The organism is Pseudomonas sp. W2-17 (assembly GCF_041060445.1).
In the GTDB taxonomy this organism is placed as follows: Bacteria; Pseudomonadota; Gammaproteobacteria; order Pseudomonadales; family Pseudomonadaceae; genus Aquipseudomonas.
The window spans coordinates 1-115,343 of the sequence record NZ_JAUFNS010000017.1 but is presented as its reverse complement, the minus strand read 5'-3'; the positions used below and the strand labels follow the sequence as shown (position 1 = coordinate 115,343).

Annotated in this window: 92 protein-coding genes and 3 pseudogenes (1 of these 95 running past the window's edge); 50 read left to right on the top strand and 45 right to left on the bottom strand. The window is 60.2% G+C overall.

Translation table 11 applies throughout. The features are described from left to right. Positions 1-1,294: the 5' portion of an AsmA family protein gene (locus tag QWI20_RS20440; protein ID WP_369306968.1), read on the bottom strand. 935 nt of this gene lie to the left of the window's left edge; the window shows 1,294 of its 2,229 coding nt (coding positions 1-1,294); the start codon lies at positions 1,292-1,294; its stop codon lies beyond the left edge, outside the window. A 330-nt stretch (positions 1,295-1,624) separates the two neighbouring features. On the opposite strand from QWI20_RS20440, the gene QWI20_RS20435 reads away from it, so the two are divergent. The 7 genes from QWI20_RS20435 (at position 1,625) to QWI20_RS20405 (ending at position 7,797) form a co-directional block, all read left to right on the top strand. Beyond that, a complete protein-coding gene (locus QWI20_RS20435) occupies positions 1,625-3,286 on the top strand; it encodes an OFA family MFS transporter (RefSeq protein ID WP_369306967.1) in 1,662 nt (553 codons plus the stop codon). A gap of 292 nt (positions 3,287-3,578) precedes the next feature. Further along, positions 3,579-4,172 (top strand): imidazoleglycerol-phosphate dehydratase HisB, encoded by a 594-nt coding sequence (gene hisB / locus QWI20_RS20430; protein WP_065987388.1) that lies wholly within the window; start codon positions 3,579-3,581, stop codon positions 4,170-4,172. Then, positions 4,172-4,810: an imidazole glycerol phosphate synthase subunit HisH gene (gene hisH, locus QWI20_RS20425; protein WP_369306966.1), complete on the top strand. Its 639-nt coding sequence runs from the start codon at positions 4,172-4,174 to the stop codon at positions 4,808-4,810. Before hisB ends, hisH begins: the two co-directional genes overlap by 1 nt. Continuing rightward, entirely contained in the window at positions 4,810-5,070 is a 261-nt protein-coding gene (locus QWI20_RS20420; RefSeq protein ID WP_037016295.1) for a DUF2164 domain-containing protein, read from the top strand. Before hisH ends, QWI20_RS20420 begins: the two co-directional genes overlap by 1 nt. A gap of 92 nt (positions 5,071-5,162) precedes the next feature. Then, on the top strand, positions 5,163-5,900 hold the full coding sequence (hisA, locus tag QWI20_RS20415) for a 1-(5-phosphoribosyl)-5-[(5-phosphoribosylamino)methylideneamino]imidazole-4-carboxamide isomerase (RefSeq protein WP_369306965.1): 738 nt from the start codon (positions 5,163-5,165) through the stop codon (positions 5,898-5,900). Positions 5,901-6,070: 170 nt separating this feature from the next. After that, positions 6,071-6,841: an imidazole glycerol phosphate synthase subunit HisF gene (gene hisF, locus QWI20_RS20410; protein ID WP_369306964.1), complete on the top strand. Its 771-nt coding sequence runs from the start codon at positions 6,071-6,073 to the stop codon at positions 6,839-6,841. A 200-nt stretch (positions 6,842-7,041) separates the two neighbouring features. Beyond that, positions 7,042-7,797, top strand: coding sequence for a substrate-binding periplasmic protein (locus tag QWI20_RS20405; RefSeq protein WP_369306963.1), 756 nt, complete (start codon positions 7,042-7,044; stop codon positions 7,795-7,797). Between the two features lie 36 nt (positions 7,798-7,833). Here the strand turns inward: QWI20_RS20405 and QWI20_RS20400 are convergent, their stop codons facing one another. From QWI20_RS20400 to gpmI, 4 genes are all read right to left on the bottom strand, one after another. Then, positions 7,834-8,634 (bottom strand): divergent polysaccharide deacetylase family protein, encoded by an 801-nt coding sequence (locus QWI20_RS20400; RefSeq protein ID WP_369306962.1) that lies wholly within the window; start codon positions 8,632-8,634, stop codon positions 7,834-7,836. Position 8,635: 1 nt separating this feature from the next. After that, positions 8,636-9,967 carry a S41 family peptidase gene (locus QWI20_RS20395; RefSeq protein ID WP_192171289.1) on the bottom strand — a complete coding sequence of 444 codons (1,332 nt, stop codon included), beginning with the start codon at positions 9,965-9,967 and terminating at the stop codon, positions 8,636-8,638. Between the two features lie 30 nt (positions 9,968-9,997). Next, on the bottom strand, positions 9,998-11,320 hold the full coding sequence (locus QWI20_RS20390) for a murein hydrolase activator EnvC (protein ID WP_369306961.1): 1,323 nt from the start codon (positions 11,318-11,320) through the stop codon (positions 9,998-10,000). Between the two features lie 138 nt (positions 11,321-11,458). Then, the gene (gene gpmI, locus QWI20_RS20385; protein ID WP_369306960.1) at positions 11,459-12,994 is read right to left on the bottom strand and encodes a 2,3-bisphosphoglycerate-independent phosphoglycerate mutase; all 1,536 of its coding nucleotides are present in this window, start codon (positions 12,992-12,994) and stop codon (positions 11,459-11,461) included. 161 nt (positions 12,995-13,155) lie between these two features. Here gpmI and QWI20_RS20380 point away from each other — a divergent pair, with 161 nt between their 5' ends. The 3 genes from QWI20_RS20380 to secB all read left to right on the top strand — a co-directional run bounded on the left by QWI20_RS20380 (position 13,156) and on the right by secB (position 14,396). Continuing rightward, on the top strand, positions 13,156-13,569 hold the full coding sequence (locus tag QWI20_RS20380; RefSeq protein WP_192171481.1) for a rhodanese-like domain-containing protein: 414 nt from the start codon (positions 13,156-13,158) through the stop codon (positions 13,567-13,569). A gap of 1 nt (position 13,570) precedes the next feature. Next, positions 13,571-13,825: a glutaredoxin 3 gene (gene grxC / locus QWI20_RS20375; protein WP_192171286.1), complete on the top strand. Its 255-nt coding sequence runs from the start codon at positions 13,571-13,573 to the stop codon at positions 13,823-13,825. 76 nt (positions 13,826-13,901) lie between these two features. Continuing rightward, positions 13,902-14,396: a protein-export chaperone SecB gene (secB, locus tag QWI20_RS20370; protein WP_192171285.1), complete on the top strand. Its 495-nt coding sequence runs from the start codon at positions 13,902-13,904 to the stop codon at positions 14,394-14,396. Positions 14,397-14,472: 76 nt separating this feature from the next. Here secB and QWI20_RS20365 read toward each other — a convergent pair whose 3' ends face one another. Then, on the bottom strand, positions 14,473-14,928 hold the full coding sequence (locus tag QWI20_RS20365) for a tRNA (cytidine(34)-2'-O)-methyltransferase (RefSeq protein ID WP_037016260.1): 456 nt from the start codon (positions 14,926-14,928) through the stop codon (positions 14,473-14,475). Between QWI20_RS20365 and QWI20_RS20360 the strand changes: the two genes are divergently transcribed. Next, a complete protein-coding gene (locus QWI20_RS20360; RefSeq protein WP_369306959.1) occupies positions 14,927-15,367 on the top strand; it encodes a hypothetical protein in 441 nt (146 codons plus the stop codon). The two genes, QWI20_RS20365 and QWI20_RS20360, sit on opposite strands and share 2 nt — an antisense overlap. 482 nt (positions 15,368-15,849) lie before the next feature. On the opposite strand, the pseudogene tauD reads toward QWI20_RS20360, so the two are convergent. The 4 genes and pseudogenes from tauD to tauA form a co-directional block, all read right to left on the bottom strand. Next, a pseudogene (tauD, locus tag QWI20_RS20355) lies at positions 15,850-16,683 on the bottom strand (taurine dioxygenase). 58 nt (positions 16,684-16,741) lie between these two features. Continuing rightward, positions 16,742-17,506: pseudogene (tauC, locus tag QWI20_RS20350) on the bottom strand (taurine ABC transporter permease TauC); the annotation flags it as partial. 77 nt (positions 17,507-17,583) lie between these two features. Then, a complete protein-coding gene (tauB, locus tag QWI20_RS20345) occupies positions 17,584-18,375 on the bottom strand; it encodes a taurine ABC transporter ATP-binding subunit (protein WP_369306958.1) in 792 nt (263 codons plus the stop codon). 80 nt (positions 18,376-18,455) lie between these two features. After that, positions 18,456-19,433: a taurine ABC transporter substrate-binding protein gene (gene tauA / locus QWI20_RS20340; RefSeq protein WP_369306957.1), complete on the bottom strand. Its 978-nt coding sequence runs from the start codon at positions 19,431-19,433 to the stop codon at positions 18,456-18,458. Between the two features lie 792 nt (positions 19,434-20,225). On the opposite strand from tauA, the gene QWI20_RS20335 reads away from it, so the two are divergent. The 6 genes from QWI20_RS20335 (at position 20,226) to QWI20_RS20310 (ending at position 25,673) form a co-directional block, all read left to right on the top strand. Beyond that, entirely contained in the window at positions 20,226-21,611 is a 1,386-nt protein-coding gene (locus tag QWI20_RS20335) for an OprD family porin (RefSeq protein WP_369306956.1), read from the top strand. A gap of 142 nt (positions 21,612-21,753) precedes the next feature. Continuing rightward, positions 21,754-22,392, top strand: coding sequence for a peroxiredoxin (locus QWI20_RS20330; protein WP_172610393.1), 639 nt, complete (start codon positions 21,754-21,756; stop codon positions 22,390-22,392). A gap of 426 nt (positions 22,393-22,818) precedes the next feature. Further along, positions 22,819-23,784, top strand: a complete 966-nt coding sequence (locus QWI20_RS20325) for a sulfonate ABC transporter substrate-binding protein (RefSeq protein WP_369306955.1) — start codon at positions 22,819-22,821, stop codon at positions 23,782-23,784. 27 nt (positions 23,785-23,811) lie between these two features. Next, positions 23,812-24,600, top strand: a complete 789-nt coding sequence (ssuC, locus tag QWI20_RS20320; protein WP_369306954.1) for an aliphatic sulfonate ABC transporter permease SsuC — start codon at positions 23,812-23,814, stop codon at positions 24,598-24,600. Continuing rightward, the gene (gene ssuB / locus QWI20_RS20315; RefSeq protein ID WP_172610395.1) at positions 24,597-25,406 is read left to right on the top strand and encodes an aliphatic sulfonates ABC transporter ATP-binding protein; all 810 of its coding nucleotides are present in this window, start codon (positions 24,597-24,599) and stop codon (positions 25,404-25,406) included. Before ssuC ends, ssuB begins: the two co-directional genes overlap by 4 nt. Before the next feature lie 51 nt (positions 25,407-25,457). Further along, positions 25,458-25,673, top strand: coding sequence for a molybdopterin-binding protein (locus QWI20_RS20310; RefSeq protein WP_037016233.1), 216 nt, complete (start codon positions 25,458-25,460; stop codon positions 25,671-25,673). Between the two features lie 240 nt (positions 25,674-25,913). On the opposite strand, the gene QWI20_RS20305 is transcribed toward QWI20_RS20310, so the two are convergent. Both QWI20_RS20305 and QWI20_RS20300 read right to left on the bottom strand, forming a co-directional pair. Next, positions 25,914-26,552, bottom strand: a complete 639-nt coding sequence (locus QWI20_RS20305) for a TetR/AcrR family transcriptional regulator (protein ID WP_369306953.1) — start codon at positions 26,550-26,552, stop codon at positions 25,914-25,916. Positions 26,553-26,712: 160 nt separating this feature from the next. After that, positions 26,713-28,089, bottom strand: coding sequence for a glutamine synthetase family protein (locus QWI20_RS20300; protein WP_065987362.1), 1,377 nt, complete (start codon positions 28,087-28,089; stop codon positions 26,713-26,715). Between the two features lie 652 nt (positions 28,090-28,741). Between QWI20_RS20300 and QWI20_RS20295 the strand changes: the two genes are divergently transcribed. The 7 genes from QWI20_RS20295 to QWI20_RS20265 all read left to right on the top strand — a co-directional run bounded on the left by QWI20_RS20295 (position 28,742) and on the right by QWI20_RS20265 (position 37,101). Then, complete coding sequence (locus tag QWI20_RS20295) at positions 28,742-30,100, top strand: glutamine synthetase family protein (RefSeq protein WP_037016227.1); 1,359 nt, start codon at positions 28,742-28,744, stop codon at positions 30,098-30,100. A gap of 92 nt (positions 30,101-30,192) precedes the next feature. Then, the gene (locus tag QWI20_RS20290) at positions 30,193-31,557 is read left to right on the top strand and encodes an aspartate aminotransferase family protein (protein WP_369306952.1); all 1,365 of its coding nucleotides are present in this window, start codon (positions 30,193-30,195) and stop codon (positions 31,555-31,557) included. A 72-nt stretch (positions 31,558-31,629) separates the two neighbouring features. Continuing rightward, complete coding sequence (locus tag QWI20_RS20285; protein WP_369306951.1) at positions 31,630-32,727, top strand: polyamine ABC transporter substrate-binding protein; 1,098 nt, start codon at positions 31,630-31,632, stop codon at positions 32,725-32,727. Between the two features lie 276 nt (positions 32,728-33,003). Beyond that, a complete protein-coding gene (locus QWI20_RS20280) occupies positions 33,004-34,098 on the top strand; it encodes a polyamine ABC transporter substrate-binding protein (RefSeq protein ID WP_369306950.1) in 1,095 nt (364 codons plus the stop codon). Between the two features lie 56 nt (positions 34,099-34,154). Next, positions 34,155-35,297 carry a polyamine ABC transporter ATP-binding protein gene (potA, locus tag QWI20_RS20275; protein ID WP_282369842.1) on the top strand — a complete coding sequence of 381 codons (1,143 nt, stop codon included), beginning with the start codon at positions 34,155-34,157 and terminating at the stop codon, positions 35,295-35,297. Further along, positions 35,294-36,214 carry an ABC transporter permease subunit gene (locus QWI20_RS20270; protein WP_037016213.1) on the top strand — a complete coding sequence of 307 codons (921 nt, stop codon included), beginning with the start codon at positions 35,294-35,296 and terminating at the stop codon, positions 36,212-36,214. Before potA ends, QWI20_RS20270 begins: the two co-directional genes overlap by 4 nt. Further along, positions 36,211-37,101, top strand: a complete 891-nt coding sequence (locus QWI20_RS20265) for an ABC transporter permease subunit (protein WP_192171268.1) — start codon at positions 36,211-36,213, stop codon at positions 37,099-37,101. The genes QWI20_RS20270 and QWI20_RS20265 overlap by 4 nt, the downstream gene beginning before the upstream one ends. Before the next feature lie 251 nt (positions 37,102-37,352). Here QWI20_RS20265 and QWI20_RS20260 read toward each other — a convergent pair whose 3' ends face one another. Next, a complete protein-coding gene (locus QWI20_RS20260; protein ID WP_369306948.1) occupies positions 37,353-39,770 on the bottom strand; it encodes a penicillin acylase family protein in 2,418 nt (805 codons plus the stop codon). A 166-nt stretch (positions 39,771-39,936) separates the two neighbouring features. Here QWI20_RS20260 and QWI20_RS20255 point away from each other — a divergent pair, with 166 nt between their 5' ends. Then, the gene (locus QWI20_RS20255; protein WP_369306947.1) at positions 39,937-40,878 is read left to right on the top strand and encodes an alpha/beta hydrolase; all 942 of its coding nucleotides are present in this window, start codon (positions 39,937-39,939) and stop codon (positions 40,876-40,878) included. A gap of 44 nt (positions 40,879-40,922) precedes the next feature. Here QWI20_RS20255 and QWI20_RS20250 read toward each other — a convergent pair whose 3' ends face one another. Next, positions 40,923-41,663: a DUF2059 domain-containing protein gene (locus QWI20_RS20250; RefSeq protein WP_065987353.1), complete on the bottom strand. Its 741-nt coding sequence runs from the start codon at positions 41,661-41,663 to the stop codon at positions 40,923-40,925. 195 nt (positions 41,664-41,858) lie between these two features. On the opposite strand from QWI20_RS20250, the gene QWI20_RS20245 reads away from it, so the two are divergent. After that, positions 41,859-42,497, top strand: a complete 639-nt coding sequence (locus QWI20_RS20245) for a 2OG-Fe(II) oxygenase (protein ID WP_369307006.1) — start codon at positions 41,859-41,861, stop codon at positions 42,495-42,497. Positions 42,498-42,872: 375 nt separating this feature from the next. Further along, positions 42,873-43,310 carry a DUF4399 domain-containing protein gene (locus tag QWI20_RS20240; RefSeq protein ID WP_369306946.1) on the top strand — a complete coding sequence of 146 codons (438 nt, stop codon included), beginning with the start codon at positions 42,873-42,875 and terminating at the stop codon, positions 43,308-43,310. 120 nt (positions 43,311-43,430) lie between these two features. On the opposite strand, the gene QWI20_RS20235 is transcribed toward QWI20_RS20240, so the two are convergent. Together QWI20_RS20235 and QWI20_RS20230 are read right to left on the bottom strand one after the other, a co-directional pair. Continuing rightward, the gene (locus tag QWI20_RS20235) at positions 43,431-44,822 is read right to left on the bottom strand and encodes a heavy metal sensor histidine kinase (RefSeq protein ID WP_369306945.1); all 1,392 of its coding nucleotides are present in this window, start codon (positions 44,820-44,822) and stop codon (positions 43,431-43,433) included. Next, on the bottom strand, positions 44,819-45,493 hold the full coding sequence (locus QWI20_RS20230) for a heavy metal response regulator transcription factor (protein WP_133773521.1): 675 nt from the start codon (positions 45,491-45,493) through the stop codon (positions 44,819-44,821). The genes QWI20_RS20235 and QWI20_RS20230 overlap by 4 nt, the downstream gene beginning before the upstream one ends. Positions 45,494-46,012: 519 nt before the next feature. On the opposite strand from QWI20_RS20230, the gene QWI20_RS20225 reads away from it, so the two are divergent. The 3 genes from QWI20_RS20225 (at position 46,013) to QWI20_RS20215 (ending at position 51,709) form a co-directional block, all read left to right on the top strand. Beyond that, complete coding sequence (locus QWI20_RS20225) at positions 46,013-47,239, top strand: TolC family protein (RefSeq protein WP_369307005.1); 1,227 nt, start codon at positions 46,013-46,015, stop codon at positions 47,237-47,239. Between the two features lie 66 nt (positions 47,240-47,305). Further along, positions 47,306-48,547: an efflux RND transporter periplasmic adaptor subunit gene (locus tag QWI20_RS20220; protein ID WP_369306944.1), complete on the top strand. Its 1,242-nt coding sequence runs from the start codon at positions 47,306-47,308 to the stop codon at positions 48,545-48,547. Between the two features lie 24 nt (positions 48,548-48,571). Beyond that, positions 48,572-51,709 carry a CusA/CzcA family heavy metal efflux RND transporter gene (locus tag QWI20_RS20215; RefSeq protein WP_369306943.1) on the top strand — a complete coding sequence of 1,046 codons (3,138 nt, stop codon included), beginning with the start codon at positions 48,572-48,574 and terminating at the stop codon, positions 51,707-51,709. 57 nt (positions 51,710-51,766) lie between these two features. Here QWI20_RS20215 and QWI20_RS20210 read toward each other — a convergent pair whose 3' ends face one another. Together QWI20_RS20210 and QWI20_RS20205 are read right to left on the bottom strand one after the other, a co-directional pair. Then, entirely contained in the window at positions 51,767-52,684 is a 918-nt protein-coding gene (locus tag QWI20_RS20210; protein ID WP_369306942.1) for a cation diffusion facilitator family transporter, read from the bottom strand. A 192-nt stretch (positions 52,685-52,876) separates the two neighbouring features. Next, positions 52,877-53,086 (bottom strand): hypothetical protein, encoded by a 210-nt coding sequence (locus tag QWI20_RS20205; protein WP_369306941.1) that lies wholly within the window; start codon positions 53,084-53,086, stop codon positions 52,877-52,879. 242 nt (positions 53,087-53,328) lie between these two features. On the opposite strand from QWI20_RS20205, the gene QWI20_RS20200 reads away from it, so the two are divergent. Beyond that, positions 53,329-53,658, top strand: a complete 330-nt coding sequence (locus QWI20_RS20200) for a DUF2790 domain-containing protein (protein ID WP_369306940.1) — start codon at positions 53,329-53,331, stop codon at positions 53,656-53,658. 178 nt (positions 53,659-53,836) lie between these two features. On the opposite strand, the gene QWI20_RS20195 is transcribed toward QWI20_RS20200, so the two are convergent. Further along, positions 53,837-55,162 carry an OprD family porin gene (locus QWI20_RS20195; RefSeq protein WP_369306939.1) on the bottom strand — a complete coding sequence of 442 codons (1,326 nt, stop codon included), beginning with the start codon at positions 55,160-55,162 and terminating at the stop codon, positions 53,837-53,839. Between the two features lie 310 nt (positions 55,163-55,472). Then, on the bottom strand, positions 55,473-56,702 hold the full coding sequence (gene serA, locus QWI20_RS20190) for a phosphoglycerate dehydrogenase (protein WP_369306938.1): 1,230 nt from the start codon (positions 56,700-56,702) through the stop codon (positions 55,473-55,475). Positions 56,703-56,871: 169 nt separating this feature from the next. Between serA and QWI20_RS20185 the strand changes: the two genes are divergently transcribed. The 4 genes from QWI20_RS20185 (at position 56,872) to QWI20_RS20170 (ending at position 61,111) form a co-directional block, all read left to right on the top strand. After that, on the top strand, positions 56,872-58,266 hold the full coding sequence (locus tag QWI20_RS20185; RefSeq protein WP_369307004.1) for an FAD-binding oxidoreductase: 1,395 nt from the start codon (positions 56,872-56,874) through the stop codon (positions 58,264-58,266). A 36-nt stretch (positions 58,267-58,302) separates the two neighbouring features. Next, a complete protein-coding gene (locus QWI20_RS20180) occupies positions 58,303-58,968 on the top strand; it encodes a fumarylacetoacetate hydrolase family protein (RefSeq protein ID WP_369306937.1) in 666 nt (221 codons plus the stop codon). 171 nt (positions 58,969-59,139) lie between these two features. Continuing rightward, positions 59,140-60,060, top strand: coding sequence for an SdiA-regulated domain-containing protein (locus tag QWI20_RS20175; RefSeq protein WP_369306936.1), 921 nt, complete (start codon positions 59,140-59,142; stop codon positions 60,058-60,060). A gap of 139 nt (positions 60,061-60,199) precedes the next feature. Then, positions 60,200-61,111: an SdiA-regulated domain-containing protein gene (locus QWI20_RS20170; RefSeq protein ID WP_369306935.1), complete on the top strand. Its 912-nt coding sequence runs from the start codon at positions 60,200-60,202 to the stop codon at positions 61,109-61,111. Between the two features lie 206 nt (positions 61,112-61,317). Here the strand turns inward: QWI20_RS20170 and rpiA are convergent, their stop codons facing one another. Next, positions 61,318-61,989: a ribose-5-phosphate isomerase RpiA gene (gene rpiA / locus QWI20_RS20165; protein WP_369306934.1), complete on the bottom strand. Its 672-nt coding sequence runs from the start codon at positions 61,987-61,989 to the stop codon at positions 61,318-61,320. Between the two features lie 154 nt (positions 61,990-62,143). Between rpiA and ilvA the strand changes: the two genes are divergently transcribed. After that, on the top strand, positions 62,144-63,658 hold the full coding sequence (gene ilvA / locus QWI20_RS20160) for a threonine ammonia-lyase, biosynthetic (RefSeq protein ID WP_369306933.1): 1,515 nt from the start codon (positions 62,144-62,146) through the stop codon (positions 63,656-63,658). Between the two features lie 63 nt (positions 63,659-63,721). Further along, positions 63,722-64,150 (top strand): DUF2269 family protein, encoded by a 429-nt coding sequence (locus QWI20_RS20155; RefSeq protein ID WP_369306931.1) that lies wholly within the window; start codon positions 63,722-63,724, stop codon positions 64,148-64,150. Between the two features lie 81 nt (positions 64,151-64,231). Here QWI20_RS20155 and QWI20_RS20150 read toward each other — a convergent pair whose 3' ends face one another. Continuing rightward, entirely contained in the window at positions 64,232-64,888 is a 657-nt protein-coding gene (locus tag QWI20_RS20150) for an HAD family hydrolase (protein WP_369306930.1), read from the bottom strand. 166 nt (positions 64,889-65,054) lie between these two features. Here QWI20_RS20150 and QWI20_RS20145 point away from each other — a divergent pair, with 166 nt between their 5' ends. Together QWI20_RS20145 and ptsP are read left to right on the top strand one after the other, a co-directional pair. Continuing rightward, positions 65,055-65,534: an RNA pyrophosphohydrolase gene (locus tag QWI20_RS20145; protein ID WP_062379340.1), complete on the top strand. Its 480-nt coding sequence runs from the start codon at positions 65,055-65,057 to the stop codon at positions 65,532-65,534. Between the two features lie 21 nt (positions 65,535-65,555). Next, entirely contained in the window at positions 65,556-67,835 is a 2,280-nt protein-coding gene (ptsP, locus tag QWI20_RS20140; RefSeq protein WP_122533979.1) for a phosphoenolpyruvate--protein phosphotransferase, read from the top strand. 63 nt (positions 67,836-67,898) lie between these two features. Here the strand turns inward: ptsP and QWI20_RS20135 are convergent, their stop codons facing one another. Further along, the gene (locus QWI20_RS20135; RefSeq protein ID WP_369306929.1) at positions 67,899-68,645 is read right to left on the bottom strand and encodes an NRDE family protein; all 747 of its coding nucleotides are present in this window, start codon (positions 68,643-68,645) and stop codon (positions 67,899-67,901) included. A gap of 122 nt (positions 68,646-68,767) precedes the next feature. On the opposite strand from QWI20_RS20135, the pseudogene QWI20_RS20130 reads away from it, so the two are divergent. The 4 genes and pseudogenes from QWI20_RS20130 to QWI20_RS20115 all read left to right on the top strand — a co-directional run. Beyond that, positions 68,768-68,866 (top strand): annotated as a pseudogene (locus QWI20_RS20130) (sulfite exporter TauE/SafE family protein); the annotation flags it as partial. Positions 68,867-68,910: 44 nt separating this feature from the next. Further along, positions 68,911-69,717 (top strand): prolipoprotein diacylglyceryl transferase, encoded by an 807-nt coding sequence (lgt, locus tag QWI20_RS20125; RefSeq protein ID WP_122625513.1) that lies wholly within the window; start codon positions 68,911-68,913, stop codon positions 69,715-69,717. 73 nt (positions 69,718-69,790) lie between these two features. After that, positions 69,791-70,624: a thymidylate synthase gene (locus tag QWI20_RS20120; RefSeq protein ID WP_369306927.1), complete on the top strand. Its 834-nt coding sequence runs from the start codon at positions 69,791-69,793 to the stop codon at positions 70,622-70,624. Between the two features lie 183 nt (positions 70,625-70,807). Next, entirely contained in the window at positions 70,808-72,256 is a 1,449-nt protein-coding gene (locus QWI20_RS20115) for a catalase (protein WP_369306926.1), read from the top strand. A 276-nt stretch (positions 72,257-72,532) separates the two neighbouring features. On the opposite strand, the gene cadR is transcribed toward QWI20_RS20115, so the two are convergent. Next, positions 72,533-72,991, bottom strand: a complete 459-nt coding sequence (gene cadR / locus QWI20_RS20110; RefSeq protein WP_122533975.1) for a Cd(II)/Pb(II)-responsive transcriptional regulator — start codon at positions 72,989-72,991, stop codon at positions 72,533-72,535. Positions 72,992-73,075: 84 nt separating this feature from the next. Between cadR and QWI20_RS20105 the strand changes: the two genes are divergently transcribed. Further along, positions 73,076-75,430: a heavy metal translocating P-type ATPase gene (locus QWI20_RS20105; protein ID WP_369306925.1), complete on the top strand. Its 2,355-nt coding sequence runs from the start codon at positions 73,076-73,078 to the stop codon at positions 75,428-75,430. 198 nt (positions 75,431-75,628) lie between these two features. On the opposite strand, the gene hutG is transcribed toward QWI20_RS20105, so the two are convergent. From hutG to hutC, 13 genes are all read right to left on the bottom strand, one after another. Then, the gene (gene hutG / locus QWI20_RS20100) at positions 75,629-76,432 is read right to left on the bottom strand and encodes an N-formylglutamate deformylase (protein WP_369306924.1); all 804 of its coding nucleotides are present in this window, start codon (positions 76,430-76,432) and stop codon (positions 75,629-75,631) included. A 13-nt stretch (positions 76,433-76,445) separates the two neighbouring features. After that, positions 76,446-77,651 (bottom strand): imidazolonepropionase, encoded by a 1,206-nt coding sequence (gene hutI, locus QWI20_RS20095; protein WP_369306923.1) that lies wholly within the window; start codon positions 77,649-77,651, stop codon positions 76,446-76,448. 27 nt (positions 77,652-77,678) lie between these two features. After that, positions 77,679-79,073, bottom strand: a complete 1,395-nt coding sequence (locus QWI20_RS20090; protein WP_369306922.1) for an amino acid permease — start codon at positions 79,071-79,073, stop codon at positions 77,679-77,681. Positions 79,074-79,259: 186 nt separating this feature from the next. Continuing rightward, positions 79,260-80,783 carry a histidine ammonia-lyase gene (gene hutH, locus QWI20_RS20085; protein ID WP_369307003.1) on the bottom strand — a complete coding sequence of 508 codons (1,524 nt, stop codon included), beginning with the start codon at positions 80,781-80,783 and terminating at the stop codon, positions 79,260-79,262. Between the two features lie 23 nt (positions 80,784-80,806). After that, positions 80,807-82,456, bottom strand: a complete 1,650-nt coding sequence (hutH, locus tag QWI20_RS20080; RefSeq protein ID WP_369306921.1) for a histidine ammonia-lyase — start codon at positions 82,454-82,456, stop codon at positions 80,807-80,809. Positions 82,457-82,469: 13 nt separating this feature from the next. Continuing rightward, positions 82,470-83,354, bottom strand: coding sequence for a glycine betaine/L-proline ABC transporter ATP-binding protein (locus tag QWI20_RS20075; protein WP_369306920.1), 885 nt, complete (start codon positions 83,352-83,354; stop codon positions 82,470-82,472). Beyond that, positions 83,351-84,202 (bottom strand): ABC transporter permease, encoded by an 852-nt coding sequence (locus QWI20_RS20070; RefSeq protein WP_369306919.1) that lies wholly within the window; start codon positions 84,200-84,202, stop codon positions 83,351-83,353. Before QWI20_RS20070 ends, QWI20_RS20075 begins: the two co-directional genes overlap by 4 nt. Before the next feature lie 205 nt (positions 84,203-84,407). Next, on the bottom strand, positions 84,408-85,373 hold the full coding sequence (locus tag QWI20_RS20065) for an ABC transporter substrate-binding protein (RefSeq protein ID WP_192171247.1): 966 nt from the start codon (positions 85,371-85,373) through the stop codon (positions 84,408-84,410). Between the two features lie 139 nt (positions 85,374-85,512). Next, on the bottom strand, positions 85,513-86,982 hold the full coding sequence (locus QWI20_RS20060) for a cytosine permease (RefSeq protein ID WP_369306918.1): 1,470 nt from the start codon (positions 86,980-86,982) through the stop codon (positions 85,513-85,515). A 174-nt stretch (positions 86,983-87,156) separates the two neighbouring features. Continuing rightward, positions 87,157-88,854, bottom strand: coding sequence for a urocanate hydratase (hutU, locus tag QWI20_RS20055; RefSeq protein ID WP_369306917.1), 1,698 nt, complete (start codon positions 88,852-88,854; stop codon positions 87,157-87,159). Between the two features lie 493 nt (positions 88,855-89,347). Next, complete coding sequence (nhaA, locus tag QWI20_RS20050; protein ID WP_369306916.1) at positions 89,348-90,526, bottom strand: Na+/H+ antiporter NhaA; 1,179 nt, start codon at positions 90,524-90,526, stop codon at positions 89,348-89,350. Positions 90,527-90,579: 53 nt separating this feature from the next. Then, entirely contained in the window at positions 90,580-91,173 is a 594-nt protein-coding gene (locus QWI20_RS20045) for a HutD family protein (RefSeq protein ID WP_369306915.1), read from the bottom strand. Then, on the bottom strand, positions 91,170-91,880 hold the full coding sequence (gene hutC / locus QWI20_RS20040; protein ID WP_369307002.1) for a histidine utilization repressor: 711 nt from the start codon (positions 91,878-91,880) through the stop codon (positions 91,170-91,172). Before hutC ends, QWI20_RS20045 begins: the two co-directional genes overlap by 4 nt. A 190-nt stretch (positions 91,881-92,070) precedes the next feature. Here hutC and QWI20_RS20035 point away from each other — a divergent pair, with 190 nt between their 5' ends. Continuing rightward, positions 92,071-93,435, top strand: a complete 1,365-nt coding sequence (locus tag QWI20_RS20035; protein ID WP_369306914.1) for a formimidoylglutamate deiminase — start codon at positions 92,071-92,073, stop codon at positions 93,433-93,435. Between the two features lie 328 nt (positions 93,436-93,763). On the opposite strand, the gene QWI20_RS20030 is transcribed toward QWI20_RS20035, so the two are convergent. Beyond that, complete coding sequence (locus tag QWI20_RS20030) at positions 93,764-94,261, bottom strand: lipocalin family protein (RefSeq protein WP_369307001.1); 498 nt, start codon at positions 94,259-94,261, stop codon at positions 93,764-93,766. 86 nt (positions 94,262-94,347) lie between these two features. Beyond that, the gene (gene bamE, locus QWI20_RS20025) at positions 94,348-94,602 is read right to left on the bottom strand and encodes an outer membrane protein assembly factor BamE (RefSeq protein WP_192171240.1); all 255 of its coding nucleotides are present in this window, start codon (positions 94,600-94,602) and stop codon (positions 94,348-94,350) included. Positions 94,603-94,966: 364 nt separating this feature from the next. On the opposite strand from bamE, the gene QWI20_RS20020 reads away from it, so the two are divergent. Continuing rightward, positions 94,967-95,134 carry a hypothetical protein gene (locus QWI20_RS20020; RefSeq protein ID WP_369306913.1) on the top strand — a complete coding sequence of 56 codons (168 nt, stop codon included), beginning with the start codon at positions 94,967-94,969 and terminating at the stop codon, positions 95,132-95,134. Positions 95,135-95,204: 70 nt separating this feature from the next. On the opposite strand, the gene QWI20_RS20015 is transcribed toward QWI20_RS20020, so the two are convergent. The 4 genes from QWI20_RS20015 to QWI20_RS20000 form a co-directional block, all read right to left on the bottom strand. Then, a complete protein-coding gene (locus tag QWI20_RS20015; RefSeq protein WP_065986681.1) occupies positions 95,205-96,215 on the bottom strand; it encodes a class 1 fructose-bisphosphatase in 1,011 nt (336 codons plus the stop codon). 234 nt (positions 96,216-96,449) lie between these two features. Beyond that, a complete protein-coding gene (locus QWI20_RS20010; protein ID WP_369307000.1) occupies positions 96,450-97,796 on the bottom strand; it encodes a DUF3999 domain-containing protein in 1,347 nt (448 codons plus the stop codon). A 50-nt stretch (positions 97,797-97,846) separates the two neighbouring features. Then, the gene (locus QWI20_RS20005) at positions 97,847-100,717 is read right to left on the bottom strand and encodes a DUF2339 domain-containing protein (protein ID WP_369306912.1); all 2,871 of its coding nucleotides are present in this window, start codon (positions 100,715-100,717) and stop codon (positions 97,847-97,849) included. Between the two features lie 465 nt (positions 100,718-101,182). Continuing rightward, positions 101,183-103,666 carry a glycogen/starch/alpha-glucan phosphorylase gene (locus tag QWI20_RS20000; RefSeq protein ID WP_369306911.1) on the bottom strand — a complete coding sequence of 828 codons (2,484 nt, stop codon included), beginning with the start codon at positions 103,664-103,666 and terminating at the stop codon, positions 101,183-101,185. Positions 103,667-104,045: 379 nt separating this feature from the next. Here QWI20_RS20000 and pip point away from each other — a divergent pair, with 379 nt between their 5' ends. The 4 genes from pip to mdoH all read left to right on the top strand — a co-directional run bounded on the left by pip (position 104,046) and on the right by mdoH (position 110,283). Beyond that, entirely contained in the window at positions 104,046-105,017 is a 972-nt protein-coding gene (pip, locus tag QWI20_RS19995; protein WP_122533954.1) for a prolyl aminopeptidase, read from the top strand. After that, positions 105,018-105,455 (top strand): D-aminoacyl-tRNA deacylase, encoded by a 438-nt coding sequence (gene dtd, locus QWI20_RS19990; protein ID WP_369306910.1) that lies wholly within the window; start codon positions 105,018-105,020, stop codon positions 105,453-105,455. A 264-nt stretch (positions 105,456-105,719) separates the two neighbouring features. Continuing rightward, positions 105,720-107,693, top strand: coding sequence for a glucan biosynthesis protein (locus QWI20_RS19985; protein WP_369306909.1), 1,974 nt, complete (start codon positions 105,720-105,722; stop codon positions 107,691-107,693). Next, positions 107,686-110,283 carry a glucans biosynthesis glucosyltransferase MdoH gene (mdoH, locus tag QWI20_RS19980; protein ID WP_369306908.1) on the top strand — a complete coding sequence of 866 codons (2,598 nt, stop codon included), beginning with the start codon at positions 107,686-107,688 and terminating at the stop codon, positions 110,281-110,283. Before QWI20_RS19985 ends, mdoH begins: the two co-directional genes overlap by 8 nt. Positions 110,284-110,593: 310 nt before the next feature. Here mdoH and QWI20_RS19975 read toward each other — a convergent pair whose 3' ends face one another. Then, complete coding sequence (locus tag QWI20_RS19975) at positions 110,594-112,537, bottom strand: methyl-accepting chemotaxis protein (RefSeq protein ID WP_369306907.1); 1,944 nt, start codon at positions 112,535-112,537, stop codon at positions 110,594-110,596. A gap of 182 nt (positions 112,538-112,719) precedes the next feature. Then, positions 112,720-114,636 (bottom strand): methyl-accepting chemotaxis protein, encoded by a 1,917-nt coding sequence (locus QWI20_RS19970; protein ID WP_369306906.1) that lies wholly within the window; start codon positions 114,634-114,636, stop codon positions 112,720-112,722. Between the last annotated feature and the right edge of the window lie 707 nt (positions 114,637-115,343).

The window sequence follows — 115,343 nt, the reverse complement described above, 5'->3', positions numbered from 1 at the left end:
GCGAAGTGCCGGAGGCCACCATGGCTTCGGCCTCGGCACCTTGAACTTCTGCTCTGCGCGCGGCGCCGGCGCTCTTCGCCTGTTCACCCTCGGGCACGCGGTAGCGGTCGGCGTTGAACGTATCGGCCTTGAGTTGAAGGCGCAGGGACTGTTTGGCGAAGTCTTCCACAGCGACGTGGCCGGTGATGGTGCTGTCGTCGAGTTTCACCGTAAGGTCATCCAGCGAGACGCTGTTGGGCGTTGCCGCGATGCGGGTGACCAGTTCCAGTTTGTTCAGACTGCCGTCACCAAGGGCTGGCGCGGGCTGGCCGATGTTGTCGAGAAAGTCGCGCAGGTTGAACTGGGCAATCGAGATACCGCCCGTGAGCTGCGGCGTCTTGTCTAGGTCACGCACGTGCAGCTCGCCAAGGGCGCGCAGTTGATTGGCGGACAGCTTCAGATTGGTCCATTCCGCCACGTTGGCGGACATGTCTGCCAGCAACTGGCCCTGGGCCGAGAACGTCAGCGTCTTGCCCTGGAGCGGATCGCCCGTCACATCACCGGAGAAACGCATGTCGTCGAGCTGGTAACGCTTGAGCACGCGATCGAAACGCAGCTTGCCGGTCAGTTCGGTTTTGGTGCGCACGACGGGTTGATTGGTGCTGAGGAACGCGGTGAGTTTCAGCGGGATATCGGTCGCGTTGTGGATCGGGCCGGTGCTCAACTGGATGCTCTCGGCGGTGAACTGCCGGGCCTTGGGAATATCGTTGAAATCGATGCGCGCGTTGTTCACGGTCAGGCTGTCGATGTCCAGCTTGAGCGGCTGCCATGGCTTGTCGGGCTTGGCCGATGCAGTGTCGGCTGGCGCACCGGGTGTGGCAGGGGGCTGGGCTGGATTGGGCGCGGTAGCGGGTACTTTGCCGATGTCTTCCCAGTTGCCGTGGCCGTTTTCGTCGCGGGTCAACGTGAGGTTCAGGCCCTCGACGCGCACGTCGCTCATCTGCACTTCCTTGCGCAGCAGCGGCAGCACCCGCACGGACAGCCCGAGCATCTGCAAGTCGGCGAAAGGTTTGGTCGGCTCGCTCAAGGTGGCGACGCTGGCGTCGTGCAGCTCCAGGCCCAGCCACGGAAACAGGCTCCAGCCAATATCGCCGTTGAGTGTCAACTCGACGTGGGCGCGATCGCGAACCAGTTTTCGAATCTCGTCTTTGTAGTCGTTGGGATCAAAAAAGTGGGTCAAGGCAAAGCCAAGAGCCACAATGATCAGCAACAGCCCGAGAAGGGTGAGCCCCAGGATTTTGCCGAACGCTTTCATGGGCGAGTCCTTGTGTCGAGTCGTTCAAAATTTAGCCCGCGAGTATAGCGTTCTCGGGCAAGCACCGGGTTTTGGATCGCCACCGACGCCGCCGATCAAATCGGCAGCGCCCGAAGCAGTGACAAACGGCGCGAAAAAGGTAGTAGCAGAATGCTTTCTTTTACGCCGCAAATGGTAATCTCGCGCCATTCGCCAGCCTTGCTGCGTCGAATTGTCACGTAAAGAGATGTTCTGCCGATAAACCACCGAGGCCTGCGTGCTTTAAGAGTGGTGGCGGAGCGATGTCGCTGTTCTTGCGGGATACAACTATAAATTGGGGGCAACAATCAAATGACTACGAGCACTGCTCTGGGCGGTACTGCCGCTCAGCCTGCGTTCTTGTCCAAAGAGCGCATTATCGCCAAACGCGGTTTCAACCGTTGGCTGGTTCCGCCAGCTGCATTGGCAATCCACCTGTGTATCGGCATGGCCTACGGCTTCTCGGTGTTCTGGCTGCCGCTGTCCAAGGCAATCGGCATCAAGTCCGCTGTTGCCTGCCCGGCTGACATGGGTTTCTTCGAGCAAGTCGTTTCGTCCAGCTGTGATTGGCCGATCTCCATGCTCGGCTGGATCTACACCCTGTTCTTCATTTTCCTGGGTTGCTCCGCAGCCATCTGGGGCGGCTGGCTGGAACACGCAGGCCCGCGCAAGGCCGGTGTCGTCTCGGCGCTGTGCTGGTGTGGCGGTCTGCTGATCTCGGCCCTGGGCGTTTACACGCACCAGATCTGGCTGATGTGGATCGGCTCGGGCGTGATCGGCGGTATTGGTCTGGGCCTGGGTTATATCTCGCCGGTCTCGACACTGATCAAGTGGTTCCCGGACAAGCGCGGCATGGCGACCGGCATGGCGATCATGGGTTTCGGCGGTGGCGCGATGGTTGGTGCCCCGCTGGCAACCGCACTGATGAGCCACTTCGCCACGCCTGAAAGCGTCGGTGTCTGGCAGAGCTTCGCAGTGATGGCGGTGATTTACTTCATCTTCATGATCGGCGGCGCACTGTCCTATCGCGTTCCGCCGACCGGCTGGAAACCTGAAGGCTGGACCGCTCCGGCGAAGAAAGCCAACAGCGCGATGATCACCAACCGCCATGTGCATGTGAGCGTTGCGTGGAAGACGCCTCAGTTCCGTCTGGTCTGGCTGGTGCTGTGCCTGAACGTTTCGGCAGGCATCGGCATCCTGGGCATGGCTTCGCCCCTGCTGCAGGAAGTGTTCGGCGGCAAGCTGCTGGGCACCGATCAGCCGTTTGGCCAACTGGATGCCTCGCAACTGGCGGCCATCGCGGCCATCGCGGCGGGCTTCACCGGTCTGCTGAGCCTGTTCAACATCGGCGGTCGTTTCTTCTGGGCTTCGTTCTCGGACTACATCGGCCGTAAAGCCACCTACTTCGTGTTCTTCGCGCTGGGCTTTTTGCTCTACGCGTCGGTGCCGACCCTGGGTCACCTGGGCAGCGTTGCGCTGTTCGTGGCGGCGTTCTGCGTCGTGCTGTCGATGTACGGCGGCGGTTTCGCGACCGTTCCGGCTTACCTGGCCGACCTGTTCGGTACGCAGATGGTCGGTGCAATCCACGGTCGTCTGCTGACCGCATGGGCTGCCGCTGGCGTGCTCGGCCCTGTGCTGGTGAACTACCTGCGTGAGTATCAGTTGAGCCACGGCGTTGCACGTGCCGATGCTTACGACATCACCTTGTACATCCTCGCGGGTCTGCTGGTGTTGGGCTTTATCTGCAACATGCTGGTGCGTCCGGTAGCCGACAAATACTTCATGACCGACGAGCAATTGAAGACTGAGCAAGCCATCGGTCACGATGCCGGCGCCGACCACAGCACCTCGCTGGAATGGAAAGCGGATCCGAGCACCAAGCCGTTGGCGATTCTGGCCTGGCTGGCAGTGGGCATTCCGTTGGCGTGGGGCGTGTGGATCACTCTGCAGAAAACTGCGGTGCTGTTTCACTAAAACCATGGCGGGATCGGTCTGAAGATTTCAGGCTGAACCCGTTAGTGTGAGGGTGGGAGCGAGCTTGCTCGCGAAGGCGGTCAGACCGTCGACAGATATGTCGAATGTAAGGACCTCGTCGCGAGCAACCTCGCTCCCACTTTTTTTCCCAAATGTCTTCGCTTGTACGCACATGTCTATCCCATGCGGCCCGCATTTCCCTCGGTCCGGCATTGCTCGCTTCATGTTTCTGTTTCCCCGCCACACGCCTATAATGGCCGCCTTTTCGCCCAATGATTTTGCGGAGCTGGTGATGGCCGAACGTATGGTGTTCGTCGAGCGCGACACTCTGGAAACCCAGATCAAAGCCTCGATCAACCTGGATGGCACAGGAAAGTCCCGATTCGACATCGGCGTTCCTTTTCTTGAACACATGCTCGACCAGATCGCCCGTCACGGGCTGATCGATCTGGACATCGAATGCAAAGGCGACCTGCATATCGACGATCACCACACCGTGGAAGATGTCGGCATCACGCTGGGTCAGGCGTTCAGCAAAGCCATCGGCGACAAAAAAGGCATCCGTCGCTACGGCCACGCCTACGTCCCGCTCGATGAAGCGCTGTCGCGCGTGGTCATCGACTTCTCCGGTCGGCCTGGCCTGCAAATGCACGTACCGTACACCCGCGCCACCGTTGGCGGCTTTGATGTGGACCTGTTCCAGGAGTTCTTCCAGGGCTTCGTCAACCACGCCAATGTCACGCTGCACATCGACAACCTGCGCGGCCACAACACCCACCACCAGATTGAAACCGTCTTCAAGGCGTTCGGCCGTGCACTGCGCATGGCGGTAGAACTGGACGACCGCATGGCTGGCCAGATGCCGTCGACCAAAGGCGTGCTGTAATGCAGACCGTTGCCGTTATCGACTATGGCATGGGCAATCTGCACTCGGTGGCCAAGGCGCTGGAGCACGTCGGCGCCGGTCGCGTGCTGATCACCAGCGATGCCGACGTCATCCGTGAAGCTGATCGTGTCGTGTTTCCCGGTGTTGGTGCGATTCGCGACTGCATGGCGGAAATTCGTCGCCTGGGCTTCGATGCCCTGGTGCGTGAAGTCAGCCAGGACCGTCCGTTTCTCGGGATCTGCGTCGGCATGCAGGCGCTGATGGAGCGCAGCGAAGAGAGTGGCGGCGTCGATTGCATCGGCGTTTTGCCCGGTCAGGTGCGCTTCTTTGGCAAGGATCTTCACGAAGACGGCGAGCACCTGAAAGTCCCGCACATGGGCTGGAATGAAGTGGCGCAGGCCGTGGATCACCCGCTCTGGGCCAACATTCCGGACATGGCGCGGTTCTACTTCGTGCACAGCTACTACATCGAATCGCCGAACCCGCAGCAGATCGTCGGCCGTGGCCACTACGGTCATGACTTCGCCGCTGCATTGGCCGATGGCTCGCGCTTTGCCGTGCAGTTCCATCCCGAGAAGAGCCACACCCATGGCCTGCAGTTGCTGCAGAACTTCGCGGCGTGGGACGGCCGCCGGTAATGAGCAAGAAGACCAAACCGCCGATTCTGACCCTCACTCCCGAACAGGAGAGCGAGGCGTGCCACACGATCAAGCGGTTCATGGAAGACCGTTTCGAGCTGGACCTGGGTTCGTTCGAAGCGGCTGAAATTCTGGAATTGTTCACCCGCGAGATCGCGCCGCATTACTACAATCGGGCGATTTTCGATGTTCAGACGCACCTCAAGGAGCGTTTCGAAAGCATCGAAAGCGACCTGTGGGCGTTGGAGAAAAGCAGCTAGAAGCGGCAAGTTTCAAGCTGCAAGAATGGTTAGATGCGCAGACTTGCAGCTTATAGCTCGCGGCTCGCAGCTCTTTTGACGAAGGAAAAAGAATGCTCATTATTCCCGCGATCGACCTTAAAGATGGCGCCTGTGTACGTCTGCGCCAGGGCCGGATGGAAGATTCCACGGTGTTCTCCGATGATCCGGTGAGCATGGCTGCCAAATGGGTCGAGGGCGGTTGCCGTCGCTTGCACTTGGTGGACCTGAACGGTGCGTTCGAGGGCCAACCGGTCAATGGCGATGTCGTGACGGCGATTGCCCGTCGTTACCCGAATCTGCCGATCCAGATCGGCGGCGGTATCCGCTCGCTGGACACCATCGAGCACTACGTCAAAGCCGGCGTGAGTTACGTGATCATCGGCACCAAGGCGGTCAAGGACCCTGACTTCGTCGCTGAAGCCTGCCGCGCGTTCCCGGGCAAAGTGATCGTGGGTCTGGATGCCAAAGACGGCTTCGTCGCCACCGACGGCTGGGCCGAAGTCAGCACTGTGCAAGTGATTGATCTGGCCAAGCGCTTTGAAGCCGACGGCGTCTCGGCCATCGTTTATACCGATATCGCCAAAGACGGCATGATGCAGGGCTGCAACGTCCCGTTCACCGCCGCGCTGGCCGCTGCGACCCGTATTCCGGTGATCGCCTCGGGCGGCATTCATAACCTGGGCGACATCAAGGCGCTGCTCGACGCAAAAGCACCGGGCATCATCGGCGCAATCACCGGCCGTGCGATCTATGAAGGCACCCTGGATGTGGCTGAAGCACAGGCGTTTTGTGATTCGTACAAAGGCTGACTGGCACGCCCCCGTGTAGGAGTGAGCTTGCTCGCGATAGCAGTGTGTCAGACGTATGTTTGCTGACTGACCCGGCGCATCGCGAGCAAGCTCACTCCTACAGGGACGTGCTTCAAATCAGAATGTTGTGATGTTGGGCAGATTCCCAACCGTTTTCGGAGAACCGGCCCATGGCCCTCGCCAAACGCATCATCCCTTGCCTCGACGTCGACAATGGCCGTGTGGTCAAGGGCGTGAAGTTCGAGAACATCCGCGACGCCGGTGATCCGGTCGAGATCGCCCGGCGTTATGACGAGCAGGGTGCCGACGAGATTACCTTCCTCGACATCACCGCCAGCGTCGATGGCCGCGACACCACGCTGCACACCGTCGAGCGCATGGCCAGTCAGGTGTTCATTCCGCTGACCGTGGGCGGCGGCGTGCGCACCGTGCAGGATATTCGGAACCTGTTGAATGCCGGTGCGGATAAGGTCTCGATCAACACCGCTGCGGTGTTCAACCCCGATTTTGTCGGCGAAGCGGCCGCGCGTTTCGGTTCGCAGTGCATCGTCGTTGCCATTGATGCCAAGAGGGTCTCCCTGCCCGGCGAAACCCCACGCTGGGAGATCTTCACCCACGGCGGTCGCAAGCCGACTGGGCTGGACGCGGTGATGTGGGCGAAGAAGATGGAAGACCTGGGCGCTGGCGAAATCCTGCTGACCAGCATGGATCAGGACGGCATGAAGAACGGTTTTGACCTGGGCGTGACCCGGGCGATCAGCGATGCCCTTGGCATCCCGGTCATCGCATCGGGCGGTGTAGGCAATCTTGAGCATCTGGCCGCCGGCGTGCTGGAAGGCCACGCCAGCGCCGTGCTGGCAGCGAGTATTTTCCACTTCGGCGAATACACCGTGCCGGAAGCAAAGGCGTACATGGCGGCGCAAGGGATCGTGGTTCGCTGAGGCGCCTCCGGCCGTTCAGCCGCTGAGTATCGGCGGCCGTCTAGCACTCTTCGCGAGCAAGCGCGCTCCTGCATTGGGGGCGTGCGCCGCGGCGGGTCATGACCAACCTGCTCTGAAAACCACCATGCCTACCGCCGAACTGGACTTTGCAGATCGTTAACGGCACTCTCTTGCCGTCGTCAGGATCAGGTGCCAGGGATATGTTCAAAGGTGTTTTTCTTGCACTGATCAGCGTCGCGACGTTGCTGTCAGGCGCCGCCCGGGCCGACGATACACCGGCCTATTCGATGGTCCTTCTGACCGAAAACTTCCCCCCTTACAACATGGCCACCGACGGCAAGAATTTCGCCCAGGAAGCCAACATTAAGGGCATCGCCGTCGAAGTGGTGCGCGAGACCTTCAAGCGCGCCGGTATCGGCTACAACATGACCCTGCGCTTCCCCTGGGATCGCATCTACAAACTGGCGATGGAAAATCCCGGCTACGGCGTGTTCGTGACCGCGCGATTGCCCGAGCGCGAAACGCTCTTCAAGTGGGTCGGCCCCATTGGCCCCGACGACTGGATTCTGCTGGCGCGGGCTGATAGCCCAATCCAGCTGAGTACGCTTGAGGCCGCGCGGTCTTACCGCATCGGGGCCTACAAAGGCGACGCCATCGCGGTGGAGCTTGCGCGTCAGGGCATGAAGCCGATCACCGTGCTCAGCGACAAGGACAACGCCAGGAAGCTGGTCGACGGTCAGCTCGACCTGTGGGCCACCGGCGATCCGGCGGGGCGGTACCTGGCGCGGCAAGAGGGCATCACGGGATTGAAGACCGTGCTGCGTTTCAACAGCGCCGAACTGTTTTTGGCGCTGAACAAAGACACCCCCGATGCGGTGGTCAAGCGGCTGCAAAGTGCGCTGGACCAACTGCGCAAAGAAGGCGTGGTCGATTCGATTTTCGCTAAATACCTCTAATCACTTCTGGCACCTCTGTGGCGAAGCGCCTTCGGCCTAGCGATAACGCCCGTTCTTGCCATGGCCGGCCATCGCCTCATTTCCGCGCTCAGTGACCATGTGGCGGATCTCGATCAGCTCTATACCTTCGGATTTAAGCGTGGGCAGCTCGCGCTCGAGCACATCGAGCGTCACTGGATAGGGATGGCCGATCATCACGGCCGAGCCTTGCTTGTGAGCGAGCTTGATTGCCGTCTGTAGCTGGCCGCTAATGGCCTCTGCGGTGCGCTCGTCGTCGAGGAAGACATCCCGGGACACGCTGGCCAAGCCGATCTTCTGAGCCTCTGCGGCGGCAACGGTTTTGGCGCTGGTGCGGCTGTCGACCAGAAACAGATGACGGCGCTGCAACTCACCCACCAGCCAGCCCATGGCCACCGGCTCAGCGGTCATGCGGCTGCCCATGTGGTTGTTGATGCCGGCGGCGTAGGGGACTTTCAGCAACGCAGCGTTCAGACGCGATTCGAGTTCGGGCAGCGGCAGTTCGGGATGCCAGGCGTACGGCCCGGTCGCCGGATCCATGGGCATGTGCAGCATCACTGTCTTGCCAGCCTTGTGCGCCTGGCGGGCGAAGTCGGTGGCGTGAGGCGTGTCGGGCATGATCGCCAGCGTCACGGGGCCGGGAAGGGCCAGCGCACGACTGTCCCTCTCAGGGTTTTGTCCGAGATCGTCGATGATCAGGCTGAGATAGGCGACCTTCGGCGCTTTGACGACGGTCGCTGAGGATTCGGCGGGCGCTGCGTGTGCAGCACCCGTTGTGACGGCAAGGGCGCAAATGAGCCCGGTCAACCAGACGCGCATCTCAATTGCCGCGCGTGACACTCAAGCCCTTGAGCAAGCTGAGGGCCTGGTTCATCTGGTAGTCATCGTCCTGCGGACGCGCCTTGCCAGCCTTGGCCTTGGTGGTCGGTTTGTCCGCGCCGCCGTTGCCGTTGCCCAAGTGGCCGAGCAGATCAGCCTCTTTGTAGTTGTCGCCATCGGCTTCGGCGGTGAGCTTGGCGCGTTTGACTTCGATGTCCGGGTTGATGCCCTGAGCCTGAATCGAGCGACCGTTCGGCGTGTAATACAGCGCCGTGGTGATCTTCAGCGCGCGGTCGTTGGCCAGCGGCAGAACGGTCTGCACCGAGCCTTTGCCGAACGTATCGGTGCCCATCAGGATGCCGCGCTTCTGGTCTTGCAACGCACCGGCGACGATCTCCGACGCCGAGGCGCTGCCGCCGTTGATCAGCACAACCAGAGGCACGCCCTCGCTGGCGTCGGCCGGGTCTGCCGAGAAGCGAAGTTCGGAGTTGGCGATGCGGCCTTTGGTGTAAACGATCAGGCCCTTGGTCAGGAAGTGGTCAGCCACTTCAACCGCCGCCTGCAACACACCGCCCGGGTTGTTGCGCAGGTCGAGGATCAGGCCGCTCATCTTCTTGCCGTTGTCTTTGCGCAGCTTGGCCAGCGCCTTGCCGACTTCCTCACCGGTCTTGACCTGGAACTGGGTGATGCGGATGTAGCCGTAACCCGGCTCCAGCATCTGCGCCTTCACGCTCTTGACCTGAATGGTCGCGCGCGCCAGCGTCACGTCGAACGGGGTGCCACCGTCACGTACCAGCGTGAGGGTGATTTTCTCGCCGAGCTTGCCGCGCATCTTGTCCACGGCTTCCTGCATCGTCTGGCCCTGGGTCGGCGTGCCGTTGATCTTGACGATCAGGTCACCTGCCTCGATTCCGGCCTTGGACGCAGGGGTGTCATCGATGGGGGAGACGACTTTTACAAAGCCGTCTTCGACGCCCACTTCGATGCCCAGCCCGCCGAACTCGCCGCTAGTGCTTTCCTGCAGCTCCTGGAAATCTTCCGGGCCCAGGTAGGCGGAGTGCGGATCGAGGTTGCTGAGCATGCCCTTGATGGCGTTTTCCAGCAGGGTCTTGTCATCCACGGGTTCGACGTACGCGGCTTTGATCCGGTCCATGACCTCGGCGAAGGTGCGCAGCTCGTCGAGCGGCAGCGGCGCCTTGATGTTCGCGGCATTGGCGGGCGCAGTGGCGGCTGGCGCAGCAGCAGGTGCGGCACCAGCAGCCTGGGCCAGAGGAGCGCCGATAACCACGGCGATAGTCAGGGCCAGCGAGGTGAGGCGGGACGAAAACAGCATGTCTTACGAACTCCTGAGTGAGGTGTCGACTTATCCTTGAGTGCGACACCATTGGGCCGGATCACTAGGGCGACCCTGCTGACGAATAGCGAAATACAACGCCGGAGTGTCCTGACCACCACCACTGTTACCAACAGTGGAGATCGCTTCTCCGGCTTTTACGACGTCACCGGCCTCTTTCAGCAGGCTCTGGTTGTGACCGTACAGACTCAAATAACCATTGCCGTGGTCGAGAATGACCAGAAGCCCGGCGCCGCGCAACCAGTCGGCAAAGACCACCCGACCACCGTGCACCGCGCGGACCTGGCTGCCTGCAGCCGCACTGATCAACACACCGTCCCACTTGGTGCGCTCGTCATCGCCGCGGCTTTCACCGAATCGCGCCAACAATCGACCATCGACAGGCCAAGGAAGTTTTCCCTTTGCTTGCTCAAAAGCGCCGCCGTACGACTGACCGGCACTGGAAACCATCGCGCCGGGCGCTTTGATCGGACGACGCGGCGCTTCATCGCTGTCGTCCTTGCTGTTGTCTTTTTCACGGCTTTTCGCCAGCGCTTCCTGCTCGCGCTGCCGTTTCTCGGCCTCTTGCTGCGCAAGCAAAGCCTTCTGGCGCGCCTCTTCGGCTTCGCGGGCCTGGCGGGCGAGGGTTTCTTCGATGGTCTTGAGAACCTTGGTCAGGTCGGCTTGATCCTGCTGCCGCGACTGCAGCTTCTGGTCGCGAACCTTGTAGTCCTGATTCAGCTTGGCCAGCGCCACCTGACGTTCCTGGCGCACGGTATCAAGCTGGGCTTTCTGGTCATCCAGCGAGCTCTTCTGCACTAGAAGTTGCGCTTGCTGCAGGTCGATGTCTTTCTCGACGCCGGCCAGTTGGCGCAACGTTTCATTGAAGTTGCGCAACTGCTCCAGGCGCGCCTGGCTCAGGTAATCGTAATAAGTGAGGGTGCGGGCGAATTTTTCGGGGTTCTGCTGATTGAGCAGCAGTTTGAGGTATTCCTGGCGGCCGCTCTGATAAGCAGCGCGGGCCTGGATGGCGATTAGTCGTTGCTGTTCAACGCGTGCGCTTTGGAGTTTTTTTTTCTCCTGGTCGAGCCGTTGCAGCTCGCTTTCAGTCTTTTTTAGTTCCTTTTGCAGGGCCTCCACCTGCTTTTCCAGCTTGCCCATCTCAGTTTCAGTGGAGCGCAGGTCTTTCTGGACGCCGGACTTTTCTTCCTGCAACTGGCCCAGCGCTTTCTTCAGTTCGGTGATGTCCTGACGCGTAGCATCCAGCTGTTTCTGCGTTTGTGCGCGATCATCGTCGGCGAAGGCCGGATTGAGCATACAAATCAAAGCGAGGGTGATCAGGGCGCGAAGCATGAGGTTGGGCGATACCAGGAGTGAAGACGGGCCTAGTATGCCCGGCGGTGGCTGCAAAAAAAACGCTCGGACGACGTGGCCGTCAGAGATTTCATACAAAACCGGCCCGCCAGCGACTGGCGGAACGGTTCGAGAGGCTTACTTGGCGACCAGAATCGACGTGCCGGTCATTTCTTGCGGGATTTCCATGCCGAGCAGCGTCAGCATGGTCGGCGCGACGTCCGCCAACACGCCGCCGCCGCGCACCTTCAGGTCACGCTGGCCGACATAAATGAACGGCACCGGCTCGGTGGTGTGAGCGGTATGAGGCTGGTGGGTCTGCTCGTTGGTCATCTGTTCGACGTTGCCGTGGTCGGCCGTAATCAGCGCTTCGCCGCCGACTTTTTCCAGCGCCTGGGTGATGCGCCCGACACAGACGTCCAGGCACTCAACCGCTTTGACTGCTGCTTCCATTATCCCGCTGTGGCCCACCATGTCGCCGTTGGCATAGTTGACGACGATCACGTCGTAACGCTGATGCTCGATGGCGTCGACGATTCGGTCGGTGACTTCCGGCGCGCTCATTTCTGGCTGGAGGTCGTAAGTGGCCACTTTGGGTGAAGGGATCAGAATGCGCTCTTCGCCGGGGAAGGGTTCTTCACGACCGCCGGAGAAGAAGAACGTCACGTGGGCGTACTTCTCGGTCTCGGCGATGCGCAGCTGAGTCTTGCCGTTGTTCGAAAGGTATTCGCCGAGCACGTTGTGCAGGCCGGCCTTTTCGAACGCCGCCGGTGCGTCGATGGTGGCCGCGTACTTGGTCAGCGTGACGAAGCCGGCCAGTCTGGCCTGACGACGACGGGCGAAGTCCGCGAAATCGTCTTCGACGAATACGCGGGTCAGTTCGCGGGCACGGTCGGAACGGAAGTTCATGAACACCACCGCGTCGCCGTCTTCGACTGTCACCGGCGCGCCGATGCTGGTGGCTTTAACGAATTCGTCGTTCTCGCCTCGCTCATAAGCGGCGTCCAGCGCGGCCTTGGCGTTGTCGGCGTGGAATTCCGAGGTGCCGTCGACGATCAGGTTGTAGGCGGCTTCGACACGGTCCCAGCGATTATCGCGGTCCATGGCGAAGTAGCGGCCGATGATCGTGGCAGTGCGACCTTTGCCCAGGCGCGCGTAGGCCGCTTCCATGGTCTCAAGGTATTGATGGGCGCTGCGCGGTGGCGTGTCGCGGCCATCGAGAAAGGCGTGCAGGTAGATCTTGTCGGCGCCGCGCTTGGCGGCCAGCTCGACCATCGCCACCAGGTGATCTTCATGGCTGTGAACGCCGCCGTCGGACAGCAAGCCAAGGATGTGCACGGCCTTGCCGGCGCCCACGGCCTGATCGACTGCTTTGCAGATGGCGGGGTTTTCGAAGAACTCGCCGTCGCGGATCGCTTTGGTCACGCGGGTGAAGTCCTGATACACCACGCGGCCGGCGCCCAGGTTCATGTGGCCGACTTCGGAGTTGCCCATCTGCCCGTCAGGCAGACCGACATCCATGCCGGACCCGGAGATCAAGCCGTTTGGCATGGCCTGGTACAAGCGATCGAAGACCGGCATCTTCGCTGCATAGACCGCATTGCCGTGGTGGCTGTCGCTGTGACCGAAGCCGTCCAGGATGATCAGAACCAAAGGTTTAGGCGTGGTAGTCATGAATCCCACTCTTGGCTAATAGGTGAAGTAGAAAAAAGATCGACAGTTTAGGGACAAGTTCAAATCAGCGACAAGCTAAACGAAGTCACTGCCGTACGGGCTTTGGCCGACCTTGGGTGCTGTGTATACTGGCCGACATTTTAACGCCCTGGAACCTGATGATGGTTGCTCACCTGATTGAATTTGCCACGAATCACTATTTGCTGACGGGTGCTTTCGTCATCCTGCTGGGCCTGCTGATCGCAACGGAGCTTAGCAAAGGTGGCCGCAGCCTGAGCACCGGTGAGCTGACCGCCCTGGTCAACCGCGATGAAGCCGTTGTCATCGACGTCCGCGCCAAGAAAGACTTCACTGCCGGTCACATCGTCGGCGCGGTGAATTTCCCCCAGGACAAAATCCTGACCCGCACTGCGGAGCTGGAGAAATTCAAGCCTAAAACCCTGATCATCGTCGACGCCGCTGGCCAGCACGCCGGCCATACCGCTCGCGAACTGCTGAAAGCGGGCTTCAACGCCGCCAAGCTGTCCGGTGGTATTTCGTCGTGGCGCGGTGACAACCTGCCGCTGGTGAAGTGAAATGACTGACGTCGTCGTCTACTCCAGCGATTACTGCCCTTATTGCTCCCGCGCCAAGTCGTTGCTGGCGGGCAAGGGTGTCGGCTTCCAAGAGATCAAGGTCGACGGCAAGCCACAGATTCGCGCTGAAATGACCAAGAAATCCGGGCGTACCTCGGTTCCGCAGATCTGGATCGGCCCGGTCCATGTTGGCGGTTGCGATGACCTGTTCGCGCTGGAGCGCGCCGGCAAGCTGGATAAGCTGCTGAGCGCCTGAATTCGAACCGGGATGTGGAAACGATGGTTTTTTGCACAGCCCGGAAGCCTACAAGACCCCAATGTAAGGATCTGAGATGACTGATCAACCGAACAACGGCGCCACTTCCAACGAAGAAGAAGCACCGCAGTTTTCCCTGCAACGCATCTACGTCCGCGACCTGTCGTTTGAAGCGCCAAAAAGCCCGGCGATCTTCCGTCAGGAATGGACCCCGAGCGTTAGCTTGGACCTGAACACCCGCCAGAAGCAGCTGGAAAATGACTTCTACGAAGTCGTGCTGACCCTGTCGGTCGAAGTGAAGAACGGCGACGAGATCGCCTTCATCGCTGAAGTCCAGCAAGCCGGTATCTTCCTGATCAAGGGCCTGGATGCCAGCTCGATGAGCCACACCCTGGGCGCGTTCTGCCCGAACATCCTTTTCCCGTACGCTCGCGAAACCATCGACAGCCTGGTTGTCCGTGGCTCGTTCCCTGCGCTGATGCTGGCCCCGGTGAACTTCGACGCCCTGTACGCGCAAGAACTGCAACGCATGCAGGAAAGCGGCGAAACGCCAACGCCTACCGTTCAGTAAGCGTTGTCGCTGCAATAAGAAAGCGCCTGTAATGGGCGCTTTTTTGTGGGCGGCTTTCGACGGTGCTGCGGGTGGGTTACTTGAAACCCAACTGCCGCCAACCCTCATACACCGCAACCGCGACGGTATTCGACAGATTCAGACTGCGGCAGCCTTCGCGCATCGGCAGGCGCAGGCGTTGGTCGCTTGACAGTGGATCCAGCACCTCCGGCGGCAGGCCTCGGCTTTCCGGGCCGAAGAGGAAGGCATCACCCTCCTCGAATTGCGCATCGTGGAAAACTCGCGAGCCCTTTGTGGTAAAAGCAAACAGCCGCGGGTGGCCGATGCTTTCAAGGCAGCTCGGCAGGTCGGCGTGACGATGAAGCGTGGCGTATTCATGGTAATCAAGGCCGGCTCGACGCAGGCGCTTGTCATCCAGCTCGAAGCCCAGCGGCTCGATCAAATGCAGGCTGCAGCCGCTGTTGGCGCAGAGCCTGATGATGTTGCCGGTATTCGGCGGAATTTCTGGTTGAAAAAGGATCACGTGAAACATGCACGGCTCCGAACGAAAGGACGGGATGCATTCTACCCCTGAAGAAGACCCCAGGCCGAAGCTATGGCCCAAGTTTTTGGGCTCGGTGGCGATCGTTGGTGTGATGGTCGGGCTGATGATCGGCCGCGTGACGACCCCGGACCCCATCCAGTTGCAAACCGTCGAAGTGCTGCCGAACGGCGTTGCCGTGTGGTTCAACCGCGAGCCGGAGCTCCATGGTGAGCACATCGACGGCGCGGTGGCGCTGCTGTTCAACGCCCAGGGTCAGGCGCAGAAAGGCGAACTGAAGCTCAACGGCAAAGACGTGCGCTGGAGGGTGCAACGAACTGATAAGGGGTTGTTGCTGAACCTGCTGGCGGCCCGTCCTCTGCACGGCGACTGGCGCGGTGCGACCCAGGACGGGCGCTGGAGACTGGAGGTCAGTCTCCGGGAGGAATAAAAGAGGGGAATCCCCGGCCTGCCTGTACCAAGGTCCCCAAAACTGGTGATGTATAACCTATTGCAGCGTGCGTGCCAGTTTTGGGAAATGTCCGTAGGAATATTCGTAATGTCCTGCAGGCGCCGGGTTTAGGGCCTTCCAGCCCGCGCCTTTTATAGACGGGTATAGGGATGAGGTTCGAATCGACTTTCGGAGTTGGATATTTGGTGAGCGTTTTTGCACGCTATTCGCGCATTTGCCCGTGCTGAGTAACCAAAGTGATGCACGCCCTAAACCAGCGACAAGGTTGCGCATCAACTGCCGGCCTCCAGTACATCTGGGTACTTGGATGGTCTTTGGGCTCGCTGACCCTCAAATTTGTGGGACCGGCTTTAGCCGGGAAGGCGTCAGGCGTTACGCCGCAAATCTATAGGCCCCCTGGCAGCCTCTTCCCGGCTAAAGCCGGTCCCACTAAAAGCGTCAGCGCGCCTGCCGGCGTCTTATTAAAACGGCGCATCACCCAGAATCGTTGCGCGGTGCATCACGCGGCGCTGCGGGCGGTAATCGTCGACTGCGTAATGCTGGGTTACGCGGTTGTCCCACATTGCCACGTCGTTTGCCTGCCAGCGCCAGCGCAGGGTGAACTCTGGTCGCGTGCCGTGGGCGAACAGCAATTTCAGAATTGCCTCACTTTCGGCAGCTTCCAGTTCATTGATCCGGGTGGTGAAGCCGTCGTTCACGAACAATGCTTTACGACCGCTCACCGGGTGCGTGCGAATGACCGGGTGCGACAGCGGCGGGTTCTTGCGGCGGGTCTCCTCCCAACGCGCGAGGTCTTCAGCCGTATTGCCAAAGCGCTCCAGCGGGAATGACCGGGTGAAGTCATGGGTCGCGGTGAGGCCATCGAGCAACATCTGCATCGGCCGGGACAGCGCCTCGAACGCAGCGATGCCGCTCGCCCACAACGTATCTCCACCGTAAGCCGGGACCTGCTTGGCGCTGAGCACCGCACCCAGTGCAGGCGCCGGCAGAAAGGTGACGTCGGTGTGCCAGATGGCGTTGTCGCGCACGTCGGTGACCGCGGTATCGAGGATCAGCACTTCAGGCTGTTCCGGTACGTTGGGGTAGATCGGATGGATGTGCAGGTCACCAAAGTTGGCGGCGAATCACGCTTGTTGTTGCGGCGTGATCGGCTGATCCCGGAAGAACAGCACCTGATGATCAAGCAGCGCTTGCTCGATGGCGTTGCGTTGCTCACCGGTCAGGTCGCGGCTGAGGTCAACGCCGCTGATCTGTGCGCCCAACGCCGGGCTGAGCGGGTGGATGTCAATGCTCATGATGGTCTCGTGTGTTCGGCGCCGAAGTGTCGGCGTAGTCAGTAATAAGGTCTTGGATTCAGTGATTCTGGCCGTGCCAGGGCACGAGCTTGCGTTGCAGTGCGCGCAGGCCCATTTCCAGCGCGAAGGCGATCAGCGCGATGACCAGAATTCCCAGCACCACCACGTCGGTCACCAGAAACTGCGCAGCGGACTGAACCATGAAACCCAGGCCACTGGTGGCGGCGATCAACTCGGCCGCCACCAGCGTCGACCAACCCACGCCGAGGCCGATGCGCACGCCGGTCAGGATGTCGGGCAGGGCGCTGGGCAGGATGACGTGACGGATGAGCTGCCAGCGGCTGGCGCCCAGAGACTGAGCCGCGCGCAGTTTTGCGCTGTCGACCGTGCGCACACCGGTCGCGGTGGCGATAGCGATCGGCGCGAAGATCGCCAGATAAATCAGCAGGACCTTGGAGAGTTCGCCAATGCCGCACCAGATCACGATCAACGGCAGGTAGGCCAGCGGCGGCACCGGGCGATAGAACTCGATCAGCGGGTCGAAAATCCCACGCGCGATTCGGTTATGACCTATGGCGATGCCGACGGGAATGGCCGTTAGCACGGCGAAGAACAGCGCCAGTCCGATGCGTTGCAGACTCGCCCCCAAGTGCTGCCACAGCGTGGAGTCCATGTAGCCTTTGGTCATCAACAGCCAGGCTTTTTCAAGCACAGCGGCAGGCGGCGGAAGAAATAGCGGTTCGACCCACTCAAGGGCTGTGACCAGCCACCAGCTCCCCAGCAAAACGGCGAGGGTCAGCACGCTGATGGCGCGCGTGCTCACATAAAGAGAAGAGGGCTGGCGCGGTGCTGTTTGCACCGCCGCGCGAGTGAGGGCGGGCTCCGGCGATTGATAAAGACTCATGCCCGTTGCTCCCGAATGCTTTGCCGCTGGGAAAATACCCGCGCCAGCACGTGCTCGCGGGTTTCGATGAAGCGAGGGTCGGACTTGATGGCGCGGGCCGATTCACCTGCGCTGTAGCGCTGACCGAAGTCCAGCTTCAGGTGCTCGACGATGTGACCGGGGTTGGGTGCAAGCAGAATCAGATCAGTCGACAGGAACACCGCTTCTTCAATGTCGTGGGTGATCAGGAAGACCGGCTTGGCGCTGCGTTGCCAGACTTGCAGCAGCAGCTCTTGCATCTGTTCCCGGGTGAAGGCGTCGAGGGCGCCGAAAGGTTCGTCCATCAGCAGCACGCGCGGATCGGCCGCCAATGCGCGGGCAAGGCCCACACGTTGTTTCTGCCCTCCGGACAATTCCCAAATACGGCGCTTCTCGAAGCCGGCGAGATCGACCAGCGCCAGCATGTCCCGCGCTTTGGCTTCACGTTTTTCACGGGGGATGCCCGCCAGCTCCAGCCCGAATGCAACGTTGGCCAGTACATCCTGCCAAGGCAGCAGAGCGTCATCCTGAAACACGACGCCGCGCTCGGCGCCGGGGCCGTTCACCGGGACGCCATCAAGGATGATGCGGCCTGCGCTTGGCGCGACGAACCCGGCAATCAGGTTCAACAACGAAGTCTTGCCGCTGCCGGATGGGCCCAGGGCAACCAGCAGTTGCTGCGAACCAAGGGTCAGGGAAATATCCGACAGCACCGGCTCGGCCGCACCGGGATACTGTGCGCTGATGCGCGCCAGCTGTAACAAGGCCATGGCATGGACTCCGTTTCTAATAAATGGGCATGAACGGCATGGCTGTCGAAGCCGGCACGGTATCGGGTGGACGCTTTCGCTTACTGGGTGACGAACTTCGCGCTCACGTAAGGGGTGTAATCAGCCAGCACGGCGTCGACCTTGCCCTGTTCCTTGAGGAACGCTGCGGTCTTGGTGATGGCGTCGGTGGTCGGCGCGCCCAGTTCAGTTACCTGATCAGCCGCCAGCGGGTAGACGTTGCCCTGCAACAAGCCGGGGATATCACCAGGTTTGGCGCCGGAGAGTTTCACCAGCTTGTCGACGTTGCTGGCATCGGCCAGCCAGGCCGCAGGATCCTTGCGGTAGGCGGCGTAGGCGTCGAGCGTGGTTTTGGCGAAGGCTTTGACGACCTCAGGGTGTTTGTCGGCGAAGTCCTTGCGCACGATCCACGCATCAAAGGTCGGCGCGCCGACTTTGGCCAGCTCGCCCGAGGTGATCAGCACTTTGCCTGTCTCCTTGGCAACGCCGAGCGCTGGGTCCCAGACATAGGTGGCGTCGATGTCACCGCGCTTCCATGCCGCCGCAATGGCCGGTGGGGCGAGATTGAGGATGGTCACTTTCGCCGGGTCAATCTTCCAGTATTTCAGGGCGGCGAGCAGGCTGTAGTGGCCGGTCGAAACGAATGGCACGGCGATCTTCTTGCCAATCAGATCCTGTGGGCCGTTGATGCCGGAGCCATTACGCGCAACCAGCGCCTCGGCAGCGCCGATCTGGGTGGCAATCAGGAAAGTTTCCACCGGTACTTCGCGCGTTGCCGCCGCGGTGAGAGGGCTGGAGCCTAGGTAGCCGATCTGGACGTCACCCGACGCGATCGCCGTGATCACGTCCGCGCCGTTATCGAATTTGCGCCATGAAATCTTCGAGCTCGTTGCCTTTTCATAGGCGCCATCAGCCTGAGCGACCTTCGCCGGATCCACGGTGGTCTGGTAGGCGACGGTGAATTCAGCGGCCTGGGCGAAGAGTGCCGAGCCGGCTAGCGACAAGGCAGCCAGGACGCGTAGGGGTTTGAGCAGTTTCATGGGGACGCTCCGTATAAAGGCACACTGCCTTCGAATGGCTCAGAGCGTAAATGATCTAAGAAAGTCGAAATAAATAACCTTTTGGAATTTGCTTAGTGTTAATTCCTATACGCGCGGGCTTGATAGGTGCGCATCGCAAGACGAAAGGCACCGAGCTCAGAGACGATTCATTGAATCGTCACAATTTGTAAATACGATCGCGACGCCTGTTCAGCGATGTACTCGCAGGGATGGGGCATTTCTCACGGACTGATCTGGGGTGGTTGCACGATACGGCGACGAGTTTTGACGTGGCTTCCTCTCCGATGGGTTTTTTTCTGGCTTCGTCAGAAAACAGACGGGGAGCAGGGTGACAACTGCAACGTTTGCGACTACCGGAAAAGAAATTCGATGTATTTCAGTCGGTTGGAGAGGCAATTCTCACCCGAATTCGCAGGATGACCGTGACTTGCCGGTCAAGTTCCGGTTGTACGACGCCCCCAATCGTATCGATCTGACGAACGGTACTGAAATATGTTTTGGGAATTAGGGATTAGGGCCGATACACTCCGCAACGGACGGCTGAAACGGCTTGTGACATATAACTGCTTGGCATAAAAGCAGGTCTAACAAGTCTTTTTAGGTTTAAGGGATTTCCCTTACCTTGCAGCCAGCTGTAACGCGGTCTAGTCAATTAGTCTTGGGGCCATTGACTCGCCGAGTCAGGTCCGGCGCTAATCGCGCATCCTCGGTTTGAGCCTTAGGCTCGGGCCCGGGAACTACAAAAATTAGATTCATGAGGAGCGATACACAATGAAGAAGTCCACCCTGGCCTTGGCCGTATACGCAGGTGTCTTGGCTACTCAGGCTGGTGCAGCCGGTTTCCTGGATGACAGCAAAGCGACACTCAGTTCCCGTACTTTGTATTTCGAACAAGATCCGCGTGAACCTGCCTCGAACGGTGCTAAAGCGCAAGATCAGCGCCAGACCACCCAGGGTTTGCTGTTCAACTTCATCTCCGGCTACACCCCGGGTACCGTTGGTTTCGGTCTCGACGTTCAGGGCATGTGGGGCATCAACCTGGGCGGCGGTATCGACAACCGTGCCGCCAACGGCACTACGGCGAACACCGTTTCCCCGACTACTTCCGACGGTACTCCGGTAGCTGACTGGGCCCGTGCTGGCGCCAACGCCAAGGTCAAAGTTTCCAAGACCGAGCTGAAAGTCGGTAACGCTCTGCAGCCAAACCTGCCGATCCTCGTGGCGAACGACGGTCGTCTGCTGCCGCAGACCTTCCAGGGTGGCATCGTTACTTCCAAGGAACTCGACGGTCTGACGCTGACTGCCGGTAAGCTGACTCAGGCTGCCAGCCGTGCTTCCAGCAACTACGCTGACATGTCCCTGGCCGGTGGTTACAAAGGTTCGAACAACTTCCAGTTCGCAGGCGGCGACTATAAAGTCACCAAAGACCTGACCGTTCAGTACTACTACGCGAACCTGGAAGACTACTACAAGCAGCACTTCCTGGGCCTGGTCCACATCCTGCCGATCGCGGAGGACCAGTCGTTCAAGACCGACCTGCGTTACTTCCACAGCACCTCCGATGGCAAGAACGCCCATCAGGAAGTCAACACCGGCTATCGCTTCTCCAACGGCTACAGCAAAGACGGCCAGGGCGAAGTTGATAACGACACCTGGACTGCCATGTTCACCTACACCCTGGGTGGCAACGCATTCCTGTTGGGTTACCAGTCGGTGAGTGACGACGGCGGCATGCCGGTCATGAGCAACGGCAACGTCACCCGCAACGGCCTGGCCAACGGTCGTAACGAAGGCGAAGGCGGTAACAGCGTTTACCTGTTCACCGACAGCATGATCACCAACTTCACCCGTGCCGGTGAGCAGACCAAGTTCGGTCAGTACTCGTACGACTTCGCACGCCTGGGCGTTCCTGGTCTGAAAGCTGCCATTGCTTACCTGTATGGCGACCAGATTCGTCTGCAGAACGCAGCGCTGGGCCGTGGTTCGGAGTGGGAACGTGACATGCGTGTCGACTACGTGTTCCAGGACGGCTTCATGAAAGGCTTCGGCGTTACAGTTCGTCGCGCGAACCTGCGCTCCGATACCGACCTGTACGCTTCCCAAGCCAACACCGACCAGACTCGTGTGGTCCTCAACTACACCTACGCGTTCAAATAAGCGTGATGTGTTGAAAAGAGCCCCGCTTCGGCGGGGCTTTTTTATGCCTGAAACACTGTCATCCAGCACCAATCGTTCCTTTTGTTTTCAGATGCCGGGATGCACAGTGATTCATAACTCATCCTCCAAGGAGCACGACTGAATGGGCCTTAAACTTGGCGACATCGCACCCGACTTCGAACAGGACTCCAGCGAAGGACCGATCAGGTTTCACGAATGGCTGGACGGCAAATGGGCGGTACTGTTTTCACACCCCGCCGACTTCACGCCCGTCTGCACCACCGAGCTGGGCTTCACCGCAAAACTGAAAGACGAATTCGACAAGCGCAATGTCAAGGCGATTGCCCTGTCCGTGGACTCGGCCGAATCCCACACAAAGTGGATCGGCGACATCAATACCACGCAGAACACCCTTGTGAACTTCCCGATCCTGGCGGACGAGGATCGTAAGGTCTCCGAGCTCTACGACTTGATTCACCCTAATGCCAGCGAAACCCTGACGGTGCGTTCTCTGTTCGTGATCGACCCGAACAAGAAGGTCCGCCTGACCATCACCTACCCGGCCAGCACCGGCCGCAACTTCCACGAGATCCTGCGGGTAATCGATTCGCTGCAGCTGACCGACAACTACAAAGTCGCCACTCCGGCGAATTGGAAGGACGGTGAAGACGTTGTCATCGTGCCGTCGATCAAAGACGAGGCCGAGATCAAAGAGCGCTTCCCTAAAGGCTATACAGCCGTTACGCCGTACCTGCGCCTGACGCCACAACCGAATCGCTGATACACCGGTTTCAACCATGACATTCGGGCCGATTTATCGGCCCTTTTTTTGTGCTGTAAACGCTGAACATGTTGGATATTTACGAGGGTTCTGACACAGCGCTATCGCACAGCCAACACAGCCCCTGTGGGAGTGAGCTTGCTCACGAATGCTGTATTCCAGCCGCCGCGAATTTCAGTGCATGGATCGGCCGATTCGCGAGCAAGCTCGCTCCCACGAGTTTGTTGTCTGCAAAAAGACAACAGATATCTTTATATTCTTTTTGGTGCTAACCAAATGAATAAATATGATTTTAGAGAATAACTGTCCCCTGTTATGGTCTCTCCGTCCTGGCGAGATCGCCGGCAATGAATCCCTTCCCGCCTTACTGGTCCGCCATCGGACGAGCAGGTGCCACCTGTTAGCTACACACCAAAGGAGCGTGCCATGGGCACCGTTATTTTGCGTCGAAGCCTGGTCGCTCTGTTTGTTGCGGCGGTTTCCTTCTGCGTCCTGACTCAGGCCCAAGCCGATACCTTGCGCATCGGTTACCAGAAATACGGCACGCTGGTATTGCTCAAGGCAAAAGGGTCGCTCGAGAAAAAACTCGCCGACCAAGGCGTGCAGGTTCAGTGGACCGAGTTTCCCGGTGGTCCGCAGTTGCTTGAAGGCCTGAACGTGGGTTCGATCGACTTCGGCGTGACGGGCGAAACACCGCCTGTGTTCGCCCAGGCCGCCGGCGCTGATCTGCTGTACGTCGCCTCCGAGCCGCCGGCGCCCACCAGCGAAGCGATTCTGGTGCCCAAGGATTCGCCGATTACCTCGGTCAAAGACCTCAAAGGCAAGAAAGTCGTCCTCAACAAAGGCTCCAACGTGCACTACCTGTTAGTGCGCGCACTGGAAGACGCCGGCCTGAAGTACACCGATATCCAAACTGTTTTCCTGCCGCCCGCCGATGCGCGTGCTGCCTTCGAGCGCGGCAGCGTCGATGCCTGGGTGATCTGGGATCCGTACCAGGCCGCCGCCGAACAGCAGCTGCAGGCAAAGACCCTGCGCGACGGCAAAGGCATCGTCGACAACAACCAGTTCTACCTGGCGACCAAACCCTATGCGCAGCAGCATCCCAAGGTGATTCAGACCCTGGTGGAAGAAGTGCGCGCGGTCGGCGAATGGTCCAAGGCCAACCCGGAAGAAGTGACCAAACAGGTCGCGCCGCTGCTCGGTCTGCCGGAAGACATCACCCGCACATCGGTGAAGCGTCAGGGCTACGGCGCCTCGTTCATCACGCCTGAAACCGTCGCCGCGCAACAGAAAATCGCCGACACCTTCTACCAGCTCAAGCTGATCCCTAAACCGTTGCGCATCGCTGATGTGATCTGGACGCCACCCGCTGCTGTCGCTAAAGCGCAGTAAGCCCGGCAATTGGAAGGAGACAACTCCATGAGTGTGGAAAAAATCATCCACAGACTGGCGCCCTGGTTGCTACCGGTCCTGTTGTTGGCGATATGGCAACTGGCGGTCACCGCGGGCTGGCTGTCGACCCGCATTCTGCCGGCGCCGAGCGCTGTGATTGAGGCCGGCGTCACGCTGGTGCGCAGCGGCGAAATCTGGACCCATCTGGCGATCAGTGGCTGGCGTGCCGGCATCGGCTTTGCCATTGGCGGCGGTATCGGGCTGGCTTTGGGCTTCATCACCGGGCTGTCGAAATGGGGCGAACGCTTGCTGGACAGTTCCGTACAGATGATCCGCAACGTGCCCCACCTGGCGCTTATTCCGCTGGTCATCCTGTGGTTCGGCATCGACGAGACCGCGAAGATATTTCTGGTCGCGCTCGGCACGCTGTTCCCGATTTACCTGAACACGTACCACGGCATTCGCAACATCGACCCGGCGCTGGTGGAGATGTCCCGCAGCTACGGTTTGAGCGGCTTCGGACTGTTCCGCCACGTGATTCTGCCCGGCGCGATGCCTTCGATTCTGGTCGGCGTGCGGTTCGCGCTGGGCTTTATGTGGCTGACCCTGATTGTCGCGGAAACCATCTCGGCCAGCTCCGGCATCGGCTATCTGGCGATGAATGCCCGAGAGTTTCTACAGACCGACGTGGTGGTGCTGGCGATCGTGCTCTACGCCGTACTCGGCAAATTGGCAGACCTCGCGGCGCGTGGTCTGGAACGGGTCTGCCTGCGTTGGCACCCGGCGTATCAAGTGGCTAAAGGTGGCGCGCAATGAGCAATCTCCAACAACCGGCAAACCTGTTGCGCGGGATTCCCTTGCAGGTCCGCAAGCTGAAAAAAACCTTCGGCTCGCGGGAAGTACTGAAAGACATCGATCTGCACATCCCGGCCGGCCAGTTCGTCGCCGTCGTGGGCCGAAGCGGCTGCGGCAAGAGCACCTTGCTGCGCCTGCTGGCGGGCCTCGACCAGCCGTCGAGCGGACAGTTGCTGGCCGGTAACGGCTCATTGGCGGATGCGCGGGAAGACACGCGACTGATGTTCCAGGAAGCACGTTTGCTGCCTTGGAAAAAGATCATCGACAACGTCGGCCTTGGCCTCAGCGGCGACTGGCGTGGTAAAGCGCTGGAAGCGTTGGAAGCCGTGGGTCTGGCCGAGCGCGCCAATGAATGGCCAGCGGCATTATCGGGTGGTCAGAAACAGCGCGTGGCGCTGGCGCGTGCACTGATTCACCAGCCGCGCTTGTTGTTGCTCGATGAGCCCCTTGGCGCGCTGGATGCCCTGACCCGAATCGAGATGCAGCAGCTGATCGAAAACCTGTGGAAGAAGCATGGCTTTACCGTATTGCTGGTGACCCACGACGTCAGCGAAGCGGTCGCCATTGCCGACCGGGTCTTGCTGATTGAAGAGGGCCGCATCGGTCTTGATCTGCAGGTTGATCTGGCCCGGCCAAGGGCGCGCGGCTCCTACCGACTCGCCGCGCTGGAAACCGAAGTGCTGAACCGCGTGTTGTCGCTGCCAGGCAACCCGCCCGACCCCGAACCGACTTCACCGCTGCCCACGCAACTGCGTTGGGCCAATTAACTCCAGAGGCAATCCTGCCCCCGGAACTGATCTCACAAAGGAAGCCTTACCATGACTATCAAAGCCATCAACGTGCGTAACCAGTTCAAAGGCACCATCAAGGAAATCGTCACCGGTGACGTGCTGTCCGAGATCGACGTGCAGACCGCGTCGGGTGTCGTCACTTCCGTTATCACCACTCGCTCCGTGAAAGAGCTGGAGCTGGTGGTCGGCAGCGAAGTGATCGCGTTCGTGAAGTCCACCGAGGTGTCGATCGCCAAGTTGTGATCAATGCTGTATCCCAAGCGATCTCCCACAACTCCAGCGTCTGACTCGGGCTTCGGGCAGGTCGAGGACTTGTGGGAGTGAGCTTGCTCACGAATGCGGTGGGTCAGCAACATTTAAACTTGCTGGTAGAACGCCTTCGCGAGCAAGCTCGCCCCCACAGGTTTGGCGTCTGACTCAGGCTTCGGGCTGGTCGAGGACTTGTGGGAGTGACCGGGGTGGCGCCCCCACAACTGACCTGCGTTATTGCTCGATGGAACGCTTCGGTAAGTACGCCGGCAGGTACAACCCCAGATACGCATCAAATACCCGCAATCCTTCCTCGGCCATGCGCGGGGTAATCGCGTTGTGCAGTTGCACCGAGCGCGCATACACCCGGTCGGCCAGTTCCAGCGCCAGGGCAAATACCTCAACATCATCGGGCAGCGTCGGCAGTTGGAAATGCCGGGCGAACAGCGCATGCATGAGGTTGCCCAGTTCAATGTCGTGCTGACGATCCGCCTGAGTGACTTCGGTCAAACCGTGCTGGGCGAGGATCAACTGCCGCGCCGCAGCGTCGTCGCTGTAGATCGCGAGCATGCGCGACTCCACCACATGGGACAGGTCTCGCCACTGGTTCAATTGATCATGATCGATGGGCTGCTGCAGGCTTTCGCGAAACGCCTCGTGGACATCGGCCGTCAGCGCTTCAAGCAACGCCGGAACGCTGGCGAAGAAGTGATACACAGAAGAGGGCGGTATCTCGGCCCGCTCGGCAACGCTATAGATCGACAAGCTCGCCACGCCGTCCGCGGCCAACAGCGCACGTGCGGCATCAAGGATCGCGTCGATCCGCGCCTGACTGCGTGCACGCGGTTTGCGGGGTGGGGCAAGGCGGGTCATCGGCGCTCTCTCGGTCGGTGGCGCGGGCATTCTACAGTGGCAGCCCGCAGATTGCCTTCCCGGCTGAAGCTGGTCCCACAGGGGGGGGCCGCGCAGCTCATGAATGAAAAACGCCACCGATTCTCTCGAAAAGGTGGCGTTTTCGTAACTCGTGCAGCCATCAAACCGTGTGCAGATACCAGTTGTATTCAAGGTCGGAGATGGAGTGCTCGAACTCCTCCAGCTCACTTTCCTTGCACGCAACGAAGATATCGATGTACTTCGGATCGATGTACTTGGCCATGACTTCGCTGTCGTCCAGCTCGCGCAGTGCATCACGCAGGTTGTTCGGCAAGCTTTGCTCGTTCTGCTCGTAGGAGTTGCCTTCCACGGGCGGACCGGGCTCGATCTGATTAGTCAGGCCGTGGTGAATGCCTGCCAGCACCGAGGCCATCAGCAGATACGGGTTGGCATCCGCACCGGCAACCCGGTGCTCGATACGTACTGAGTCGGCCGTCCCGGTAGGCACGCGCACGGCCACGGTCCGGTTGTCCAGACCCCAGCACGGCGAGTTTGGAACGTAGAACTGAGCACCAAACCTGCGGTACGAATTGACGTTCGGGCAAAGGAACGCCATCTGCGCGGGTAGGGTCTCGAGCACACCGCCGATCGCATGACGCAATGCGGCGTTCTGCTCGGGATCCTCGCTGGTGAAGATGTTTTTGCCATCGCGATCAAGGATCGAAATGTGCACGTGCAGACCGTTACCCGCCTGGCCTGGGTAAGGCTTGGCCATGAAGGTGGTGTCCATCTCATGGTCGTAGGCGATGTTCTTGATCAGGCGTTTGAGCAGTACTGCGTAATCACAGGCTTTCAGCGCGTCAGCAGTGTGGTGCAGGTTCACTTCGAACTGCGCCGGGGCACTTTCCTTGACGATCGCGTCGGCCGGGATGCCTTGCTCTTTCGCACCTTCCAGAATGTCCTGGAGGCAGTCGACGTACTCGTCCAGGTCATCGATCAGGTAAACCTGGGTCGAGTGCGGACGTTTGCCGGAGATCGGCGAGCGCGGTGGTTGCGGACGGCCGTTCACGTTTTCCTGATCGATCAGGTAGAACTCAAGCTCGAACGCAGCGCAGATGGTCAGGCCCATCTCGTCGAACTTGCTGACAACCTGGCGCAGCACTTCGCGCGGATCGGCGAAGAAGGGCGTGCCTTCCAGCTCGTGCATGGTCATCAGGAGTTGTGCGGTAGGACGCTTCTGCCAGGGCTCATTGCAGAGAGTGTCGGGGATTGGATAGCAGATTCGGTCAGCGTCACCGATGTCCAGACCCAGACCGGTGCTTTCCACCGTCGAGCCGTTGATATCCAGTGCGAATAGGGAAGCTGGGAGGTTGATGCCTTTTTCGTAAACCTTATGAAGGCTGGTGCGTTCGATGCGCTTGCCGCGCACCACTCCATTCATATCTGCAATCAGAAGGTCAACGTATAGAACCTCAGGATGTTCCTTAAGGAACGCGTTCGCTTCGTTGAGCTGAACGGCACGCGGGGGTACCGACATGATGCAACACCTTTGTTGTTGAAAATATCAATCATCGAGCATTACGGGTTTCAGTCAATCCGAAAGGCCAGACGAAGTCAAGGGAGCCCTGATTTGCCCTAAAAGGGCGCCAAAGAGCCATTTTCGCCGCACTTTAGGGCAAATGTTATGCGCCGAAGGTCATGCAAACTGCGAGTTTGAGCAGGGCGTGTTTTATTTTTTACGGGCGTGTTGTGGAAAAAAATGAACAACGCTAAGCTCGATTGCAACCCATAACAGCAATAATACCGGGGGTCTCATGCTTCGCCTTCCGCTGATCGGCCTCACCGCCTGCACTCAGCCATTCGGGCAACTGCTTTTTCACATCACACGCTTTCAGTGTAGCGGCCCAGTCAGCGCGCCGGGCACTGCGCATGCCTCTGCGCGGCACCTCGACACCTTACCCTTTATCCGCGCAGCGGTTCCAGCGGGCGCGTCTTTTGCTTCCGCTGACGTATCCGGCCCTGACTTTCCGCGGCATCCGCCGCCGCGCTTTTTGCACAAGCACGACTATCTTTGAGTCTTCCAGGCAATTGGCGATGCCTGTGGAAAACGAGCAGCACCGTAACGCCAGCGCTTCAAAGAACGCCTGACCGCCATGACGGCGACCAGGAATTAAAACCCTGAGGTATTTATGAGTACCAACCTCGACCAGCTCACCGATTGGTTGAAAGAACACAGGATTACCGAAGTCGAATGCATGATCGCCGACCTCACCGGTATCACACGGGGCAAGATTTCACCGACCAACAAGTTCATTGCCGAAAAGGGCATGCGCTTGCCGGAAAGCGTACTGCTCCAGACCGTGACGGGCGATTACGTCGAAGACGACATCTACTACGAATTGCTGGACCCCGCAGACATCGACATGTTCTGCCGTCCTGACCAGAGCGCGGTGTTTCTGGTGCCCTGGGCCATCGAGCCGACCGCGCAGGTGATTCACGACACCTACGACAAGCAAGGCAACCCCATCGAGCTGTCCCCGCGCAACGTCCTCAAGAAAGTCCTCAAGCTCTATGCCGACCAGGGCTGGCAGCCGATTGTGGCGCCGGAGATGGAGTTCTATCTGACCAAGCGCAGCGACGACCCCGATTACCCGCTGCAGCCACCGGTCGGTCGCTCGGGTCGTCCGGAAACCGGTCGGCAGTCGTTCTCAATCGAAGCCGCCAACGAATTCGACCCGCTGTTCGAAGACGTCTACGACTGGTGCGAGCTGCAGAACCTCGACCTGGACACGCTGATTCACGAAGACGGCACCGCGCAGATGGAGATCAACTTCCGTCACGGCGACGCGCTGTCTCTGGCGGATCAGATTCTGGTGTTCAAGCGCACCATGCGCGAAGCTGCCCTCAAGCACGATGTGGCCGCAACCTTCATGGCCAAACCCATGACCGGCGAGCCCGGCAGCGCGATGCACCTGCACCAGAGCATCATCGATATCGAAACCGGCAAGAACATCTTCTCCAATGAAGACGGCACGATGAGTCAGCTGTTCCTGCAGCACATCGGCGGCCTGCAAAAGCTGATTCCCGAGCTGTTGCCGCTGTTCGCGCCCAACGTCAACTCGTTCCGCCGCTTCCTGCCGGACACCTCCGCGCCGGTGAACGTGGAGTGGGGCGAAGAAAACCGCACCGTTGGCCTGCGCGTACCGGATGCCGGCCCGCAGAACCGCCGTGTGGAAAACCGTCTGCCCGGCGCCGATGCCAATCCGTATCTGGCCATCGCCGCCAGCCTGTTGTGCGGTTTCATCGGCATGGTCGAGGGCCTGAATCCCAGCGCCCCAGTGGTCGGCCGTGGTTACGAACGCCGCAACCTGCGCCTGCCGTTGACCATCGAAGACGCGCTGGAGCGCATGGAAAACAGCAAGACGGTCGAAAAGTACCTCGGCAAGAAATTCATCACCGGCTACGTCGCAGTCAAGCGCGCCGAGCACGAAAACTTCAAGCGTGTGATCAGTTCGTGGGAGCGGGAATTCCTGCTCTTCGCCGTCTGACGTTCCGGGGCGTCGCCTGATTCGAGTGGATTCCGAGTGAATGCCAAGCGGATCGACGGCGCCCCACACGCGATACCACAATGGAGTGATTCATGAGTTCCAACAACCCGCAAACCCGCGAATGGCAAGCCCTCAGCAGTGATCATCACCTGGCGCCGTTCAGCGATTTCAAGCAGTTGAAAGAGAAAGGGCCGCGCATCATCACTAACGCCAAGGGCGTTTACCTCTGGGACAGCGAAGGCAACAAGATCCTCGACGGCATGGCCGGGCTCTGGTGTGTCGCCATTGGTTATGGTCGTGAAGAGCTGGCGGACGCTGCCAGCAAACAGATGCGTGAGCTGCCCTATTACAACCTGTTCTTCCAGACGGCTCACCCGCCGGCACTTCAGTTGGCGAAGGCCATTTCCGACATCGCCCCCGAGGGCATGAACCACGTGTTCTTCACCGGTTCCGGCTCGGAAGGCAACGACACGGTGCTGCGCCTGGTTCGCCATTACTGGGCGATCAAAGGCCAGCCGAGCAAGAAAGTCATCATCAGCCGCGTCAACGGTTACCACGGTTCGACCGTCGCCGGCGCGAGCCTGGGCGGCATGACCTACATGCACGAGCAGGGCGATTTGCCGATTCCGGGCATCGTGCACATTCCGCAGCCTTACTGGTTCGGTGAAGGCGGTGACATGACGCCCGACGAGTTCGGCGTCTGGGCGGCCGAACAGTTGGAGAAGAAGATTCTCGAACTGGGCGTGAACAACGTCGGCGCGTTCATCGCCGAGCCGATTCAGGGCGCCGGCGGTGTCATCGTTCCGCCCGACACCTACTGGCCGAAGATCAAAGAGATCCTCGTCAAATACGACATCCTCTTTGTGGCCGACGAAGTGATCTGTGGCTTTGGCCGCACCGGGGAGTGGTTCGGCAGCGACTTCTACGACCTCAAGCCGGATTTAATGACCATCGCCAAGGGGCTGACCTCGGGCTACATCCCCATGGGCGGCGTCATCGTGCGCGACGACGTGGTCAAGGTGTTGAACGAGGGTGGCGACTTCAACCACGGCTTCACTTACTCCGGTCACCCGGTGGCGGCGGCAGTGGGGCTGGAGAACATCCGCATTCTGAGTGAAGAAAAGATCGTCGAACGGGTGAAGTCTGAAACGGCACCCTATTTGCAAAAGCGTCTGCGCGAGCTGAGCGATCACCCGCTGGTGGGTGAAGTGCGGGGCGTCGGCATGCTGGGCGCAATCGAACTGGTGAAAGACAAGGCCACTCGGGAGCGCTATGTCGGCAAAGGCGCAGGCATGATCTGTCGCACTTTTTGCTTCAATAACGGCCTGATCATGCGGGCCGTGGGCGACACCATGATCATCTCGCCGCCGCTGGTGATTACCTTCGCCGAGATCGACGAGCTGATCGAAAAGGCGCGCAAGTGCCTGGACCTGACGCTTGAGTCATTGCAAGGCTGAATTTTTTTCGGGAAATTGCCAGACTGTCCGCCGTCTAGACGCCGCTTACATAAAAACACTGGAGCCGTACGCATGAAGAAATTTGGCAAAACCCTCCTGGCCTTGTCCCTCATGGGCGCAGTGGCCGCCGCTGCACACGCCGATGACAAAGTCCTCCACGTCTATAACTGGTCCGATTACATCGCACCGAACACCATCGCCGACTTCGAAAAAGAGTCGGGCATCAAAGTGGTGTACGACGTGTTCGACAGCAACGAGACCCTTGAAGCCAAGCTGTTGGCCGGTAAATCGGGTTACGACATTGTCGTTCCGTCGAACAACTTCCTGGCCAAGCAGATCAAGGCCGGCGTCTACCAGGAGCTGGACAAGTCCAAGCTGCCAAATTACAAAAACCTCGATCCTGCCTTGTTGAAAGCCGTGTCCATCAGCGACCCGGACAACAAGCACGCGTTCCCGTACATGTGGGGCTCGATCGGCATCGGCTTCAACGCCGAGAAGGTCAAAGCCGCATTGGGCGCTGATGCACCGGTCAATTCCTGGGATCTGCTGTTCAAGCCAGAGAACGCCGCCAAGCTGAAAGGCTGCGGTATCAGCTTCCTCGACTCGCCGACCGAAATGCTGCCAGTGGCGCTGCATTACCTGGGCCTGCCGACCGACAGCCAGAAGAAGGAAGACATCCAGAAGGCCGAGGATCTGTTCAAGAAGATTCGTCCTTCGATCACCTACTTCCACTCGTCCAAGTACATCTCGGACCTGGCCAACGGCAACATCTGCGTAGCCGTGGGTTACTCGGGTGACGTCTACCAGGCCAAGGCGCGTGCTGAAGAAGCAGGCGGCAAGGTCAAAGTCAGTTACAACATTCCGAAAGAAGGTGCAGGCAGCTTCTACGACATGGTCGCCATCCCGAAAGATGCCGAAAACGTTGAAGGCGCCTACAAGTTCATGAACTTCATCCTGCAACCGAAGGTGATGGCTGAAATCACCAACTCCGTGCACTTCCCGAACGGCAACAAGGCGGCAACCGAGTTCGTCGACAAGGACATCACGTCTGACCCGGGCGTTTACCCGCCGGCGGACGTTCTGGCCAAGTTGTATGCGATCGCCGACTTGCCGGCGGCGACTCAACGCCTGATGACACGCAGCTGGACCAACATCAAATCGGGTAAATAAGCCTGACCGGGTGCGTCGTTTCGTACGGCGCACCTGTGGGAGCGAGCTTGCTCGCGAATGCGGTTTGCCTGAGCCGGATGCATGACTGACACACCGCAATCGCGAGCAGGCGCACTCCTGCAGGTTTGGCGTCAGCCGTCATGACACCCGCGTCACAAAAAGTTTTTTTGCGAGAAGGGTTTATCGAAGGTAAGTTGCGCGCCGGATGGGTCACAGGCAGTCGTTACTGTCATCGGTACGGGCAACAGGCCCACCTACTAAAAAAGGACTGCACACGTGTCTATTTCTTTATTTTCAAAAGGCTTGCTGCTCGGCGCCGGGCTGACGCTCGCGGCCGGTGCCTACGCGGATTCCACCGTTCGCATTTATAACTGGTCCGATTACATCGGCACCACGACGCTGGAGGACTTCACGTCCACCACCGGGATCAAGACCAAGTACGACGTGTTCGATTCCAACGAAACCCTGGAAGGCAAGCTGCTGGCCGGTCATACCGGGTATGACGTGGTCGTGCCGTCCAACCATTTCCTCGGCAAACAGATCAAGGCCGGGGCGTTTCAAAAGCTCGACAAATCACAGCTGCCGAACTACTCCAATCTCGACCCCGAACTGCTCAAGCGCCTGGAAAAAAACGACCCGGGCAACCAGTACGCCGTGCCTTATCTGTGGGGCACCAACGGCATCGGCTACAACGTCGACAAGATCAAGGAAGTCTTGGGCGTCGACACTATCGATTCGTGGGCCATTCTGTTCGAGCCTGAGAACATCAAGAAGCTGCAGAAGTGCGGCGTCGCGTTCCTCGACTCGGCTGACGAGATGATCCCCGCAGTCCTCAATTACATGAAGCTGAGTCCGAACAGCACCGACGAGAAAGACTACAAGGCCGCCGAAGCCAAGCTGCTCAAAGTCCGCCCTTACGTGACCTATTTCAACTCGTCCAAATACATCACTGACCTGGCCAACGGCGACATCTGTATCGCTGCCGGTTTCTCCGGTGACGTCTTCCAGGCCAAGGCCCGTGCCGCAGAAGCCGGCAAAGGCGTCAACATCGCCTACTCGATCCCGAAAGAGGGCGGCAACCTGTGGTTCGACATGCTCGCCATCCCTTCGGATGCGCCGGACGTGAAGGCCGCTCACGCGTTCATCAACTACATCCTCAAGCCCGACGTGATCGCCAAGGTCAGTGATCAGGTGGGTTACGCCAACCCGAACCCGGCTTCGGGCGAGCTGATGGATCAGGAAATTCGCAACGATGAGGCGGTTTACCCTTCGAAGGAGATACAGGAGCGCCTGTACGTCAACTCCGAGCTGCCTCCCAAGATCCAGCGTGTCATGACGCGCAGCTGGACGAAGATCAAAACCGGTAAATAAAGACCTTGGCGCCCGGCCCCATTGGCCGGGCGCAAAAACAGTTGGGAGTTTCACCCATGGCAGTTGCCTCCGGCGCCTACAAGAAATCCCTTGAGGGTGGTCAGCAACCGAAACAGGTGCTGGTCAAAATCGATCGGGTCACGAAAAAGTTCGATGAGACGATTGCTGTGGACGACGTGTCTCTGCAGATCAACAAGGGTGAAATCTTTGCCCTGCTCGGCGGCTCCGGCTCGGGGAAATCCACCCTGCTGCGCATGCTTGCCGGCTTTGAACGCCCGACCGAAGGCCGCATTTACCTCGACGGCGTCGACATCACCGACATGCCGCCGTACGAACGTCCGATCAACATGATGTTCCAGTCCTACGCGCTGTTTCCGCACATGACCGTGGCGGACAACATCGCTTTTGGCCTCAAGCAGGACAAGCTGCCCAAGGCCGAAGTCGAAGCCCGCGTGGCCGAGATGCTCAAGCTGGTCCAAATGACCCAGTACGCCAAGCGCAAGCCGCACCAGCTGTCGGGCGGACAACGCCAGCGTGTGGCACTGGCGCGTTCGCTGGCCAAGAAGCCGAAACTGCTGCTGCTCGACGAACCCATGGGCGCACTGGATAAAAAGCTGCGTTCGCAGATGCAACTGGAGCTGGTGGAAATCATCGAGCGCGTTGGCGTGACCTGTGTGATGGTGACCCACGACCAGGAAGAGGCCATGACCATGGCCGAGCGCATTGCGATCATGCACCTGGGCTGGATCGCGCAGATCGGCAGCCCGATCGATATCTACGAAACGCCCACCAGCCGCCTGGTGTGCGAGTTCATCGGCAACGTCAACCTGTTCGATGGCGAAGTCATCGAAGACATGGAAGGCCATGCGCTGATCAGCAGCCCTGAGCTGGAACGCAAAATCTATGTCGGCCATGGCGTCACCACGTCGGTGGAAGACAAGCGGATTACCTACGCGCTGCGTCCTGAAAAGCTGCTGGTGACCACCGAACAGCCGACGTTCGAACACAACTGGTCGCGGGGCAAGGTTCACGACATCGCCTATCTGGGCGGTCACTCGGTGTTCTACGTGAAACTGCCGTCGGGCAAGCTGGTGCAGTCGTTCGTCGCCAACGCCGAACGTCAGGGCACACGTCCGACCTGGGACGATGAAGTCTTCGTCTGGTGGGAAGACGACAGCGGCGTGGTATTGCGCTCATGAAAATCCGAAAAATAAAACGGGCTTTCAATCGAATAAAACCCACCGGGCGCCAGGCCGTTATTGGCGTGCCGTTCCTGTGGCTGTTTCTGTTTTTCGCGCTGCCGTTTCTGATCGTCATCAAGATCAGCTTCGCTGAAGCGGACGTGGCGATTCCGCCGTACACCGAGATCTTCACCTACGTCGAGCAGAAGCTCGACATCGTGCTCAACTTCGCCAACTACGCCCTGCTGACCAGTGACGATTTGTACATCTCGGCGTATCTCGGCTCGTTGAAGATGGCGTTCATCAGCACCGTGCTGTGCCTGTTGATCGGCTATCCGATGGCCTATGGGATCTCCATCGCCCGCAAAGAGATGCAGACGGTGCTGTTGCTGCTGATCATGATGCCGACCTGGACCGCGATCCTGATCCGCGTTTACGCGTGGATGGGCATCCTCAGCAACAACGGCCTGCTCAACGCGTTTCTGATGTGGCTGGGTGTGATCAGCGAGCCGTTGCAGATCCTCAACACCAACCTCGCGGTGTACATCGGCGTGGTGTACTCGTATCTGCCGTTCATGATCCTGCCGCTGTACGCGAATCTGGTGAAGCACGATCAGAGCCTGCTGGAAGCCGCATCGGACCTGGGTTCGAGCACGTTTAACAGCTTCTGGAAAATCACCGTGCCGCTGTCCAAGAACGGCATCATCGCTGGCTGCATGCTGGTGTTCATTCCGGTGGTGGGCGAGTTCGTCATCCCGGAACTGCTGGGCGGCCCCGAGACGCTGATGATCGGTAAAGTGCTCTGGCAGGAATTCTTCAACAACCGTGACTGGCCGGTAGCGTCGTCGCTGGCAGTGGTCATGCTGTTGATCCTCATCGTACCGATCATTCTGTTCAACCGCAGTCAGGCCAAAGAGCTGGAGGGCAAGGCATGAGAGGCTTCCGATTCTCGAACCTGATGTTGGTACTGGGCCTGATCTTCATCTACGCGCCCATGGTCATTCTAGTGATCTACTCGTTCAACGCCTCCAAGCTGGTAACGGTCTGGGGCGGCTGGTCGGTGAAGTGGTACGTCGGGCTGCTCGACAACACCCAACTGATGAGCGCGGTCATGCGCTCGCTGGAAATCGCCCTCTACACGTCGATCGCTGCAGTGGCGCTGGGTACGATGGCGGCGTTCGTGCTGACGCGGATCACCCGGTTCAAGGGCAAGACGTTCTTTGGCGGTCTGGTCACGGCGCCACTGGTGATGCCGGAAGTGATCACCGGTCTGTCGCTGCTGCTGCTGTTCGTGGCGATGGCGCAGCTGCTCGGCTGGCCGGAGGAGCGCGGCATCGTCACCATCTGGATCGCCCACACGACGTTCTGTGCGGCGTATGTGGCGGTAGTGGTGTCGGCGCGTCTGCGTGAGCTGGACATGTCCATCGAAGAAGCAGCAATGGACCTGGGTGCGCGGCCGTGGAAGGTGTTCTTCCTGATCACCATCCCGATGATCGCGCCATCGCTGGCGGCGGGGGCGATGATGTCCTTCGCGCTGTCGCTGGACGACCTGGTGCTGGCGAGCTTCGTCTCCGGCCCGGGGTCGACGACCCTGCCGATGGAAGTGTTCTCGGCGGTGCGCCTGGGCGTGAAGCCTGAGATCAACGCGATTGCCAGTCTGATTCTGTTGGCGGTGTCGATTGCGACCTTCCTGGTCTGGTTCTTCAGCCGCCGCGCGGAAAACAACCGCAAACGCGCCATCCAGCTAGCCATCGAAGAAGCTGCGGCAGACGGTTGGAAACAGCCGGACCTGCGTCGTGCAAAGGTGGTTGAGTCGGTTTGATCCCGATCACTGCTCCAGTGAGATGTTCCCACTGGATGCACGCGATGCTGTTAGTGGGACCGGCTTTAGCCGGGAAGAGGCCGGTGTGTGCGCTATAGATTTGCGGCGTAACGCACTACGCCTTCCCGGCTAAAGCCGGTCCCACAAGTTGGGACTCCAGCCAGCCCCACTGGATGCACGCGATGCTGTTAGTGGGACCGGCTTTAGCCGGGAAGAGGCCAGTGCGTGCGCTATAGATTTGCGGTGATGGGTTAATGCCCCGGCACTAACCGCAACGCCTCTTTGCTGTTCCCCGCCACATCTCCTTCGCTGAACCGCTCCGGCGCGTACTCGCCGTTGACGTAGCGCTGCGCCTGATCGGCGTAGTGCTTGTCGAACAGCACGCCGCTCTGGCCCACCGGGTTGATCCCCAGGGCGTGGGCCGGGTCGGCGAAGTCGATAAGGCGGCGCGTCGATGGGCCGTAAGTCACCGGCCATGGCGCGGGGCCTATGCTTGCTGACAGGTTGTTCGGCACCTCATGGGTACCCGGCGCCGCGAATGGCCCGACGTTGAACAGCATGTCCAGCGGCGGTTGTTTGCCCAGCGGATGCTCGTGGGTCAGCGTGTGCGCCTTGCCCCAGGTCCATTCATCCGGGTTCTGCCCGTACAGCGATTTCAAATGTGAGACCGCTGCGTGCCAGGCGACCTTCACCGTGTTGCCGCGGCTCTCGGGCTCTCGAGAATGGCGATTGTTCCACCACGGCGAATCGGCGTCGGCAGCCAGTCGCGGCAGGGCCAGGTCAATGAGTCGTGTCGACAGCAGCGTCGTGAACATCCCGTCGCTCAGCTCGTCATGGAACACCTGATCGGTCAGATTGAACAGGAACTGATTGAACAGCGTCGCCCCCACCGAATCCACGGAGTAGTCACCGTTCCAGGCGGCCAGGCGCTCCAGCAGATCGTGCTCCTCCGGCTCGCTCACCACGCGGCGCAGCACCGGAATCAACGGCGTCAGAATCTGCTCGGCGTAGTCAGTCCGCGTGCCGAGCTGCAGCGCCTTGCTGTTCTCCAGATTCCATTTCACCTTGTCGTCGCTCAACTGGTTATTCAGCTGGCGACCGCGCTCGGGGAGATTGTAGTAGCCCGGAATCTCCATCCCCGTGGGCGACACCGGCTGGAAGTTCGCCGAGACGATATAACCCCGCGCCGGGTTTTCTTCCTGCGGGTTGTCGCTGATAGGGTAGAAACCGTTCTTGTCAGCCTGCTCGGAGCTGCCGTCGAGAATGAACGTCGGATTGACCCCCGCAGGCCGCTTCGGCAACTGCGCCGCCGCCCACCAGCCGATATCGCCCTTGGCGTTGGCGTAGACGATGTTCAGGCCCGGCGACTGAATCTTCTCGGCGGCGCTGCGCATCTTCTCCAGCGTGTCGGCGCGGTTGGCTTCGTAGAAGCCCTGCAGGATCGGGTTGTCCGACTCGAGAAACGACCACCACATCGCAATCGGCGTGTCGCTCGGCTGTTGCGCCCCATTGGCGCCCAGCGCGTCATTGACGATCGGGCCGTGGGGTGACTGACGCAAGGTGATCGTGACGGGGGCTTGACCCTTGACGTCGATCTGCTCGGTGCGTGAGGTCATGTCCACCCAGGCGCCGTGGTACCAGACTTGGTTGGGGTTATCGGGGTTGGTCTTTTCACCGATCAGGTCCAGGTCATCGTTCTGGAACATCGTCAGGCTCCAGCCGAAATCCAGATTATGGCCGAGCAGCGCGAAGGGGTTGAGCGCCTGAAAATGCCCGTACAGCTCGAAACCTGGCGCGGTCAGCTGGGCTTCGTACCAGACCGCCGGCACCGAGAAACGAATGTGCGGATCACCCGCCAGGAGCGGTTTGCCACTCTGGGTGCGGCTGCCGGACACCGCCCAGGCATTGCTGCCCTCGAACTGCGGCAGGCCAGCTTTCTCAAGCGCCTGCTGGCTGAGCAGTGCCAAGTCATTGAGGCCTTTCCAGTCGTTGCCGGTCAGCGCGGGCGTTTGACTGCCCCCGGAAGATTGTCCAAGCGCGCCTTTCGGCTGCCAGTCCAGATCAAAGATTTTCAGGTATTCCGGGCCCAGTTGATCCCGCACGTAGGTCATCAAAGGCTCGGTGCGAAACGCCGCCGCAAAGCTGTACGCCAGATACCCGCCGACGCTAAGGGTGTCTTGCGCCGTGAACGGCCGCTCGCGAATGCCCAGGACGTCGAACTCGATCGGCTTGGAATGCGTCGCCTGATATTGATTGATGCCGTCCAGATACGCTTGAAGCGCCTTCCACGCCGGCGTGTTTTTGTCCTGGCGCGCGACATAGGCATCGGCGTGCTCGCGGATGCGCAGGCTACGGAACAGCTTGTCGGTGTTGACCAGCTTGGGACCGAGGACTTCAGCCAGCTCGCCGCGCGCCAGCCTGCGCAGGATTTCCATCTGGAACAGGCGGTCCTGAGCGTGGACATAGCCCAGAGCGCGGTACAAATCGTCCTGGTTGTCGGCACGAATATGCGGCACGCCGCGCTCGTCGTAACGCACGGTGACCGGGGCCTGGAGGCCTGTCAGGGTCATCTCGCCATCGCGGACCGGCTGCTTGCCGTGGATGTACCAGGCGCCCGCGCCCCCGATGAGCACCAACACTGCGACGACGAAATAAAGGCTGCGTTTCATCCGGGGGCTCAAATGAGAATCGTGAAGGTTTTGCAGGCTACAGATTTGTCTCGCGACTGGGTAGACAGCCCGCTCACGGATTTAGGTCGCGTAACTTGCCACGCCGCAGCGGACAGATGACACTTCCGTGCGGCCGCTTCCCACACACACCTCATCTGGTATTCCGATGTCTGACACGTTCGATCCCGATCACCTGCGTGCTGAGCTGTTGCCGCTAAGCGTGTCGCAAGCGCCATCTGAAGAGGCCCAGGCTTATCAGCGTTTCTACGGCCTAAACGCGCTTGGCCCGAATGGCTTGATCAGCAGCCGGATTGGGCGCGTTGAAGTGGGCGGTTACGACATCGTCACTCAGCTGTGGATGCCCGAACAGCCGGTCGGCACGCTGGTGCTGATGCATGGGTTTTACGATCACATCGGCTTGTATCGTCACGTCATCGACTGGGCATTGGAGCTTGGGCTGGCGGTGATAGCCTGCGACCTGCCGGGCCATGGACTGTCCAGTGGGGCGCGGGCAAGCATTACCGACTTCGCGGAGTATCAGGCCGTGCTGGATCGGCTGTTTATCGAAGCCGAAAGCCTCAACCTGCCGCAGCCGTGGCACCTGTGCGGGCAAAGCACCGGCGGCGCGATTGTCATCGATCACTTGCTGCATCACGGCGACGCCAGCCCGGCGCAGGGTCAGACCATCTTGCTGGCGCCGCTGGTGCGGCCGCGCGGCTGGGCCTTGTCGAAACTCAGCTACTACCTGCTGCGCGGCTTCGTCAAAGCCATCGACCGGCGCTTCAGCGAAAACTCCAACGCCCCGACCTTTCTGCCGTTCCTGCTGGCGGATCCGTTGCAGCCCCGGCGCTTGCCGACCGTCTGGGTGGGCGCGCTGGCCAAATGGATCGAGCGCATAGAGCGCGCGCCGCGCAGCCGCCGCAGCCCGCTGATCATACAGGGCGAGTCGGACATGACCGTGGACTGGAGACATAATCTGCCAGTGCTCAAGGATAAGTTCGCCGAGCCGCAGATCTTCATGCTGCCCGAAGCGCGGCATCACCTGGTGAACGAGTCACCCGCGCTGCGGGCGCGGTTTTTTGAGTTTCTGACGCAGCGGATGGGGTAGGGCTCGGAGGGCGGGTTTCCCGACTGAAGTCGATCCCACTGACGTTATTTGACAGTCTGCCCGACCGCCAATCCCGCGCGAACGGCGGCCAGCGCGGCCTTGTAGTAGGCCTTGCCCTCGTTGGACTCGGCGAAGGTCGCGAACTCGTCCAGCTCGCCGTCCGACAGGTCGCGGTACACGTAAAGCAGCGTGTTGTTCACGTCTTTGCCGATCTGCCCCATGAGCCGCTGACGCTGACTGTCGAGCATCGCCTGGGTCGTTCCGCCGCCCATCAGGCCTGGAATCATTGAACTCAGGCTGTCGGCGGCGACGCCAGCAATCGCCATGCTGACCTCGGCGCCGGCTTCCTTGGCGGGGAGCGCGTTGGCCAGGTGGCCGATGATCAGCAGGCGGTTGTCGTCGGCCTGGATGTGCGGCAGGCCTTGGGCGTTTTTGGCCAGTTGGTCCGGGCGCGTCGCGGTGAGCTCGGCGTTGACGATCTTGCGGCCCAGGGGCGACTGGAAAAACTGCAGTGCAGGGTTCGGGTCTTGCAACGTCTGGCGCAGCATTTGCTCCCCGCGCTGGTCCATCGCCTGGGGCGCGAAACGCTGATTGCTGTTGCTCACCAGAGCGTCGAACACGGCCGGTGGAAGGCTGTTGCGGTAACGCTGCTGAGCGGCTTTCAAGGCATCGACAAAATGAGCGCGTTGTTCCGGCCAGCCGGCGAGCGTGTACAGCTGATCGTGGCCGTCTGCCCAAGCGGGCAAAGTGCAGAACATCAACAGCAGGAAAAACAGACGGCGCATTAGAGACTCCTGTCGGCAGGCCGCCATTCTCGGTGGGGCAGCGGGGATTTGTCGAGTTAACACTTGCCAGACCCCGCTAAAAACCGTGGGTTCGATCAGCAGTGGGGCAAAACCGCCGGGCGTATTCAACCCCGCAAAAATATTCCTCATTCGCCGGACTGCAGGCTCTGTCGGATTAATCGGCGTATGGATACTATGCGCGCCATGCGCATATCCCCTGATCACCCGCTGCTGTTGCGAATCGTCGACGACCTGGCCGAGCGTGGCTGGTCGCAGCAGAACATCTTCCTGCCCGACACCCTGACCCGCGAGCTGGCGCTTGAGTGCCGCACGCGTGCCGTTCAGGGCGAGCTCGCACCTGCTGCGGTGGGGCGCGGGCCGGCGCAGGAGGTTCGGGAGGGGATTCGCGGCGATCACATTCAGTGGCTGGAAGCGGGGCAGGCCGAGCCGTGCGATCGCTATCTGGACCTGATGGAGAGCCTGCGTCAGGCGCTGAACCGGGGCCTGTTTCTGGGCCTTGAGGATTACGAAAGCCACTTCGCGCTCTATCCGCCAGGGGCCTTCTACCTCAAGCACGTGGACCGTTTTCGCGATGACGACAAACGCATGGTCTCGGCGGTCGTCTACCTCAATGACGGCTGGTTGCCAGAGCATGGCGGCCAGTTGCGGATGTACCTGAAGGGCGGCGTCGAGTATGACGTGCAGCCCTCCGGCGGCTGCCTGGTGGTGTTCCTCTCGGGCGACATGCCCCACGAAGTCATGCCGTCGACCCGCGAGCGACTGTCGCTGACCGGCTGGTTCAGGCGGCGCGGGAACGAGCCGTTCGAGCTGTAGCGAAACGCGCTTGACCTTGCGGCAGCCGGAAATTGCAAGCCGACCCCCGATCCCGTGGGAGCGAGCTTGCTCGCGAAGAGGCCCAGACATCCGCTACATATTTAGCGTCAGAAATGCCGCCTTCGTGAGCAAGCTCACTCCCACATGGACGGTGTTTGCTGCGCGACAGAGGCGTGACGGCTCCCGCAGCGGTTGTGGTTGCTGTGTGACTCCCCATCGGCTCAACATGAAATCTTCTACATCAAATCACTCACCGAGACACTTGGCCGCCAACCGCAGCTAAGGTAAAGGTCGGTCCCGAGCGGTTGTCTGTCGGGGTGAAGAGGCTTCGACTCCCGAACCCGCCAGCCGCACATCGATAAAAACGGAGAGATCATGAAGACGTTATTCGCTAGAACTGCCCTCACCGGACTGCTGCTGGGGGCGAGCTTGCTGGCCCAGGCCGCCGACATCCCTCGCACGGCATCGCCCGCAGGCGCCGAGGTTTACATCATCTCGCCCAAAGACGGCGCGACCGTCAATGGCGCCTTCAAGGTGCAGTTCGGCCTCAAGGGCATGGGCGTTGCCCCGGCCGGCGTTGACGTGCCGGACACCGGTCATCACCACCTGCTGATCGACGTCAAGGATCAGCCCGACATGACCGCGCCGCTGCCGACCACCGACAACATCCGCCACTTCGGCAAGGGCCAGACCGAAACCGAGCTGAACCTCACGCCGGGCCAGCACACTCTGCAACTGCTTGTGGGCGACAAGAACCACGTCCCGCTGAACCCGCCGGTCGAGTCGCAGAAGATCACCATTACGGTCAAATAACGCGTATCCGCAGAGGCCATGGATGGCGTTCTACAGGTTGGTACGCCGCATACTCAAGACCGGAAAAAGGTAGAGGGGATCGCGCGCATAGCCTCAGACAGTAAAAAGAGCAGCAATGATCTAAGCGGGAATAGGGAAGATCAGGCTGAATGTTGTGACATCCCCAGGTTTGCTTTCAACCGCTACGCGTCCTTCGTGCAAGCTCATGATTGAGCGCACGATGGCAAGTCCTAACCCTGTCCCACCTTGCTGCCGGGAGCGGCTTGCATGAACCCTGTAGAAGCGATCAAACAGGCGAGGAAGGTGTTCCGCTTCAATCCCTTCGCCTGTATTGCGTACCGCCAGCGAAACTTCCTCTTTCAGGGTTGAAAGGCTGAGCGTAACGGGAGTGCCGGCTGTCCCGTGTCTGATGGCATTCGAAAGTAGATTTGAAATGGCGCGCTGGATCATCAGACGATCACCGGAGACCTTTGCATCTCCCTGCACCACAACGGACATCTTCTTTTCTTCCGCTGACATCGCAAAAAGCTCCGCGACCTTTTCTGCTTCTTCTCGCAGATCAATTGAACTGAACGTCAGCGGCGCAGACGGTTGGCTGACGCTGGCTAAAAACAGCATCTGGGAGACCATACGAGACAGTCGCTCAAGCTCTTCGGTACACGATTCGAGTACTTGCTTGTATTCCGCCGGAGGCCTCTCCCTGGACAGAGTCACTTGAGCCGTGCCCATTAGATTATTCATCGGCGAGCGCAGTTCATGTGCCAGATCGTCCGAGAACTGGGCGAGCTGCTGAACGTCGCCGTCCAAGCGGTGCAGCATGAAATTGACCGCATGGGCCAGGTCGCTCAGCTCTTCAGGCAGACCGTGTACCTTCATCCTGTGCGAGAGGTCGCGGGCGGATACCCTCTCTGCAACCTTGCGCAATGCCCTGAGCGGTTTGAGTCCGCGATGAACTACCCACCATGCGCAGCCACCCACCAGGAGCAAAATAAAAGGCAATGCGATCAGCGTGGACTTCACATAAGCGTTGAGTAAGGTGACATCACTTTTTCTATCGAGGGTCAGCATGACCAGAATCTGTTGGTCATTTTTGAGTCGAATCAGCTTATGCGCCATCAACAAGTCATGGCCATCGGAGGAATCCAGTCGCTGGAACTCCAGTGATCGGCTCCCTGTTTTGGGTATCGGTAACTCGACCGCGTCATCGTTTCCAAGGATCAGCAGCTGCTTTCGTGGAATGCTCGAGTCCATGATGGTGAGGGTCAAATTGTCGTGACCGACGATTTGATCACGCAGGTTATGGGGATGAAGCACGATGTCCGCTGCCGTTGCGGAGCTTTCGGCGAGACTGTGTTCAACCTGCGCTAACTTCTCTGTCAGCCCATCTTTTGCCTGGACATCCAACTGGCGCGAAATAGATGCATAGGCGAACGTCGCCATGACCAATGCCAATACAGCACTCATCGCTGTGACAGTGATGCCGAGCTTCGTCGAGAGTCGCGTGGGTCTCATTCGCGAGCTTCCAACACGTAGCCAACCCCGCGAAGGGTATGAATCAACTTCTGATCAAAAGGATCGTCTATTTTGGCCCTCAGTCGCCTGATCGATACCTCGACAACATTGGTATCGCAGTCAAAATTCATGTCCCACACCAGGGAGATGATCTGAGTCCGCGACATCACCTCTCCGCTGTGTCTCATGAGCACGTGCAGGAGGGCGAATTCTTTAGTCGTCAGATCGATGCGCCGAGTGCCCCTGAACGCTCTATGCCTGCCTTGATCCAGTTCAAGGTCGCCGACGCGCAGCACTTCGGGCAGTCCCGCTTGTTCACTCCGGCGCATCAAGGTTCGAACCCGTGCAAGCAGTTCTGGAAACTCGAAAGGTTTGACCAGATAGTCGTCAGCTCCCATTTCCAGGCCTCGGACTTTTTCATCGAGCCGCCCGCGAGCGGTCACCATCATCACTCTGGTATTACTTGTTTCTCGCAGCCGGGCCAGTACCTCCCAACCCTCCATTTCTGGCAAGTTTACATCCAGTATCACAATATCGTATGCCTGGTGCTGAGCGAGACAAAGACCATCGAGGCCGGTGTTTGCGACATCAACTACATAGCCGCTCTCCGTGAGTCCCTGATGCATATACTCGGCAGTTTTGGGCTCGTCCTCTACAACAAGGATTCGCATGGCAGGATTTCCTGTTTGAATTAAGTAGTCAGTTGCCAAATAGGTCGTTGGGTTAACTATTTTTCTATAGTTTTATTGACGAATTTTTCACAACCCTTTGGATGCAAAGCAAATTCTTATCCCTGTAGTCGCTACAGGGTCAAGCGTGACCAGCCGAAAGGCTCAGGTTTTCGGGGTATGGCGACGTTATGTCGCATCTCCCTGACAGCGCTGACTTCAGTCATTCACCACTCACGAGATCTCGCAAAATAGTGCAAGGGTGCACATGTTGCAGCACGTTTCAGCCAAGGCTAAAACACATCGGCTCGAGATTGTAGTTTCAAAAGGTTTTTCGTTTTTGTAGATAACGTAATTGTAATTTTCCAGTCATCCCTCTGATAACTCCTATTACATAAAGTCCGCCCATCAAACCCTGGCTTCAGAGCTGGCGTTATACCTGTTTATTTTTAATTGGGTGGTTTATGCAACTGGAGAAGTGCGACTGTGCTCGGACATAGACGATTATCCATGACCTCTTCGATGAGGCTGGGTGCATTTTGCGTGTTGTTGCTGCCTCTCGCCGCACCTGGTGTTGTCGTTGCTCAGAGTCTGAGCTTGCCCCAAGCCATTGAGTCGGCATTTGCTGAAAACCCTGATCTTGCTGCCGCTCGAAGGGAGATAGGGATCGCCGAAGGTGATAGACAGCAGGCTGGGCTCATGCCGAACCCGGTGGTTTCCTGGGAAGCGGAAGACACCCGTCGTAGTACCAGCACCACGACCGTCATGCTGAGTCAGGCATTGGAGCTCGGCGGCAAGAGAGGAGCGCGTATCGATGTCGCGAGCCGTGGCCAGGACGCTGCTCAAATCGAGCTGGAGCGTCGCGGGAACGAGCTACGTGCCGAAGTGGTTCAGACGTTTTACGCCGCCGTTCGAGCTCAAACGGGGCTGGATCTGGCGCAACAATCTCACTCCCTGGCTGAGCGCGGGCTTGAGATCGCCGAGGGCCGTGTGCGTGCCGGTAAATCATCGCCGGTAGAGGCTACCCGTGCGCAAGTCCAGTTGTCCGAGACCAACCTGCTGGTTCGACGCGCACAAACGTTGAAAGCTAATAGCTATCGCGACCTCGCCCGTGCAACCGGCTCCGCATCGGCGACCTTCGATAGCCTGGAATACGCCGATCTGTCCCCGGGCAAGGCGCCACTCGCTGCGAAAATACTCACCGCAATCGATCGGTCTGCCGAGCTGCGCCTGGCCCAGGCTCAGATTGAACAGCGAGACGCATCATTGGGTTCGGAGCGTGCGCAGCGCATCCCGGACCTCACGGTCAGCATTGGCAGCCAATACACCCGCGAGGATCGCGAGCGTGTCAACGTGGTTGGTTTTTCGATGCCCCTTCCGCTTTTCAACAGGAATCAGGGAAACGTGCTTGCGGCTTCGCGTCGCGCTGATCAAGCCCGCGACCTGCGTAATGCGGTGGAGCTGAGACTGCGTACCACCACTCAATCTGCCCTTGCCCAATGGGTAACGGCCACACTCGATGTGGAGGCTTTCAATCAGGTCATCTTGCCGTCCGCCAAAAGCGCGGTCGATGCGGCGACCCGAGGCTTTGAGATGGGCAAGTTCGGCTTCCTCGAAGTTCTCGATGCTCAGCGCACGCTGATCGATGCCCGAAGCCAATATCTGGAGTCGTTGGCCAACGCCACTGACGCCAGGGTCACTGTCGAGCGGATCTACGGCGATCTCAGCCCATTCAGCACTCATCCTTAAAGCTATTTTTACGCACTTATTGAGCGCATCGCACTGTGTGCAAGCGCATGATCGCCGGGAGCATTCATGAACAAAAAACGGAGCATTACCGCCGCACTGGTGGTGATAGCCATCATCGGTTTGAGCAGTCTGACGGTCACCCGTCAAGGACTCCCCGTTGCTGCAGAGTCCCAGCCTTCCGGCAAGGATCATGGCAAAGAAGGCAATGAGGCGCACGCCGAAGGCGATGGTCACGGTGGAGAAGATTCTGACGAGGGCAAGGGTGAATCCCATGAAGAGGAAGGCCAGCTTGAACTGACCCCGGAGCAAATAAACGCAGCCGGCATCGAGCTTGCCCTGGCGGGGCCGAGGTTGATGAATACGTCGGTCACTTTTCCAGGGGAGATCAGATTCGACGAAGACCGCACGACCCATGTAGTCCCACGGGTGAGTGGCGTCGTTGATGAAGTCAGAGTCGAGTTGGGCCAATCGGTAAAGAAGGGGCAGGTACTCGCTGTGATCGCAAGCCAGCAAATCACGGACATGCGCAGCGAACTGAATGCCGCGCAGAGAAGAACCGAGCTGGCTCGCTTGACCATGCAGCGCGAAAAAAAACTGTGGGAGGACAAGATTTCCGCCGAGCAGGACTACTTGCTTGCGCGCCAGTCTTTCCAGGAGGCAGATATCAGCCGGTCGAACGCTCGGCAAAAACTGAGCGCGATTGGTGCCAGTGTCAACGCAGCCGCCGGCAATCGCTATGAGTTGATTGCCCCATTTGACTCTGTGGTTGTGGAGAAGCATCTCGGCATTGGCGAAGTGGTGAACGAAGCCACTGCAGCCTTCACGCTTTCTGACTTGTCGCGTGTCTGGGCAACCTTTGGTGCGACGCCAAAGGATTTGCAGCGCGTGGTAGTCGGGCGAGCCGTGACGGTCAGCGCACCTGATCTTAACGCTCAGGTCGAAGGCCGGATCAGTTACGTGGGAAGTCTGCTTGGCGAGCAAACCAGGGCTGCCGCTGTGCGGGTGATCCTGAATAACCCCGAGGGCGCATGGCGTCCCGGACTGTTCGTCTCCGTTGATGTGGCGGCGGATAAAGCCAATGCCTCGGTCAGCCTCCCCGAGTCGGCCATTCAGACAGTGGAAGATAAGCCGTCAGTGTTTGTTCGCAATGCTGAAGGTTTCCAGCTGCGTGCCGTGGAGGTCGGTCGCCGAGATGGTGGCTTCGTGGAAATCGTCCAAGGCCTGGACGCCGGCGCCCAAGTGGCCTCTGCCGGCAGCTTCATCCTCAAGTCCGAGCTGGGTAAGAGCTCTGCCGAGCATGCCCATTGACCTGCGTCGCAAGAGTAAAACGCCATGTTTGAACGGTTGATTCAATTCGCGATTGAGCAGCGCATTGTCGTGATGCTCGCTGTCTTGCTGATGGCGGGGCTCGGTATTGCCAGTTATCAGAAACTGCCTATTGATGCGGTACCTGACATCACAAACGTTCAGGTTCAAATCAATACCGCCGCTCCAGGCTTTTCACCCCTGGAAACGGAGCAACGGGTTACCTTTTCCATCGAAACGAGTATGGCCGGGTTGCCCGGTCTGAAGCAGACCCGTTCGCTATCGCGTTCTGGTCTATCCCAAGTGACGGTCATTTTCGAAGACGGCACCGATCTGTTCTTCGCCCGTCAGTTGGTGAGTGAGCGTCTCCAGACTGCCAAGGAGCAATTACCTGAAGGAGTTGAGGCCGTCATGGGGCCCATTTCAACGGGCCTGGGCGAGATCTTTCTCTGGACTGTCGAGGCTGAAGAAGGCGCCAGGAAGGAGGATGGAAGCGCCTATACACCCACCGATCTTCGAGTCATTCAGGATTGGATCATCAAGCCACAGTTGCGCAACGTTCCCGGCGTTGCCGAGATCAACACGATCGGCGGTTTCGCCAAGCAGTACCAGATCGCGCCTGATCCCAAAAAGCTTGCTGCTTATAAGCTGACGCTGAACGATCTCGTCGCCGCGCTTGAGCGTAACAACGCCAATGTCGGGGCCGGCTACATTGAACGTGGGGGCGAGCAGCTGTTGATTCGAGCACCTGGCCAGCTCGGCACGGTGAAGGACATCGCGAACATCGTCATCGCGAACGTCCAGGGCACGCCGATCAGGGTCAGCAGCGTCGCTGATGTGGGTATCGGACAGGAACTGCGTTCGGGAGCCGCTACCGAGAACGGGCGTGAGGTTGTCCTGGGCACGGTTTTCATGCTGATCGGAGAAAACAGCCGAACGGTCTCGCAAGCAGTGGCTGCGAAACTGGCTGATATCAACCGCTCGCTGCCTCAGGGTATCCACGCGGTGACGGTGTTTGACCGTACCAATCTCGTTGAAAAGGCCATCGCGACCGTCAAGAAGAACCTGATTGAAGGCGCCATTCTCGTCATCGCAATTTTGTTCCTGTTTCTGGGTAATATCCGCGCCGCTTTGATCACCGCCATGGTGATCCCGCTCGCTATGTTGTTCACGTTTACCGGCATGTTTGCCAACAAGGTCAGCGCAAACCTGATGAGCCTGGGGGCGCTCGACTTTGGCATCATCGTGGACGGGGCTGTGGTGATCGTTGAAAACGCGATTCGAAGGCTTGCTCATGCGCAGCACAAGTACGGCCGGATGCTGACGCGCACCGAGCGTTTTCACGAAGTGTTTGCCGCCGCTAAAGAAGCTCGCAGACCGCTCATTTTCGGCCAGTTGATCATCATGGTCGTTTATCTGCCGATCTTTGCCCTCACCGGTGTGGAAGGCAAAATGTTCCATCCCATGGCGTTTACCGTGGTCATCGCATTGTTGGGCGCCATGATCCTTTCCGTCACCTTTGTACCTGCCGCGATCGCGATGTTCGTGACTGGCAAAGTGAAGGAAGAAGAAGGTTTCGTCATGCGCACGGCTCGGGTGCGTTACGCACCGGTTCTGGCGTGGGTGCTGCAGCATCGTGCGATCGCTTTCAGCATGGCCTTTGTGCTGATCGTCTTGTCCGGCTTCACCGCCAGCCGAATGGGCAGTGAGTTCGTACCCAGCCTGAGCGAGGGTGACTTTGCGCTGCAAGCCCTTAGGGTGCCGGGCACGAGCCTCACTCAGTCTGTAGAAATGCAGAAGCGCCTTGAAAAAGCCATCGTTGAAAAGGTGCCTGAAGTAGAACGAATGTTTGCTCGAACAGGTACCGCAGAGATTGCTGCCGACCCGATGCCGCCAAACATTTCCGATAGCTACGTCATGCTGAAACCACAAAGCCAATGGCCAGATCCGGGCAAATCTCGTGAGTCGCTCATTGCAGAGTTGCAGCAGGCGGCAGCGGGCGTGCCAGGGAGTAACTACGAGTTCTCCCAGCCTATCCAACTGCGCTTCAACGAGCTTGTTTCAGGGGTACGAAGCGACGTTGCGGTGAAGGTGTTCGGCGACGACATGGACGTGCTGAATCAAACGGCAAGTCAGATCGCGGCCACTCTGCAAAAAGTGCCGGGCGCGTCTGAGGTCAAAGTCGAGCAGACGACGGGCTTGCCTGTGTTGACCATCAACATCGATCGGGACAAAGCCGCACGTTACGGTCTGAACGTGGGCGACGTGCAGGACGCTATTGCTACGGGTGTGGGAGGTCGTCGGGCCGGCACTCTTTATGAAGGGGACCGCCGGTTCGATATGGTTGTGCGGCTGTCGGATGAGATGCGAACCGATGTCGCCGGGCTTTCCAGTTTGCTGATTCCGGTTCCGGCTACCGCGGGCAGTAGCGATCAGCAAATCAACTTCATCCCGTTGTCGCAAGTGGCGACGCTGGATCTGATACTCGGGCCTAATCAGATCAGTCGCGAAAACGGGAAGCGTCTGGTGATCGTAAGCGCCAACGTTCGCGGACGTGACCTCGGTTCGTTCGTTCAGGAAGCAGGTGTAAGCATCGACAGCGCAGTGAAAATCCCGCCTGGCTATTGGACCGATTGGGGCGGTCAGTTTGAACAGCTTCAATCGGCTGCCAAACGTCTCCAGATTGTGGTGCCGGTGGCTTTGCTGATGGTTCTCGCATTGCTGTTCATGATGTTCAACAACCTGAAAGATGGGTTGCTGGTTTTCACAGGCATTCCATTTGCTTTGACGGGGGGCGTGCTTGCACTTTGGCTACGGGACATCCCGTTGTCGATTTCGGCCGGGGTTGGATTTATTGCCTTGTCCGGCGTGGCTGTACTGAACGGCCTGGTAATGATCGCCTTCATTCGCAACTTGCGTGAAGAGGGACGCTCACTGGGCGACGCGATCAATGAGGGTGCGCTCACTCGTTTGAGGCCAGTGTTGATGACTGCGTTAGTCGCGTCACTGGGGTTCATCCCGATGGCCTTGGCAACGGGGACAGGCGCTGAGGTTCAACGACCGTTGGCAACCGTGGTCATTGGAGGAATCCTTTCCTCCACAGCGCTGACGCTGCTCGTCCTGCCAGCGCTTTATCAATGGGCCCACAGGAAAGAAGAGGACTAACCGTTCTTTCCGTTCCTCCGTTGAAGAGCTCGCGCCGGGAGACTGGCGCGAGCTTTTTCACGCGTGGTGTTCATGCCCTTCTGCGCTGTGCTCGTCATCATGGAAACCATCATGTTCGAGTTGAATGGTGCAGTGGTCGATTTCGAAGCCCTGGCTCACGGAGGTGGTCACGTTGGCCAGGATTTCCTGTCCGTTCAGGGACGCCTGCGCTATCACCACATGCACGCTCATGACGTTCTTTCCGCTGGTGACTGACCACACATGGAGATCATGGATCGCCTTGACACCCTCGACCGCCAGAATGGTCTGCTCAACCTCTTTGAGCTCAATGCCATTGGGCACACCCTCCAAAAGTACGTTCATGCTTTCACGCAAAAGCGTCCAGGTTCTTGGCAGCACCCAGAGTCCGATACCGGCTGCCACGAGGGAGTCCACCCAAGCCCACCCGGTGAACCAGATGACGACTGCCGCAACAATTACGCCTATCGAGCCGAGCATGTCGCTCCAGACCTCCAGATAGGCTCCCTTTACATTCAGGCTTTCTCCGCTGGCACTTCCCAGCATCCGCATGGAAATCAGGTTCACGACGAGCCCCAGCGTGGCAATGACCAGCATGCCGACCGACTGGATGGGAGCAGGCGTGAGGAGTCTTTCGTAGGCCTCGTACAAGATGTAGATGGCCACGAAGAACAGCAGAATGGCATTGACTGAAGAGGCGAGGATTTCAAACCTCGCGTAGCCAAATGTTCGATTTCGGTCGGCGGGTCGCTTGGCAATCTGGAAGGCTAACAGCGAGATACCCAAGGCAGCCGAGTCAGTGAACATGTGTGCGGCATCAGACAAGAGTGCGAGGCTTCCCGTGATCCAGGCGCCTATGACCTCGGCGATCATGAAACCTGTCGTGAGAAGAAGCGCCATGAAAAGCATTTTTTCATGGCCTGCGCGCACTTGGCCGTGGCTGTGACCTGAGCTCATCGAGAGATCCTTGGGATTCATGGACAGGGAGAGGTAATGGTTGAACTGACTATGACATGCAGTCTGGCAGGGCCGTTCATCCTTGGGCCGTCGAAAAACAAGCAAAAAAAAGCGCCCAATGGGCGCTTAAAGATTCACCTTAACCAAAGGAGCTCGGGAGCTTCCAAAGGTGAATAGGGTTGCCGGAGGGTATTAGCCTTCGGACTTTTTCACGTCGTCAGCGCGGGATTTTTCCTCAACGCGGACATATTCAGTGGCAGCCTTTTTATCGTTGAATCGTACTTCTTGCGCGATTCGCATTTTTTGAGCTGCATGATTTGAGCGCTCACTGCCGTCTTGGGCGAACAGAGAAGTGCTAGAGAGAGCGGCGACCGTCAGAACCAACGATTTGATGAGATTCATGGTTGTTACCGTATGGAGTGGAATGGCAGTACCTGATCAGCGTCTGGGCTCATCAGGAGTTGAGGCAATAGTAAGTCGCGGTGGCTAACAGGAACGTGAGGGAACAATTACAATTCTGTCAGGAAAGAGCAGCGCCGCTAAATCCCATGCCCGCGACAAGATTTCCAAATGGTAATTCTCGCGCAACGTTCCAGTAAGTGCTGATTGGTTAAGTTAGGTCATCACTTAAACGGAGACAAAACATGCGCATTGCCAAATCCTTTATTTTTGCCCTTGCAATCCTTTCGCCCGTCGCTTCTTACGCCTTTGCAAGCGATGACTCGGTGGCGAACAACATCATCAAAGAACATCAGGAAGTGGTCATTCAGTATGCGGCCCGAGAAAATAAACCTGTACCAGCTATTGTTGAATATAAATATGGGATGAAGCTGGATATTGCGAAGGTCGTCCGAGTCTCCCCGGAGACGAGGGTCTGTAAAGTGATGACTAAACTAATGACCTACGAAGACGCCAAGGGTGAGTTAAACACGTTGCAATACCAGGTCATGAGCGGTTGCCGAGGCAAAAATTGACACTGTTTGCTGATGCATCATTACCCTGTTTGAATTCAGCATCGGAGCGGCCTTCATGGCCGCTTTTTTTTCCTCAAAAAAGCCGTACTGTCGGGATAAATGGCGCCTTTGTTGCGGCACAAAAAAGGTGCCCATCAGGGCACCTAAAGACGCTTTGGCTGGGGCTGCCCGTTAGCCCTCAGAGGACGCTGATGGGGTATTCGACGATCAGCCTCACCTCGTCAAGGTCCGACTCAAACGCAGTAGCCCTTGTGGTCGCCTGGCGCAGGCGCAGCGACAGATCTTTCAACGTGCCGGTCTGGACGACGTATTTCGCTTCGATATCCCGCTCCCAGCGTTTTTGATCTTTGAGCGGATTACCGTCTGAGTCTCGACGCATGTACGTGCTGTTGGCGTTGGAATAGTCCGCGTCTGTACCCTTGCCATACCGGGTCATGAACGAGAGACCTGGCACTCCAAAGTTGCTCATGTCCAGGTTGTAGGTCGCCATCCAAGACCGTTCCTTCGGCGAGTTGAAGTCGCTGTATTGAATGGAGTTGGCGACGTAGATCGAGTCCGACTGTCTCAGGTAGTCAAAGTCGTCATCGCCCTGGTTGCGCTGGTGCGACAATGCGAAGGTGTGAGAGCCATATTTCAGGGCGACCTTCACGCTCCAGATATCATTGTCGAACTTGCCGAGAAGCTTCTTGCCTTCATCGGTTGCGTTGTAGTAGTTGACGCTACCGGTCAGAGCCATTTGATCGGAAAGGGGAAGTACGTAGGAGGCAGAGGCGTACTTCTGGTCCCACGCGTCTTTCAGGCGGCTTCCGTACAGGCCCAGGGTCAGCCGATCGGTTGCATCGTAGTCACCACCGAAGTAACCAATCCATGGAGAGTTGACCGGACCCGCGTAGAACGTAGCGAAGTTGTCGCGGATTGAAGTTGACTGGGGCTGACTCATCGAATGAAGTCGACCGCCCTGAACGGTCAACCCGCTGATGCTTTTGTTCGTGGCTGTGACACCCCGAAAGCTTTCGGGAAGAACACGCGAATCACCAAAGGATACGACTGGGGTCGACGGGAATACGTCGCCGACGTTGACGACCGTATCGAATGCCCGTGCCTTCACGGAGCCACCCAGCTTGGTGTATTCGTCCTCGGCCTCGCCGTCGTTATCGACAGGCAAGACGTCGAAAGAGCTCTGAAATCCGTTCCGGCCTCCGCCGGTATCAAGCTTGATCCCCATCAAGGCAAAAGCATCCACCCCCACGCCGAATGTACCTTGTGTGAAACCGGATTCGAATTTGGCGATAAAGCCTTGCGCCGTTGCTTCGGAATAGCCGTTCCCGGTAGCAGTCGACTGCCCTTTACGGTTATCACGGTTCATATAAAAGGTGCGGCTTAGAACGTTGAACGTACTGCCTTCGATAAACCCTTCTTTTTGCTCCTCTGCAAAACCGGCAACAGGCGTGACGCTCGCGAGCGTTGAGAAAACCGCGAGGGACATTTTTCTAAGGTGAGTCATGTGCGCTCCGTACGAATCGGCAGATTGCTTTTAGACGTGTCGACCTGGCTTATATTTTTAAATCCGAGAGCTGCCAGTGGGCGCAATCTTGACGACTGGAAGATAACGACGGGATGATTTGAACATTACAAATCTGCAATGAAGTATCTGAGGACGCTCCGTACTTGCCCGGCTTCTAACTCAAGGCATGAGGGTGAGCTGTTGGCGGGCAAAAAAAAGCCCTCTTTTCAGAGGGCTAATTGTTTATTCAGGATAGAAAAGTGCAGTTAAAGAACCGAAGGTCTCTTTTCCACCACCCTGAAACCGCGTTTTAGAACAGAACACGGCTACGAATGGTGCCTTTGATGTGCTGCAGTTTCTCTTGCGCCAGATCGGAGTACTCGGCGTCGACGTCGATGACCACGTAGCCGACTTTCTCGTTGGTCTGCAGGAACTGACCGGAGATGTTGATACCGTTTTCGGCGAAGACCTTGTTGATCTCCATCAGCACGCCCGGGATGTTCTCGTGGATGTGCAGCAGGCGGTGCTTGCCAGGGTGAGCCGGCAGGGCCACTTCCGGGAAGTTGACGGAAGAAACCGACGTACCGTTGTCGCTGTACTTGACCAGTTTCTCTGCCACTTCCAGCCCGATGTTGGCCTGGGCTTCAGCGGTCGAGCCGCCGATGTGCGGGGTCAGGATCACGTTGTCCAGGCCGCGCAGCGGGCTTTCGAACACGTCGTCGTTGGAGCGTGGCTCAACCGGGAACACGTCGATGGCCGCGCCGATCAGGTGCTGATCCTTGATCGCGTCAGCCAGTGCGTCGAGTTCGACCACCGTGCCGCGCGCCGCGTTGATCAGGATGGCGCCCTTCTTCATCGTGCGAATTTCTTTCTCGCCGATCATCCACTGGGTTTCGTTGGTTTCCGGAACGTGCAGGGTGACGATGTCGGACATGCCTAGCAGCTCGTTCAGGCTCGATACCTGAGTGGCGTTGCCCAGCGGCAGCTTGGTCAGGGTGTCGTAGAAGTACACCTGCATGCCCAGGCCTTCAGCCAGGACCGACAACTGAGTGCCGATCGAGCCGTAGCCGACGATGCCGAGCTTCTTGCCACGAATCTCGAACGAGTTGGCCGCGCTCTTGATCCAGCCACCACGGTGGCAGGAAGCGTTCTTCTCCGGGATACCGCGCAGCAGCAGGATGGCCTCGGCCAGCACCAGCTCCGCCACCGAACGGGTGTTGGAGTAGGGGGCGTTGAACACAGCGATGCCGCGTTCGCGGGCTGCGTTCAGGTCAACCTGGTTGGTACCGATGCAGAAGCAGCCGACCGCGACCAGTTTCTTGGCGCTGTCGAACAGTTCTTCAGTCAGTTGGGTGCGGGAACGAATACCGATGAAATGAGCGTCGGCAATCTTTTCCTTCAGTTCGGCTTCCGGCAGAGACTTGGTGTGGTACTCAATGCTGGTGTAACCGGCGGCCTTGAGGACGTCGACCGCGGACTGGTGGACGCCTTCGAGAAGAAGGAACTTGATCTTGCTCTTGTCGAGGGAAGTCTTGCTCATCTGCGTAAACCTGTGTCCCGGAGAGAATGGCAGTAAGTGAAGCGCGCGCAAATCGGCCGAAAGCTCGATTGGCGGGGGGCGTATGCTAGCATATGCACCCCGCGAAACACCCCATTCCTGGACGTGAGCCGTTCTCAGGATGACCATGAATTGTTCGAGAGTTCTGTTGATGACCCATCCTGCGCTGATAGATGAGCTGAAGACCCTGGTTGAGCCCGGCAAGGTCCTGACCGACGCCGATTCCCTCGAAGCCTACGGCAAGGACTGGACCAAACATTTCGCCCCGGCGCCCACCGCCATCGTCTTTCCCAAGACCACCGAACAGGTGCAGGCCATCGTCCGCTGGGCCAACGAACGCAAGGTGGCGCTGGTCCCGTCGGGCGGCCGCACCGGATTGTCCGCCGCCGCTGTTGCCGCCAACGGTGAGGTGGTCGTCAACTTCGATTACATGAATCAGGTGCTCGAACTTAACCTGACGGATCGCACTGCCATCTGCCAGCCAGGCGTGGTCACCAAACAGCTGCAGAATCTCGCGGAAGAAAACGGCCTGTATTACCCGGTGGACTTCGCGTCGTCAGGCTCGAGCAATATCGGCGGCAACATCGGCACCAACGCCGGCGGAATCAAGGTGATCCGCTACGGCATGACCCGCAACTGGGTCGCGGGCCTCAAGGTGGTCACCGGCAAGGGCGACCTGCTCGAACTGAACAAAGACCTCATCAAAAACGCCACCGGCTACGACATGCGTCAGCTGTTCATTGGCGCCGAAGGCACGCTGGGGTTCGTGGTCGAGGCGACGATGCGACTGGACCGCGCGCCGAAAAACCTCACCGCGATGGTGCTCGGTACCACCGATTTCAACGCCATCATGCCGGTGCTGCACGCGTTCCAGAGCAAGCTGGACCTGACCGCATTCGAGTTCTTCTCGGACAAGGCGCTGGCCAAGGTCATGGCGCGCGGTGACGTGCCGTCCCCGTTCGACACCGAATGCCCGTTTTACGCACTCCTGGAATTCGAAGCGACTACCGAAGAAGTGGCCAACCACGCGCTGGAAACCTTCGAGCACTGTGTCGAGCAGGGCTGGGTGCTGGATGGCGTGATGAGCCAGAGCGAACAGCAACTGCAGAACCTGTGGAAACTGCGCGAATACATTTCTGAAACTATTTCCCACTTCACGCCGTACAAGAACGACATCTCGGTCACCGTTTCGAAGGTCCCGGCGTTCCTTGCTGAAGTGGACGCAATCGTTGGTCAGCACTACCCGGATTTCGAAATCGTCTGGTTCGGTCACATCGGCGACGGCAACCTGCACCTGAACATCCTCAAGCCGGAAAACCTGAGCAATGACGAGTTCTTTGCCAAGTGCGCAACGGTGAACAAGTGGGTGTTCGAAATCGTGCAGAATTACAACGGCTCGATCTCCGCAGAACACGGCGTCGGCATGACCAAGCGTGATTACCTGCACTACAGCCGGTCGCCGGTGGAAATCGAATACATGAAAGCCGTTAAGGCGGTGTTCGACCCGAACGGCATCATGAACCCCGGCAAAATTTTCGCGGTGTAAGCGGTTCCCCATTACAACAAGTTCTCAGGAGCGCTCATGAGCTATCAGCACAAGTACGTCGACGGCACCAAGGTTCACTTTCCACTCGGTAAAGTTGTCTGCATCGGCCGCAACTACGCCGAGCACGCCAAGGAGCTGGACAACCCGGTCCCCACTGAACCGCTGCTGTTCATCAAGCCGGGCAGCTGCGTGGTCGGGATCGAGGGTGGCTTCAGCATTCCTCAGGACCGGGGTTCGGTGCACTACGAAGCCGAAATCGTCGTGCTGATCGGCAAGCCGCTGAGCAAGAGCCCGAGCCGCGAAGAAGTCCTCGACGCGATCTCCGGCTTCGCGCCGGGCCTGGACCTGACGCTGCGCGACGTGCAGTCGAAGCTGAAAGAGAAAGGCCTGCCGTGGGAAATCGCCAAGTCCTTCGACGGCGCGGCGGTCATTGCGCCGTTCGTATCCGCTGACGCCTACCCCGATCTGACTGACATCGCCATCCGCCTGACCATCAACGGCGAAGTCCGCCAGGACGGCAACAGCAGCCACATGCTCAACCCGATCGTGCCGATGATCCAGCACATGGCCTCGCAGTTCTCGCTGCAGGCCGGCGACCTGATCATGACCGGCACGCCCGCTGGTGTGGGGCCTTTCAACGTGGGCGATGAGATTGTGCTCGAGCTGACAGGCCAGAGCCGCTTCGAAAGCGACGTACGCTGATGTGACCCGGTAAGAACATTCAGGCCGCCCCTAAGAAGGTGGCCTTTTTCTTGTGTGAAAGCCTGACCGGTTTGCGCGGGTTGCCGTTTTTTTCACATGGGATCTGGATAATCCCCCGCCGACCGCAGCGCCTTGCCGCTGTGCCGATAGTTGCCTTTCAGGATTGCCTCGATGGTCGATAACGCCCCACCGCTGACACACCGCAAAAGCCGTCTGCGTTTCCGTTGGTGGTGGCTGCTCATCGCGGCGTTGGTGATCCTCGCCGGTCTGACCCTGGCCTGGCACTGGGACGATCGCGGCCTGTTATGGCTGCGCGAACGCAATGTCACGCCGGCCGAGCGCGCGGCGGGCATATGGCTGCCGGATTACAAGGTCGACATCGACGCCAAGCCGCTGGCCGGCATGGAAAAGGACGAGGCCTCGGACCTGTCCTACGACCCGGTGAGTAAGACCCTGTATTCGGTGATGGGCAAAAACCCCTTTCTTTCCGAGATCACCCTGACCGGGGACGTCATTCGCAAGATCCCGCTCCAGGGCTGGGGCAACCCCGAGGGCGTCGCCGTTCTGGGCAACGGGCTGATTGCCATCGTCGATGAGCGCCAGCACCTGATGACCATCGTTCACGTTACCCCTGAAACCAAAACCCTGAACATTGCCGACTTCCCCAAGTACGACCTCGGTCCGTCGAAGGATCAGAACAAAGCCTTCGAAGGCATCGCCTGGGACCCGCGGGATCAGCAGTTCCTGTTTGGCGAAGAGCGTCCGCCGGCGCTGTACAGCTGGAAGGCCGATGGCAGCAGCGAGGTGAAGGGCGAGAAGCGCAAGCTGATCAATGACAACCTGATCGTGCGCAATCTGTCGTCCCTGTACGCGGACCAGAAGACCGGGCATTTGCTGGTGCTGTCCGCCGAGTCGCATATGCTGCTGGAGCTGGACGGCAAGGGAAATCAGGTCAGCTTCATGACGCTGTTGCATGGGTTCAATGGCCTGAGCGAGACCATCCCGCGCGCCGAAGGGGTAGCGATGGACGAAAACGGCACCATTTACATGGTCAGCGAGCCCAACCTGTTTTACACCTTCAAGCGGCAGTAACGCCGGGCCGGTATCGGCCTGATCGTCTGCCCGCTCTCGCTTGAGCTCTGTAAGGCCGAAACGAGATGTCATATGGCTTTCAGTTTGGCTTCAGAATACGGTGCTATTAAAACCGCCCCACTGAAGTCGAGCCCCCTGCATGCGTCGTGTTTCCCCGTTCCAGAGCGTCGTGCTCACGTTACTTGTCCTGTTGCTGCTGACCGCGTCGTTTTTCGTGGCGCGCGAGTACCGGGTCATCGAGCGGCTCTGGTTCAACTGGTACGTGTTCTGGCAGTCCAGCGACGCCCAGGCGCTTGGTCTCGACGCTTACGAAGTCGAGATTGAAGCGCAGGCCATCGACGGCCTGAAGGCCAACGTCTCCGCCCTTAGCTTTGATCCGCAGCGCAAAACCCTGTTCACCGTCACCAACAAAGACCCTGAGCTGGTCGAGTTGAGCCTGGAAGGGCGGATTCTCAGGCGAATCCCCCTGACCGGATTCGGTGATGCCGAAGCGGTCGAGTACATCAGCCCCGGGATCTACGTCATCAGTGACGAGCACAGTCAGCGGCTGATCAAGGTTCACGTGGATGACGACACGACATTCCTCGACGCCGCCGATGCTGAGCAGCTGACGCTTGGCATCGACGCCGGCGGCAACAACGGTTTTGAGGGCCTGGCCTACGATAATCAGGGCCGTCGGCTGTTCGTCGCCAAAGAGCGGCGGCCGGTGCAGATCATCGAAGTGCGCGGCTTTCCTGACGCAGGAACCCATTCCCCGAATATCCTGGAAGTAACGTCCAGCAAGCAGCGGGATGCGGGCCTGTTCGTGCGCGACCTGTCTAGCCTGCAATTCGATGAGCGCAGCGGGCATCTGCTGGCGCTGTCGGATGAGTCGCGGCAGATTCTCGAACTGGACACGGAAGGCAAGCCGGTCGCCAACGTGTCACTGACCAAGGGCAGCATGGGCCTGAGCAAAAGCGTGCCCCAGGCCGAGGGCATCGCCATGGGGGACGACGGCACCTTGTACGTCGTGAGCGAGCCGAACCTGTTTTATGTGTTCAAGAAGCGCTGATCCGGCCGTATCTGGCGAGGATCGAGCGAGCGACGAATGACTTGTGGGAGCGAGCTTGCTCGCGAAGGGGTAGTACATCCGCTGAATTTTCAGCGGCTGCACTGCAGTCTTCGTGAGCAAGCTCACTCCCACAGTAACGAGCACGGCAGGGTTATCTCGGTGGTCGGGAAGTCCTCTTCAACCGGATCAACCTTGCCCCGCAACCTTTAGCGCTTGAGGGTTTTCACGCCTTCCTGAGTACCCAGTAGCAGCAGATCCGCCGGGCGCTCGGCGAACAGGCCGTTGGTGACGACGCCGACGATGTTGTTGATCTGCGCTTCCACTTCCGCCGGGTTGGTGATGTTCATGTTATGCACATCGAGGATGATGTTGCCGTTGTCCGTCAGCACGCCGTCGCGGTAGACCGGGTCGCCGCCCAGCTTCACCAGCTCGCGGGCCACGTGGCTGCGGGCCATCGGGATCACCTCGACAGGCAGGGGGAAGGCGCCCAGCACCGGCACCAGCTTGCTGGCGTCAGCGATGCAGATGAAGGTTTTGGCCACGGCGGCCACGATCTTCTCGCGGGTCAGGGCTGCGCCGCCGCCTTTGATCAGGTTCAGGTGCTCGTCGCTTTCATCGGCGCCGTCGACGTAAAACTCCAGATCGCTGACCGTGTTCAGCTCATACACCGGAATCCCGTGACCCTTGAGGCGTGCGGCCGTTGCGTCGGAGCTTGCGACTGCGCCGTCGAACGCACCTTTGTGCAGGGCCAGTGCGTCGATGAAGCAATTGGCGGTAGAGCCGGTGCCCACGCCCACGACACTTTTGTCGTCGAGTTTCGGAAGGATGAAATCGACGGCGGCCTGGGCAACGGCCTGTTTGAGTTGATCCTGGGTCATGCGAGGTGGGCTCCGGTTACAGGGAATAGCGATAGGTCCGAGGGCCGGCAGTATAACGACATGCCGTCGTCAAAGCCTGAGTCTTGATGTGGTCGTGCGCCGGGGCGAGGGGTAGACTTCCGGGTCTTGCCCCTTCGCCAGCGATTCTTCTCCGATGCTCGAGCACTACGTCAAAAAGATTCTCAACTCCCGCGTGTACGACGTTGCCGTGGAAACCCCGCTGCACGCCGCCCGCCAGCTGTCTCAACGCCTGGGCAATAACGTGCTGCTCAAGCGCGAAGACTTGCAGCCGGTGTACTCCTTCAAGATTCGCGGCGCGTACAACAAGCTGGCGCAGTTGAGTCCGGAGGAACTGGCGCGGGGCGTGGTGACGGCGTCGGCGGGCAATCATGCGCAGGGCCTGGCGCTGGCAGCAAAGACGCTGGGCGTGTCCGCCACCATCGTCATGCCCAAGACCACCCCGGAGATCAAGGTCAAAGGCGTGCGCTCCCGGGGCGGAAAAGTCGTACTTCATGGCGACTCGTTTCCCGAAGCGCTGGCGTATTCGCTGAAGCTGGTCGAGGAACACGGCTACGTCTACGTCCACCCGTATGACGACCCTGACACCATTGCCGGGCAAGGCACCGTGGCGATGGAAATCCTGCGTCAGCATCAGGGCCCGCTGGACGCGATCTTCGTCCCGGTGGGCGGCGGCGGGTTGATTGCCGGCATCGCCGCGTACGTGAAATACCTGCGCCCCGAAATCAAAGTGATCGGCGTCGAGCCGGACGATTCCAACTGCCTGCAACAGGCCATGGCCTACGGCGAGCGCGTGGTACTTCAGCAGGTCGGGCTGTTCGCCGATGGCGTGGCGGTGGCGCAGATTGGGCAGTACACCTTCGAGATCTGCAAGGATTACGTCGACGAAGTGATCACGGTCAGCACCGATGAAATCTGCGCGGCGATCAAGGACATCTACGACGACACCCGCTCGATCACCGAGCCTGCTGGCGCTCTGGGCGTGGCCGGGATCAAGAAGTACACCGAACAGTACGAAGTCACCGGGCAAACGTTCGTCGCCATCGACTCCGGCGCCAACGTCAACTTCGACCGCTTGCGCCATGTCGCCGAGCGCGCTGAGCTGGGCGAAGGCCGGGAGGCGATCATCGCCGTGACCATCCCGGAACAGCCGGGCAGTTTCAAAGCGTTCTGCGAGGCCATCGGCAAACGGCAGATCACCGAATTCAACTACCGCTACCACACCGACCGCGAGGCGCACATCTTCGTCGGCGTGCAGACCCATCCGGACACAGACCCTCGCAAAGCCCTGATCGCAAGCCTGACGGAGCAGGGTTTTCCTGTGCTCGACCTGACCGACAACGAACTGGCCAAGCTGCACCTGCGGCACATGGTCGGCGGGCATTCGGAGAGGGTCAGCGACGAAGTGGTGCTGCGTTTCGAATTCCCCGAGCGGCCGGGCGCGTTGTTCAACTTCCTGAACAAGCTGGGCGGGAAATGGAATATTTCGATGTTCCACTACCGCAACCATGGTGCGGCAGATGGGCGTGTGGTGGCCGGACTGGTGGTGCCGGAGGATGAACGGCATCTGGTGCCGCAGGCGCTGGCGGAGATTGGATATCCGTACTGGGATGAAACCAAGAACCCGGCGTACAAGCTGTTTTTGGGATAACGGCAGCGGCATGCGACAGGCTGCTACGCTTCAAACACCGCCGGACACAGGGACACGAACACCATGGAACACTTCGCTGCACTGAAAATCCTGCACGTCGTCAGTACGGTGCTGCTGTTCATCTGCGCGCTGGGGTTGATCGTGTGGATTGTGCGCGGCCGTCGGGCCGGCGATGCGACCGTGCAGAACCGCGCCATGCAACGACCGTGGGCATTTGCCTGGGTGCTGATGGGCGTGTGTTTACTGACCCTGCCGATCAGCGGCTGGTGGCTGGTGCACTACGTCGGCTGGCCGCTGGGGCAGACCTGGCTGCTGGCGGCGAGCGTGCTGTATCTCTTCGGTGCCTTGAGCTGGGCCTGGCTGGCGGTGCGGGTCAATCGTCTGCGCCGGCCAGTCATCGTGGGTAATTCCCGCTTCACCCTGGCGCTGGCCATCTTCAGCGTCGTCTGCTTCGTGGCGATTGCCGGTCTCATGGGCGCCAAACCGGTCTAAACCTCAGTCATCCAAACTGACGCCAACGTAGATGCCCCTGCCGACAAAGAACGGTGGGAGCGAGCTTGCTAGCGAAGGCTTTCAATCGCGCAGTGAAATCACCGGCCAGCCGCGACGGGTGGCCTCGGCGCGCAGCTTCTCATCAGGATCGACTGCGACCGGATTAGCCACCTGCTCCAGCAATGGCAAATCGTTCATCGAATCGCTGTAGAACCAGCTGTCATCGAGATTGAAGCCATTCTCTTCGATCCAGCGATTCAGGCGGGTCACTTTGCCCTCGCGGAAGCACGGCACGTCAGTGGTGCGCCCGGTGTAGCGGCCGTCGACGATCTCGCACTCGGTCGCCAGCAAGGTGTCGATGCCCAGCCGGGCCACGATCGGCGCGGTGACAAAACGGTTGGTCGCTGTGATTACCACCAGTTTGTCGCCAGCGTCCCGGTGCTTGGCGATGAGGGCCATGGCCTTTGGCAGAATCAGCGGCTCGATGCAGTCGCGCATGAATTCCCGGTGCCATTCGTCGAGCTGCGCTGTGTCGGTGCGCCCCAGAATCTCCAGGCTGAAATTCAGGTAGTCGGTCAGGTTCAGCGTGCCGGCCAGATAGTCCTGATAAAAAGCATCGTTGCGCGCCTTGTAGGCAGCGCCGTCGAGGATGCCCCGCTCGCACAGGTAATCGCCCCAGGCATGGTCGCTGTCGCCGCCGAGAAGGGTGTTGTCGAGGTCGAACAGGGCCAGACGCATAAGCTTTACTCGCTGAAATATCAGAAAAAAGAGCACAAGAATACGAGGTTTGCCCGAGAGATCGCATCTATTAATGCAGTTGTCACGATAAGCTGTCGCAGCCTCGTTGCTGCCTTCACGATCTTTGTGGAACAATGCGGCGACATGCGTTTGCGAGGTTGTAGCCGTGATCGACCCCGATGGTTTTCGCCCTAATGTCGGGATAATTCTGACAAATGATGCTGGCCAGGTCTTATGGGCTCGGCGCATCAATCAAGACGCCTGGCAGTTTCCGCAGGGGGGGATCAACCCTCAGGAGACCCCGGAAGACGCGCTTTACCGTGAATTGAATGAAGAAGTCGGGCTGGAACGGCATGATGTTGAAATTCTTGCCTGCACCCGGGGTTGGTTGCGCTATCGTCTGCCGCAACGATTGGTCCGTACCCACAGCCAGCCGCTGTGCATCGGCCAGAAGCAAAAATGGTTTCTCCTGCGCCTGATCTCCAACGAGCAGCGGGTGCGGATGGATTTGACCGGCAAACCGGAATTCGATGGCTGGCGTTGGGTCAGTTATTGGTACCCGTTGGGCCAGGTGGTGACATTCAAGCGCGAGGTATATCGCCGCGCACTCAAAGAGCTTGCCCCGCGCCTGTTGGCGCGCGACTGACACGGAGTTCGACCCCGAGCCATGCTCAATACGCTGCGCAAGATCGTCCAGGAAGTTAACTCCGCCAAGGATCTCAAGGCGGCGTTGGGCATTATTGTGTTACGCGTCAAAGAGGCCATGAGCAGCCAGGTCTGCTCAGTCTATCTGCTCGATCCTGAAGCGAACCGCTTCGTGCTGATGGCCACCGAAGGCCTGAACAAACGCTCGATCGGCAAAGTGAGCATGGCCCCGAACGAGGGCCTCGTGGGTCTGGTCGGTACGCGTGAAGAACCGCTGAACCTCGAAAATGCTGCCGATCACCCTCGTTATCGCTACTTTGCTGAGACCGGCGAAGAGCGTTACGCGTCGTTCCTCGGCGCGCCGATCATCCACCACCGCCGGGTTGTGGGCGTTCTGGTCATCCAGCAAAAGGAGCGCCGTCAGTTCGACGAGGGCGAAGAAGCCTTCCTGGTGACGATGAGCGCGCAACTCGCAGGCGTCATCGCCCACGCGGAAGCCACCGGCTCTATCCGCGGGCTGGGCCGTCAGGGCAAAGGCATTCAGGAAGCCCGATTCGTCGGCGTGCCAGGCTCGCCGGGTGCAGCCGTTGGTACCGCGCTGGTCATGTTGCCGCCGGCCGACCTCGAAGTCGTCCCCGACAAAACCGTCTCCGATATCACCGCTGAACTCAAGCTGTTTCAGACTGCGCTTGAAGGCGTGCGCAACGACATGCGTACCCTTTCGGCGAAGTTGGCGACGCAATTGCGCCCGGAAGAGCGCGCGTTGTTCGATGTGTATCTGATGATGCTCGACGATGCGTCGCTGGGCAGTGAAGTGACCAACGTCATCAAGACCGGCCAGTGGGCCCAGGGCGCGTTGCGCTCGGTGGTCAACGAGCACGTCAAACGCTTCGAACTGATGGATGACGCCTACTTGCGTGAGCGCGCATCGGACGTCAAAGACCTCGGTCGCCGCCTGCTCGCCTACCTTCAGGAAGCGCGTCAACAAACCCTGGTCTACCCCGACAACACCATTCTGGTCAGCGAAGAGCTGTCGCCCGCCATGCTTGGCGAGGTGCCGGAAGGCAAGTTGGTGGGGCTGATTTCGGTACTCGGCTCGGGTAACTCCCATGTCGCCATTCTGGCCCGGGCCATGGGCATTCCCACGGTCATGGGCGTGGTGGACCTGCCGTACTCGAAGGTCGACGGCATCCAGCTGATCGTCGACGGCTACCACGGCGAGGTATTCACCAACCCCTCCGAGATCCTGATCAAGCAGTATTCCGTCGTCGTCGAAGAGGAGCGACAGCTCTCTCAAGGCCTTGACGCGCTGCGTGAATTGCCCTGCGTGACCCTCGACGGCCACCGCATGCCGCTGTGGGTCAACACCGGTCTGCTGGCAGACGTGGCCCGCGCGCAGCAGCGTGGCGCGGAAGGCGTTGGCCTGTACCGCACCGAAGTGCCGTTCATGATTCAGCAGCGGTTCCCGAGCGAGAAGGAACAGCTCGCCATCTACCGTGAGCAACTGGCGGCATTCCACCCGCTGCCGGTGACAATGCGAACGCTGGACATCGGCGGCGACAAGTCGCTTTCGTACTTCCCGATCAAGGAAGACAACCCGTTCCTCGGCTGGCGTGGCATTCGCGTGACGCTCGACCACCCGGAAATCTTTCTGGTGCAGACCCGCGCCATGCTCAAGGCCAGCGAAGGCTTGAACAACCTGCGGATTCTGCTGCCGATGATTTCCGGCACCCACGAGACCGAAGAGGCGCTGCACCTGATCCACCGGGCGTGGGGCGAAGTGCGCGATGAAGGCACCGACGTGCCGATGCCGCCGGTGGGCGTGATGATCGAAGTCCCGGCGGCGGTCTATCAGACCCGAGAGCTGGCGCGTCAGGTGGATTTCCTGTCTGTCGGTTCCAACGACCTGACTCAGTATCTGCTGGCGGTCGACCGTAACAACCCGCGGGTGGCGGATTTGTACGACTATCTGCACCCGGCTGTGCTCCAGGCCTTGCAGAGCGTGGTGCGCGATGCCCACGCCGAAGGCAAGCCGGTGAGCATCTGCGGCGAAATGGCGGGTGATCCTGCGGCGGCGGTGCTGCTGATGGCGATGGGCTTCGACAGCCTGTCGATGAACGCCACCAACCTGCCGAAAGTGAAGTGGATGCTGCGTCAGATCAACCTGAGCATGGCCAAGGACCTGTTGGCCCAGCTGATGAAGAACGACAACCCGCAAGTGATCAGCAGCTCGTTGCAGCTGGCGCTGAGGAATCTGGGCCTGTCGCGGATGATCAATCCGGGGTCTGTGAAAGGGCATTGAGGGTCGGTTGGCTTAGCACCGCACTTTCCTGGTAGGACCGGCTTCAGCCGGGAAGAGGTGGAGTCAAATCTCCAGATCCACCTCACCCAATCTCCCGCCATACGGCCCGAAGCTGCGCTCGATCAGACGCCTGCTGCCGTCCGCATTAACCAGCAGCACCGTGCTCGCCCGCGTGCCGTAATTGGGGCTGGCGATGAACACGCTCGACAGTAATTTCTCCGTCGCAAGGCCTACGCCGGTGCTCGGCAGTTCAGCCTCTGGCGCAGGCGCGTGATCGATGAGAAAGCCAAACAGCGCTTCAGGATCCGGATTCTCCAAGTGTTCAGACAGCGCCGCTTTGGCTTTCACCAGTTTCGGCCACCGCGTATCGAGCCCTGCGTTGGACACCCCGTAAACGCCCGCTTCCAGACGGCGGGGTATCGGATCGTTCGCATTGAGAAAATGCAACTGCTGACGATCACCCACCAGCAGGTTGAACCCACCGTACTCGGGCGACCGCGTCGCGATCTCACTCAAATATTCATCCATGGAGACATCGCTGGTCAAAAAACGAGCAACCAGTTCGCCCCGCGAACGGCGGCCAGGCGGTTTGCCCGGCTCGCGGATATTGGTGAGCGCCGCAAAGCGTCCGTCAGCATTGATCCCCAGCCATGTCCCGCCCGCTTCAAGATCGCGCCCGGCGTAGACCCGCGGCGCGTCTTCCCACTGGGCCAGCGGCAGAGTAGGGCGCGCGTAAAACTCGTCACGATTGGCCGCCAGAATCAGCGGCTGAGCGTGCGTCGGCCGCCAGGCGAAGACGATAAGGCACATGGATGACTCCTTTTTGCGCCACTTTACCCACCCCGCACGCCGACATCCATCGCACGCTGCTAGAGCGGATCGGCGCGGTCCGGTAACATGCCGCACTGTTTTGAGAGATGTCCGTGCCAGGCGTGGCGACATCGTCGGCGTGCGAGGCTTTCATCGCGGTCGCTCTTACACCAGATTTCATGATTATTGGGTGGCACGACCTGCTACCGCCGCCGCATAGTTCTGCTTCGTCGCTCAATGAGCGCTTCTATTTCAAGGAGTCGCAATGCTGCCTTACCCGCAGATTGACCCGGTAGCCGTGGCCATCGGTCCGCTGCAAATTCACTGGTACGGCCTGATGTACCTGGTCGGTATTGGCAGTGCCTGGTACCTGGCATCCCGTCGCCTGAATCGCTTTGACCCGACGTGGACCAAAGAAAAGCTCTCGGACATGATTTTCTGGGTCGCCATGGGCGTCATCGTCGGTGGGCGTCTGGGCTACGTGCTGTTCTACGACCTGCCCAACTACATCGCCAACCCGCTGCTGATCTTTGAAGTGTGGAAGGGCGGCATGGCGTTCCACGGCGGCTTCATCGGCGTGATGATCGCTACGTACTGGTTCGGCAAGCGCAACGGTAAGTCGTTCTTCCAGCTCATGGATTTCATCGCGCCCATGGTGCCGATTGGTCTGGGTGCCGGGCGCATCGGCAACTTCATCAACGCCGAACTGTGGGGCAAGCCGACTGATCTGCCCTGGGCCATGGTGTTCCCCACCGACCCTGCGCAACTGCCGCGCCACCCGTCACAGCTCTACCAGTTCGCGCTGGAAGGCGTGGCACTGTTCGTCATTCTCTATTTCTACTCGCGCAAGCCGCGTCCGACCATGGCTGTTTCCGGCATGTTCGCGCTGTTTTACGGCATCTTCCGCTTCGTGGTGGAGTTCGTCCGCGTGCCGGACGCCCAGCTCGGTTATCTGGCCTGGGGCTGGGTCACCATGGGGCAGATCCTCAGCCTGCCGATGATCATTGGCGGCCTGGTGCTGATCTGGCTTGCCTACCACCGCGCGCCCGCTGCCAACAACGCTGCGGCGTGACGCGCCGGGTACATTTGCTGAACGCCGGGCCTGATGGGTGCGGCGGATCCGCCGAAACAGAGGGCCTCTGGTCATGAAGCAATACCTTGAACTGCTGCAGGACGTCATCAACAACGGAACCCGCAAGGGCGACCGCACCGGTACCGGCACCACTGCCGTGTTCGGTCGGCAGATTCGCCACAACCTGGCCGATGGCTTCCCGCTGCTGACCACCAAGAAGCTGCACTTCAAGAGCATCGCCAACGAGCTGATCTGGATGCTCAGCGGCAACACCAACACCAAATGGCTCAACGAAAACGGCGTGACCATCTGGGACGAGTGGGCCACTGAAGACGGCGACTTGGGCCCGGTGTACGGCGCGCAGTGGACCGGCTGGCCGACCAAGGATGGCGGCAAGATCAACCAGATCGACTACATGGTCGACTGCCTGAAGAACAACCCGAACAGCCGCCGCATTCTGTTCCATGGCTGGAATACCGAATACCTGCCGGACGAGAAGCTGTCGCCGCAGGAGAACGTCAAGGCCGGGCGCCAGGCCCTTGCGGTGTGCCATTTGCTGTACCAAGCCTTCGTGGCGGACGGCAAGCTGTCGATGCAGTTGTATATTCGCAGTTCCGATGTCTTCCTCGGCCTGCCCTACAACATCGCCGCGCTGGCGCTGCTGACCCATATGCTGGCTCAGCAATGCGACCTGATCCCCCACGAGATTATCGTCAGCCTGGGCGACACCCACGCTTATTCCAACCACGAAGAGCAGATCGCGACGCAGCTGACTCGCACGCCTCGACAGCTGCCGCAGCTGAACATCAAGTGCCGCCCGGAGAGCATCTACGACTATCGCTTCGAAGACTTCGAGATTGTGGGTTATGACGCGGATCCGAGCATCAAGGCGCCGGTAGCGGTGTAATTCTGCTGCGCCCATGAGCGGAGGCTATTGATCAATCGGCAATCGATTGAAAACCTCTATCCGTCCAGTGCGCAGTGACAATGAGCTTAAACGCGTCGATTTCCCTATCGTTCTCCCCATCGGACAGACACAGGGCGGCCTCAACAGAGGTCGCCAGCCAGTATCCTTGGTGGAGAAACACGCATGAGCAACAAACTGACGACCGCTTTCGGCGCCCCTGTAGTCGATAACCAGAATATCCAGACCGCCGGCCCCCATGGCCCGGCGCTGCTGCAGGATGTGTGGTTCCTCGAGAAGCTCGCCCATTTCGATCGTGAAGTCATCCCCGAGCGTCGCATGCACGCCAAGGGTTCCGGCGCGTTTGGCACCTTCACCGTCACCCACGACATCACTCGCTACACCCGCGCGAAAATCTTTTCTGAAATCGGCAAGACCACCGAAATGTTCGCCCGTTTCTCCACCGTTGCCGGTGAGCGTGGTGCAGCCGATGCCGAGCGGGATATTCGCGGTTTCGCGTTCAAGTTCTACACCGAGGAAGGCAACTGGGACATGGTCGGCAACAACACGCCGGTGTTCTTCCTGCGCGACCCGATGAAGTTTCCCGACCTGAACCACGCCGTCAAACGCGACCCACGCACCGGCATGCGCAGTGCCGAGAACAACTGGGATTTCTGGACTCAACTGCCGGAAGCGCTGCACCAGGTGACTGTCGTGATGAGCGAGCGCGGCATTCCCCGCAGCTACCGCGAGATGCACGGTTTCGGCAGCCACACCTACAGTTTCCTCAACGCACAGCACGAGCGGTTCTGGGTGAAATTTCACTTCGTCTCGCAACAAGGCATCGCCAACCTGACCGACGCCGAAGCGCAGGAACTGGTCGGCCGTGACCGCGAGTCCCATCACCGGGATCTGTACGAAAACATCGAGCAGGGCAACTTCCCGCGCTGGAAGCTGTTCGTGCAGATCATGCCGGAGAAGGAGGCGGGCTCGTACCCCATCAACCCGTTCGACCTGACCAAGGTGTGGCCGAAGGGCGACTACCCGCTGATCGAAGTGGGCGTGGTCGAGCTGAACCGTAACCCGGAGAACAACTTCGCTGACGTCGAGCAGGCGGCATTCGCGCCTTCCAACGTGGTGCCGGGCATCAGCTTCTCGCCGGACAAGATGCTGCAGGGTCGGCTGTTTTCCTACGGCGATGCCCAGCGCTACCGCTTGAGCGTCAACCACCACCAGATCCCGGTGAATTCGCCACGGGCGGCGCTGCACGTGAACAGCTACCACCGCGACGGCTTGATGCGCATTGACGGTAATCGTGGCGGCATGACTTCTTATGAGCCGAACACCAAGGGCGCCTTTCAGGAGCAGCCGGATTTCAGAGAGCCGCCGTTGTCGATAGAAGGCGCAGCCGCTCACTGGAACCACCGCGTGGATGGCGACTACTACTCGCAGCCGGGCAACCTGTTCCGTCTGATGAACGCCCGGGAGAAACAGTCGCTGTTCGACAACACCGCGCGCTCGCTGCGCGGCGTGTCGGCACCGATCATTCAGCTGCACATCGAACACTGCTCGATGGCTGATCCCGAGTACGGGATTGGCGTGGCGGCGGCGGTGGAGCGCATTCACAACGCTTGATCCCTGTGGGACCGCCTATCCCCTGTGGGACCGGCTTCAGCCGGGAAGGCGCCGGATGCCACACCGCAAAAGTGATGGTGCGCAGACTGGCCTCTTCCCGGCTGAAGCCGGTCCCATTAAGGCATTCGCGTGCACTCAATGGGATTGGCAGGAACGCCTACTTGTGGGACCGGCTTTAGCCGGGAAAGCGTCGGATGCCACACCGCGAAAGTGATGTTGCCCCCAATGGCCTCTTCCCGGCTGAAGCCGGTCCTACTAAAAGCCGCATTTAGCCTGTCAATGCCCGTGGCTGCGGCCTACGTGGGAGTGTTCGACATCCGCAGCCACGACACTCCCACTGATTTCCAGTCGATCAAGAATCCCGCAGTGATCCGGCGCCCCTTCGCTGCAGCGTTGGCGCAGGTCGACCAGTTGCTCCTGCAGCGCTTGCAGGCTCGCGACGCGGGCGTTTACGTGCTGGATGTGTTCATCGATCAGCGCGTTGACGTTCTCGCACTGGTCCCGCGGACTGTCGCGCAACGCCAGCAGGCTGCGGATCTCGTCCAGCGTCATGTCCAGGCTGCGGCAGTTGCGGATGAAGGTCAGCCGCTCGACGTGCTCTTGGGTATACAGCCGATAGTTGCCGTCGCTGCGTGCAGGCTCGCTGAGCAGGCCTTCGCGCTCGTAATAGCGGATGGTTTCCACCGGGCAGTCCGTGAGTTTTGCCAGTTCGCCGATTTTAAATGAAGGGTTCATGTGCAAGATCTCGATAAGGACGCTTGACCCTATAGTGGCTACAGGGTGTTCACTTGGCAACACGCACATTTAGAGACTCAATCCATGAGTGACTCTGTACCCACATCTTCATCGCAAAAGCCTGCCCACGACTCGCACAACCATGCCGAGCACGATCACGCAGGGCATGACCATTCTGCCCATGATCACGCAGGGCATGACCATTCCGCCCACGATCACGCCGGTCATCAACACGAGCCAACCAAACTCACGCCCGTGCACGACCACGACCATGCCGCCCACGCCTGCTGCTCCCACGACAGCGCGCCCGCCGTCGTGACCATCGATGGCGCGTCAAACGCTGATGGAAAACTGAGCAGCTTCCGCATCGAAGCCATGGACTGCCCCACCGAGCAGACGCTGATCCAGAACAAGCTCGGCAAGATGAAAGGCATTCAAAAGCTCGAGTTCAACCTGATCAATCGCGTGCTGGGCGTGTGGCATGAGTTGCCGTCCACCGATCCCATTCGCGACGCCATTGGCTCGCTGGGCATGCAGGCGGACTTGATCGAGCAGGGCGCCGACAAGGAAACCGCGTCGCTGCCGCCCGCCAACAAGCCTTGGTGGCCGCTGGCGCTGTCGGGTGTCGCTGCGTTGACGGCGGAAGTCATCCATTTCACCAACGCCGCGCCGACGTGGGTCGTTGCCATCGTCGCGCTGATTGCCATTTTCAGTGGCGGTCTGACCACCTACAAAAAGGGCTGGATCGCCCTGAAAAACTTCAACCTCAACATCAATGCGCTGATGAGCATCGCCGTCACCGGTGCGGTGCTGATCGGGCAGTGGCCGGAAGCGGCGATGGTGATGTTTCTGTTCACCGTCGCCGAGCTGATCGAAGCCAAATCCCTGGACCGTGCCCGCAACGCCATTGGCGGCCTGATGCAGCTGACGCCGGAAACAGCGACCGTGCAGCAGAACGGCGAGTGGCTTGAGATTGAGGTCAAAGATATTGCGCTGGGCAGCGTCGTTCGGGTCAAGCCAGGCGAGCGCATCGGGCTGGACGGTGAAGTGGTTTCCGGCCAGTCGAGCATCGATCAGGCGCCGATCACGGGCGAAAGCCTGCCGGTCGAGAAAACCGTGGGCGACAAGGTCTTTGCCGGCACGATCAATCAGGCCGGCTCGCTGGAATACAAAGTGACCGCCGCCGCCAGCAACTCAACGCTGGCGCGGATCATCCATGCTGTCGAGGTGGCCCAGGGTGCGCGCGCGCCGACCCAGCGTTTCGTTGACAGCTTTTCAAAGATCTACACGCCGGCAGTGTTCGCGCTGGCGCTGGCGATCGCGATCATCCCCCCGCTGTTCATGGGCGCGGTGTGGTTTGACTGGATCTACCGCGCCCTGGTGCTGCTGGTGGTCGCGTGCCCGTGTGCGCTGGTGATTTCCACGCCGGTGACGATCGTCAGCGGTCTGGCGGCGGCGGCGCGCAAAGGAATCCTGGTCAAAGGCGGCGTGTACCTGGAAATGGGCCACAAGCTCGATTACCTGGCCCTCGACAAGACTGGCACCATCACCCACGGCAAGCCGGTGCAGACCGACTACATATTGCTCGATGCCTCACTGGGCGAGCAGGCGCTGGCGATCTCGGCGAGCCTGGCCGGTCGCTCGGATCACCCCGTGTCTCAAGCCATCGCCAAGGCCGCGCAGGAAGGCGCTCGGTTGCCGGTCGAGGCGTTCGAAGCCCTTGCCGGACTTGGCGTGAAAGGCGAAGTGCAAGGGCGTTTGTACCATCTGGGCAACCACCGTCTGGTGCATGACGCCGGGTATTGCTCGCCGGAACTGGAATCGCAACTTGAAGCGCTGGAAAGCCAGGGCAAAACCGTGGTGCTACTGTTCGACGCCTCCGGCCCGCTGGCGTTGTTTGCGGTCGCCGACACGGTCAAGGACAGCAGCCGCGAAGCCATCGAGCAACTGCATGCGCTGGGCGTGAAGACGATGATGCTGACGGGCGACAACCCGCACACGGCCAAGGCCATCGCCGCTCAGGTGGGCATCGATCAGGCTCAGGGCAATCTGATGCCGACCGACAAGCTGCAAGCCATCGAAGCCCTGTACGCGAAGAACCACCGGGTGGGCATGGTCGGCGACGGCATCAACGATGCGCCAGCGCTGGCCCGGGCGGAGATCGGTTTTGCCATGGCAGCGGCGGGTACGGACACCGCCATCGAAACCGCCGATGTGGCGCTGATGGACGATGATCTGCGCAAGATCCCGACCTTTATTCGCCTGTCGCGGGACACGGCGGCGGTGCTGAAGCAGAACATTGCGCTGGCGCTGGTGATCAAACTGATCTTTCTGGCGGTGACCTTCGCAGGGATGGCGACCATGTGGATGGCAGTATTTGCCGACATGGGCGTCAGTCTGTTGGTGGTGGCCAACGGATTGCGTTTGTTGAAGAAGTAACGCTCCCCATCAGGAGACTGATGGTGCCCAGACAGGCCTCTTCCCGGCTAAAGGCGGTCCCACTAACGCCGCGTGCGCATCCAGTGGGACTGGTTTTAGCCGGGAAGGCGTCAGGTGCAATGCCGCAAAACTGATGGCGCTCAAACTGGCCTCTTCCCGGCTGAAGCCGGTCCCACCATGAGAATCATCAAGCCGGGTCTACTTCCCGTACTTCTCACGCCCCCAGGCGATCATCTCTTCCAGCAATCCTTTCAACACCACCTGCGTCGGCTCAGCCAGGTCAGGGCGGTAGTGGAACGGCACGAACTCGTCCATGTACGTGCTCTGCGCCAGTTCCAGTTGCACGGCGTGGATGTGGTTGGCCGGGTCGCCATAGTGGCGGGTGATGTGGCCGCCCTTGAAGCGCCCGTTGAGCACATGGCTGTAGTTCTTCGCGGCAGCGCACGCGCTATCCAGACGCTGGGCCAGCGCTTCATCACAGCTGGCGCCATTGAAGGTGCCGAGGTTGAAGTCCGGCAGCCGACCGTCAAACAGGTGCGGAATGTGCCCACGAATGGAATGCGCGTCGAACAGCAGCGCATAACCGAACTCGGCGCGCAGGCGTTCTAGCTCGCCGCGTAGCGTCTCGTGATACGGCGTCCAGATCTTCTCCAGATAGGTCGCGCGTTCTTCCTTGCTCGGCGCCTGACCCTCTTTGAACAGCGGATCGCCCTCGAACAGCGTCAACGGGAACAGTCCGGTGGTCGCGCCGGCGTACAGCGGCGTGTCGTCGGACGGACGATTGAGGTCGATGACGAAGCGCGAATATTCCGCCGACAGCACGCTTGCGCCCAGGTCATCGGCGAAATCGTACAGACGCGGAATGTGCCAGTCGGTGTCCGGCAGGCTCACCGCCTCATCCACCAGACCGTCCCGCACGGCGGGCGTCAGGTGCAGTCCCGGGTGCGGCATGCTGATCAGCAGCGGTACGCGACCGCGAGTGAAACTCAGAACCTTGTCCACAGTATTCCCCTGATTAGAGAGTGCGTTCCACGCCATGACGCACGACGCGTTTGTCCAGATCGCCGCCCAGCCAGTAGGCGAGGTCGGCGGGCCGTTCGATGTGCCAGGCGACGAAATCCGCCGTTTTGCCAACTTCCAGCGAGCCATGGGTCTCAGCCATGCCCAGCGCCTGTGCTGCGTGGACAGTTGCGCCGGCCAGGGCTTCTTCCGGCGTCATGCGGAACAGCGTGCAGGCCATGTTCAGCATCAGCCGCAGCGACAGACCCGGCGAAGTCCCCGGATTGAGATCGGTGGAAATGGCGATCTTCACCCCGTGTTTGCGCAGGGCCTCCATCGGCGGCAATTGAGTTTCGCGCAGGAAGTAGAACGCCCCCGGCAGCAGTACCGCGACCGTGCCTGAGGCCGCCATCGCAATGGCGTCTTCTTCGGTCATGAACTCCAGATGGTCAGCCGACAGCGCTTGATAACGCGCCGCCAGACTCGAGCCGTGCAGCGAAGACAACTGCTCGGCGTGCAGCTTGACCGGCAGCCCCAACTGGCCGGCGGTGATGAACACCTGCTCGACCTGGGCCGGCGAGAACGCCAGGTATTCGCAGAACGCATCGACGGCATCTACCAGATTTTCCGCCGCCAGCGCCGGCAGCATTTCGCTGCAGATGTGGGCGATGTAGTCGTCGGCGCGGTCTTTGTACTCCGGCGGCAAGGCGTGGGCGGCGAGGCAGGTGCTGCGCACGGTGACCGGCAGGTTTTCACCCAGTTGGCGAATCACCCGCAGAATTTTGCGTTCGCTGGCGAGGTCCAGGCCGTAGCCGGATTTCATCTCGATCGTAGTCACGCCGTCCCTGAGCAGGTGCAGCAGACGACGTTCGGCGCTGGCGTAAAGTTCTTCTTCGCTGGCGGCGCGGGTGGCGCGCACGGTGCTGGCAATGCCGCCGCCGGCTGCGGCGATCTCCGCGTAGCTGACGCCCTGCAGACGCTGCTCGAACTCGCCGCTGCGGTTACCGCCGAACACCGTGTGCGTGTGGCAATCGATCAGGCCGGGCGTCACCCACGCGCCATTCAGATCGACGCGCTTGATGTCGCCCTGGTCAGGCAGCGCGTGGAGAGGACCGATCCAGACGATCTGCGCTGCATCGGTCACGATGGCGGCGTCCTCGATGATCGAGTACGTGCCGTTCGCCATGGTTGCTGCGTGACAGTGGTGCCAGAGCGTTTTCATCGATCTCTCCAAGAGTGGGCGAATTAATCAGCTGTTCGACGTGGTTTTTATCAGGTTCTGCTTCGGCTTTACCCAAATCCAGTACGCAACCACCAGCAACCCGATCCACACCGCCCCAACGACCAACGCGGCCTGGCTGTCCGGGAAATAACCCAGCACGCCGAACACAAACACCATGAACAACGTGGCAACAATCGGCGCGACGGGCCAGAACGGCACCGGGAATTTCAGCTGGGCGACTTCTTCTGCGCTCATCGAGCGGCGCATGGCGATCTGCGTGACCAGAATCATCAGCCACACCCAGACCGTCGCGAAGGTCGCAATCGAGGCGATCAGCAGGAACACGTTTTCAGGGATCAGGTAATTCAGCACAACGCCGCAGAGCAGCGCGACGCCCATCACCAGTACGGTCATCCACGGCACGCCCTGGGCGGACAACTGAGCAAAACCCTCGGGCGCCTGACCTTGTATCGCCAGGCCGTACATCATGCGTCCGGCGCCGAAGATGTCGCTGTTGATCGCCGAAACGGCTGCAGTGATCACCACGATGTTGAGGACGGTCGCCGCGGAGGAAATCCCCAGATGATCGAAGATCTGGACGAACGGGCTGCCCTGGCTGCCGATCTGTTGCCACGGGTACAGCGACATCAGGACGAACAGCGTGAGCACGTAAAACAGCAGAATCCGCAGCGGCACCGCGTTGATCGCGCGGGGAATTACGCGCTCTGGGTTGCGCGCTTCGCCGGCGGTGATGCCGATGATTTCGATGCCGCCGAAAGCGAACATCACCACCGCCAGCGAGGCCACGAGACCGCCGATGCCGTTGGGCATGAAGCCGCCGTAGGCCCACAGATTACTCACGCTGCTGACGCCGCCGCCTGAGACCGAGCCGAGGCCGAACAGCATGATGCCGAAGCCGGCGAGGATCATCGCGATGATCGCGCCGACCTTCAGCAGCGACAGCCAGAACTCTGTTTCACCAAAGACTTTGACGCTGCACAGGTTGAGCGCGCCGATCAGAAAGACGATGCCGAGCACCCAGATCCAGCGTGGCACCTCGGGAAACCAGAAGCCCATGTAGATGCCGAACGCAGTGACATCGGCCAGGCAGACGATGACCATTTCGAAGGCGTAGGTCCAGCCGAGGACAAACCCGGCGAGCGGACCCAGATACGTGGTGGCGTACTCGCCGAACGAGCCGGACACCGGGTTGCGCACGGCCATCTCGCCGAGCGCGCGCATGACCATGTAAACCGCAGCGCCGGCGATGATGTACACCAGCAAAACGGCGGGACCGGCCAGTTTGATGGCCGACGCGGAACCGTAGAACAACCCGGTGCCAATGGCCGAGCCCAGCGCCATGAAGCGAATGTGACGCGCGCTGAGCCCGCGTTTCAGATCTGTAGCGTTTTGCGATGTCATTTCACACGTTCCTAGTCTTACTTTTTGCTGCGAAACGAGAGGCTTTTGTAGGAGTGAGCTTGCTCGCGATTGCGGTGTGTCAGACGGCAAATGCGTTTCTGACCGATTGCATCGCGAGCAAGCTCACTCCTACAGGGGGTAACCCCCCACTCATTTCAACGACAGGCCATCCCTGGCCTGTCCCGATCAGAAGCTCGGCAGCAGGTCAGCAGAAACCAGGTCGCTCAGGCAGTTGGAAGCCAGCAGCTCGATGGCGGCCTCGATATCAGGGGCGAAAAAGCGGTCTTTCTCGTAGAACGGGACTTTGCCGCGCAGCGTGGTGCGGGCGATTTCCAGTTTTTCGGAGGTCTTCAGACCGTTGCGCAAGTCCAGACCCTGACACGCAGCCAGCCATTCTACAGCCAGCACGCCGCGAGTGTTCTCCGCCATTTCCCACAAGCGCTTGCCGGCGGCAGGCGCCATCGATACGTGGTCTTCCTGGTTGGCGGACGTCGGCAGGCTGTCGACGCTGTGCGGGTGGGACAGGGCCTTGTTTTCACTGGCCAGCGCCGCTGCTGTCACCTGGGCGATCATGAAACCGGAGTTCACGCCGCCGTTGGCCACCAGGAACGGCGGCAGCTGCGACATGTGCTTGTCCATCATCAGCGAAATGCGGCGTTCGCTGAGGGAGCCTATTTCGGCGATGGCCAGGGCGATGTTGTCGGCGGCCATGGCAACCGGTTCGGCGTGGAAGTTACCGCCGGAAATCACCTCGCCTTCGGCCGCGAACACCAGCGGGTTGTCCGACACCGCGTTGGATTCGATCGCCAGCACTTCGGCCGCTTGACGCAGTTGGGTCAGGCAGGCGCCCATGACCTGTGGCTGGCAGCGCAGGGAGTAGGGGTCCTGAACCTTATCGCAGTCGCGGTGGGAGTCGGAGACCTGACTGCCGTCGCCGAGCAGATCGCGATAGGCCGCAGCTGAATCGATCTGGCCGCGCTGACCGCGGGCCGCATGAATGCGTGCGTCGAACGGTGCGCGTGAGCCGAGCACCGCCTCAACGGTCAGCGCGCCACAGCTCAAGGCACCGGCGAACAGGTCCTCGGCTTCGAACAGGCCGCGCAACGCGTACGCCGTCGACACTTGCGTGCCGTTGAGCAGCGCGAGGCCTTCTTTGGCCGCCAGCGTCAGCGGCGTGAGACCGGCAATCGCCAGCGCTTCCACCGCATTCAGCCATTCGCCCTTGTAGCGGGCCTTGCCTTCGCCCAGCAGCACCAGCGACATGTGCGCCAATGGCGCGAGGTCGCCGGAGGCGCCAACCGAGCCCTTGAGCGGGATGTGCGGGTAAACCTCGGCGTTGATCAGAGCAATCAGCGCGTCGATGACCTGACGGCGAATCCCGGAGAAGCCCCGGCTCAGGCTGTTGACCTTGAGCACCATGATCAAGCGGACCAGCTCATCGCTGATCGGCCCGCCAACGCCCGCAGCGTGAGACAGCACCAGCGAACGCTGCAGGTTTTCCAGGTCGGCGCTGGCGATGCGAGTAGAGGCCAGCAGGCCGAAACCGGTGTTGATACCGTAGGCGGTGCGATTTTCGGCGAGGATCTGCTCGACGCAGGCCACGCTGTCTTCGATCTGCCGATTGGCGCTGGCGTCGAGGGTCAGCGTGACGGGTCGCTGATAAATCGCGCGCAGCTGAGCGAGGCTCAATTGGCCGGGGATCAGATTCAGCGGGGTCGCCTGTTGGGTGTCGGTCACGATGCTGCTACTCCTGATTGGGTATCGGTCGTCTGCGCTGAACCGGCTCCTGCCTGTCCTGCGCGGTGGGCGCTTGCGCTGCGACCGTTGTTGTCGGTGTCGGGTTTGGCGTCTGCCGCGTAATCGCGGCAGCGCTGGAATACGGTTTCCAATGACTCTTCGTTCTTGAGCAGCGTCACGCTGCTGGCGATGTCCGGGGCCAGCCAGCGGTCTTCGTCATAGGCCGGCACGCGCTCGCGCAACAGACGCCACGCCGCTTCTGTGCCGACGCCAAAGCGCGGGCCCTTGAAGAACTCGAACGCCTGGGCGGCCAGCAGATACTCGATGGCGAGGATCTGCGTCACGTTCTCCAGCACCTTGTGCAGCTTCAACGCGGCGCTGGTGCCCATGCTCAGATGATCCTCCTGCAGGCCGGATGTCACGTAGTTATCGATGACCGCCGGTTGTGCCAGCTGGCGGTTTTCCGCGCACAGCGAGGCGGCGACGTATTGGGTGATCATCATCCCGGAGTTGACCCCCGGCTGGCTGACCAGAAACGCCGGCAGCCCGCTGACCGTCGGATTGATCAGCCGATCCAGCCGTCGCTCGGCAATCGAGCCCAGTTCGGCCATGGCAATCGCCAGCAGATCGGCCGCCATCGCCACGGATTGGCCGTGGGGGTTGGCCTGGGAAACCACCCGATAAGCCTCGGGCGTGCCGAGCAGCAGTGGGTTGTCGGTGGCGGAGTTGAGCTCGATTTCGATCTGCCGTGTGGCGTGGGCCAACTGGTCGCGGGTGGCGCCGTGGACCTGCGGGATCGAGCGGATGCTCAAGGCGTCCTGGGTGCGGATACCCTGACTGTTGGCGAGCACCTCGCTGCCAGCGAGCAGGCCGCGCAGGTTTTTGCCGACCTGCTGCATGCCGGGGTGCGGCTTGAGCGCGATGATGGTTTCGTCGAAAGCGTCGAGCTGGCCGCGCAGGCCCTCGAAGGTCATGGCGCTGATCACGTCCGCCCACTGCATCAGGCGATTCACGTCGGCAATCGCCAGGCAGCTCAGTCCGGTCATGCACGGCGTGCCGTTGACCAGACACAAACCGTCTTTGGCCCCCAGTTCCACCGGCGACAGGCCCTCTTCGCTGAGCGCCTGCAACGCCGACATCACCTGCCCGCGATAACTGACCTGACCCACGCCGAGCAGCGCGACGCCGATGTGCGCCATGTGCGTGAGGTATCCTACCGAGCCCTGGGACGGCACTTGCGGCGTGATGCGTCGATTGAGCAGGGCGAGCAAGGCTTCGACCACCTGACGGTGAATCCCGGACTTGCCCTGGCTGTAGTTGATGATCGCGGCGCAGGTGATCGCGCGGGTCTGCTCGTCCGGTAACGCCGGGCCGACGCCGCAGGCATGGCTGAGCAGGGTGTTGCGCGACAGCCGGCCCAGTTGCTCGCCCGCCAGCGACACATTGCACAGCGCGCCGAGGCCGGTGTTCACGCCATAGGCGCGTTCGCCGCTGGCAACGATGCGCTGCACGATCGCCTGGGCATTGTCGATCCGCGCCCAGGCGGCTTCCGACAGCGACAGCGTCGCGCCATGACGGGCAACCGCGGTCACGTCCCGCCAACTGAGCGGGCCGTCGCCGATGATGATCTGTTCTGCTCGCGACATGACCACAGCGTCCTTAGAGAGTCGCCACGCGCCGCTGCACGAAGCGATCAACGTAATCGTCGGCAGGCGAGTAGAGGATTTCTTTCGGTGTCCCGACTTGAATCAGCCGACCGTCCTTGAGAATGGCGATGCGGTTGCCGATGCGCACGGCTTCGTCGAGGTCGTGGGTGATGAACACGATGGTTTTCTTCAGGCTCGATTGCAGCTCCAGCAACTGGTCCTGCATCTCGGCGCGGATCAGCGGATCGAGTGCGCTGAACGCTTCGTCCATCAGGATGATGTCGGTGTCAGCCGCCAGCGCCCGAGCCAGGCCGACGCGCTGACGCATGCCGCCGGAGAGCTGATGGGGGTACTTTTTCTCGTAGCCCTTCAGGCCCACCGTGGTAATCCAGTGCTGCGCGCGCTCGGCGCATTGCGCTTTGCTCTCGCCACGAACGGTCAGGCCGTAGGCGACGTTGTCGATCACGGTCTTGTGCGGCAGCAGGCCGAAGCTTTGGAACACCATGCTGATCTTGTGCCGACGGAAGTTGCGCAGCGCTTCCATGTCGTAGGTCAGGATGTTCTCGCCATCGACCAGGATCTCGCCGCTGGTGGGGTCGATCAAGCGATTGAAGTGCCGCACCAACGTGGATTTGCCGGAACCCGACAGGCCCATGATCACGAAAATCTCGCCGCTGGAGATGGACAGCGACAGGTCGTTCACGCCGACCACGCATCCGGTCTGCGCCAGGACCTGATCCTTGCTCTGGTTGTTCTGAACCATCGCCAGTGCATCCTTGGCGCGGTTGCCGAAGATCTTGTACACGTTCTTGACGACGATTTTGCCGCCCGTGTTCTCTGGAACGCCCGCGCTCAGTGGATTGCCCGAGCTCGCTGGGTTAATAGTCTCGACGCTCATTTGTTCGCCTCATGCCGTGGACGGCCGTAGGCCTGCGTGATGCGGTCGATCACGACCGCCAGAATGACGATGGCCAAACCTGCTTCCAGGCCGCGTCCGACGTTGAGGGTCTGGATGCCGACCAACACGTCTTCGCCCAGACCGCGGGCACCGATCATCGAAGCGATCACCACCATCGACAGCGCCATCATCGTCGTCTGGTTGATCCCGGCCATGATGCTCGGCAGGGCCAGCGGCAGTTGCACGCCAAACAGTTGCTGCCAGCGGTTGGCGCCGAATGCGTTGATCGCTTCCATGACCTCGCCATCGACCTGACGAATGCCCAGATCGGTCAGGCGAATCAGCGGCGGCGCGGCATAGATGACCGTGGCGAAGATCGCCGGGACCTTGCCAAGACCGAACAGCATCAGCACCGGAATCAGGTACACGAAGCTGGGCATGGTCTGCATGATGTCCAGCAGCGGCATCAGCACCGAGCGCAGGCGATTGCTGCGCGCCGACAGAATGCCGAGCGGTATGCCGATGATCACCGAAATCAGCGTGGCGACCAGCATCAGCGCCAGGGTCTGCATCAGCTTGTCCCACAGGCCCACGGCACCGACCAGGAACAGCAGGCCGACGATGACCAACGTGGTGGTGATCTTGCGGGTCGCGTGCCAGGCGATCAGGCCGACGATGGCCAGCAACAGCCACCACGGTGCAACGCGCAACAGGCCTTCCAGCTTGACGATGGCCCACAGCAGCGTGTCGGAGATGTGCCGGAACACGTCGCCGTAGTTGGTGACCAGCTTGTCGACCCAGTCATTGACCCAGTCGGCGATGGAGAACGTGAAGCTTTCGGGGAACATATCGTTATCTCATTCAAATGCTGGGTGCGGATCCGTGCTCTGGTAATGCCTGGGGGCGGTGCTTGACGCCGAATCTGTGGGAGCGAGCTTGCTCGCGAAGTTCTTGTATTCACCACATTTTCGACATCTGATCATCCCCCATTCGCGAGCAAGCGAAGGCCTACAGGTTCGGTGTACCGCCGTAGCGCGGCACCCGGATCAAGGTTTACAACGAAGCATCCACCTTCTTCGCCGCATCCTCGCTCACCCACTGATGCCACACTTCCGGGTGTTCCTTGAGGAAGATCTTCGCCAGCTTCGGCGACTCGATGCGTTCCTTGGTCATGCGCGCCAGATTCTGGTTGAGCAGGTCGATCGGGATGTTGACCTTCTCCATCACCGCCACCAGTTCAGGCGCCTGTTCGTGGAACGCCTTGGACAGGCCGACCTTGATCTCGATGGTCTTGTTCACGCCGTCCTTCTCTTCCAGACGCACCATGTCCACCTGCCCCATCAGCGGTGTTGGCGACCAGTAGTAGGCCAGAATCGGCTCGCCACGTTTGTAGCTGGACAGAATCGCCGCATCCAGCGCCGGGCCGGTGCCTGGGCGGAAGTTGGTGTACTTGCTTTCCAGGCCATAGCTTTTCAGCATTTCGCTGTTTTCCAGCTCGCAGGTCCAGCCGGCCGGGCAGTTATAGAAACGGCCTTTCTCCGGCTCTTCGGCGTCCTTGAACAGCGCTGCGTATTTGCCCAGGTCGGCGATCGACTTCAGGTCCGGTGCCTTGGCTTCCAGCTTGCGCTTGGCGTCGCCTTCGATCACGTAACGCGGCACGTACCAGCCTTCCACCGCGCCCTTCACCGGGGACCCGACGCCGACCACTTTGCCGGCGGCTTCAGCCTTGTTCCAGACTTCGCTGCGCCCCACCCACTCTTCGGCAAACACTTGAATATCGTTGGTGCTCAGGGCGTTTTCCATGGTGATGGAGTTGCCCGGCAGGCTGTCCGTTTCGCAGCCATAGCCCTTGTTCAGCACAACTTGCAGCACGTCGGTCAGCAGCATTGCGCTTTCCCAGTTCAGGCCGGCGAATTTCACCGGTTTGCCGGACTCGCACCATCCCGCAGCCTGACTGGCGCCACTGGCGAGCACGCCCGCGGTGAGCAACGTGGATAGCAGGGCCTTTTTCGTGTTCATTGAGTGACGCTCCGGTCTTGTAGTGGATGACGGCAGTAACGAAAACAGACGGCTTCCAGCCAAGGGGAGAGGCACTTGTCGGCCTCCTCCCGCTTCTCTCTCCAGCATGCCCCCTGCAACAGACGTGCATGACGAACGGTCAGTTCACCGCGACGTGCGCAGGGGCCACGGTGCAACTTGCATGAGGCGCCTCGGAATCCGTCGGCAGGATCAGGCGATCGGCCACGTTGTCCTGCCACCTCTTCGCCGCCACGTAGTACAGCACAGCCGGCACGATGAGGCCGATGATCCACGAGATGTCGGTGTCATCGAGGCTCGCCACCAGCGGCCCGGTGTAAAAATGCGTGGAAATGAACGGCATCTGAATCAGCACGCCCAGCACGTAAATCCCGATGCCCATCCCGTTCCAGCGGCCATAGCGACCGTTCGGGTCCGACAGCGCGGGAATGTCGTAGCGCTCTTTGGTGATGCAGTAGAAATCCACAAGGTTGATCGCGCTCCACGGCGTGAAAAACGCCAGCAGAAACAGGATGAAGGCCGAGAAGTCCTTGAGGAACGAGTCCTTGCCCAGCAGCGCCAGGGCTGTCGCGATGCCGACCATGGCGAAGATGTACGTCAGCCGCAGCGCGCTGGAGATGTGCCGGTTGCCGCGAAAGCCGCTGACGATGGTGGCGATGGACATGAAGCTGCCGTAGGCGTTGAGCGTGGTGATGGTCACCTTGCCGAACGCGATACTGAAATACAGCGCTGCCGCGACCGCGCCTGTCCCGCCAAGGCCGACGATGAACGAGACCTCGTGGTGGGCGAAGTTCTTGCCGGCCAGCGCCGCCGCGAACACGCCGAAGACCATGGACGCCTGTGCGCCGATCACCGAACCCAGGCCTACCGCCCAGAATGTTTTGCCAGCCGACGTGCTGCGCGGCAGGTAGCGCGAGTAGTCCGCGACGTAAGGGCCGAAAGCGATCTGCCAGGACGCCGACAGGGAAATCGCCAGCAGGAAACTGCTCAGCGAGAAGTGCTTGTTGCCCAACAGCGCGCCGACGTCGTTGCCCGCCAGCAGCGCGGCGAACAGGTAGACGAAGGCGATCACGCCGATGAGGCTGGCGACCCGGCCGATCATGTGGATGACCCGGTAGCCCAGAATGGTCAGTACCACGATGGCGGCAGCGAAGATCACCACGCCTTGCCAGTCCGGCACGTTGATCAGTTGCGCCACCGCTTGACCGGCAAGCAACGAGCCGCTGGCGGAGAAGCCGATGTACATCAGGCACACCAGCACCAGCGGGATCACCGCGCCGTAGACGCCGAATTGCACCCGGCTGGAAATCATCTGCGGCAGACCGAGCTTCGGCCCTTGCGCCGCATGCAGCGCCATCACGCCGCCGCCGATGAGCTGACCGATGAACAGCCCGATCAGCGACCAGAACACATCGCCGCCCAGCACCACGGCCAGGGCCCCGGTGACAATCGCGGTGATTTGCAGGTTGGCGCCCAGCCACAGCGTGAACTGACTGAACAGACGACCGTGTCGTTCGGCATCAGGGATGTAATCGATCGAACGCCGCTCGATCACGGAAGCAGGTGCAGCACGATCATCTGGAACAGCCATCTCAAACATCCCCTCAAGCGAGTGTCGGCACGCGTAACTGCAGAATGCATCCCTCTGTGTAGGAGTGAGCTTGCTCGCAATTGCGTAATGTCGGGCGCTATCAATGTTGAATGGTCCGACGCTATCGCGAGCAAGGTGGAGCGCCACCCCGGTCACTCCTACAGATAAGTGCTTTTAGCCGTTGATCATCGGCAGGTTCAGACCCTGCTCTTTGGCGCAGTCGATCGCGATCTGATAACCCGCATCGGCATGACGCATCACGCCGGTGGCCGGGTCGTTGTGCAGGACGCGGGCGATGCGCTCGGCGGCTTCATCGGTGCCGTCGCAGACGATGACCATGCCCGAGTGCTGCGAGAAGCCCATGCCGACGCCGCCGCCATGGTGCAGCGAGACCCAGGTCGCGCCGCTCGCGGTGTTGAGCAGGGCGTTGAGCAGTGGCCAGTCGGACACGGCGTCGGAGCCGTCCTGCATCGATTCGGTCTCGCGGTTCGGGCTGGCGACGGAGCCAGAGTCCAAGTGATCGCGACCGATCACCACTGGCGCCGACAGCTCGCCGCTGCGGACCATTTCGTTGAAGGCCAGGCCCAGCTTGGCGCGCTGGCCCAGGCCGACCCAGCAGATACGTGCCGGCAGGCCCTGGAAGCTGATCCGCTCACGGGCCATGTCCAGCCAGTTGTGCAGGTGCGCGTCGTCCGGGATCAGCTCTTTGACTTTGGCGTCGGTCTTGTAGATGTCTTCAGGGTTGCCCGACAGCGCGGCCCAGCGGAAAGGACCGACACCACGGCAGAACAGCGGACGAATGTAAGCGGGTACGAAGCCGGGGAAATCGAAGGCGTGGGTGACGCCGACTTCCTTCGCCATCTGCCGGATGTTGTTACCGTAGTCGAACGTTGGCACGCCCATTTTCTGGAACGCCAGCATGGCTTCGACGTGCTCGGCCATGGACTGCTTGGCGGCCTTGACCACTGCAGCAGGCTCGCTGGCGGCGCGCTCGCGGTACTGCTCCCAGGTCCAGCCTTTTGGCAGGTAGCCGTTAAGCGGGTCGTGGGCGCTGGTCTGGTCGGTGACCATGTCCGGGCGCACGCCACGGCGGACCATTTCCGGGAGGATCTCGGCGGCGTTGCCGCACAGGGCGATGGAGATCGCCTTGCCTTCGGCGGTGTATTTGGCGATGCGGGCGAGGGCGTCGTCGAGGTCAGTGGCTTGCTCGTCGACGTAACGGGTTTTCAGGCGGAAATCGATGCGGCTCTGCTGGCACTCGATGTTCAGAGAGCAGGCGCCGGCCATGCCTGCGGCCAATGGCTGCGCGCCACCCATGCCGCCCAGTCCTGCGGTCAGCACCCAGCGGCCTTTGAGGTTGCCGTCGTAATGCTGGCGACCGGCTTCGACGAAGGTTTCGTACGTGCCTTGAACGATGCCCTGGCTGCCGATGTAGATCCAGCTGCCGGCGGTCATCTGGCCGTACATCGCCAGGCCTTTTGCATCCAGTTCGTTGAAGTGTTCCCAGCTGGCCCAGTGCGGCACCAGGTTGGAGTTGGCGATCAGCACGCGGGGCGCGTTGCTGTGGGTCTTGAACACGCCGACCGGTTTGCCGGATTGCACCAGCAGGGTTTCGTCGTCATTCAGGTTGGTCAGGCTTTCGACGATCTTGTCGTAGCACTCCCAGTTGCGCGCTGCACGACCGATACCGCCGTAGACCACCAGTTCGTTCGGGTTCTCGGCGACTTCGGGGTCCAGGTTGTTCATCAACATCCGCAACGGCGCCTCGGTCATCCAGCTCTTGGCCGTCAGTTGCGTGCCACGGGCGGCGCGGATTTCTACATCGCGGCGTTTGGTCCATTGCTGAGCAGGGGTGGTGTGGTCAGTAGTCACTTAACAATCCTCGATGATCAATCCGGCCGGGACGCGGGGTCCGTGACGAACGTGGGAATAAGGGTCTGCATGAGCGTCGCCGTTGTGATCCGAACCGGGCGTGGACGCCTTTTATCGACTCATGCTTACTTGTACATACAAGCATATGCAACCAAGGGGCCAATGTTGGTTTTGCGGGCGCAGAAATCCCGTCGGGCCGCTCTGCGTCGGGCTTGCCGAGATTTCAGGTGTAAGGAGGGTTACGGATGCAAAGAAGATGAAACGAAGGAAATTGTTACTTTTCGGTGCGAACGCCCCAGCTCAGTGCGCGAATTGGGTAACAGAACGTCGTGTGCAGATATCGCTGCCGACACCTGACCTGTGGGAGCGAGCTTGCTCGCGAAGAGGCCCGTACATCCGCCAAATTCTCTGCGGCTAATACACGGTCTTCGTGAGCAAGCTCACTCCCACATGATCGGTAGCGCTGGGTATATCAGGGTAGTCTCAGTACTAATCAGTGCCGGGCCAGCTTGCTGCGCAACAGCCACACCCCGGCAAGCGCCGACGCGATCGAACCCAGCAACACGCCCACTTTCACTTCATCGATCAGATGCGCAGCGCCCGGGAAAGCCAGGTTGCCGATGAACAGGCTCATGGTGAACCCGATCCCGCAGAGCAGGGCCACGCCATACAGCTGCGGCCAGTTGCTGCCTTCCGGCAGGGTTGCCAGGCCGGATCGGATCGCCAGCACGGCTGCAAGAAACACGCCGATCTGCTTGCCGACAAACAACCCCAGTGCCACGCCTAGCGGCACCGGATCGACCAGATTGCCGAGGGTGATGCCCGACAGGGACACGCCCGCATTGGCGAAGCCGAAAATCGGCACCACCGCGAACGCCACCCAGTAGTGCATTTTTTCTTCAAGGAACAGCAGCGGCGAGCGGGCTTCTTCCTTGCGCGTTCCCAGCGGAATGCACAGCGCCAGCGCCACACCGGCCAAGGTCGCGTGCACCCCGGATTGCAACACGAAGAACCACAACAACAGACCGAGCAGCAGGTACGGCAGCAATCGCTGCACGCCCATGCGGTTCATGATCACCAGCACCGCCAGCGTCGCGAAGGAGGCACCGAGCATCGGCATGTTCAGGCCGCTGCTGTAGAACAGCGCGATGATGGTAACAGCGCCCAGGTCATCGAGAATGGCCAGTGCGGCCAGAAACACCTTCAACGACGTCGGCACCCGCTTGCCCAGCAAAGACAGCACGCCGAGGGCGAAAGCGATATCGGTGGCCGCAGGAATCGCCCAGCCGCTCAGGGTTTCGGCGTTGCCCATGTTGATGCCGATGTAGATCAGCGCCGGCACCAGCATGCCGCCCGCTGCCGCAAAACCGGGGAGCGCGCGCTGACCCCATGTGGCGAGACCGCCGGCCAGTACTTCCCGTTTGATTTCCAGACCGACCATGAGAAAGAAGATCGCCATCAAGCCGTCGTTGATCCACAACTCGATGGACAGCCCGCCCCACACACTGTGCAGTGCAGCGAAATAAGAAGGGGCGAGGGGGGAGTTGGCAACGATGATCGCCGCGAGGGCAGCGCCCATCAGCACAAGGCCGCCTGCCGACTCCGATGAAAGAAAACTGGCAAGAATGGCGAGGGCTCGAGGGCTTTCTTTATTGTCGTTGAGCGTCGTCATGGTCGTCCCTGTGCTGGCGAAAAAAACGCAATCTACCACAGGGACGGCGGGACTCAGACGCGGGACAACTCGATCACGCACACGCGACTGGCGCGAGGAGCGTAGAGCACAACCTCCAGCAGCTCGCCTGCAGCGTTGTCCAATTGCAGGCAATCGTGTTTTTCCAGCCGTTGCGGCGGATGCTCGCCGACATTGGCGGCCATCTGCTCGGCCGCGCTGAACACCACGAACACGTCGGCCGAACTGAAAAACCGCTGCGGCTGCATCACGTCGATCCACTGCAGGCGCGCGCGGTAGCGGGCGGGCGAGTAGATCAGGTTGAAGTCGCGTATCGGGCCGTCGAGTAGCGTGCATGACACTGCGCTGTCGCCGCTGAACGCGAACGGATCGGACGGCAGCAGTGGTTCGCTGTCCTGGCCATCGATGTTCAGCGTCATGCCTGCGCCTTGCAGCACCGTGATGATGCGCTGATAACCGGCGAACACCGAAAAGCCGCCCGACTCGCCGATGTCGGCAATCGACAGCCGCCAGCCGAAACCCTCCAGGCCTTCGCCGGCATCGCGAGTGATTTCCTCGGTGCTGCCGCCGCCGTTTTTCCAGGGCATGCGCGGGTAGTCAGCGGCGCGCAGAACAGTCAGTTGAGTCATTTGCTGAAGCGTCCTTCCAGGCGATGGCGTGAACCGGGATGAATCAGGCGCGCGGCGGTCACCGGTTGGCGCCCGGACCAGGTGCGCCGACGCACCAGCAGGCACGGCTCGCCCTTCTCGATCTGCAGCAACTTGCATTCGTCGGGCTCGGCGAGAATCGCCTCAACCACGTGCTCGCCTTCCGTCAGCGGCGCGACCTGGGACAGATAGGCGTAGGGCGTTTGTTGGGTGAAATCCTGCTGCAGGTAGTCCGGTGCGACGAGGGCGTTGACGAAACGGTCCTCGATTTGCACGGGAATATCGTTTTCGAAATGCACGATCAGCGAATGAAACACTCGCTGGCCTTCACGCATGTCCAGCGCCAGCGCACGTTCGGAACCAGCGGCTTCTTCGGTGAGGATGATCACCTGGCAGGTGTGGGTATGTCCGCGGGCGGCGATCTCATCGGCGATGTTATGCACTTCGAACAGTGCCGATTGCGTCTTGGGCTCGGCGACGAAGGTACCGACGCCTTGCATGCGCACCAGCAGCCCTTCGGCGGTCATCTCGCGCAGGGCGCGGTTGATGGTCATGCGGCTGAAGCCCAGCTGCGTCACCAGTTCGCTCTCGGACGGCACGCGGTGGTGCGGCGGCCAGGTGCCGTTCTGAATCTGCTGGGTGATCATGTGCTTCACCCTGGCGTACAGCGGCGCCGGACTGACACCCATCTGGGAGGCCAGCGGCAAAATGGCAGGCGGAGTCGGCACAGAGAAATCCTTGTTATGGCGTTATTCAGGCGAAAGAGGTTACAGCGTCCACGCTAACCATTAACACGTGTGCCGACAAGCGCGGCGCAGTTTACCGGCCGTATAAACGTCTGTATATGTATAGACAATTTCACGCAAGGGGTGCCGAGTCATGTCCGTTTTCTTTGCCGAACGCGCGTTATTGCCCACCGGCTGGGCCACTAACGTACGTTTCGAGGTCAGCGCCGATGGCCTGCTGAGCCAGGTTCAGGCCGATGCCAAACGCGCTGGCGCCGAGCTGCTCAATGGGCCGGTCGTGCCGGGCATGCCCAATCTGCACTCCCACGCCTTTCAGCGTGCCATGGCGGGCCTCGCGGAAGTGGCCGGCAATCCCAATGACAGTTTCTGGACTTGGCGTGACCTGATGTATCGCCTCGTCGGGCAGATCAGTCCGCAGCAGCTCGGCGTCATCGCGCGGCAGCTGTACATCGAAATGCTCAAGGGCGGTTTTACTTCGGTTGCGGAATTTCACTACGTCCATCAGGACACCACCGGCAAGCCCTACGCCGACCCCGCCGAATTGGCGTTACAGGTCAGCCAGGCGGCGAGTTCGGTCGGCATCGGCATGACCCTGTTGCCGGTGCTCTACAGCCACTCCGGTTTCGGCGGCCTGACCCCGAACGAAGGGCAGCGCCGGTTCATCAACAGCACCGACAGTTACCTGGACCTGCAAGCACGTCTTAAGCCCATCATCGCCGCGCAACCCGCCCAGGCGCTGGGGCTTTGCTTTCACTCGCTGCGTGCCGTGACCCCGCAGCAGATCAGTGACGTGACGGCCGCCAGCGACCCCCATTGCCCGATCCACATTCATATCGCCGAGCAGCAAAAGGAAGTCGACGATTGCCTGAGCTGGAGCGGTCGTCGGCCATTGCAGTGGCTGTATGAAAACGTCGACGTCGATGGGCGCTGGTGCCTGGTTCATGCGACCCATGCCGAGCCGGATGAAGTGGCGTTGATGGCGAAAAGTCGTGCGATCGCGGGACTGTGCCTGACCACCGAAGCGAACTTGGGCGACGGGATTTTCCCGGCGGTGGATTACATCGCTCAGGGCGGTCGCTGGGGCATCGGTTCTGATAGCCATGTGTCGCTGAGCGTGGTCGAGGAGTTGCGCTGGCTCGAATACGGTCAGCGTCTGCGCGATCAGCGTCGTAACCGCCTGTACCGGCCGGATCAGCCAATGGTCGGACGCACGCTATACGACGCGGCGCTGGTGGGCGGTGCCCAAGCGATGGGCCAACCGGTAGGTGCGCTGGAAGTGGGCAAACGGGCCGACTGGCTGGTGCTGGACGGTAACGACGCTTATCTGGGGACGGCGTCCGGTGATGCCATTCTCAATCGCTGGCTGTTCGCCGGGAGTGATCGTCAGATCAAGGATGTGATGGTCAATGGCCGCTGGGTGATCCGCGACGGCCACCATGCCGATGAAGGGCAGAGCAGCCGTGCGTTTGCCCAGGTGCTGAGGGAATTGCTGGGCTGAACATGTGTGCAGAGGCAAAGGGCCCCTTCGCGAGCAAGCTCGCTCCCACGTGGTGCATGCCCATCCTGAATGTGCATGGCGCACACGGGCATGCGGGCCTACTTTTGGAGCAATCCTGCACGTCCAGGCGACGCGCTGTCTCGCATCAAACACAACCCTTGTGGGAGTGAGCTTGCTCACGAAGGCGGCGATTCAGGCGCTAGAGATGCAGCGGGTGTCTCGACCTCTTCGCGAGCAAGCTCGCTCCCACAATTTTTGTGTCCACAGGTAGAGCTGCGGCGCTGTCATGTTTCATGAGAGTGAGCTTGTTCACGAATGACCGAACGGGTCAGTCCGCAGCCTTGCCCACCTTCGAATCCGCCACCCGCCAGATCAGCTTGGTGGTGTCGTAGCCCTGTTGCTGCGCTCTCATCAGCAGGTCGTTGCGCACTGCATCCGGCACATGAGGCGTGCGCGACAGCAGCCACAGGAACTTGCGGTTCGGGCTGCCCACTAGCGCCACTTTGTAGTCGGGGCTCACGTACAGCACCCAGTAATCGCCCTTTGCCACACCCGGGAAGAGGTTCGAGAACCAGTTGTCGAACACGACCCACAGCTTGTCGGTCTTGCCCTGAACCTGCGGTGAAGCCGTTCCGGTTGCTTGCTCCCACTTGCCCTCGATCGTGCGGCAGCGGTTGGTGACAGCGATTTTGCCATCGTCCTTCAGCGTGTAATGCGCTTCGGACTGCGCGCAGTTGCGCTGGAAGAACATCGGCAGCCGCGCCACTTCGTACCACGTGCCCTGATAACGCTTGAGATCAACATGATCAACCGTCTTCGGCGCCATGGATTCAGTTTCTGGCTTAACCGCACAGGCGCTGATCCACAATGCTGCCAGCGCCACGGCGCCGATTTTCAATCCCTGACGAATATTCATTCAAGCCCCTGCGCTGAAAACAGCACTACCTTGTCGGCGGCGTATTGGACGCTGATGAAGGTCTTCGCATCGCCCCACGTGCAACTGGACATTCCCAACGCGCCGGAGCATTCGGTCGGGCTGCCGAGCAGTTGCTCGACCTGCGCCTTGGGCATGCCGGCGGAGATTTTCGAGTAGTTCTCCTGAGTGACCTTGCTGCAGGCCGCCAGCAATACGCAGAACGACAATACCGCGAGAGTGCGCAAAGACATGAGATGAAGCTCCTGAATCGAGGGGGGGCAGTGTCACAGCGCCCGGCGATAGCCGCACAGCGCCGACATGATGCTGCGAGTTTAGAAGAGAAAAGGGGGTGACTGGTTCCGAGGGGTGAGAATTTCCCGTGTGTCCAGCCCGCCGCGCTGTCGCGCAGCAAACACTACACTTGGGGGCGTGACCGGGGTAACGCTCCATCTCGCTCATAAAAACGGTATGTCAGCCGACGAATATTTTACCTAGTGCACCGACGCCTCCGTCTGCATGTGGCTCACAACGAGTTTGCCCTTGCGCCGTCGTCTGAAGCGAGTCAGGTTGTCGATTGGGAAGCTAAGACAAAAGACGGGTCAGTAAGGAGAAAATATGCGTCTGGATCCAGATACGGAAAGAAATGCGCTGCTAGCTATCCTCGAGATAGGACGCAGAGAGATTCACAATGGCGCGTTCCAAAGCGTCGAAGATGTCTTTTTGGAGCTGGATGTAGAGGAGCACATAATCAAAGAGCGATCAGAAGAGTCTCGTTCTGATTAGAGATCTCCCAGGTCGCTGACGCATTGGCAGCTCAAAAAGTAATGGCCGCCAGAGGCGGCCATCCAGGACGTTACTCTTTGTGATACGCCGTTGCGCGTTCGACTTCTTCCTTCGAGCCCAGGAACACAGCAACGCGCTGGTGCAGGCCTTCGGGCTGGATGTCGAGGATGCGCTGATGGCCATCAGTCGACGCGCCGCCGGCTTGTTCAACCAGGAACGACATCGGGTTGGCTTCGTACATCAGTCGCAGCTTGCCCGGCTTGGAAGGCTCGCGGGAATCGCGCGGGTACATGAACAGACCGCCACGGGTCAGGATGCGGTGGACGTCGCCCACCATCGCCGCGACCCAGCGCATGTTGTAGTTCTTCTTCAGCGGGCCGTCTTCGCCAGCCAACAGCTCTTCGACGTAACGCTTGACCGGGGCTTCCCAGTGACGCTGGTTGGACATGTTGACCGCGAACTCCTGAGTGGACTCCGGGATCTTGATGTCTTCGTGGCTGAGGACAAAGCTGCCCATCTCGCGGTCCAGCGTGAAGCCTTTGACGCCGTCACCCAGGGTCAGCACCAGCATGGTCTGTGGCCCGTAGATGGCGTAACCGGCCGCGACTTGCTGAGTGCCCGGCTGCAGAAAGGCCTTCTCGTTCAGCGCTTCGTTCTGGCTCAGGTACTCGTTCGGGCAACGCAGCACCGAAAAGATCGTGCCGACCGGCGCGTTGATGTCAATGTTGGACGAACCGTCCAGTGGGTCGAACACCAGCAGGTAGGCGCCTTTCGGGTATTTGCCGGGGATCTGGTAGGCGTTGTCCATTTCTTCGGACGCCATGCCGGCCAGGTGACCGCCCCATTCGTTGGCTTCGAGCAGAATCTCGTTGGACATCACGTCCAGTTTCTTCTGCACTTCACCCTGCACGTTTTCAGTGCCCATGCTGCCGAGCACGCCGCCCAGAGCGCCTTTGGATACCGCGTGGCTGATCTCCTTGCACGCACGCGCCACCACTTCAATCAGAAAGCGCAGATCGGCAGGGGTGTTGTTGGTGCGGGTCTGCTCGATCAGATAACGACTCAGGGTAACGCGGGACATGGAGAGCTCCGAAAATGGGGGATAAAAACGCGCACAGTCTAGCGTGAGCGGAGATTTAATACTGCCTGTCAGACCGGTTAGGTAGTGATTCAGTTCACGGGCTACATAAGCCTAACCCGATCGGGGTGACGAATCGGCGGGCATCGTCTGCAATTTTTTCGATGCCGGATCGATTCAGCGTCATCACCCCGACACTTATAATTTGGCGCCTCGGTTGGCGCGTTATTTTGCGCGTTACTTGCTACCAGACCCGCGCAGTGTGCCAAGCGCCATCCAGGCCAGAAAAACCACGCCGAGTATCAGCACGGCCCATAAACCGATGCGTTTCAGGTCGGGACCACTGGCCTCAGCGGGCGCAGCCGAAGCAACCGGCGCGACCGGTGTGGAGGCCATGGAGGCGCTGCCCAGCGCCGCCAGTTTTTCGGGGCTGACACCGGGAATCAGCGTTGCCAGTGGCAGCGCCGCGCTTTTCACCGTGGCATTGCCGACGGCCAGGCTGTAAGGCGGCGCGCCGCGGCCGAGAAATACCAGTTGCGTGGCGCGCACGGCAAAACTCAGCGTAGGCGCGTCATTGCCCAGGCCGCCGCCACGGTCATCCACCTCAAGTTTCAGCTGCTGCACGACATTGCCCGGCAGCTCCATTTCGTCCTGCACAACGTCCTGACCGTTCTGGCTAAGCCGATAAAGCAGGCCATTGTCGATCAACTGCCACGGCGCGTTGCTATCGCGACGCCCATACAGCGTGGCGGGCGCGAGGCTGTTGGGTTGCGCGATGTCGATCCGCATCCGTTCCAGCGGCAGGGCCACCGGCAATTGCCACACATACACGCCAGGTTTTTCGACGCGTCCATTGATGGCCGGTGACCAGCTCAACGGCATTACACCAGGTTGCGTGCTGATCAGTTGCACGGCGTTCAACGTGGGCGCGGAAAGCGGCGACTTCCACAGCAAGCGCAGATAGCGGGCGCTACGCCCCGGCAGATTGACGACGCGCTGCTCAACCAATTCCTCGGCAAATGACAGCCTCGCCACCTGACCATCGCCCCAGCGCTGCCAATGCTGGAGGTCGTCGCTGGCCTCGATGCTGAACCGCTGAAAACCGTCGCGCTCGCTGCTCCAGTCCAGAATCAATTGATCGAGTGGCGCGTCGATCGCACTGGTGTCGAGCAGCCAGCCGCGCAAGATTTCTTCACCTGCCTCGATCTCTCCCTGGGGCTGAACCTCCACCAGTGTGCCGTTGGGCGTGCGCTCGACGCGGATTTTCGGTTCGGCCTCTTTTGCGCCATCGCTGTTGTACAGCGGGAACCACTTCACCGAGACCGGGCTGGCGTCGGCGGCACGCTGAGGCGGGCTTTGGGTGATCGTGTACGGCTGGGCCTGGCCGTCTGCGTTGAAAACGCGCACATCGTTGAGAGTGCTCTGGCGCGCGTTCAACTGTACGCCGAGGGGCAATTCCAGCCGATACCAAGGCCCCTCACCGCTGACGGTCAGGGGCGCATGGGTAGTGAAATCATCCGGCAGATCCTCCGCCTGGCTGAGCGGGGCCGCGCACAGCAGCGAGCCCAGCAATGGGGCAAGCAGGGCGGCCTTGATGACGAACTGACGACTCAACTGAACACTCCTTACGCGTTTCATTTCGATGCCCGGTCCGCAACACCCGCATCGGTCAAACCCTCACTTCGGGCCGGATGCCGGGGCGGCAGGGGGGCGAAATATCCCACCACCAGCAACAGAACGCCAACGCCGATAAAGGAAATGATTCGCTCCAGGCCGCCGCGATTGCTCAGCTCGACGAAGAACAGTTTGGCCACGACCACCCCGATCAGCGCGGCGCCGACAATCCACAGCTCGCTACGTGCGCGCAGATGGCCGACGATCATCAGCGCCAGTGCGGTCAGCGTCCAGACAATGGAAAGCCCGGCCTGCACACGCATGGATTCAAACAGCGCGTCGGGATCCCAGGCAACGCCGAGCCAGTGATGGGCCGTGCGCAGGACCGTGGCGGTGATGAGTGCGAACAACGATGCGCCGGCAATGACCAGCGCCGCCTTCTGAGCATGCCCCTCGCTGACGCCCAACTGCGGCAGTTGCTGGCGGGTCCAGCTGAAGATGCCCGTCAGCGTGATCAGCAAGCCCAATTCCAGCGGATTCAGCAGCGGAAGGTAGGGCAGCGGATCAGCAGCGCCTTCGCTGAACCCGTTCGCCAGCCAGAACCAGCCGAGCATCAATACAGCCAGCGGCGCGGCAGCCCAGACACGGTATTCGCGCGGGTACGCCCCGACAGGCCAGGGCCACGTGCGGGATGCGGTCATCGCCAGCAAGTACAGGCTCGGCAGCAACGCCCAGCCCAGCCAGCGCCAGGCGTTATACGACTCCGACAACACCAGCAATCCGTAACGAAGCTGCAGCGAGAGCACGGCGATGATCAGCCAGCAGCCGATCACGTGGGCTGCACTGCGCAAGCGCGGGAGCAGCAGTTTGTCAAGCCGATTCAGCGACCACAGATGAACCGCAAACACCGCGAGCCAGCCCAGCCAGCCCCAATCGGCGGCAGGGTTGTAGTAGGCATTGAAACTCATCAGCGCGAGCAACACCGCGCTCATGGGTGTCAGCAGCGTGGACAGTTGAGCGATCCCGGCCCAGTTCAGGCGCAGGGCCGCCAATGTCCACAGCCCGACACTGAAAGCGCCCAACAGCAAGAGCGTCGAGAACTCGGCCTCTCCCGGCACGTAATGGGTACTGACGCACACCGCCGCTGCCCAAAACAGCGCGCCCCAGATCAACAACACCGGCTGCAGGAAACGATTGCTCAACGACAAACGCAAGGTGCCTACGCGCTCGACCGTGAAGGCGCTGACCAGGCCGGCAAGCGCGATGATCAGCGGTGTCCAGAAATCGCCGTGGTTGAAGTTCGGCACAAACCAGCGGCCGACCACGCCTAGAAACGCGATCCCCGCGCCCAGTTGCAGCAGCAACCCGAAACCCCTTGCCAGCAAGCGGTTCTGGCGCATGCCCAGCCAAAATACCGCCGCGCCTTCGACGGCCCAGGCGACCGTCGTCCATTGCGCGCTCAAGCCCAGCGGAATCGCCAGCGTGCCGAACACAACGCCCAGTGACAGGCACGTTTCGACCAGCAGCAATGCCCGGCCCGGTGCGCGTCCGGCCAGGAATCGAGCGATGCCCATGTACAGCAAACCCAGCGCCAGTGCGCTCAACGCAGCGCCGAATTCCAGATGTTTGACGAGCGCGTATTGCAGGCCGAACCCCACGATGGGCGTGCCGAACAACAGGCTGCCATCCACGTAGTGAGTCTGGCGCGCGGACCAGCGCAGGGTGGCTTCGCGGCTGTCGTCGTCGGGCCCGGCGGCATGCTCTTGCAGCTTGCGCCGGGCGAACAGCAGGCCGATCGTCAGGTACATCAGGAAGAACAGAATCAGGAAGGGTTCGGTGCTCCAGAACAGCTCGGGCGTGTACGCGTCCATGCCCCATGCGAAGCCAATGCCGAACGTGCCGATGAAGCCGATCAGGTTCAGCGGACGCCATGCCTTGAACCACGCGATGGCGAAAATGCCGGCGTTGAGCAGGGCGAAATAACTGAACAACGCGACATGACTCCCCTCGCCGGAGGACGTCAGCAGCGGCGCGGCAAACCCGCCCAGCGCGGCGACGCAGGCGAGGGCCAGGGAGTTTTGCGTGACGGCGAGAATGGCCGAAAACACAGTGACTGCAACCAACAGGCTGAACGCCATCCCCGGCGCCAGCAGGGTGTGGACTTTCATGGCGGCGAACACGGTCAGGTACAGCACCGCGACGCCAGTCCCCTGCAGCATCAGCGCGAAGGATTCATTGCGGTGACGCAGCCACCAACCCAGACCCAACAGCGCCAGCGCTGCCACCGCGACGCCGGCATAACGGGCTTCGATCGGGACGACCAGGCCTTCGGTGGCGTAGCGCAGCAGAAACGCCAGGCCGAGAAACAGCAGCACTACGCCGACCCGCAGCACGGTGTTGCCACCCAGCAGCCAGTTTTTCGCGCGCAATAAGGCGCTGTCGAAGAGGCTGTGCTGGGGAGGAGCGGGCTGGGTTGAAGCGGGCAGGGAGGCGGGCGGATAGCTCGGGGCTGCAGGTGATGGCGCTTGCGCAGGCCTGCTCCATTCTGAGTCGCGAGCGTCCGAGGCGGCGGGCTCGAGGTCCGGGAGGTCCCACAGCAGTTCCGGGCCGGCGTCTGCGATGGGCTGAACATTCAACGGCGCCGACACGGGCGCATCCGGCAATTGCGCGGCGGCGGAATCCAGGTGGCTGAGGCGTTGCTGTACGGCGTTGAGCTCCAGCCGGGTTTTGGCGAGTTCGGCTTTCTGCGCAGCGGTTTCCCGCGTCAATGCACCAAGCCGGAAGCTCAAGCCCGCCGCCAGGCCAATGACCGCGCCGACAGCGCCGCCCAACAGCGACTCATCAAGAAGCGCTCCGATTACCAGACCGGCCAGCAGAAGAATCCATTGCACGCGACGACATCCCTTTTCGGCCGATTAACGGCGATGGCGAAAAGTATATCGGCCCTCAGGAAAGGGGAAACATTTTGTGTCGGGGAGGGCGGCAGTGGACAACTTGCAGATGAGAACTGTGGAGTGAGCGCTGGATGGACTCGGAATCTCGGTCGCGCTGCTGGAATGGCAGGACTGAGCTTGCTTACGATGAGGTCGGTACGTCTGCTAAATCATCAGCGGCTGAACTGCCTATTCGCGAGCAAGCTCGCTCCCACAGGATTTGGGTTGACTCGGGAATCTCGGGCGCGCTGCTGGAATTGTGGGAGTGAGCTTGCTCACGAAAAGGGCGGTACATCCGCTAAATCGTCAGCGGCTGAAATGCCTTATTCGCGAGTAAGCTCGCTCCCACAGGATTTGTACTTGTGAGAGCGAGCGGTCACATCAAGGTGATCGTCTCCGCTGAGGCGATCACCCCGCGCGTCCTTAATCCAGCGCGTTCCAGATTTCGGTCGCGTACTCGCGGATGGTCCGGTCCGAAGAGAACCAGCCCATGCGTGCGGTGTTGAGCACCGCCGAGCGCCACCATTCCTTGGAATCGTGCCAGCGCGCTTCGACCTTGGCCTGGGCGTGCCAGTACGACTCGAAGTCAGCGCAGACGAAGAATCGGTCGTAGTTGATCAACTGATCGATCAACCCAGCATAGCGATACGGGTCATCCGGCGAGAACACCCCGCCCCGAATCGCTTGCAGCACGTCATTCAAACGCCCGGACGCCGCGATGTCCTGATGGGCGTTGAACTCACCGGCATGCTTGCGCGCTTCGACTTCCTGCGCGGTCATGCCGAAGATGAACATGTGCTCCAGGCCGACCTGCTCGCTCATCTCCACGTTGGCGCCGTCGAGGGTGCCGATGGTCAGGGCGCCGTTGAGGCCGAACTTCATGTTGCTGGTGCCGGACGCTTCCAGACCTGCCGTGGAAATCTGCTCCGACAAATCCGCCGCCGGAATGATGCTCTCCGCCAGGCTGACGTTGTAGTTGGGCATGAATACCACTTTCAAACGGCCGCGCAGCGTCGGGTCGTTGTTGACCGTGCGTGCGATGTCGTTGGTCAGCTTGATGATCAGCTTGGCCGAGTGATAACTGGCCGCCGCCTTGCCGCCGAAGATCTTCACGCGCGGCACCCAATCGGTGCTCGGGTCGGCGCGCATCGCCTGATACAGCGCCACGGTGTGGAACAGGTTCAGCAGCTGGCGCTTGTACTCGTGGATGCGTTTGACCTGCACGTCAAACATCGCCTCGGGGTTAACCGAGATGCCCATGCGTTCCTGAATGATCGAGGCCAGGGCTTGCTTGCTTTGCAGGCGCTGAGCGGCGAATTCCTGCTGGAAACGTGCGTCGTCGGCCAGCGGCTCCAGTTTCAGCAGCGCGGTCTCGTGGTTGTCGAGCACTTGCTCGCCCAACTCGTTGACCAGCATGGAAGTCAGTTGCGGGTTGGACTGGAACAGCCAGCGGCGGAAAGTGATGCCGTTGGTTTTATTGTTGATGCGGTCCGGGTGCAGCTTGTGCAGGTGGGCGAAAACGGTTTTGCGCATCAGTTGCGTGTGCAGCGCAGACACACCGTTCACGCTGTGCGAGCCGAGGAACGCCAGGTTACCCATGCGCACGCGACGGCCATTGTCTTCCTCGATCAGCGAGACGGCGCGCAGCAGGTCGAACAGTGCAGGGTCGTCTTTGAAGTCCTGGCGAACCTTGTCGATGTGCTGAGCGTTGATCATGTAAATGATCTGCATGTGGCGCGGCAACATGCGCTCCATCAGGCCGACCGACCAGGTTTCCAGCGCTTCCGGCAGCAGCGTGTGGTTGGTGTAGGCCAACGTGCCGACGGTGATGCGCCAGGCCTCGTCCCACTCCACGTCGTGCAGGTCGATCAGAACGCGCATCAGCTCTGCCACAGCGATCGACGGGTGCGTGTCGTTCATCTGGATAGCCACGTGTTCCGGCAGGCTGCTGATGCTGTAGCCCATGTTCTTGTGACGGCGGAGCAAATCCTGCAGCGACGCCGAGACGAAGAAGAACTCCTGACGCAGGCGCAGTTCCTGGCCCGCTTCAGTGCTGTCGTTCGGATACAGCACACGGGAAATACTTTCTGCCCGCACCACTTCCGCCACGGCACCGACGTGGTCGCCGGCGTTGAAGCGTTCAAGGTGCAGGTCTTCCACGGCGCGCGCACGCCACAGGCGCAGCGTGTTCACCGCTTTGCCGCGCCAGCCCACGACCGGGGTGTCGTAAGCAATCGCGCGGACGGTTTCGCCTGCGGTCCAGACCTGATGGGTTTCGCCCGAGGCATCCAGAACAGGGGCGCCCGCTGCATCAAACTGGGGCTGCACGCTGCCGCCGAAACCGATCTGGTAAATCACTTCAGGGCGTTCGAATTCCCACGGGTTACCGAAGTCCAGCCAGTTCTCGGTCTGCTCCTGCTGCCAGCCATCGACGATGGCCTGACGGAACAGGCCGTGCTCGTAACGAATGCCGTAGCCATGACCCGCAATGCCGAGGGTCGACATGCTTTCCATGAAGCAGGCGGCCAGACGACCGAGGCCGCCGTTGCCCAGCGCAGCGTCAGGTTCCAGCGAGCGGATTTGCTCAAGGTCGACGTTCAGGCCCTTCAACGCTTCACGCGCGGTTTCGAGAATGCCCAGGTTGCTCAGGCTGTCGAACATCAGACGGCCGATCAGGAATTCGAGGGAGAGGTAATAGACGCGCTTCTTTTCCTGCCGGTAGACGTAGCGCGTGTGGTTCATCCAGCGCTCGGCCATTTTGTCGCGAGTCGCCAGGGCAATTGCCATGAACCAGTCATGGTCGAAGGCATGGTCGGGGTCTTTACCGACGGCATACTCGAGTTTGTTCAGCACAGCTTCTCGGAAGGCTGCCACTTCAGCGTCACGAACGTTGGGTTCCGGAGACATCGGGTACGACCTCAAGTTGGTTTGACGATTAAATGGGTGGGTAGACTGTAGGGCGTGTCATTGGTTATTTCCTCCCGAACGGATGAAAAATACGCGGTTGCACGACCCTGGGTTCGACTCGAACAAGCTACCTCGGTTCGCCGTCAATGCACACCGGCGGCGAATATCTGGCGCTTTCCCCTGATCTGGAGACGGCTTGCATTGATCGTTCCACTCTGGCGTTGATCTTGCTCATGCCTGCTTTCAGTGGACATATGCCGTGTGAAACGGGGGATCACAGTTGGCTAAAGTCCGGCAGGCATGTTCATTCGCCGATTCGGGTTTATGATGCCCCACGGCAGATACACCGCAGCCCCTGAACCGGACTTTTGGAGCACCTATGCAGACTTTGTACCCGCAGATCAAACCTTACGCCCGGCACGATCTGGCGGTGGAAGAGCCGCATGTGCTGTATGTCGATGAAAGCGGCTCGCCAGACGGCTTGCCCGTAATTTTCATCCACGGCGGGCCGGGTTCGGGATGCGACGCACAGAGCCGCCGCTACTTCGATCCGAACCTCTACCGCATCATCACGTTCGATCAGCGCGGTTGCGGCCGGTCCATTCCTCACGCCAGCCTGGAAAACAACACCACCTGGCATCTGGTCGACGACCTCGAACGCATTCGCACTCATCTTGGCATCGACAAATGGGTGGTGTTCGGTGGCTCGTGGGGTTCGACGCTTTCCCTTGCCTACGCGCAGAAGCACCCGGATCGGGTTCACGCACTGATTTTGCGCGGCATCTTTCTGAGCCGTCCCCAGGACATCAAGTGGTTTTATCAGGAGGGTGCGAGCCGGCTGTTCCCTGATTACTGGCAGGATTACATGGCACCGATTCCGCCGGATGAGCGCCACGACGTGCTCGGCGCATTCCACAAGCGCCTCACCGGCAGCGACCAGATCGCTCAGATGCACGCCGCCAAGGCATGGTCGACGTGGGAAGGGCGCACCGCCACGTTGCGCCCGAACCCGCAGGTGGTCGATCGCTTCACCGAGCCCCATCGTGCGCTGTCCATCGCGCGCATCGAATGCCACTACTTCACCAACGGCGCGTTCCTTGAAGAAAACCAGCTGATTCGCGACATGCCGAAGATCGCCCATCTGCCGGGCATCATCGTCCATGGCCGCTACGACATGATCTGCACGCTCGACAATGCCTGGGAACTGCATCAGGCGTGGCCGAACAGTGAGCTGCAGGTCATCCGCGACGCCGGGCACTCGGCGTCCGAGCCGGGCATCACCGACGCTCTGGTGCGCGCGGCATCGGAAGTGGCGCGGCGTTTGCTGGATCTGCCGCCGGAAGAGGCCTGAATGAAAGCCTTGCTTCAGCGCGTTTCCCAGGCGCGGGTCGACGTTGCCGGCCAGACCATTGGTGCGATTGATCAAGGATTAATGGTCCTGATTGGCATCGAGCCTCAAGACACGCCGGCCAGCGCCGACAAGATGTTGCACAAGCTGCTTAACTACCGGGTATTCAGTGACGCCGACGCTAAGATGAATCTTTCGTTAACCGACGTTAACGGCGGGTTGCTGCTGGTCTCTCAGTTCACACTGGCGGCGGATACCAAAAGCGGGATGCGGCCGAGCTTCTCAAAAGCCGCGCCTCCGGCCCTCGGCGCCGAGCTGTTTGGCTACTTGGTGACGAAGGCCAGAACTTCTCACTCGGCCGTGGAAACGGGCCAGTTTGGTGCAGATATGCAGGTGCATCTGGTCAACGATGGCCCTGTGACATTTTTGCTTGAGACCTGAATGGCCAGGTCTGTTTGATAACCCCGGATTTACGCGCTTTAAACGCAATAAATAGTTTGCGTCACCTGATGCGTTGTAACGCGAGCTACTGGATAATCGCGCGCTACAAGGACGGGCCAGGGCCCGTCAAATCGGTAAAACGCAGACTGGTCCGGCACCGCTTGGGGAATCATTGGCCCCTTTTGGAGTCGGAACAATGCTCGCCAACCCGGCATTTGATAGCTGGCCGTTGGTTTCTTCATCTGTTTTCGGCGAGGGTTGCTCGTGATTGTTAGTCCATGTAATGCACCAAAGAACCCGGGCGGTCGCTTGCGTAGCGCACTGCTGGCAGGGTCGGCTTTGTTTTGTCTGTTCGGCGCCAGTCAGCTGTGGGCGTTCGATCTCGACGACGTGGCGACAAAGGCCAAAGATCTGGCCGGACAGAAATTCACCGCGCCGAAGAGCAATCTTCCGGCCGAATTCCGCGACATGAAGTTCGCGGACTATCAAAAGATCCGCTTCCTGCAAGACAAAGCCGAATGGGCCAATGACAAGACCCCGTTCAAGGTGTCTTTCTACCATCAGGGCATGCACTTCGACACCCCGGTCAAGATCAACGAAGTCACCGCCAACTCCGTCAACGAAATCAAGTACGACCCGAGTCGTTTCGATTTCGGCGACGTGAAGTTCGATCCCAAGTCGACCGAGAACCTGGGCTATGCCGGTTTCCGCGTGACTTACCCGATCAACAAAGATGACAAGCAAGACGAAATCATGACCATGCTGGGCGCGAGCTACTTCCGCGTCATCGGTAAAGGTCAGGTGTACGGTCTATCTGCACGCGGGATGGCGATCGACACGGCCATGCCGTCCGGTGAGGAATTCCCTCGCTTCACCGAATTCTGGATCGAGAAGCCGAACCCGGATGACAACCATCTGGTCATCTTCGCCCTGCTCGACTCCCCTCGCGCCACTGGCGCGTACAAGCTGACCCTGCGTCCGGGCACCAACACACTGGTTGATGTCCAGTCGCGCATGTACCTGCGTGACAAGGTCGGCAAACTGGGCGTTGCGCCGCTGACCAGCATGTACCTGTTTGGTGCCAATCAGCCGTCGAAAGTCCTCAACTACCGTCGTGAGCTGCACGACTCCAGCGGTCTGTCGATTCAGGCAGCCAACGGTGAGTGGATCTGGCGCCCGCTGAACAACCCTAAACACCTCTCGGTCAGCAGCTTCTCTGTGGAGAACCCGCGCGGTTTCGGTCTGCTGCAACGTGGCCGCAATTTCAGCCACTACGAAGATCTGGATGACCGCTACGACAAACGTCCAAGCGCCTGGATCGAGCCGAAGGGCGACTGGGGCAAGGGCACTGTTGATCTGGTCGAGATCCCGACTGCCGACGAAACCAACGACAACATCGTTGCGTTCTGGAAGCCGGAAACCCAGCCAGAGCCGGGTCAGGCGATCGACTTCAACTATCGTCTGCACTGGACCATGGATGAAGATGCCATTCACTCGCCAGATCTGGGCTGGGTCAAGCAGACCCTGCGCTCCACCGGCGACGTGAAGCAGTCCAACCTGATTCGTCAACCGGACGGCAGCGTTGCCTACCTGGTCGATTTTGTTGGCCCGACCCTCGCCAAGCTGGGCGAAGATCCGTCGATCCGCAGTCAGGTCATCACCGATGACAACACTGATCTGGTCGAGAACAACCTACGTTACAACCCGGTGACCAAAGGCTGGCGTCTGACGCTGCGGCTGAAGGTCAAGGATCCGGGCAAGGCGGTTGAGATGCGTGCTTACCTGCTGCGTGAAACCCCTGCCGAGCCAGGCAAGGAGCCAGCGGTGATCACTGCTGACAAGTCGGACAAGAAGCCGGCCGCCAAGGCTGACGCCAAAGCTGCCGTTGCCGCTGTGCCCGTCGTTACTGCCGCGAAAGACGAAAAAGCTGAAATCGTTAAAACCGATGCCTTGAAGGCCGGCGATGCGAAAGACGCCAAAGATATGAAGGACGCTAAAGGCCCTAAAGCCGACAGCAAAGACGCCGCCAAGTCTGCCGATGCCACCAAGGTCGCCGAAGCCAAGTCGGACGAGGCCTCCAAGCCTGAAGCCGCACTGGGCGACGCTGCCAAGGCCAACAAAGGCATGAAAGACACCCCGCAGCCAGCGGTAGAGGCTGCATCCACCCAACAGGGGCCGGCCATGATTCAACAAGTCCTGACCGAAACCTGGAGCTACCAGTTGCCAGCCGATGAGTAATTCACACGCGGTGCCAGAGCCTTTGAATGAGTCTCTCAGCGAGTACCTGGCGCACTTGCCGATGACCGATGCGCAGCGGGCAGAACTTGCCAGCTGCACCTCGTTCGCTGAGTTGCACGAACGCCTTTCGGCGCAGACCGTTGCCGATTCTGCCGAGGCCTCCCAGGCTTCGGTGGGTCGTCGCCTCACCCTGACGACCGCTGATGAACTGCACGAAGCCGAGATGCTGAGTGTCGATGCCAGCGGGCGCGTGGTTCTCAAAGCCACGCCGCCGATTCGTCGGACCAAAGTCGTGCCGGAGCCGTGGCGGACCAACATCCTGCACCGCGGCTGGCGCCGGTTGACCGGGAAATCCAATCCGCCGCCACCCAAGGACGATCTGCCACGGGATCTGCCGAAGGCGCGCTGGCGTACCGTCGGTTCGATTCGTCGCTACATTTTGCTGATCCTCATGCTGGGCCAGACCATCGTCGCCGGCTTCTACATGAAAGGCATCCTGCCGTACCAGGGCTGGTCGCTGGTCTCGTTTGACGAAATCAGTCATCAGACCCTGTGGCAGACCGCGGTTCAGGTCATGCCGTACGCGTTGCAGACCAGCATTCTGTTGCTGTTCGGCATTCTGTTCTGCTGGGTATCAGCGGGTTTCTGGACCGCGCTCATGGGCTTTCTCGAACTGCTCACAGGCCACGACAAGTACCGTATTTCCGGTGCCAGTGCGGGCCATGAGCCGATCGAAGCCGGTGCGCGCACTGCGTTGGTGATGCCGATCTGCAACGAAGACGTGCCTCGCGTATTTGCGGGTCTGCGGGCGACGTTTGAATCGGTCAAGGCCACGGGCGATCTGGATCGTTTCGATTTCTTCATTCTCAGCGACTCCAACGAAACCGACATCTGCGTGGCCGAGCAGCAAGCGTGGCTGGACGTGTGCCGTGAGACCGGCGGTTTCGGCAAGATCTTCTATCGTCGTCGCCGCCGTCGCGTTAAGCGCAAGAGCGGTAACCTCGATGACTTCTGCCGTCGCTGGGGCGGTGAATACCGCTACATGGTCGTCCTTGACGCTGACTCGGTCATGAGCGGCGAATGCCTGACCAGCCTTGTGCGTTTGATGGAAGCTACGCCGGACGCCGGTATCATTCAGACTGCGCCGCGTGCCTCGGGTATGGACACGCTGTATGCCCGCATGCAGCAGTTCGCGACTCGTGTGTACGGCCCGCTGTTCACGGCCGGCCTGCACTTCTGGCAGCTGGGTGAATCCCATTATTGGGGTCACAACGCGATCATTCGCATGAAGCCGTTCATCGAGCACTGCGCCTTGGCGCCGCTGCCCGGGAAGGGTGCGTTTGCCGGTGCGATTCTGTCCCACGACTTCGTTGAAGCAGCGCTCATGCGCCGTGCCGGCTGGGGTGTGTGGATTGCCTACGACCTGCCGGGCAGTTACGAAGAACTGCCGCCGAACCTGCTGGATGAGCTCAAGCGTGACCGTCGCTGGTGCCACGGTAACCTGATGAACTTCCGTCTGTTCCTGGTGAAAGGCATGCACCCGGTGCACCGTGCGGTGTTCCTGACCGGCGTGATGTCCTACCTGTCGGCGCCGTTGTGGTTCTTCTTCCTGGTGTTGTCGACCGCGCTACTGGCGGTGAATACGCTGATGGAACCGACGTACTTTATGGAGCCGCGTCAGCTGTATCCGTTGTGGCCACAGTGGCACCCGGAAAAAGCCGTCGCGTTGTTCTCGACGACCGTCGTGCTGTTGTTCCTGCCGAAGCTGCTCAGTGTCATTCTGATCTGGGCCAAGGGCGCGACCGGCTTTGGTGGTCGTATCAAGGTCACGATGTCGATGCTGCTGGAAATGCTGTTCTCCATGCTGCTGGCTCCCGTGCGCATGATCTTCCACACCCGCTTTGTACTGGCTGCTTTCCTGGGCTGGGCCGCGACCTGGAACTCGCCGCAGCGTGATGATGACTCGACGCCGTGGAGCGAAGCGGTCAAGCGTCACGGACCACAGACGCTGCTGGGCTTTTGCTGGGCGCTGCTGGTGGCCTGGCTGAACCCGAGCTTCCTGTGGTGGCTGGTGCCGATCGTGGGTTCGTTGATGCTGTCGATCCCGGTGTCGGTGATTTCCAGCCGCACGAATCTGGGTTTGAAGGCGCGCGACAACAAGCTGTTCCTGATCCCTGAAGAGCACACGCCGCCGCAAGAGCTGGTGTCCACTGACAAGTACACGCATGAGAACCGCTGGCACGCGCTGAACGACGGCTTTGTTCGCGCCGTGGTTGATCCGCAGCAGAACGCTTTGGCCTGTGCGCTGGCGACCTCTCGCCATCGCGAAGCCGAGCCGATCGAGTGGATGCGTGTCGAGCGTGTGCGTCATGCGATCAAAGGTGGCCCAGAGCTCCTGAACAACCATGAGCGCCTGCAATTGCTGAGCGATCCGGTTGCGCTGGCTCGGTTGCACGAACTGGTCTGGAGCGAAGGCAATTCCGCGTGGCTCAATGCCTGGCGCGCCTCGGTCGAAGCCGATCCCCATGCGCCGCTGCTGCCTCTGCAGCCAGCGACCCATGTGAACGACGCGACCCTCGTCAACGCCTGATTGACGCGCTAAACAAAACGCCGCCGAAGAGTGATCTTCGGCGGCGTTTTTGTTTGGGAATCCGTTGCATTGAAGTCGTAATGCTCAGGCCATGTGCAAGCTCGTTCTCAGCAACATGCCGACGCCGCAGATCTATCTGTCGAAACGCAAATGGTGGGAGCGAGCTTGCTCGCGAAGATGTCGGTGGATCCACTGAATCTTCAGCGACCGAAATGGCGCCTTCGCGAGCAAGCTCACTCCCACAAGGACTCTGTTTGTTGCGCCATCGCGCTCCGTCCAGAGGCGTTGTCCTGCAAGGTCTGCTGCCGGATCAACTCACCCGAAACTTGCCGACCATCTCCTGCAACTGCACGCCCAGTCGCGCCAGTTCAATGCTCGACGCGGCCGTCTCTTCGCTGGACGCTGCGGTTTGCTCGGACACGTCCCGCACGTTCAGCACACTGCGGTTGATCTGCTCCGCCACGCTGCTCTGCTCCTCGCCCGCTGCAGCGATTTGCTGATTCATTGTCTGAATCGTCGACACCGTGCGTGTGATGTGTCCCAAGGCATCGCCGGCCTGACGACTCAACTCGACGCTGCTGTCGGTCAGGGTTCGGCTGGCATCAAGGGTCATCACCACCTGCTGGGTGCCGCTTTGCAGCGCCGCGATGAGCACTTCGATTTCTTCGGTGGATTCCTGAGTGCGTTGCGCCAGGCCGCGAACCTCATCGGCCACCACCGCGAACCCGCGTCCCGCTTCGCCCGCCCGGGCTGCCTCGATGGCGGCGTTCAGTGCGAGCAGATTGGTCTGCTGCGACACCGACTTGATCACGTCGAGCACCCCACCGATCTTGTCGCTTTCCAGCTTCAGCTTGCCCATGGCTTCGGTTGAGTTGTTGACCTCCAGCGCCAGACGCTCGATCTGCGCGATAGCGTCGTTGACCACCTTGTCGCCGTCCCGCGCCTGCTGATCAGCGTGCCGCGCGGCTTCACTGGCTTCTTCGGCATTGCGGGCCACTTCCATCACGGTCGAGGTCATCTGGTTCATCGCCGTGGCGACGCAGTCCGTTTCGTCTTTCTGGCTGGTGACGCCGGCGCTGGTCTGCGCAGTGACGGCCGACAGTTGCTCCGCCGCGCTGGCAATCTGGGTCACGCCGTCGCTGATGCCGCTGATGAGCTGGCGCAGGCTCAGGGTCATGTCCTGCATGCTGCGCTGGAGCATGCCCATCTCGTCGCGCCGGCCGACGTCGATGTCCTGACTCAGATCGCCTTTGGCGATGCGCGCAGCGGCACTCAAGGTCAGCCGTAGCGGCGCGATGATCTGCTGGGTGATCAGCCAGGCGGCCAGCAGGCCAAGCAGCATCGCCAGCCCGGCTACGCCACTGAGGGTCTGCCGCGACTGAGTGGCTTCGGCATCACGCCGCTGACCTTGCAGCGCAGTGATCTCCCCGGTTGATGTCAGCAGATTCTCGCTGAGCGCCTCCATGGACTCCTGCGCCGCTTCAACCTTGACCTGCAGGTCCTTGAACTGGCCCATGTGCTCGCGGTACTTGAGCAGCGTCTTACGGGCGTTGAGCAACTCACTGACATTGCCATCAGCCTGATCGCTGGCGATTTGCTCGACTTCCTTGAGCGCTTCGTCGATGGCGGTAATGGCGGCGACCTCGTAGGACTCCTTACCGCTGAACACGTACGCCTGGACTTCGTAACGGGCGTTCTGCACCTGGCCGCGCAGCTGCTGGATGTTGGTGAACTCCCCCAGCCGCTCGCTGCTGTCCTGCTCCTGACTCACGGCCTTCAAAACTTCGCTTTCCACCTGGCCAATGGACGTGATCGCCTCTTCAGACAGAACGGCCAGTTGCGCGCGGGAATCTGCCCGCGCACTTAATAGCTTGGCCAGATCGGCGAAGGTGGCTTCGAGCGCCCGCACGGTGTCGCTCTGCCCGTTGAGTAACGTGAGGATGTCGGCAGGTGGGGCGTCGTCACGCAGGAGCACCAGATGCGCTTCGATCTCGTTGATGCGGGCGACGACGCGCGAGGCGCTGTCAGCGGTGTTTTCGACCCGAAAGACAATGCGCTCGGCGCGCAGGTCCTTGGTCATCGCATTGAGCTGGGCGATGGAGGTCAATGACTCCGAGCGCTCGATCATGGTGTCGAGCCCATGCCAGCCGGTCAGGGTGATGGCCAGGGTCAGAAGCAGAACCAGGCCGAAGCCCAGCGAGAGTTTGAGTTTGACGCTGGTGTTGGCCAGCGTCCGGTTGATGCCTTGCAGCATGATGCGTCTCCTGCGGATGAGCGATAAACGCGCATCGGCAGGGGAAGCGGAGGCGTGACCTGATCAGGTCGTAGGAGATTTCCGAGGGGCGGGAAGGGGTGACACGTGTCACAGATTCCACCCCTGGTCGGAGGTTTTGCGGCAGGTGCGTTACTGAAACGGGTGCGGATCAGGCCACTGAATCAGACCCGGAAGCGACCCACCAGCGCTTGCAAATGGCTGCCCAGTCGCGCCAGTTCGACGCTCGATGCGGCCGTTTCCTCGCTCGCGGCCGAGGTCTGTTCCGACACGTCTCGTACGTTGAGCACGCTGCGGTTGATCTCTTCGGCCGTGGCGCTTTGCTCCTCGGCCGCAGCGGCGATCTGTTGGTTCATGGATTGAATCGCAGACACGGTGCGGGTGATGCTTTCCAGTGAGCTGCCAGCGCGCCGGGTCAGCTCTACGCTGCTAACAGTGAGCTCGCGGCTGTTGTCCATGATCGTCGCCACCTGCCGCGTGCCGTTCTGCAGACCGGAAATCAGTTCCTCGATCTCTTCAGTGGACTTCTGTGTGCGCTGCGCCAGGCTGCGCACTTCGTCTGCCACCACGGCAAATCCGCGCCCGGCCTCGCCAGCCCGAGCTGCTTCGATGGCGGCGTTCAGGGCGAGAAGGTTGGTTTGCTGCGCGACGGACTTGATCACGTCGAGGACGCTGCCGATCTTGTCGCTCTCGCGCTTGAGTTCGGCCATTGCCTCGGTGGAGTGACCCACTTCGGTTGCGAGTCGCTCGATTTGCGCGATAGCCTCGTTGACCACCTTGTCGCCCTCGCGCGCCTGGAGGTCGGCGGCTACGGCAGCCTCGGACGCTTCTTCGGCGTTGCGCGCCACTTCCTGCACGGTGGCGGTCATTTGATGCATGGCGGTGGCGACCTGGTCGGTCTCGACCTTCTGGCTGTTGACGCCGGCGCTGGTCTGTTCGGTGACCGCTGACAGCTCTTCGGCAGCACTGGCGATCTGAGTCACGCCTTCGCCGATGCCGCTGATCAACTGACGAAGCTCCACGGTCATGCGCTGGATGCTGCCCTGCAACTGACCCAGCTCATCGCGGCGGTCGACGCTCAAGTTGTGGGTCAGATCACCGGACGCCACGCGCTCGACCGCCACGAGCGTCTGGCCCAGCGGCACCGTGATTTGTCTTGTGATGATCCAGGCGGCGAGAACACCGAGGATCAGGGCCACTATCGTAGCGATGCCAAGAGTCGATTGGGCCTGAAGAGTGTCTGCATCACGCTTGGCGTTTTGCGAACTGTTCAATTGTTCGCTGTTGTCCAGCAGCTGCTGGCCCAGCTCGGTCATTTTGGCCAGGGCCTGAACGCTGACCAGTTGTGCGTCACGGTACTGGCCGACAGCGTCGCGGTAGCCTTTGAGCGCCAGGTTGGCCTTTTGCAGCTGCGGGATGTACTGGGAGGAAACGTCCCCGGCCAGCGTGTTCACTCCGACGATGGCTTCGTCGATGGCGGCGGTGGCGTTCTTCTCGAAATCCGCTTTGCCGCTGAAGGTGTAACCGCGCACCTGGAAGCGTGCCTGCTGAATCTGTTTGCTGACATCCACCGCGCTGTTGAATTGCAGGATGTTGTCGTGTTGGATCAACGCTTCTTCGATCTTTTTGACGACATCTACGGCTGCATCGGCCGTAGTTCCCAGATTGGTTCGGCTCGCTTCGCGGGTCTGGATGGCTTTGGTCATGTCGCCAAAGGCGCGGCGGTATTCGCCTGCGGCCTGAGCCTGAGCGTCCATCAGTTTGAGATCGCCGACACCTTTGACCATGCTCTGCGCGGTTTTCAGGTCGGCGTCGAGATTGTCCAGCGCGGTCATGACAGCCGTCGCGGCTTCAGCGGTGTATTGGGTTTCATACACCATGCGTGCCGTGCGCAGATCCATCGTCCGCTCACTGATCTGAGAGATCATCCCCAGCTTGTCGCCGCGCTCGATCAACGCCTTCACGCTAGACCACCCCGTCGCCGTGATGAGCAACGTGAGCAACAGCACCAGGCCGAAACCGATACCCAGTTTGAGGCTGACGCTCATATTTCCAAGGCGTTGGGTAAACCAGCGAGACATGATGATTCCTTGCGAATTGTTGTTATGGACGCCTGTACATCGGCCGCTGCGTGACGAACTGAAGTGTGGGGTGATGAAGGGGGCGGGGGCTTGCGCGGTGGGGTTTTGCCAAAAGGGGGCAGCGTTCTGACACCGCGTCACTCAGACAGCCAGCACTGCCCATGTGGGGTTGAGCTTGCTCAGGAAGACTGCATTTCAAGCGCCGGCTATCTAGCGGATGTACCGGCCCCTTCGCGAGCAAGCTCGCTCCCACGGGTTCTTCGTCCGCAGGGAAAGCGGTGTCGCCATGTGCTATGAGAGCGGGTCTGTGCTCTGACACCGCGCTGTCGAGCAACAAACACAGGACTTGTGGGAGTGAGCTTGCTCACGAAGACGGTATTACCAATGCTGAACATCTATCGGATGTACCGGCCCCTTCGCGAGCAAGCTCGCTCCCACAGGTTTTGCTTCTGCGGGGAAATCGGTGTCACGACGTTCCGTGAGCGCGGGTCTGTGCTCTGACACCGCGCTGTCGAGCAGCAAACACAGGACTTGTGGGAGTGAGCTTGCTCACGAAGACGGTATTACCAACGCTGAACATCTATCGGATGTACCGGCTGAAGTGGTCAACTTTTTCCGGACACCTCAATCGGTGATTGTCAGGCCGCTTGCCGCTCGTACTGATTGGGCGTCATGTTGCCCAACGTCGAGTGCAGTCGCCCCTCGTT

Bases quoted from the DNA above. Each gene is read 5' to 3' on its own strand.
- QWI20_RS20380 (WP_192171481.1), top strand. From the start codon at position 13,156: ATGGTTGCTCACCTGATTGAATTTGCCACGAATCACTATTTGCTGACG.
- QWI20_RS20295 (WP_037016227.1), top strand. From the start codon at position 28,742: ATGAGTACCAACCTCGACCAGCTCACCGATTGGTTGAAAGAACACAGG.
- potA (WP_282369842.1), top strand. From the start codon at position 34,155: ATGGCAGTTGCCTCCGGCGCCTACAAGAAATCCCTTGAGGGTGGTCAG.
- hutH (WP_369306921.1), bottom strand. From the start codon at position 82,456: ATGTCGCGAGCAGAACAGATCATCATCGGCGACGGCCCGCTCAGTTGG.
- mdoH (WP_369306908.1), top strand. From the start codon at position 107,686: ATGAGTAATTCACACGCGGTGCCAGAGCCTTTGAATGAGTCTCTCAGC.
- gpmI (WP_369306960.1), bottom strand. From the start codon at position 12,994: ATGACTACCACGCCTAAACCTTTGGTTCTGATCATCCTGGACGGCTTC.
- bamE (WP_192171240.1), bottom strand. From the start codon at position 94,602: ATGTCTTTGCGCACTCTCGCGGTATTGTCGTTCTGCGTATTGCTGGCG.
- nhaA (WP_369306916.1), bottom strand. From the start codon at position 90,526: ATGACGACGCTCAACGACAATAAAGAAAGCCCTCGAGCCCTCGCCATT.
- QWI20_RS20235 (WP_369306945.1), bottom strand. From the start codon at position 44,822: ATGAGACCCACGCGACTCTCGACGAAGCTCGGCATCACTGTCACAGCG.
- QWI20_RS20305 (WP_369306953.1), bottom strand. From the start codon at position 26,552: ATGACCCGCCTTGCCCCACCCCGCAAACCGCGTGCACGCAGTCAGGCG.
- QWI20_RS20090 (WP_369306922.1), bottom strand. From the start codon at position 79,073: ATGACATCGCAAAACGCTACAGATCTGAAACGCGGGCTCAGCGCGCGT.
- QWI20_RS20435 (WP_369306967.1), top strand. From the start codon at position 1,625: ATGACTACGAGCACTGCTCTGGGCGGTACTGCCGCTCAGCCTGCGTTC.
- QWI20_RS20180 (WP_369306937.1), top strand. From the start codon at position 58,303: ATGAGCTATCAGCACAAGTACGTCGACGGCACCAAGGTTCACTTTCCA.
- QWI20_RS20170 (WP_369306935.1), top strand. From the start codon at position 60,200: ATGCGTCGTGTTTCCCCGTTCCAGAGCGTCGTGCTCACGTTACTTGTC.
- hutC (WP_369307002.1), bottom strand. From the start codon at position 91,880: ATGGGTGTCAGTCCGGCGCCGCTGTACGCCAGGGTGAAGCACATGATC.
- ssuB (WP_172610395.1), top strand. From the start codon at position 24,597: ATGAGCAATCTCCAACAACCGGCAAACCTGTTGCGCGGGATTCCCTTG.
- QWI20_RS20270 (WP_037016213.1), top strand. From the start codon at position 35,294: ATGAAAATCCGAAAAATAAAACGGGCTTTCAATCGAATAAAACCCACC.
- QWI20_RS20115 (WP_369306926.1), top strand. From the start codon at position 70,808: ATGAGCAACAAACTGACGACCGCTTTCGGCGCCCCTGTAGTCGATAAC.
- QWI20_RS20155 (WP_369306931.1), top strand. From the start codon at position 63,722: ATGGAACACTTCGCTGCACTGAAAATCCTGCACGTCGTCAGTACGGTG.
- QWI20_RS20360 (WP_369306959.1), top strand. From the start codon at position 14,927: ATGCACGGCTCCGAACGAAAGGACGGGATGCATTCTACCCCTGAAGAA.
- hisH (WP_369306966.1), top strand. From the start codon at position 4,172: ATGCAGACCGTTGCCGTTATCGACTATGGCATGGGCAATCTGCACTCG.
- QWI20_RS20300 (WP_065987362.1), bottom strand. From the start codon at position 28,089: ATGTCGGTACCCCCGCGTGCCGTTCAGCTCAACGAAGCGAACGCGTTC.
- QWI20_RS20330 (WP_172610393.1), top strand. From the start codon at position 21,754: ATGGGCCTTAAACTTGGCGACATCGCACCCGACTTCGAACAGGACTCC.
- QWI20_RS20035 (WP_369306914.1), top strand. From the start codon at position 92,071: ATGTCCGTTTTCTTTGCCGAACGCGCGTTATTGCCCACCGGCTGGGCC.
- serA (WP_369306938.1), bottom strand. From the start codon at position 56,702: ATGAGCAAGACTTCCCTCGACAAGAGCAAGATCAAGTTCCTTCTTCTC.
- cadR (WP_122533975.1), bottom strand. From the start codon at position 72,991: ATGAACCCTTCATTTAAAATCGGCGAACTGGCAAAACTCACGGACTGC.
- secB (WP_192171285.1), top strand. From the start codon at position 13,902: ATGACTGATCAACCGAACAACGGCGCCACTTCCAACGAAGAAGAAGCA.
- rpiA (WP_369306934.1), bottom strand. From the start codon at position 61,989: ATGACCCAGGATCAACTCAAACAGGCCGTTGCCCAGGCCGCCGTCGAT.
- QWI20_RS20210 (WP_369306942.1), bottom strand. From the start codon at position 52,684: ATGAGCTCAGGTCACAGCCACGGCCAAGTGCGCGCAGGCCATGAAAAA.
- QWI20_RS20045 (WP_369306915.1), bottom strand. From the start codon at position 91,173: ATGACTCAACTGACTGTTCTGCGCGCCGCTGACTACCCGCGCATGCCC.
- QWI20_RS19975 (WP_369306907.1), bottom strand. From the start codon at position 112,537: ATGCTGCAAGGCATCAACCGGACGCTGGCCAACACCAGCGTCAAACTC.
- QWI20_RS20420 (WP_037016295.1), top strand. From the start codon at position 4,810: ATGAGCAAGAAGACCAAACCGCCGATTCTGACCCTCACTCCCGAACAG.
- QWI20_RS20205 (WP_369306941.1), bottom strand. From the start codon at position 53,086: ATGAATCTCATCAAATCGTTGGTTCTGACGGTCGCCGCTCTCTCTAGC.
- QWI20_RS20070 (WP_369306919.1), bottom strand. From the start codon at position 84,202: ATGTTCCCCGAAAGCTTCACGTTCTCCATCGCCGACTGGGTCAATGAC.
- QWI20_RS20395 (WP_192171289.1), bottom strand. From the start codon at position 9,967: ATGCTGTTTTCGTCCCGCCTCACCTCGCTGGCCCTGACTATCGCCGTG.
- QWI20_RS20105 (WP_369306925.1), top strand. From the start codon at position 73,076: ATGAGTGACTCTGTACCCACATCTTCATCGCAAAAGCCTGCCCACGAC.
- QWI20_RS20255 (WP_369306947.1), top strand. From the start codon at position 39,937: ATGTCTGACACGTTCGATCCCGATCACCTGCGTGCTGAGCTGTTGCCG.
- QWI20_RS20310 (WP_037016233.1), top strand. From the start codon at position 25,458: ATGACTATCAAAGCCATCAACGTGCGTAACCAGTTCAAAGGCACCATC.
- QWI20_RS20015 (WP_065986681.1), bottom strand. From the start codon at position 96,215: ATGTCCCGCGTTACCCTGAGTCGTTATCTGATCGAGCAGACCCGCACC.
- QWI20_RS20230 (WP_133773521.1), bottom strand. From the start codon at position 45,493: ATGCGAATCCTTGTTGTAGAGGACGAGCCCAAAACTGCCGAGTATATG.
- QWI20_RS20060 (WP_369306918.1), bottom strand. From the start codon at position 86,982: ATGGCTGTTCCAGATGATCGTGCTGCACCTGCTTCCGTGATCGAGCGG.
- QWI20_RS20200 (WP_369306940.1), top strand. From the start codon at position 53,329: ATGCGCATTGCCAAATCCTTTATTTTTGCCCTTGCAATCCTTTCGCCC.
- QWI20_RS20020 (WP_369306913.1), top strand. From the start codon at position 94,967: ATGCGTCTGGATCCAGATACGGAAAGAAATGCGCTGCTAGCTATCCTC.
- hisA (WP_369306965.1), top strand. From the start codon at position 5,163: ATGCTCATTATTCCCGCGATCGACCTTAAAGATGGCGCCTGTGTACGT.
- hisB (WP_065987388.1), top strand. From the start codon at position 3,579: ATGGCCGAACGTATGGTGTTCGTCGAGCGCGACACTCTGGAAACCCAG.
- QWI20_RS20215 (WP_369306943.1), top strand. From the start codon at position 48,572: ATGTTTGAACGGTTGATTCAATTCGCGATTGAGCAGCGCATTGTCGTG.
- QWI20_RS20075 (WP_369306920.1), bottom strand. From the start codon at position 83,354: ATGAGCGTCGAGACTATTAACCCAGCGAGCTCGGGCAATCCACTGAGC.
- QWI20_RS20400 (WP_369306962.1), bottom strand. From the start codon at position 8,634: ATGCGCGTCTGGTTGACCGGGCTCATTTGCGCCCTTGCCGTCACAACG.
- QWI20_RS19970 (WP_369306906.1), bottom strand. From the start codon at position 114,636: ATGTCTCGCTGGTTTACCCAACGCCTTGGAAATATGAGCGTCAGCCTC.
- QWI20_RS20405 (WP_369306963.1), top strand. From the start codon at position 7,042: ATGTTCAAAGGTGTTTTTCTTGCACTGATCAGCGTCGCGACGTTGCTG.
- QWI20_RS20065 (WP_192171247.1), bottom strand. From the start codon at position 85,373: ATGAACACGAAAAAGGCCCTGCTATCCACGTTGCTCACCGCGGGCGTG.
- QWI20_RS20325 (WP_369306955.1), top strand. From the start codon at position 22,819: ATGGGCACCGTTATTTTGCGTCGAAGCCTGGTCGCTCTGTTTGTTGCG.
- pip (WP_122533954.1), top strand. From the start codon at position 104,046: ATGCAGACTTTGTACCCGCAGATCAAACCTTACGCCCGGCACGATCTG.
- QWI20_RS20185 (WP_369307004.1), top strand. From the start codon at position 56,872: ATGACCCATCCTGCGCTGATAGATGAGCTGAAGACCCTGGTTGAGCCC.
- hutI (WP_369306923.1), bottom strand. From the start codon at position 77,651: ATGAAAACGCTCTGGCACCACTGTCACGCAGCAACCATGGCGAACGGC.
- QWI20_RS20290 (WP_369306952.1), top strand. From the start codon at position 30,193: ATGAGTTCCAACAACCCGCAAACCCGCGAATGGCAAGCCCTCAGCAGT.
- QWI20_RS20245 (WP_369307006.1), top strand. From the start codon at position 41,859: ATGCGCGCCATGCGCATATCCCCTGATCACCCGCTGCTGTTGCGAATC.
- QWI20_RS20175 (WP_369306936.1), top strand. From the start codon at position 59,140: ATGGTCGATAACGCCCCACCGCTGACACACCGCAAAAGCCGTCTGCGT.
- QWI20_RS20195 (WP_369306939.1), bottom strand. From the start codon at position 55,162: ATGACTCACCTTAGAAAAATGTCCCTCGCGGTTTTCTCAACGCTCGCG.
- QWI20_RS20225 (WP_369307005.1), top strand. From the start codon at position 46,013: ATGAGGCTGGGTGCATTTTGCGTGTTGTTGCTGCCTCTCGCCGCACCT.
- QWI20_RS20390 (WP_369306961.1), bottom strand. From the start codon at position 11,320: ATGCTTCGCGCCCTGATCACCCTCGCTTTGATTTGTATGCTCAATCCG.
- ilvA (WP_369306933.1), top strand. From the start codon at position 62,144: ATGCTCGAGCACTACGTCAAAAAGATTCTCAACTCCCGCGTGTACGAC.
- grxC (WP_192171286.1), top strand. From the start codon at position 13,571: ATGACTGACGTCGTCGTCTACTCCAGCGATTACTGCCCTTATTGCTCC.
- lgt (WP_122625513.1), top strand. From the start codon at position 68,911: ATGCTGCCTTACCCGCAGATTGACCCGGTAGCCGTGGCCATCGGTCCG.
- QWI20_RS20250 (WP_065987353.1), bottom strand. From the start codon at position 41,663: ATGCGCCGTCTGTTTTTCCTGCTGTTGATGTTCTGCACTTTGCCCGCT.
- tauA (WP_369306957.1), bottom strand. From the start codon at position 19,433: ATGAAACTGCTCAAACCCCTACGCGTCCTGGCTGCCTTGTCGCTAGCC.
- dtd (WP_369306910.1), top strand. From the start codon at position 105,018: ATGAAAGCCTTGCTTCAGCGCGTTTCCCAGGCGCGGGTCGACGTTGCC.
- QWI20_RS20120 (WP_369306927.1), top strand. From the start codon at position 69,791: ATGAAGCAATACCTTGAACTGCTGCAGGACGTCATCAACAACGGAACC.
- ssuC (WP_369306954.1), top strand. From the start codon at position 23,812: ATGAGTGTGGAAAAAATCATCCACAGACTGGCGCCCTGGTTGCTACCG.
- QWI20_RS20240 (WP_369306946.1), top strand. From the start codon at position 42,873: ATGAAGACGTTATTCGCTAGAACTGCCCTCACCGGACTGCTGCTGGGG.
- QWI20_RS20365 (WP_037016260.1), bottom strand. From the start codon at position 14,928: ATGTTTCACGTGATCCTTTTTCAACCAGAAATTCCGCCGAATACCGGC.
- hisF (WP_369306964.1), top strand. From the start codon at position 6,071: ATGGCCCTCGCCAAACGCATCATCCCTTGCCTCGACGTCGACAATGGC.
- QWI20_RS20260 (WP_369306948.1), bottom strand. From the start codon at position 39,770: ATGAAACGCAGCCTTTATTTCGTCGTCGCAGTGTTGGTGCTCATCGGG.
- QWI20_RS20285 (WP_369306951.1), top strand. From the start codon at position 31,630: ATGAAGAAATTTGGCAAAACCCTCCTGGCCTTGTCCCTCATGGGCGCA.
- QWI20_RS20000 (WP_369306911.1), bottom strand. From the start codon at position 103,666: ATGTCTCCGGAACCCAACGTTCGTGACGCTGAAGTGGCAGCCTTCCGA.
- QWI20_RS20335 (WP_369306956.1), top strand. From the start codon at position 20,226: ATGAAGAAGTCCACCCTGGCCTTGGCCGTATACGCAGGTGTCTTGGCT.
- QWI20_RS20135 (WP_369306929.1), bottom strand. From the start codon at position 68,645: ATGTGCCTTATCGTCTTCGCCTGGCGGCCGACGCACGCTCAGCCGCTG.
- QWI20_RS20265 (WP_192171268.1), top strand. From the start codon at position 36,211: ATGAGAGGCTTCCGATTCTCGAACCTGATGTTGGTACTGGGCCTGATC.
- ptsP (WP_122533979.1), top strand. From the start codon at position 65,556: ATGCTCAATACGCTGCGCAAGATCGTCCAGGAAGTTAACTCCGCCAAG.
- tauB (WP_369306958.1), bottom strand. From the start codon at position 18,375: ATGGCCTTGTTACAGCTGGCGCGCATCAGCGCACAGTATCCCGGTGCG.
- QWI20_RS20220 (WP_369306944.1), top strand. From the start codon at position 47,306: ATGAACAAAAAACGGAGCATTACCGCCGCACTGGTGGTGATAGCCATC.
- QWI20_RS20030 (WP_369307001.1), bottom strand. From the start codon at position 94,261: ATGGCGCCGAAGACGGTTGATCATGTTGATCTCAAGCGTTATCAGGGC.
- QWI20_RS20150 (WP_369306930.1), bottom strand. From the start codon at position 64,888: ATGCGTCTGGCCCTGTTCGACCTCGACAACACCCTTCTCGGCGGCGAC.